This is a genomic window from Stenotrophomonas sp. S4 (assembly GCF_054187805.2).
This window is the reverse complement of record NZ_CM196188.1, coordinates 4,550,576-4,662,384: the sequence shown is the minus strand read 5'-3', so window position 1 is coordinate 4,662,384 and position 111,809 is coordinate 4,550,576. Positions and strand designations below refer to the sequence as shown.

The 111,809-nt window shown below is 68.2% G+C and carries 105 protein-coding genes and 1 tRNA gene (1 of these 106 cut by a window edge); 68 read left to right on the top strand and 38 right to left on the bottom strand.

Going from position 1 to position 111,809, the window contains the following annotated elements; all coding sequences use genetic code 11:
- Positions 1-75: 75 nt before the first annotated feature.
- From ACUZUJ_RS21725 to ACUZUJ_RS21715, 3 genes are all read left to right on the top strand, one after another.
- The gene (locus tag ACUZUJ_RS21725; RefSeq protein WP_049446937.1) at positions 76-798 is read left to right on the top strand and encodes a glycosyltransferase family 2 protein; all 723 of its coding nucleotides are present in this window, start codon (positions 76-78) and stop codon (positions 796-798) included.
- Positions 798-1,145, top strand: coding sequence for a lipid-A-disaccharide synthase N-terminal domain-containing protein (locus tag ACUZUJ_RS21720; protein ID WP_014038968.1), 348 nt, complete (start codon positions 798-800; stop codon positions 1,143-1,145). Before ACUZUJ_RS21725 ends, ACUZUJ_RS21720 begins: the two co-directional genes overlap by 1 nt.
- Before the next feature lie 336 nt (positions 1,146-1,481).
- Entirely contained in the window at positions 1,482-3,254 is a 1,773-nt protein-coding gene (locus tag ACUZUJ_RS21715; RefSeq protein ID WP_087924046.1) for a DUF885 domain-containing protein, read from the top strand.
- A 96-nt stretch (positions 3,255-3,350) separates the two neighbouring features.
- On the opposite strand, the gene ACUZUJ_RS21710 is transcribed toward ACUZUJ_RS21715, so the two are convergent.
- The 5 genes from ACUZUJ_RS21710 to ACUZUJ_RS21690 all read right to left on the bottom strand — a co-directional run bounded on the left by ACUZUJ_RS21710 (position 3,351) and on the right by ACUZUJ_RS21690 (position 9,974).
- Positions 3,351-6,560, bottom strand: coding sequence for an efflux RND transporter permease subunit (locus tag ACUZUJ_RS21710; protein ID WP_049446941.1), 3,210 nt, complete (start codon positions 6,558-6,560; stop codon positions 3,351-3,353).
- Between the two features lie 10 nt (positions 6,561-6,570).
- Positions 6,571-7,776 (bottom strand): efflux RND transporter periplasmic adaptor subunit, encoded by a 1,206-nt coding sequence (locus tag ACUZUJ_RS21705; protein ID WP_458220334.1) that lies wholly within the window; start codon positions 7,774-7,776, stop codon positions 6,571-6,573.
- Positions 7,773-9,026, bottom strand: a complete 1,254-nt coding sequence (locus ACUZUJ_RS21700) for a TolC family protein (protein ID WP_458220333.1) — start codon at positions 9,024-9,026, stop codon at positions 7,773-7,775. Before ACUZUJ_RS21700 ends, ACUZUJ_RS21705 begins: the two co-directional genes overlap by 4 nt.
- 56 nt (positions 9,027-9,082) lie before the next feature.
- The gene (locus tag ACUZUJ_RS21695; protein ID WP_049446947.1) at positions 9,083-9,415 is read right to left on the bottom strand and encodes a hypothetical protein; all 333 of its coding nucleotides are present in this window, start codon (positions 9,413-9,415) and stop codon (positions 9,083-9,085) included.
- A 160-nt stretch (positions 9,416-9,575) separates the two neighbouring features.
- Positions 9,576-9,974, bottom strand: coding sequence for a RidA family protein (locus ACUZUJ_RS21690; RefSeq protein WP_101766320.1), 399 nt, complete (start codon positions 9,972-9,974; stop codon positions 9,576-9,578).
- Between the two features lie 109 nt (positions 9,975-10,083).
- Here ACUZUJ_RS21690 and ACUZUJ_RS21685 point away from each other — a divergent pair, with 109 nt between their 5' ends.
- The 8 genes from ACUZUJ_RS21685 (at position 10,084) to uvrD (ending at position 18,174) form a co-directional block, all read left to right on the top strand.
- Positions 10,084-10,977: a LysR family transcriptional regulator gene (locus tag ACUZUJ_RS21685; protein WP_119006944.1), complete on the top strand. Its 894-nt coding sequence runs from the start codon at positions 10,084-10,086 to the stop codon at positions 10,975-10,977.
- A 55-nt stretch (positions 10,978-11,032) separates the two neighbouring features.
- The gene (gene dnaQ / locus ACUZUJ_RS21680) at positions 11,033-11,542 is read left to right on the top strand and encodes a DNA polymerase III subunit epsilon (RefSeq protein ID WP_006402525.1); all 510 of its coding nucleotides are present in this window, start codon (positions 11,033-11,035) and stop codon (positions 11,540-11,542) included.
- Positions 11,543-11,791: 249 nt separating this feature from the next.
- Complete coding sequence (rpmB, locus tag ACUZUJ_RS21675) at positions 11,792-12,028, top strand: 50S ribosomal protein L28 (protein WP_005411638.1); 237 nt, start codon at positions 11,792-11,794, stop codon at positions 12,026-12,028.
- Positions 12,029-12,038: 10 nt separating this feature from the next.
- Positions 12,039-12,206: a 50S ribosomal protein L33 gene (gene rpmG / locus ACUZUJ_RS21670; protein WP_169411268.1), complete on the top strand. Its 168-nt coding sequence runs from the start codon at positions 12,039-12,041 to the stop codon at positions 12,204-12,206.
- A 506-nt stretch (positions 12,207-12,712) separates the two neighbouring features.
- Positions 12,713-12,961 (top strand): hypothetical protein, encoded by a 249-nt coding sequence (locus ACUZUJ_RS21665; protein WP_014038959.1) that lies wholly within the window; start codon positions 12,713-12,715, stop codon positions 12,959-12,961.
- 125 nt (positions 12,962-13,086) lie between these two features.
- Positions 13,087-14,505 (top strand): cardiolipin synthase, encoded by a 1,419-nt coding sequence (cls, locus tag ACUZUJ_RS21660; RefSeq protein ID WP_458220344.1) that lies wholly within the window; start codon positions 13,087-13,089, stop codon positions 14,503-14,505.
- Positions 14,506-14,550: 45 nt separating this feature from the next.
- Entirely contained in the window at positions 14,551-15,972 is a 1,422-nt protein-coding gene (locus ACUZUJ_RS21655) for an FAD/NAD(P)-binding protein (RefSeq protein ID WP_458220332.1), read from the top strand.
- Positions 15,973-15,981: 9 nt separating this feature from the next.
- Positions 15,982-18,174 carry a DNA helicase II gene (uvrD, locus tag ACUZUJ_RS21650; RefSeq protein WP_049446958.1) on the top strand — a complete coding sequence of 731 codons (2,193 nt, stop codon included), beginning with the start codon at positions 15,982-15,984 and terminating at the stop codon, positions 18,172-18,174.
- A gap of 109 nt (positions 18,175-18,283) precedes the next feature.
- On the opposite strand, the gene ACUZUJ_RS21645 is transcribed toward uvrD, so the two are convergent.
- Positions 18,284-18,994 carry a hypothetical protein gene (locus ACUZUJ_RS21645; protein WP_235434964.1) on the bottom strand — a complete coding sequence of 237 codons (711 nt, stop codon included), beginning with the start codon at positions 18,992-18,994 and terminating at the stop codon, positions 18,284-18,286.
- A 135-nt stretch (positions 18,995-19,129) separates the two neighbouring features.
- Between ACUZUJ_RS21645 and ACUZUJ_RS21640 the strand changes: the two genes are divergently transcribed.
- The 3 genes from ACUZUJ_RS21640 to ACUZUJ_RS21630 all read left to right on the top strand — a co-directional run bounded on the left by ACUZUJ_RS21640 (position 19,130) and on the right by ACUZUJ_RS21630 (position 20,763).
- Positions 19,130-19,456, top strand: coding sequence for a low molecular weight protein tyrosine phosphatase family protein (locus ACUZUJ_RS21640; protein ID WP_049471152.1), 327 nt, complete (start codon positions 19,130-19,132; stop codon positions 19,454-19,456).
- An 84-nt stretch (positions 19,457-19,540) separates the two neighbouring features.
- On the top strand, positions 19,541-20,095 hold the full coding sequence (locus ACUZUJ_RS21635; RefSeq protein WP_458220331.1) for a hypothetical protein: 555 nt from the start codon (positions 19,541-19,543) through the stop codon (positions 20,093-20,095).
- Positions 20,096-20,316: 221 nt separating this feature from the next.
- Positions 20,317-20,763, top strand: coding sequence for a universal stress protein (locus ACUZUJ_RS21630; RefSeq protein ID WP_005411629.1), 447 nt, complete (start codon positions 20,317-20,319; stop codon positions 20,761-20,763).
- 219 nt (positions 20,764-20,982) lie between these two features.
- On the opposite strand, the gene ACUZUJ_RS21625 is transcribed toward ACUZUJ_RS21630, so the two are convergent.
- A complete protein-coding gene (locus tag ACUZUJ_RS21625; protein ID WP_014038952.1) occupies positions 20,983-21,267 on the bottom strand; it encodes a DUF2782 domain-containing protein in 285 nt (94 codons plus the stop codon).
- 98 nt (positions 21,268-21,365) lie between these two features.
- On the opposite strand from ACUZUJ_RS21625, the gene polA reads away from it, so the two are divergent.
- Both polA and ACUZUJ_RS21615 read left to right on the top strand, forming a co-directional pair.
- Complete coding sequence (gene polA, locus ACUZUJ_RS21620; RefSeq protein WP_458220330.1) at positions 21,366-24,140, top strand: DNA polymerase I; 2,775 nt, start codon at positions 21,366-21,368, stop codon at positions 24,138-24,140.
- Between the two features lie 372 nt (positions 24,141-24,512).
- On the top strand, positions 24,513-24,992 hold the full coding sequence (locus tag ACUZUJ_RS21615) for a DUF421 domain-containing protein (RefSeq protein WP_049446968.1): 480 nt from the start codon (positions 24,513-24,515) through the stop codon (positions 24,990-24,992).
- 59 nt (positions 24,993-25,051) lie between these two features.
- On the opposite strand, the gene ACUZUJ_RS21610 is transcribed toward ACUZUJ_RS21615, so the two are convergent.
- From ACUZUJ_RS21610 to ACUZUJ_RS21580, 7 genes are all read right to left on the bottom strand, one after another.
- A complete protein-coding gene (locus ACUZUJ_RS21610) occupies positions 25,052-26,572 on the bottom strand; it encodes a hypothetical protein (RefSeq protein ID WP_101766310.1) in 1,521 nt (506 codons plus the stop codon).
- A gap of 98 nt (positions 26,573-26,670) precedes the next feature.
- Complete coding sequence (gene hemF, locus ACUZUJ_RS21605) at positions 26,671-27,567, bottom strand: oxygen-dependent coproporphyrinogen oxidase (RefSeq protein WP_458220329.1); 897 nt, start codon at positions 27,565-27,567, stop codon at positions 26,671-26,673.
- Positions 27,568-27,621: 54 nt separating this feature from the next.
- On the bottom strand, positions 27,622-29,238 hold the full coding sequence (locus tag ACUZUJ_RS21600) for a hypothetical protein (RefSeq protein WP_458220328.1): 1,617 nt from the start codon (positions 29,236-29,238) through the stop codon (positions 27,622-27,624).
- A 37-nt stretch (positions 29,239-29,275) separates the two neighbouring features.
- On the bottom strand, positions 29,276-30,397 hold the full coding sequence (locus ACUZUJ_RS21595; RefSeq protein WP_119006934.1) for a hypothetical protein: 1,122 nt from the start codon (positions 30,395-30,397) through the stop codon (positions 29,276-29,278).
- Positions 30,398-30,433: 36 nt separating this feature from the next.
- On the bottom strand, positions 30,434-30,994 hold the full coding sequence (locus ACUZUJ_RS21590; protein ID WP_101766306.1) for a hypothetical protein: 561 nt from the start codon (positions 30,992-30,994) through the stop codon (positions 30,434-30,436).
- Positions 30,995-31,024: 30 nt separating this feature from the next.
- Positions 31,025-31,444 carry an NUDIX hydrolase gene (locus tag ACUZUJ_RS21585; protein WP_458220327.1) on the bottom strand — a complete coding sequence of 140 codons (420 nt, stop codon included), beginning with the start codon at positions 31,442-31,444 and terminating at the stop codon, positions 31,025-31,027.
- Entirely contained in the window at positions 31,441-33,810 is a 2,370-nt protein-coding gene (locus ACUZUJ_RS21580; RefSeq protein ID WP_135966332.1) for a S9 family peptidase, read from the bottom strand. The genes ACUZUJ_RS21585 and ACUZUJ_RS21580 overlap by 4 nt, the downstream gene beginning before the upstream one ends.
- Positions 33,811-33,977: 167 nt before the next feature.
- Here ACUZUJ_RS21580 and ACUZUJ_RS21575 point away from each other — a divergent pair, with 167 nt between their 5' ends.
- From ACUZUJ_RS21575 to ACUZUJ_RS21450, 26 genes are all read left to right on the top strand, one after another.
- Complete coding sequence (locus tag ACUZUJ_RS21575; protein WP_005414880.1) at positions 33,978-34,307, top strand: hypothetical protein; 330 nt, start codon at positions 33,978-33,980, stop codon at positions 34,305-34,307.
- A 37-nt stretch (positions 34,308-34,344) separates the two neighbouring features.
- Positions 34,345-34,998, top strand: coding sequence for an RNA polymerase sigma factor (locus tag ACUZUJ_RS21570; RefSeq protein ID WP_049446986.1), 654 nt, complete (start codon positions 34,345-34,347; stop codon positions 34,996-34,998).
- Positions 34,995-35,210, top strand: a complete 216-nt coding sequence (locus tag ACUZUJ_RS21565) for a hypothetical protein (protein WP_135966330.1) — start codon at positions 34,995-34,997, stop codon at positions 35,208-35,210. Before ACUZUJ_RS21570 ends, ACUZUJ_RS21565 begins: the two co-directional genes overlap by 4 nt.
- A 199-nt stretch (positions 35,211-35,409) precedes the next feature.
- Positions 35,410-36,807 carry a cytochrome ubiquinol oxidase subunit I gene (locus tag ACUZUJ_RS21560; RefSeq protein WP_119006928.1) on the top strand — a complete coding sequence of 466 codons (1,398 nt, stop codon included), beginning with the start codon at positions 35,410-35,412 and terminating at the stop codon, positions 36,805-36,807.
- Between the two features lies 1 nt (position 36,808).
- Complete coding sequence (cydB, locus tag ACUZUJ_RS21555; RefSeq protein WP_197587213.1) at positions 36,809-37,822, top strand: cytochrome d ubiquinol oxidase subunit II; 1,014 nt, start codon at positions 36,809-36,811, stop codon at positions 37,820-37,822.
- Between the two features lie 217 nt (positions 37,823-38,039).
- A complete protein-coding gene (locus ACUZUJ_RS21550; protein ID WP_101766305.1) occupies positions 38,040-38,783 on the top strand; it encodes a beta-ketoacyl synthase chain length factor in 744 nt (247 codons plus the stop codon).
- Positions 38,776-39,573: a lysophospholipid acyltransferase family protein gene (locus tag ACUZUJ_RS21545; protein WP_101766304.1), complete on the top strand. Its 798-nt coding sequence runs from the start codon at positions 38,776-38,778 to the stop codon at positions 39,571-39,573. Before ACUZUJ_RS21550 ends, ACUZUJ_RS21545 begins: the two co-directional genes overlap by 8 nt.
- On the top strand, positions 39,560-39,817 hold the full coding sequence (locus tag ACUZUJ_RS21540) for an ApeE family acyl carrier protein (protein WP_005411610.1): 258 nt from the start codon (positions 39,560-39,562) through the stop codon (positions 39,815-39,817). The genes ACUZUJ_RS21545 and ACUZUJ_RS21540 overlap by 14 nt, the downstream gene beginning before the upstream one ends.
- Before the next feature lie 17 nt (positions 39,818-39,834).
- The gene (locus tag ACUZUJ_RS21535) at positions 39,835-40,092 is read left to right on the top strand and encodes an acyl carrier protein (protein WP_005411609.1); all 258 of its coding nucleotides are present in this window, start codon (positions 39,835-39,837) and stop codon (positions 40,090-40,092) included.
- A gap of 22 nt (positions 40,093-40,114) precedes the next feature.
- A complete protein-coding gene (locus tag ACUZUJ_RS21530) occupies positions 40,115-40,666 on the top strand; it encodes a COG4648 family protein (RefSeq protein WP_458220326.1) in 552 nt (183 codons plus the stop codon).
- Positions 40,659-42,344 (top strand): ApeI family dehydratase, encoded by a 1,686-nt coding sequence (locus ACUZUJ_RS21525; protein WP_458220325.1) that lies wholly within the window; start codon positions 40,659-40,661, stop codon positions 42,342-42,344. Before ACUZUJ_RS21530 ends, ACUZUJ_RS21525 begins: the two co-directional genes overlap by 8 nt.
- Entirely contained in the window at positions 42,334-43,104 is a 771-nt protein-coding gene (locus ACUZUJ_RS21520; RefSeq protein WP_049446995.1) for a glycosyltransferase family 2 protein, read from the top strand. Before ACUZUJ_RS21525 ends, ACUZUJ_RS21520 begins: the two co-directional genes overlap by 11 nt.
- Position 43,105: 1 nt before the next feature.
- On the top strand, positions 43,106-44,047 hold the full coding sequence (locus tag ACUZUJ_RS21515) for a lysophospholipid acyltransferase family protein (protein WP_014038933.1): 942 nt from the start codon (positions 43,106-43,108) through the stop codon (positions 44,045-44,047).
- Positions 44,037-45,587, top strand: coding sequence for an HAL/PAL/TAL family ammonia-lyase (locus tag ACUZUJ_RS21510; RefSeq protein WP_458220324.1), 1,551 nt, complete (start codon positions 44,037-44,039; stop codon positions 45,585-45,587). Before ACUZUJ_RS21515 ends, ACUZUJ_RS21510 begins: the two co-directional genes overlap by 11 nt.
- Positions 45,574-46,005 carry an acyl-CoA thioesterase gene (locus tag ACUZUJ_RS21505; protein WP_014038931.1) on the top strand — a complete coding sequence of 144 codons (432 nt, stop codon included), beginning with the start codon at positions 45,574-45,576 and terminating at the stop codon, positions 46,003-46,005. Before ACUZUJ_RS21510 ends, ACUZUJ_RS21505 begins: the two co-directional genes overlap by 14 nt.
- Before the next feature lie 2 nt (positions 46,006-46,007).
- Complete coding sequence (locus tag ACUZUJ_RS21500; RefSeq protein ID WP_458220323.1) at positions 46,008-46,631, top strand: LolA family protein; 624 nt, start codon at positions 46,008-46,010, stop codon at positions 46,629-46,631.
- Entirely contained in the window at positions 46,624-48,978 is a 2,355-nt protein-coding gene (locus tag ACUZUJ_RS21495; protein WP_458220322.1) for an ApeM family transporter, read from the top strand. Before ACUZUJ_RS21500 ends, ACUZUJ_RS21495 begins: the two co-directional genes overlap by 8 nt.
- 53 nt (positions 48,979-49,031) lie before the next feature.
- A complete protein-coding gene (locus ACUZUJ_RS21490) occupies positions 49,032-50,282 on the top strand; it encodes an NAD(P)/FAD-dependent oxidoreductase (RefSeq protein ID WP_458220321.1) in 1,251 nt (416 codons plus the stop codon).
- Positions 50,270-50,827, top strand: a complete 558-nt coding sequence (locus tag ACUZUJ_RS21485) for an ApeN family LolB-like membrane protein (protein ID WP_458220320.1) — start codon at positions 50,270-50,272, stop codon at positions 50,825-50,827. Before ACUZUJ_RS21490 ends, ACUZUJ_RS21485 begins: the two co-directional genes overlap by 13 nt.
- Positions 50,824-52,008, top strand: coding sequence for a beta-ketoacyl-ACP synthase (locus ACUZUJ_RS21480; RefSeq protein ID WP_014038926.1), 1,185 nt, complete (start codon positions 50,824-50,826; stop codon positions 52,006-52,008). The genes ACUZUJ_RS21485 and ACUZUJ_RS21480 overlap by 4 nt, the downstream gene beginning before the upstream one ends.
- Entirely contained in the window at positions 52,005-52,460 is a 456-nt protein-coding gene (locus ACUZUJ_RS21475) for a hotdog family protein (RefSeq protein ID WP_014038925.1), read from the top strand. The genes ACUZUJ_RS21480 and ACUZUJ_RS21475 overlap by 4 nt, the downstream gene beginning before the upstream one ends.
- Entirely contained in the window at positions 52,457-53,188 is a 732-nt protein-coding gene (locus ACUZUJ_RS21470) for a 3-ketoacyl-ACP reductase FabG2 (RefSeq protein WP_458220319.1), read from the top strand. The genes ACUZUJ_RS21475 and ACUZUJ_RS21470 overlap by 4 nt, the downstream gene beginning before the upstream one ends.
- Complete coding sequence (locus ACUZUJ_RS21465; protein ID WP_014038923.1) at positions 53,188-54,426, top strand: beta-ketoacyl-ACP synthase; 1,239 nt, start codon at positions 53,188-53,190, stop codon at positions 54,424-54,426. Before ACUZUJ_RS21470 ends, ACUZUJ_RS21465 begins: the two co-directional genes overlap by 1 nt.
- 61 nt (positions 54,427-54,487) lie before the next feature.
- Positions 54,488-54,928 carry a hypothetical protein gene (locus ACUZUJ_RS21460; RefSeq protein ID WP_049447010.1) on the top strand — a complete coding sequence of 147 codons (441 nt, stop codon included), beginning with the start codon at positions 54,488-54,490 and terminating at the stop codon, positions 54,926-54,928.
- A gap of 160 nt (positions 54,929-55,088) precedes the next feature.
- Positions 55,089-55,349, top strand: a complete 261-nt coding sequence (locus ACUZUJ_RS21455) for a YcgL domain-containing protein (protein ID WP_014648833.1) — start codon at positions 55,089-55,091, stop codon at positions 55,347-55,349.
- Positions 55,342-58,680, top strand: a complete 3,339-nt coding sequence (locus ACUZUJ_RS21450; protein ID WP_049447016.1) for an ankyrin repeat domain-containing protein — start codon at positions 55,342-55,344, stop codon at positions 58,678-58,680. Before ACUZUJ_RS21455 ends, ACUZUJ_RS21450 begins: the two co-directional genes overlap by 8 nt.
- 124 nt (positions 58,681-58,804) lie before the next feature.
- Here the strand turns inward: ACUZUJ_RS21450 and ACUZUJ_RS21445 are convergent, their stop codons facing one another.
- Positions 58,805-60,583, bottom strand: a complete 1,779-nt coding sequence (locus ACUZUJ_RS21445; RefSeq protein ID WP_101766297.1) for a monovalent cation:proton antiporter-2 (CPA2) family protein — start codon at positions 60,581-60,583, stop codon at positions 58,805-58,807.
- 341 nt (positions 60,584-60,924) lie between these two features.
- Between ACUZUJ_RS21445 and mgtE the strand changes: the two genes are divergently transcribed.
- Positions 60,925-62,295 carry a magnesium transporter gene (mgtE, locus tag ACUZUJ_RS21440; protein ID WP_014038917.1) on the top strand — a complete coding sequence of 457 codons (1,371 nt, stop codon included), beginning with the start codon at positions 60,925-60,927 and terminating at the stop codon, positions 62,293-62,295.
- A gap of 133 nt (positions 62,296-62,428) precedes the next feature.
- Positions 62,429-65,155, top strand: a complete 2,727-nt coding sequence (locus ACUZUJ_RS21435) for a bifunctional acetate--CoA ligase family protein/GNAT family N-acetyltransferase (RefSeq protein WP_458220318.1) — start codon at positions 62,429-62,431, stop codon at positions 65,153-65,155.
- A gap of 24 nt (positions 65,156-65,179) precedes the next feature.
- On the opposite strand, the gene ACUZUJ_RS21430 is transcribed toward ACUZUJ_RS21435, so the two are convergent.
- Positions 65,180-65,560, bottom strand: a complete 381-nt coding sequence (locus ACUZUJ_RS21430; protein ID WP_014038915.1) for a YbjQ family protein — start codon at positions 65,558-65,560, stop codon at positions 65,180-65,182.
- A 123-nt stretch (positions 65,561-65,683) separates the two neighbouring features.
- Between ACUZUJ_RS21430 and ACUZUJ_RS21425 the strand changes: the two genes are divergently transcribed.
- Positions 65,684-66,397 (top strand): alpha/beta fold hydrolase, encoded by a 714-nt coding sequence (locus ACUZUJ_RS21425; RefSeq protein ID WP_119006921.1) that lies wholly within the window; start codon positions 65,684-65,686, stop codon positions 66,395-66,397.
- Between the two features lie 91 nt (positions 66,398-66,488).
- Here ACUZUJ_RS21425 and dkgB read toward each other — a convergent pair whose 3' ends face one another.
- Together dkgB and ACUZUJ_RS21415 are read right to left on the bottom strand one after the other, a co-directional pair.
- Positions 66,489-67,298 (bottom strand): 2,5-didehydrogluconate reductase DkgB, encoded by an 810-nt coding sequence (dkgB, locus tag ACUZUJ_RS21420; RefSeq protein WP_458220317.1) that lies wholly within the window; start codon positions 67,296-67,298, stop codon positions 66,489-66,491.
- 207 nt (positions 67,299-67,505) lie between these two features.
- Positions 67,506-69,626 (bottom strand): methyl-accepting chemotaxis protein, encoded by a 2,121-nt coding sequence (locus ACUZUJ_RS21415; RefSeq protein ID WP_458220316.1) that lies wholly within the window; start codon positions 69,624-69,626, stop codon positions 67,506-67,508.
- A 183-nt stretch (positions 69,627-69,809) separates the two neighbouring features.
- On the opposite strand from ACUZUJ_RS21415, the gene ACUZUJ_RS21410 reads away from it, so the two are divergent.
- Positions 69,810-70,265 carry an Rrf2 family transcriptional regulator gene (locus tag ACUZUJ_RS21410; RefSeq protein ID WP_014038911.1) on the top strand — a complete coding sequence of 152 codons (456 nt, stop codon included), beginning with the start codon at positions 69,810-69,812 and terminating at the stop codon, positions 70,263-70,265.
- A complete protein-coding gene (locus ACUZUJ_RS21405) occupies positions 70,255-71,160 on the top strand; it encodes an NAD(P)/FAD-dependent oxidoreductase (protein ID WP_101766292.1) in 906 nt (301 codons plus the stop codon). The genes ACUZUJ_RS21410 and ACUZUJ_RS21405 overlap by 11 nt, the downstream gene beginning before the upstream one ends.
- 178 nt (positions 71,161-71,338) lie before the next feature.
- Here ACUZUJ_RS21405 and ACUZUJ_RS21400 read toward each other — a convergent pair whose 3' ends face one another.
- From ACUZUJ_RS21400 to ACUZUJ_RS21385, 4 genes are all read right to left on the bottom strand, one after another.
- A complete protein-coding gene (locus tag ACUZUJ_RS21400) occupies positions 71,339-72,559 on the bottom strand; it encodes an RtcB family protein (RefSeq protein ID WP_049413214.1) in 1,221 nt (406 codons plus the stop codon).
- 56 nt (positions 72,560-72,615) lie between these two features.
- The gene (locus tag ACUZUJ_RS21395; RefSeq protein ID WP_101766291.1) at positions 72,616-73,740 is read right to left on the bottom strand and encodes a slipin family protein; all 1,125 of its coding nucleotides are present in this window, start codon (positions 73,738-73,740) and stop codon (positions 72,616-72,618) included.
- 357 nt (positions 73,741-74,097) lie between these two features.
- Positions 74,098-74,168: transfer RNA gene (locus tag ACUZUJ_RS21390), tRNA-Gln, on the bottom strand.
- 644 nt (positions 74,169-74,812) lie between these two features.
- The gene (locus ACUZUJ_RS21385; RefSeq protein ID WP_197587228.1) at positions 74,813-75,769 is read right to left on the bottom strand and encodes an aldo/keto reductase; all 957 of its coding nucleotides are present in this window, start codon (positions 75,767-75,769) and stop codon (positions 74,813-74,815) included.
- Positions 75,770-75,938: 169 nt separating this feature from the next.
- Here ACUZUJ_RS21385 and ACUZUJ_RS21380 point away from each other — a divergent pair, with 169 nt between their 5' ends.
- The 3 genes from ACUZUJ_RS21380 (at position 75,939) to ACUZUJ_RS21370 (ending at position 77,766) form a co-directional block, all read left to right on the top strand.
- Positions 75,939-76,796 (top strand): class I SAM-dependent methyltransferase, encoded by an 858-nt coding sequence (locus ACUZUJ_RS21380; protein WP_458220315.1) that lies wholly within the window; start codon positions 75,939-75,941, stop codon positions 76,794-76,796.
- Positions 76,797-76,906: 110 nt separating this feature from the next.
- Entirely contained in the window at positions 76,907-77,158 is a 252-nt protein-coding gene (locus ACUZUJ_RS21375) for a hypothetical protein (protein WP_510468088.1), read from the top strand.
- 68 nt (positions 77,159-77,226) lie between these two features.
- The gene (locus tag ACUZUJ_RS21370) at positions 77,227-77,766 is read left to right on the top strand and encodes a pseudouridine synthase (protein ID WP_197587458.1); all 540 of its coding nucleotides are present in this window, start codon (positions 77,227-77,229) and stop codon (positions 77,764-77,766) included.
- A 94-nt stretch (positions 77,767-77,860) separates the two neighbouring features.
- Here the strand turns inward: ACUZUJ_RS21370 and ACUZUJ_RS21365 are convergent, their stop codons facing one another.
- Positions 77,861-78,235 (bottom strand): hypothetical protein, encoded by a 375-nt coding sequence (locus ACUZUJ_RS21365; protein WP_005420251.1) that lies wholly within the window; start codon positions 78,233-78,235, stop codon positions 77,861-77,863.
- Between the two features lie 214 nt (positions 78,236-78,449).
- The gene (gene hrpB, locus ACUZUJ_RS21360) at positions 78,450-80,954 is read right to left on the bottom strand and encodes an ATP-dependent helicase HrpB (RefSeq protein ID WP_458220314.1); all 2,505 of its coding nucleotides are present in this window, start codon (positions 80,952-80,954) and stop codon (positions 78,450-78,452) included.
- Between the two features lie 67 nt (positions 80,955-81,021).
- On the opposite strand from hrpB, the gene ACUZUJ_RS21355 reads away from it, so the two are divergent.
- Positions 81,022-81,819 carry a TatD family hydrolase gene (locus tag ACUZUJ_RS21355; protein ID WP_197587231.1) on the top strand — a complete coding sequence of 266 codons (798 nt, stop codon included), beginning with the start codon at positions 81,022-81,024 and terminating at the stop codon, positions 81,817-81,819.
- A gap of 76 nt (positions 81,820-81,895) precedes the next feature.
- On the opposite strand, the gene ACUZUJ_RS21350 is transcribed toward ACUZUJ_RS21355, so the two are convergent.
- From ACUZUJ_RS21350 to ACUZUJ_RS21330, 5 genes are all read right to left on the bottom strand, one after another.
- On the bottom strand, positions 81,896-82,741 hold the full coding sequence (locus ACUZUJ_RS21350; protein ID WP_458220343.1) for an NAD-dependent epimerase/dehydratase family protein: 846 nt from the start codon (positions 82,739-82,741) through the stop codon (positions 81,896-81,898).
- 35 nt (positions 82,742-82,776) lie between these two features.
- The gene (panE, locus tag ACUZUJ_RS21345; protein WP_101766286.1) at positions 82,777-83,715 is read right to left on the bottom strand and encodes a 2-dehydropantoate 2-reductase; all 939 of its coding nucleotides are present in this window, start codon (positions 83,713-83,715) and stop codon (positions 82,777-82,779) included.
- 297 nt (positions 83,716-84,012) lie between these two features.
- Positions 84,013-84,780 carry a hypothetical protein gene (locus ACUZUJ_RS21340; RefSeq protein ID WP_458220313.1) on the bottom strand — a complete coding sequence of 256 codons (768 nt, stop codon included), beginning with the start codon at positions 84,778-84,780 and terminating at the stop codon, positions 84,013-84,015.
- 329 nt (positions 84,781-85,109) lie between these two features.
- Positions 85,110-85,901, bottom strand: coding sequence for an ABC transporter permease (locus ACUZUJ_RS21335; protein ID WP_014038898.1), 792 nt, complete (start codon positions 85,899-85,901; stop codon positions 85,110-85,112).
- On the bottom strand, positions 85,898-86,866 hold the full coding sequence (locus ACUZUJ_RS21330) for an ABC transporter ATP-binding protein (protein WP_049443487.1): 969 nt from the start codon (positions 86,864-86,866) through the stop codon (positions 85,898-85,900). Before ACUZUJ_RS21330 ends, ACUZUJ_RS21335 begins: the two co-directional genes overlap by 4 nt.
- Before the next feature lie 84 nt (positions 86,867-86,950).
- On the opposite strand from ACUZUJ_RS21330, the gene ACUZUJ_RS21325 reads away from it, so the two are divergent.
- The gene (locus tag ACUZUJ_RS21325) at positions 86,951-87,700 is read left to right on the top strand and encodes a ferredoxin--NADP reductase (RefSeq protein ID WP_101766284.1); all 750 of its coding nucleotides are present in this window, start codon (positions 86,951-86,953) and stop codon (positions 87,698-87,700) included.
- 75 nt (positions 87,701-87,775) lie between these two features.
- Here ACUZUJ_RS21325 and ACUZUJ_RS21320 read toward each other — a convergent pair whose 3' ends face one another.
- The 3 genes from ACUZUJ_RS21320 to ACUZUJ_RS21310 form a co-directional block, all read right to left on the bottom strand.
- Positions 87,776-88,951, bottom strand: a complete 1,176-nt coding sequence (locus ACUZUJ_RS21320) for a lytic polysaccharide monooxygenase (protein ID WP_014038895.1) — start codon at positions 88,949-88,951, stop codon at positions 87,776-87,778.
- A gap of 178 nt (positions 88,952-89,129) precedes the next feature.
- Positions 89,130-90,302, bottom strand: coding sequence for a lytic polysaccharide monooxygenase (locus tag ACUZUJ_RS21315; protein ID WP_458220533.1), 1,173 nt, complete (start codon positions 90,300-90,302; stop codon positions 89,130-89,132).
- A 233-nt stretch (positions 90,303-90,535) separates the two neighbouring features.
- Positions 90,536-91,021 (bottom strand): DUF1203 domain-containing protein, encoded by a 486-nt coding sequence (locus ACUZUJ_RS21310; RefSeq protein WP_049442826.1) that lies wholly within the window; start codon positions 91,019-91,021, stop codon positions 90,536-90,538.
- 155 nt (positions 91,022-91,176) lie between these two features.
- Between ACUZUJ_RS21310 and ACUZUJ_RS21305 the strand changes: the two genes are divergently transcribed.
- From ACUZUJ_RS21305 to ACUZUJ_RS21290, 4 genes are all read left to right on the top strand, one after another.
- A complete protein-coding gene (locus tag ACUZUJ_RS21305) occupies positions 91,177-92,379 on the top strand; it encodes a GGDEF domain-containing protein (protein WP_049442827.1) in 1,203 nt (400 codons plus the stop codon).
- A 68-nt stretch (positions 92,380-92,447) separates the two neighbouring features.
- A complete protein-coding gene (locus ACUZUJ_RS21300; protein WP_119006911.1) occupies positions 92,448-93,974 on the top strand; it encodes an alpha/beta fold hydrolase in 1,527 nt (508 codons plus the stop codon).
- Positions 93,971-94,717: an ABC transporter ATP-binding protein gene (locus ACUZUJ_RS21295; RefSeq protein ID WP_014038890.1), complete on the top strand. Its 747-nt coding sequence runs from the start codon at positions 93,971-93,973 to the stop codon at positions 94,715-94,717. Before ACUZUJ_RS21300 ends, ACUZUJ_RS21295 begins: the two co-directional genes overlap by 4 nt.
- Positions 94,714-95,898 carry an ABC transporter permease gene (locus ACUZUJ_RS21290; RefSeq protein WP_014038889.1) on the top strand — a complete coding sequence of 395 codons (1,185 nt, stop codon included), beginning with the start codon at positions 94,714-94,716 and terminating at the stop codon, positions 95,896-95,898. The genes ACUZUJ_RS21295 and ACUZUJ_RS21290 overlap by 4 nt, the downstream gene beginning before the upstream one ends.
- A gap of 22 nt (positions 95,899-95,920) precedes the next feature.
- Here ACUZUJ_RS21290 and ACUZUJ_RS21285 read toward each other — a convergent pair whose 3' ends face one another.
- A complete protein-coding gene (locus tag ACUZUJ_RS21285; protein ID WP_458220532.1) occupies positions 95,921-96,631 on the bottom strand; it encodes a transposase in 711 nt (236 codons plus the stop codon).
- A 100-nt stretch (positions 96,632-96,731) separates the two neighbouring features.
- Positions 96,732-97,529: an AraC family transcriptional regulator gene (locus ACUZUJ_RS21280; RefSeq protein WP_101766279.1), complete on the bottom strand. Its 798-nt coding sequence runs from the start codon at positions 97,527-97,529 to the stop codon at positions 96,732-96,734.
- Between the two features lie 78 nt (positions 97,530-97,607).
- Between ACUZUJ_RS21280 and ACUZUJ_RS21275 the strand changes: the two genes are divergently transcribed.
- Positions 97,608-97,862: a hypothetical protein gene (locus ACUZUJ_RS21275; protein WP_101766278.1), complete on the top strand. Its 255-nt coding sequence runs from the start codon at positions 97,608-97,610 to the stop codon at positions 97,860-97,862.
- A gap of 84 nt (positions 97,863-97,946) precedes the next feature.
- Here ACUZUJ_RS21275 and ACUZUJ_RS21270 read toward each other — a convergent pair whose 3' ends face one another.
- Entirely contained in the window at positions 97,947-98,960 is a 1,014-nt protein-coding gene (locus ACUZUJ_RS21270; RefSeq protein ID WP_014038885.1) for an energy transducer TonB, read from the bottom strand.
- 199 nt (positions 98,961-99,159) lie between these two features.
- On the bottom strand, positions 99,160-99,780 hold the full coding sequence (locus tag ACUZUJ_RS21265; RefSeq protein ID WP_014038884.1) for a TIGR00645 family protein: 621 nt from the start codon (positions 99,778-99,780) through the stop codon (positions 99,160-99,162).
- Positions 99,781-99,892: 112 nt separating this feature from the next.
- Here ACUZUJ_RS21265 and ACUZUJ_RS21260 point away from each other — a divergent pair, with 112 nt between their 5' ends.
- The 4 genes from ACUZUJ_RS21260 (at position 99,893) to ACUZUJ_RS21245 (ending at position 105,378) form a co-directional block, all read left to right on the top strand.
- Entirely contained in the window at positions 99,893-100,582 is a 690-nt protein-coding gene (locus ACUZUJ_RS21260; protein ID WP_049442833.1) for a glutathione binding-like protein, read from the top strand.
- Positions 100,583-100,744: 162 nt separating this feature from the next.
- Positions 100,745-102,970, top strand: a complete 2,226-nt coding sequence (dap4, locus tag ACUZUJ_RS21255) for a dipeptidyl aminopeptidase 4 (RefSeq protein ID WP_119006909.1) — start codon at positions 100,745-100,747, stop codon at positions 102,968-102,970.
- 25 nt (positions 102,971-102,995) lie between these two features.
- Entirely contained in the window at positions 102,996-103,511 is a 516-nt protein-coding gene (locus ACUZUJ_RS21250; RefSeq protein ID WP_101766276.1) for a cytochrome c oxidase assembly factor Coa1 family protein, read from the top strand.
- 67 nt (positions 103,512-103,578) lie between these two features.
- The gene (locus tag ACUZUJ_RS21245; RefSeq protein ID WP_119006908.1) at positions 103,579-105,378 is read left to right on the top strand and encodes a DUF885 domain-containing protein; all 1,800 of its coding nucleotides are present in this window, start codon (positions 103,579-103,581) and stop codon (positions 105,376-105,378) included.
- Between the two features lie 105 nt (positions 105,379-105,483).
- On the opposite strand, the gene ACUZUJ_RS21240 is transcribed toward ACUZUJ_RS21245, so the two are convergent.
- Positions 105,484-105,948 carry a hypothetical protein gene (locus ACUZUJ_RS21240; RefSeq protein ID WP_014038879.1) on the bottom strand — a complete coding sequence of 155 codons (465 nt, stop codon included), beginning with the start codon at positions 105,946-105,948 and terminating at the stop codon, positions 105,484-105,486.
- 186 nt (positions 105,949-106,134) lie between these two features.
- On the opposite strand from ACUZUJ_RS21240, the gene ACUZUJ_RS21235 reads away from it, so the two are divergent.
- The 4 genes from ACUZUJ_RS21235 (at position 106,135) to ACUZUJ_RS21220 (ending at position 108,735) form a co-directional block, all read left to right on the top strand.
- Entirely contained in the window at positions 106,135-106,383 is a 249-nt protein-coding gene (locus ACUZUJ_RS21235; RefSeq protein WP_005420185.1) for a hypothetical protein, read from the top strand.
- A gap of 123 nt (positions 106,384-106,506) precedes the next feature.
- Complete coding sequence (locus tag ACUZUJ_RS21230; protein ID WP_049444225.1) at positions 106,507-107,424, top strand: bestrophin family protein; 918 nt, start codon at positions 106,507-106,509, stop codon at positions 107,422-107,424.
- A gap of 19 nt (positions 107,425-107,443) precedes the next feature.
- Complete coding sequence (hemB, locus tag ACUZUJ_RS21225; protein ID WP_458220531.1) at positions 107,444-108,433, top strand: porphobilinogen synthase; 990 nt, start codon at positions 107,444-107,446, stop codon at positions 108,431-108,433.
- A 32-nt stretch (positions 108,434-108,465) separates the two neighbouring features.
- On the top strand, positions 108,466-108,735 hold the full coding sequence (locus ACUZUJ_RS21220; RefSeq protein WP_049444222.1) for a hypothetical protein: 270 nt from the start codon (positions 108,466-108,468) through the stop codon (positions 108,733-108,735).
- A gap of 96 nt (positions 108,736-108,831) precedes the next feature.
- Here the strand turns inward: ACUZUJ_RS21220 and ACUZUJ_RS21215 are convergent, their stop codons facing one another.
- Positions 108,832-109,695, bottom strand: a complete 864-nt coding sequence (locus ACUZUJ_RS21215) for a TolB family protein (protein ID WP_119006907.1) — start codon at positions 109,693-109,695, stop codon at positions 108,832-108,834.
- Between the two features lie 48 nt (positions 109,696-109,743).
- On the opposite strand from ACUZUJ_RS21215, the gene aroE reads away from it, so the two are divergent.
- The 3 genes from aroE to dinG all read left to right on the top strand — a co-directional run.
- The gene (gene aroE / locus ACUZUJ_RS21210) at positions 109,744-110,589 is read left to right on the top strand and encodes a shikimate dehydrogenase (RefSeq protein WP_101766272.1); all 846 of its coding nucleotides are present in this window, start codon (positions 109,744-109,746) and stop codon (positions 110,587-110,589) included.
- 3 nt (positions 110,590-110,592) lie between these two features.
- A complete protein-coding gene (locus tag ACUZUJ_RS21205) occupies positions 110,593-110,946 on the top strand; it encodes a hypothetical protein (RefSeq protein ID WP_049444215.1) in 354 nt (117 codons plus the stop codon).
- A gap of 155 nt (positions 110,947-111,101) precedes the next feature.
- Positions 111,102-111,809, top strand: partial view of an ATP-dependent DNA helicase DinG gene (dinG, locus tag ACUZUJ_RS21200; protein WP_014038872.1) — the 5' portion only. It continues 1,395 nt past the right edge of the window; the window shows 708 of its 2,103 coding nt (coding positions 1-708); it begins with the start codon at positions 111,102-111,104; the stop codon falls past the right edge of the window.

Here is a 111,809-nt window from a genome sequence, read left to right as displayed (position 1 = left end):
CCGCGGGGTTCATCTTCGGATAACCTCGGTTTCGGAGAATGCGCGGTCTTTGTCCCCCCTTTGGCCGAGTGCCTTATGAGCCAACCCGAGCTTTCCGTTGTCGTCCCCGTATTCAACGAGCGCGACAACGTCGCCCCGCTGGTCGCCGAAATCACCGCTGCGCTGCGTGGCCGGCTGCCGTTCGAGATCGTCTACATCGACGATCACTCGCGCGATGACACCCTGGCGGTGCTGCAGGGGCTGAAGGCAACCACCCCGGAACTGCGCGTGCTGCACCATGTGAACCAGAGCGGGCAGAGCACCGCGGTGCGCACCGGCGTCAAGCATGCGCGGGCGCCGTGGATCGCCACCCTGGATGGTGATGGCCAGAACGATCCGGCCGATATTCCCAAGCTGCTGGCAGCGCGCGATGCTGCCGAGGCGCAGGTGAAGCTGTTTGCCGGCTGGCGCGTCAACCGCCAGGACAGCGGCAGCAAGCGCTGGGCCAGCCGCTGGGCCAACCGCATCCGCGCGCGCATGCTGCGCGACGATACGCCCGACACCGGCTGCGGCATCAAGCTGTTCGAGCGCAGTGCGTTCCTCGACCTGCCGTACTTCGACCACATGCACCGCTACCTGCCGGCGCTGATGCAGCGCGCCGGCTGGAAGACCACCAGCGTGCCGGTCAACCACCGCCACCGCACCGCCGGCGTGTCCAAGTACAACAACCTCGGGCGCGCGCTGGTCGGCATCCGTGACCTGCGCGGCGTGGCCTGGCTGATCACCCGCAGCAAGCGCACCGCGGTGGAAGAGCGGTGATGGGCCTGGAGCTGCACTGGCTCGACCAGCCGCTGACCTGGCTGTACTGGACCGGCCTGCATGTGACCGGCTGGAAGCTGATCGGCTATACCGGCGCACTGATGTTCGGCGGCCGCTGGCTGGTCCAGTTCATCGCCTCCAAGCGCGCCGGCAAGCCGGTGATCCCGCGCCTGTTCTGGTACATGAGCGTGATCGGCAGCCTGATGACGCTGAGCTACTTCCTGTTCTCGGCCAAGCAGGACTCGGTGGGCGTGCTGCAGAACCTGTTCCCGGCGTTCACCGCGCTGTACAGCCTGCACCTGGACATCAAGCACCGGGGCTGGAAGCGGGACAAGGCCAGCCACTGAGGCTGTGGGGTCGGATCCCTTTCCGCAGGAAAGGGCTCTGACCCCGTCCGGATCGCCGGCGCATCCACGCATGGCGTGGCTCTGTTGCATGTCCGGCGGCCGTGCCGGGTCCTGCCTGCTGTGGGTAGAGTCGACTTTCGCGCGAAGCGCGGGGTTTGCTACATCTGGCGGAAGAGCAGCCGCTGACAGTCGGCTCTACCACGCGCCTTCGGCGCTGGGGCCCCGGCCTGCGGCCGGTTCCCGGTCCTGCCTGCGTTGCAGGCAGGACCTTCGTCCCATGCCACGGGCCGTGGGCGGTGCCATGATCGGGGTCTGCCTTCCCGGGAACCTGTGCTCGTGAAAACCCGTCTTGCCGTTGCCCTGCTGATCGCCCTGTCCGCCCCCGCCGTGGCCCTGGCCGCGCCGCCCGCCACCGCCGCACCGGCCAGCGTGGCCACTGAATCGCCCGCCGACGCCGCCTTCCGCGCGCTGTACGAGAAGGAATGGAAGTGGCGCCAGCAGGGCGGCGGTGAAGCCAGCGAGGACGAGGACGCCCCGGCCAACGCCACCCGCATGCCCGACATCGGCCCGGCCGCGCAGCAGGCACGCCTGAAGGTGTGGGACGAAACCCTGGCCGCGCTGAAGAAGATCGACCCGAAGACCCTGTCGCCCGACAACCAGGTCAACTACGCGATCTACCACGACCAGGTGTTCAACCTGGCCGAAGAGACGCGCCTGCGCGGCTACGAGATGCCGTTCAACGCCGACTCCTCGTTCTGGTCCAACCTGTCCTTCATGGCCCGGCGCGAGATGAAGACCGCGCAGGATTACCAGAACTACATCGCCCGCCTGAACGATGTGCCGCGCTACTTCGGCCAGCAGACCGAGAACATGCGCGCTGGCCTGAAGCGTGGCTTCAGCGTGCCGCGTGCCGTGCTCGATGGTCGCGAAGTGTCCATCGCCACCGTTGCCGAACTGAAGGACCCGACCGAGTCGCCGCTGTACGCGCCGTTCAAGAAGCTGCCCAACAGCATCCCGGCGGCCGAACAGGCCAGGCTGCAGGCGCAGGCGCGCGCGGCGATCAGCGGCAAGGTGGTGCCGGCGTTCCAGCAGCTGCGCACCTTCTTCGTCAACGAGTACGTGCCGCAGGCGCGCACCACCCTGGCCGCCGAAGCGATGCCGGATGGCAAGGCGTACTACAAGCAGCAGATCCACGAATACACCACGCTGGACCTGTCGCCGGACGAGATCCACCGCATCGGCCTGGGTGAAGTCGAGCGCATCCAGAAGGAAATGAACGACATCATCAAGCAGGTGAAGTTCAAGGGCAGCTTCGCCGAGTTCCTGACCTTCCTGCGCACCGATCCGCAGTTCTACGCCAAGACTCCGGAGGAACTGCTGTCGCGCGCGGCGTGGATTTCCAAGCGTGCCGACGGCCAGCTCGGCAAGTACATGACGCTGCCGCGCGCCCGCTTCACCATCGTGCCGGTGCCACCGGACATCGCGCCGTTCTGGACCGCCGGCCGTGGTGGCATGGGCACCTACTGGCTCAACACCTACAACCTGCCGTCGCGCCCGCTGTACAACCTGCCGGCGCTGACTCTGCATGAATCCGATCCGGGCCATTCGCTGCAGGGAGCGATTGCCGCCGAGCAGAAGAACCTGCCCGAGTTCCGCCGCAACGCCTACATTTCCGCCTATGGCGAAGGCTGGGCGTTGTACTGCGAGAAGCTGGGCGTGGAGATGGGCATCTACGAAACCCCCTACGAGGATTTCGGCCGCCTGACCTACGAGATGTGGCGCGCGGCACGCCTGGTGATCGACACCGGCGTGCACAGCAAGGGCTGGACCCGCGAGCAGGCGCTGGCCTACCTGCGTGACCACACCGCGCTGAGCGAGCATGAAGTGACCACCGAAGTGGACCGCTACATTTCCTGGCCGGGCCAGGCGCTGAGCTACAAGCTGGGCGAGATCGCCATCGTTCGCCTGCGTGCGCAGGCCGAGAAGGAGCTGGGCGACAAGTTCGACATCAAGGGTTTCCACGACACCCTGCTCAAGCAGGGCTCGGTGCCGCTGCCGGTGCTGGAACAGCAGATCCAGGCCTACATCGCCGAACGCAAGAAGGCCTGACCGTTCCAAGGTAGTGCCGGGCGCTGGCCGGCAATCCGACCCGGTCATGGGGTCGGATCCCTTTCCCACGGAAAGGGCTCCGACCCCGGCATCACCTCACCCCACCGCCCTTGGCTTGGCCACCCGTGCCGCGAAGGTCGGCAGCACCAGCAGGGTCAGCACGGTGGCGGTGATCAGGCCACCGATCACCACCGTCGCCAGCGGCTTCTGCACCTCGGCACCGGAACCGCTGGCGATTGCCATCGGAATGAAGCCGACGATCGCCACCAGTGCCGTGGTCAGCACCGCGCGGATGCGACTTGAGGCACCGTTGATCGCCGCCTGCAGCGGCAGGTCGCCGGCGTCCAGACGTTCGCGGATCGCCTGCATCAGCACCAGGCCATTCAAGGTCGCCACGCCGGAGACGGCGATGAAGCCGACCGCCGCCGACACCGAGAACGGCATGCCACGCAGCAGCAGCGCGAGGATGCCGCCGACCAGTGCCAGCGGCACGCAGCTGAACACCAGAATGGCTTCCTTGCCGCTGCGCAGGGCCATGAACAGCAGGCTGCCGATCAGCAGGAACACCACCGGCACCACCGTTGCCAGCCGCTTCTCGGCGCGCTGCAGGTTCTCGAACTGGCCACCCCAGGTCAGGTACGCACCCGGCGGCAGCGCCACGTCGGCCACTGCAGCCTGCGCTTCGCCCACGAAACCGCCCAGGTCGCGGCCACGCACGTTGGCCTGCACCACCACGCGGCGGCTGCCGTTGTTGCGGCTGATCTGGTTCGGCCCTTCGCTGACCGTGATGCGCGCGACCGACGACAGCGGAATCACCAGCCCCGACGGCGTGGCGATCGGCAGTGAGGCCAGTTGGTCCGGATCGTTGCGCGAGGCATCGTCCAGGCGCACCACCACGTTGAAACGGCGGTCGCCTTCGAAGATCTTGCCCGCCGCGGTGCCACCGATACCAGTGGACAGTGCATCGCTCACGTCCGCGGCGGTCAGCCCATACTGTGCCGCTGCAACGTGGTCGATGGCCACGTTGAGCGTCGGCAGGCCGGAGATCTGCTCCACCCGCACATCGGCCGCGCCCTCCACCGCGCGCAGCTTCAGCGCCACCTGGTCGGCCACCTTCTGCAACTGGCTGAAATCATCGCCGAAGATCATCACCGCCAGGTCGGTACGCACGCCGGAAATCAGCTCGTTGAAGCGCAGCTCGATCGGCTGGCTGAACTCGAAGCTGTTGCCCAGCTGCTGCCCGGCCAGCGTTTCGAAGCGTGCCACCAGCGCGTCCTTGCCCAGCTTCGGATCCGGCCAGTCCTTGCGTGGCTTCAGCACGATCACGCTGTCGGAGATGTTGGTCGGCATCGGGTCGATGGCCGCCTCGGCGGTACCGGTGCGCGAGAACACGGTCTCCACTTCCGGCTGCTTGGCGATTGCCTTTTCCAGTGCCAGCTGCATCGCCAGCGACTGCTCAAGTGAGGTCGATGGCACGCGCAGGGCCTGCATCGCCACGTTGCCTTCGTCCAGCGTCGGCATGAACTCGCGGCCCAGCAGCGAGAACGAGCCGATGCCCACCACCACCATCATCACCGCACCGGCCAGCACCGTGCGCGGATGGGTCACGGCCTTGCGCACCACCGGCTCGATGCGCGCACGCAGCACGCGGATCAGCTTCGTCTCGTGCTCGCCATCATCGGTATGCGCATCGCCGTCCTTGACCTTCGGCTCGCGCACCAGCAGCGCGGCCATCGCCGGCACGAAGGTGAAGGAGAAGATGAAGGCACCGACCAGGGCCAGCATGAAGGTGGCTGCCATCGGGTGGAACGTTTTGCCCTCCACGCCTTCCAGAGTAAGGATCGGCGCGAACACCAGCAGGATGATCAACTGGCCGAAGGCCGCAGGGCGCGCCATCTTCATGGCCGAATCGGCGGCCACGCGCAGGCGTTCCATCGCGGTCAACGCACGGCCGAGTTCGGCGCGGCGCTGACCCAGCATCAGCAGCGTCGACTCGACCACGATCACCGCACCGTCCACCAGGATGCCGAAGTCCAGGGCACCCAGGCTCATCAGGTTGCCGCTGATGCCGAAGCGGTTCATGCCGATCACCGCGAACAGGAACGACAGCGGAATCACCAGCGCGGTGATCGTTGCCGCACGCAGGTTGCCCAGCAGCAGGAACAGCACCACCACCACCAGCAGCGCGCCCTCGGTGAGGTTCTTGGCCACGGTCTTGATGGTGGAATTGACCAGCACGCTGCGGTCCAGCACCGGTGCCGCCACGATGTCGGCCGGCAGCGATTTGTTCACCTGCTCCAGGCGCGCGGCTGCGGCCTGGGCCACGGTGCGGCTGTTGCCGCCGGCGATCATCAGCGCGGTGCCCAGCACGGCTTCGTGGCCGTTGCGGCTGGCCGCACCCAGGCGCGGCGCGCGGCTCAGCTCGACCTCGGCCACATCGGCCACGCGCACCACCACGCCATTGCGGGTGGCTACCGGGGCCTGTGCCAGATCCTCGGTGGTCAGTGCCAGGCCATCGGCACGCACCACCAGGCCTTCGCCGGCACGCTGCACGAAACCGGCACCGGCCTGCACGTTGGAACGCTGCAGGGCAGTGACCAGATCGGCCAGGCCGAGGCCGTGCGCGGCCAGCCGGGCGCTGTCCGGATGCACGCCGTATTCCTTGACGTAGCCGCCGACCGTATCGACGCCGGCCAGCCCCGGGCTGGAACGCATCTGCGGCGCGATGATCCAGTCCTGCACGGTGCGCAGGTAGGTGGCACGTTCTTCTGGCGTGCGCAGCAGGTTGCCTTCCGGCGTGCGGTAGACCTCGCCGGCCTGCCAGCCCGCTTCACCGGGCTTGGCCAGCCTGGCCGGATCGAACGTGGTGAAGTCCACGGTCCACATCAGCACTTCACCGAGGCCGGTGGTGACCGGCGACAGCATCGGCGACGCGCCATCGGGCAGGTCTTCGGATGCCTCGCGCATGCGTTCGGCCACCTGCTGGCGGGCGAAGTAGATGTCGGTCGCATCAGTGAAGATCGCGGTGACCTGCGAGAAGCCATTGCGCGACAGCGAACGCGTGGTGGTCAGGCCGGGAATGCCGGCCAGCGCGGTTTCCAGCGGGTAGGTCACCTGCCGCTCGATCTGTTCGGGCGTCAGCGCTGGTGCCACCGTGTTGATCTGCACCTGGCGGTTGGTGATGTCCGGCACCGCGTCGATCGGCAGCTTGCCCAGCTGGAACAGGCCCACGGCAGCGATCAGCGCCGCCATGAACACCACCAGCCAGCGGTGGCGCACCGCTGTTTCAATGATCAGCTTGAACATGGTCGCCTCCTCAGTGGCCGTGCTCGGCTTCGCCCTTGGCCAGTTCGGCCTTGAGCAGGAAGGCGTTGGCACCGACGATGCGCTCGTTGCCGGTCAGTCCACCGAGGATCTCGATGCGGTCGCCGGCACGGCGCCCGGCCAGCACCGGCTGCGCCTTGAAGCCGCCGTCGACGGCGACGAACACCGCACTGCTGCCATCGACGTTCTGCACCGCATCGGCGGGCACGCTGAGCGAACCGTCCTGGCCCTCGGTGACCACCACCGCCGAAACCGGCGAACCGGCCGGCGGCAGCGAAGCGTCCACTGGCGTGGCGCGGATCACCGCGACGCCGCCCTGCTGGCGCACATCGGCGGCCGAACCGGTGACGGTGGCGGTGAAGCTGCCACCCGGCACGCTCACTTCCAGCTTCATGCCGGGCGTGACCTGTGCGGCCAGCGCGGGCGGCGCGGTGAACACCAGTTCGTTCATCGCCGGATCGGCGACATCGGCCACCGCGCTGCCGGCGGCGACCACCCCGCCCGGGGTGACCTGCACGTTGCCGACGATGCCGGCCACCGGACTGGTGATGCGCACGCGGCCACTGGCATCGGGCGCACCGTTGGCAGCAGCCTGGGCCTGCGCGGCAGCGGCCTGGGCCTGTGCCGCCAACGAGCGGGCGCGCGAGGCCTCCAGTTCCTGGCGCGCGACCACGCCCTGGTCGACCAGCGCCTTGTCGCGACCATAGGCCAGGCGCGCGGCTTCGGCTTCGGCCGAGGCGGCCAGCGCATTGGCGCGGAACACCGCGGCCTCACCGCTGACCAAGATGGCCAGCGCCTGGTTCTGCTTCACTGCCGTGCCCGGCGCGACCAGCACGCGCTCGACGCGGCCGGTCACCGTGGACGCCACCGACGCGCGTGCGCCCACCGACGGCTCGACGCGGCCGGACAGGCGCGTGGAGCCACCGCCACCGCGGCCGATGGCGACCACCTCGATACCGGACGCCTTGATCTGTTCCGGGGTCAGCTCCACCACGCCTTCATCGGCGTCGGCGGGGGCCTTGGCGGTTTCCGCCTTGGCCTCCTTGCTGTCGGCGGCATGGCCGTGGCCATCGTCGGTGCCGGCCTTGGCCGCAGCCGGGTCTTCATTGGCAGGCGTCTGCGCATTGCCGGCGCAGCCGGCAAGCAGAACGGTCAGCAGCACGCCGCCGATCAGCGGGAAAGTACGGGAGAGAGTCATTTGGCCTCCACAAAAGGTGCGCGCCCTTCAAGGCGGGCAAGATCGATTTCGGCGCCGACGCGCGACAGGCGCGCATCCACGGCGGTGCCGCGGGCGGCGATGAGGGCGCTGCGCGTGCTGCGCAGTTCCAGCTGCGAGATGCGTCCGGCGTCGAAGCCGACGCGTGCGAGGCGATACGCCTCTTCGGCGGCGACCACGCTTTCATCGGCGGCGCGGGTACGGCTGCCGGCCGCCTTCAGCCCGGCCACGGCAGACAGGCGTTCGGCCTCGCTGTCGCGGCGCTGCTGGTCCAGGCGTGCCTCGGCCGCGCGCCGGTCGGCATTGGCGGCGCGGATGCCACCGCGGTTGCGGTCGAACAGCGGGATGCTGAGGCTGACCCCGAGGTTGTAGGCACGCTCGCCGCCTTCGCGGAAACGGGTCTGCGCGGCGGTGACGCTCAGATCGGGCAGGGCGCGCTTGCGCTCCACCTCGACCAGCTTGCCGGCCGCATCGGCTTCGGCTTCAGCGATGCGCACCGCCAGCGCCACGTCGGTGGCGCCACGCGGCAGCGGCGGGGCACGGTCGAGCAGGCTGTTGTCGATCGACTGCACCGGCGCATCCAGCAGCGCGGCACCGGCCAGGCGGGCCAGTGCGGCGTCGCGGAATGCCTGCGCCTCATCCAGCGCAGCGCTGGCATTGGCCACTTCGCTCTGCGCCTGCACCGCGCGCAGCTGCGGTTCGCGGCCCTGCTTGACCATCGCGTTGACCGCATTGGCGTCATCGCGGGTGAGGGTCAGCGCTTCTTCGGCCAGGGCGTAGCGGCGCAGTGCACTTTCCGCCTGTGCGTAGACCACCGCCAGCTGGCTGGCCACGTCGCTGCGGCTTTGGGCACCACGCAGGTTGGCGGCCTGTGCCTCGGCACGGGCGGCACGGACACGCGCGCCACGCTGGCCCCAGACCTCCAGCGGCTGGGACAGGGTGAGCACGGTATCGGCCTTGCCCATGCCGCCATAGGAGCCGGTGCCCCAGGCGTTCTCGGCGGAGTAGGAGAGGGAAGGGTTGGGCAACGCACGGGCCTGGTCGGCGCGCGCGTCGGCGGCCTCGGCCAGCGCCGTACCCACACGGGTGCCGGGCAGCTGGTCCAGGCGTTCAAGCAGGGTGTCGTAGGAAGGGGCGGCTTGCGCCATCACCGATGCCGCCGGGGCCAGGCCCAGCAGCACAGCGACGACCAGCCCGGCCGCGCGCGGCGACCGAGGTGTCAGGATCGACATAGGGGGATTCCGGTTGTGAGTGAAACGGGAGCCCGCAATCGCGGGACGCGCTCAACTCACGCCCGGGGAGGACGCGTCAATTCATCCTGGGCGACCGCATAGGTCGCCGCGTCGCCGGCATTCATCCAGCGCGCCGGCAGTGGCGCACCGAAGGCAGCGAGGGTGCTGGCCGGCAGGCTCAGATTGGAGTGGTGGCAGTGGTTGTGGCCACAGGCACCGACGTGCTTGCCGTCGGCATCGCCATCGGAATCCGGTGCGGACTCCACGTGCACCGTGCTGGCGTGCGGTTCCACCGTGCAGGCCAGCGCGTCGGCCACCGGCACGACCACGAATGCCGCCATCAGCAGCATCAGCAGGTACGAGCGAAGGTGGCGGGAGATCCGGCGCATGGAGGGGAGGCTAGCAAGCGGTTTTCGCCGGATACAATATCAATGGCCACCTCGGGAATCCGTCGGAGCCTCCCGTTCAGGTGGGTCGGGCTGGGGTCGGATCCCTTTCCTCCGGAAAGGGCTCTGACCCCGACACCTTGCTGCCGGCCAGCGGCCGGCACTACCGTTCTGCAGGCAGCTTCGCGATCACCTTGATCTCGAACTGGAACCCATACAGCCAGGTCACGCCGATTCCGGTCAGGGTCGGGTGCGGTGCTTCGCCCCAATACTCGGGCACGATCGCCCACGCCTTCTCGAAGTTCTTCTCGGGATCGACCAGGAACACGGTCACGTCGACCACGTCATCGAAGGTGCAGCCGGCGGCAGCCAGCACCGCGTTGAGATTCTCGAAGGCGCGGCGTACCTGGGTTTCAAAATCCGGCTCGGGTGAGCCGTCCTCGCGGCTGCCGACCTGGCCGGAGACGAACAGGAAGCCATCGGACCGGATCGCCGGCGAGTAGCGGTTGCGCTCGTACAAGGCCTGGCGGCCGGCGGGGAAAACGACATCACGCTGTGACATGGGGAAGATCCCGTGGGAGAGAACGCCCATCCTCCGCGCCAGCGCTGTCTGGATAAACCGCGATGATCGGCCTAGATTGATTGCCGATCCCAAACAATCATGGCCCGCCATGGACCGTTTCGAGGCGATGCGGGCGTTTGCCCGGGTGGTGGAAACCGGCAGCTTCACCCGCGCCGCGCAGACCCTGCAGATCAGCCGCACCACAGCCACCCAGCTGGTGCAGCAGCTGGAGGCGCACCTGCGGCTGCGCCTGCTCAACCGCACCACGCGCCGGGTCAGCGTCACCGCCGATGGCGCGGCCTATTACCCGCGCATCGCCCGCCTGCTGGCCGAGCTGGAAGAGGTGGAGGGCGGGCTGGGCGACGCGGCCACCCAGCCGCGCGGACGCCTGCGCGTGGATGTGCCCGGGCCGTACGCGCGCTTGCGGCTGGTGCCGGCGCTGCCGGATTTCCAGGCGCGCTACCCGGAGATCCAGCTGGATATCGGCGTCAGCGACCGCGAGGTCGATGTCATCGCCGACAACGTCGACTGCGTGATCCGCGGCGGCACCCCGGCCGACCCGGCACTGGTGGCGCGGCCGCTCGGCGCGCTGCCGATCGGTTTCCACGCCAGCCCGGGCTATGTGCAGCGTTTCGGCCTGCCGACCGACCCGCGCGCGCTGGAAGGACCGGACCACCACATGGTCGGCTTCCTCAGCCCACGCAGTGGCCGGGCCCGGATGTTCAGCGCGCAGCGCGGCGATGAGCGCGTCGAAGTGCAGGGCCGCTACACGGTCGGCTTCGACGACGGCAATGCCTATCTGGCGGCTGCGTTGGCGGGGCTGGGCGTGGTGGCGCTGCCCAGCTACATGGCCGATCCGCACGTGGCGCGTGGCGAGCTGCTGCCGGTGCTGCAGGACTGGCAGCTGCCGCCGATGCCGATGCATGTGATGTTTCCGCCGAACCGGCACATGAGCCAGCGGCTGCGGGTGTTCATCGATTGGGTGGTGGAAGCGTTGGGGTGAGTGCATCGGTCGCGTGCGAAAATCCGGCTGCACGTACTGGAGAACGCACACCCTGATGAGCCGCATCGTCGCACTGGATACCGAAACCACCGGCATCTCCCACCGCCTGGGGCACCGGGTGATCGAAATCGGTGCCGTCGAACTGATCGATGGCCAGCTGACCGGCCGCCAGTTCCACACCTACCTGCAGCCGCAGCGCAAGGTCGATTGGGGCGCACAGCGCGTGCATGGCATCAGCGATGCGATGCTGGTGGGCAAGCCACTGTTTTCAAGCAAGGCCGCCGAACTGCTGGACTTCCTGCGCGGCAGCGAAATGGTCGCGCACAACGCCACCTTCGACGTGGGTTTCCTGGACAACGAGCTGCGCCTGGCGGGCATCCCCGGCACGCTGGCCCAGCATTGCCGCATCACCTGCAGCCTGAAGCTGGCGCGCGGGCGCTGGCCGGGCCAGGGCAACAAGCTGGATGATGTGCTGCAGCGCCTGCGCATTCCCGGCAACCGCGGCCTGCACGGCGCGTTGAAGGATGCCCATCTGCTGGCCCAGGTGATTCCGCATCTGCGTTGAACTGGCCCGGCACTACCGGCGGCCGTCGCGTTCAGCCCCAGCCTGTGGGTAACTTGCGCAAGTGCTTGAACCCGTGCATAATGCGCGGCTCGCTGTGTCCGGTTTTCTACCGGGCGGCGCCCCCGGGAACACGTCCCCGGCCGCCCAACGCCAGCGTAACCCTTTGATTCTCTTGACGTGTGGTGGGCAACCATCGAGGCCGCCGTCTCCCGGGCTACGGGCTGACAACTACTACTATCGAGGTGCGCAATGTCCCGCGTATGCCAGGTTTCCGGCAAGCGAGTGCAGACGGGTAACAACGTCTCGCACGCCAACAACAAGACCCGTCGTCGTTTCCTGCCGAATCTGCACGAGCGCCGTTTCTGGGTGGCCAGCGAGAACCGCTGGGTCAAGCTTCGTGTTTCCGCGCATGCACTGCGCACCATCGACAAGAACGGCATTGATTCCGTTCTGGCTGAGCTGCGTGCGCGCGGCGAAAAGGTCTGAGGAGTAAAGCATCATGGCAGGCAAGCGCGATAAGGTCCGTATGATTTCCTCGGCCGGTACCGGCCACTTCTACACGACCGACAAGAACAAGAAGAACACCCCGGGGAAGATGGAATTCCTGAAGTACGATCCGGTCGTGCGCAAGCACGTCCTGTACAAGGAAGGCAAGATCAAGTAATCCGCAAGGATTGCTGGTCCCCGCGAAGAAACCCGCCCTTGTGGCGGGTTTTTTCATGTCTGGCATTCGGGTGGTGGGCACTTCCTGCATTGCCGCGGTGGGTGCCGACCGTTGGTCGGCACTGGGGCAGTCCCCGCGCAGGCTGTCGCCAATGCCGCCCTGCCTGGTGTGAAGGGCCGAATGCGATAAGTGATTCTTCCTACCGGTTCCGGTGCTCCGCGCGGTTCAAATCGATTGGAACGACGGGCGTGACCGTGCCCATGATGGCGAGCCGCTGCGGTTGCAGCGGTCGGGCTTGCAATCCCGTGAAGTCAATCAATCAGTAGACTCGCCCGCCGTCGCCGGAGATCCCTCCGGCGACGGTTGGTGACCTATCCGCCTCTATGGCGGACGGTGCGAGGGGGCCTTGCGCCCGCCGGTTCGTTTGCTGATTGATTGCTTCCCGGTATTGCAACCACGCATCGTCCGCCACCTTCACGGTGGCCAGATCCGTTGAAGGAGGTTGCATGAACACCCCATCACACCGGCAGGACCTGGAACTGGGCTGGCTGCGCCTGCAGCGCATGCTGCAAGGCATCGAGGGCATGGCGCTGCTGCTGTGCGACCACCACCTCGCGCTGGCCAACGGCGCGCCGTCGCCGCTTCCAGAGGCGCAGCTGGAACGGGCCGCACAGGCGATCGCCTGCATGGCGCTCAACGGCCGCCGCCACGCCGAATCGGTGCGGCAGCTGTGCGAGGTGCCGGTGCGGCATTGAGCCGTCCTGTAGAGCCGAGCCCACGCACGGCTGCTCTGCCGTCGGACCGAAAGGCCGTCGAGCGCGGCTCGACTCTACAAGGGCCGGTGGGCAGAATGGCCCATCACCTCCCGACGGGCGACGCGATGCTGTTCGAGTGGTTGCTGGGTTCGTACCTGCTGCTGATCGACTGGCTGATCCGGCTGGTCGCGCTGTGCTGGATCCCCACCCGCACCACGCCGGGGGCGGCGCGCAGCTGGCTGCTGCTGGTCGGCTTCGTGCCGCTGCTGGGCCTGCCGCTGTACCTGCTGTTCGGCCACCCGTGGCTGTCGCGCGAGCGCATCCGCCGCCAGGCCGAGGCCTCGCAGGTCATCCGCGAGGAACAGGCGCTGCAGCATCGCCTGCGCTGGGCTCCGCAACCGGACACCGCCAGCGCCGAGATCGTGCCGCTGGTGCAGCGCCAGGGTGACTTCATGCCGGTGCACGGCAACGCGGTGGACCTGCTGACCGACTACGACGAATCGCTGCACACGCTGATCGCCGACATCGACCAGGCCGAAGACCGCGTGCACCTGCTGTACTACCTGATGTTCGACGACGCGGTGGGCGAGGCGGTGGTCGAGGCGCTGCAGCGCGCAGCGGCGCGTGGCGTGCAATGCCGCGTGCTGCTCGACGCGGTGGGTGCCAAGCGCGGCCTGCGCGCCTATCGCAAGCGCCTGGAAGCGCGCGACATCGAAGTGCGCGCGATGCTGCCCGGTGGCCTGCGCTGGCGCCGCAGCGGGCGCATGGACCTGCGCAACCACCGCAAGATCGCGGTGATCGACAACGAAGTGGCCTACGTCGGTTCGCAGAACCTGGCCGGCCCGCAGTTCGTGCCCGGTCACCCGAACCGCGAGCTGGTGGCGCGCGTGCGCGGCCCGGCGGTGGCGCATCTGGAAGCGGTGTTCGCCAGCGACTGGTACATGGAAACCGGCCAGCGCCTGGACGTGATCGCCGATGTGCCCGAATGCAGCGACGACATCGCCACCCAGCTGCTGCCCAGCGGCCCGGCCTACCCGTACAGCAACGCACGCGATGCGGTGGCGGCGCTGATCCACCTCGCACGGCGCCGGCTGGTGATGGTCACCCCGTACTTCGTGCCCGACGAAGCCACGCTGAGCGCGCTGCGCATCGCGGCGTTGTCCGGCGTGGACGTGCAGCTGATCCTGTCGGCCAGCAACAACCAGCGGCTGACCTCGTGGGCGCAGGAGGCGTACTACGACGAGCTGCTGCGCTGTGGCGTGCGCATCGCCCTGTACGAACCGCAGTTCCTGCACGCCAAGCACATGAGCGTGGACGAGGACATCGCCGTGCTGGGCTCGATCAACATGGATATCCGCTCGTTCGCGCTGAATGCCGAAATCGGCCTGATCTGCTACGACCGCGCGCTGGTGCAGCAGCTGTGCGCGATCGAGGACGGCTACCTGCGTGAAGCGCGGCAGCTGGACCTGCAGCAGTGGCGCAGCCGCCCCACGTGGCGGCGCAGCCGCGAAGGCATCGCACGCTTGGCCGATGCGTTGATGTGAGGCAAGGCCGGCCGCCCATTCCGGCAATCCGGCCTGTCATCGCCGATGGCCTACAATCGGCACATGACTGATTCACCGCGTAATGGCGAACTGGACCTGGCAATCATCGGTGGTGGTGCGGCCGGCGTGCTGGTGGCGATCCAGGTACTGCGCCAGGCCAAGGCGCCGCTGGCGCTGGCCATTTTCGAACCCGCTTCGCAGCTGGCGCAGGGCATCGCCTATGCCACGCCGTGGCCGGAGCACCTGCTGAACGTGCCGGCGGCGAAGATGAGTGCGTTTGCCGACCAGCCCGGCGATTTCCTCGACTACCTGATGTCCGCCAACGCCTACCCGGGCGAGGCGCGCGAGGTGCTGGGCGAGCGTTACGTATGCCGCCACTACTTTGCGGCCTACCTGCAACAGCGCCTGCAGGACGCCGCCAAAGCCAGCCCGGCGCCGCTGAAGGTGATCGCGCAGCCGGTGCTGGGCCTGCAGCCGGATGACCACGGTTACCGGCTGCAGCTGGGCGACGGACAGACACTGCACGCTGCACAGGCGGTGCTGGCTACCGGCAACAGCATGCGCCCGCTGCCGGTGGCCGGTGCCGATGCGCTGCCTGCCGACGATGTGATCGAGGCCTGGGACTACGACGGCGTACGCACCCTGGCCAGTGAGCAGGCCGTGGCCATTGTCGGCTCCGGCCTGAGCATGGCCGACACCGTGCTGGCGCTGGTCGCCGCTGGCCACACCGGCCCGCTGCACGTGATCTCGCGCCATGGCCTGCTGCCGTTGCCGCATGCGCATGGCGGCCTGCCCACGTTCGACCCGGCCACGCTGCTGCCGATGAACCTGCGCCAGCGCCTGCACGCATTGCGCGGGTTCGCACGCCAGGCGCAGGCCGACGGCCTGCCGTGGCAGGGCGTGATGGACCGCATCCGCCCGCACGGGCAGGCGCTGTGGTGCAGCCTCGATGAGGCCGACCAGCGCCGCTTCCTGCGCCATGTGGTGCGCTATTGGGACGTGCATCGCCACCGCATCGCCGAAGAGGTGGATGCGCAGCTGCAGACACTGCAGGACAGCGGCCAGCTGCGTATCCACCGGTCCCGCCTGCAGCGCGTCTGGCGCGACGGCGATGCGCTGCAGCTGTCCGGCCGCGATGCCTCGGGCAATGAACAGCAGTGGACGATCAGCGGGGTGATCAACGCCACCGGCGTGGAAACCCGTGCCAGCGCGCTGCGCAATCCGTTGCTGCAGCAACTGCAGGCCGATGGGCTGGCCCGCCCCGGCCCGCACGGGCTGGGCCTGGACAGCACGGTGCCGGGCGACCGCCTGTGTGCCGCCGGTGGCCAGCCGCAGGCACGGCTGGGCGTACTCGGCAGCCTGCGCATCGGCAGCCTGTGGGAAAGCCTGGCGGTGCCTGAACTGCGTCAGCAGGCGCACGCACTGGCAACCCAGGTGGTCGCAGGAGCCGCGACGGCGATGCCGTAAAATGGGGGCATGGATGTCTCCCACCTGCTTGATGGCCTGAACCCGGCCCAGCGCGAAGCCGTCTCCGCTCCCCCCGGCCACCACCTGGTGCTGGCCGGTGCCGGTTCCGGCAAGACCCGCGTACTCACCCACCGCATCGCCTGGCTGCATGAAGTCGATGGCGTGCCGACCCACGGCATTTTCGCGGTGACCTTCACCAACAAGGCGGCCGGCGAAATGCGCCACCGCATCGACGCACAGCTGCCCAATGGCAGCCGTGGCATGTGGATCGGCACCTTCCACGGCCTGGCCAACCGCCTGCTGCGCCTGCACTGGCAGGACGCGAAGCTGCCGGAAGGCTTCCAGGTGATGGATTCGGACGACCAGCTGCGGCTGGTCAAGCGCGTGGTGCAGGCGCTGGAACTGGACGACGGCAAGTACCCGGCCAAGCAGATCGCGTGGTGGATCAACGCGCAGAAGGACGAAGGTCGCCGCCCGCAGCACATCCAGCCCGAGCCGCACGACGCCTGGCTGGAAACCATGCGCCAGGCCTACATCGAGTACCAGGCACGCTGCGACCGCGCCGGCCTGGTCGACTTCGCCGAGCTGCTGCTGCGCGCGCACGAACTGCTGCGCGACAACCCGGCCCTGCTGGCGCACTACCGCGCCCGCTTCCGCGAAATCCTGGTGGACGAGTTCCAGGACACCAATGCCATCCAGTACGCCTTCGTGCGCGTGCTGGCCGGTGATTCCGGCCACGTGTTCGTGGTCGGCGACGATGACCAGGCCATCTACGGCTGGCGCGGTGCCAAGGTCGAGAACGTGCAGGGCTTCCTGCGCGACTTCCCGGGCGCGCAGACCATCCGCCTAGAACAGAACTACCGCTCCACCGCCAACATCCTCGGCGCCGCCAATGCGGTGATCGCGCACAACCCCGACCGCATCGGCAAGCAGCTGTGGACCGACAGCGGCGACGGTGAGCCGATCGACCTGTACGCCGCCTACAACGAGATGGACGAGGCGCGCTACATCGTCGAGCGCGCGCGCCAGTGGGTGCGCGACGGTGGCAGCTATACCGAAGTGGCCGTGCTCTACCGCAGCAATGCGCAGTCGCGCGCGCTGGAAGAAGCGCTGCTGAGCGAACAGGTGCCGTACCGCGTGTACGGCGGCATGCGCTTCTTCGAACGTGCCGAAATCAAGGACGCGCTGGCCTACCTGCGCCTGCTGTCCAACCGCAACGACGACGCGGCGTTCGAGCGCGCGGTCAACACGCCGACGCGTGGCATCGGCGACCGCACGCTGGACGAAGTGCGCCGCGAGGCGCGCGCGCAGGGCATTTCGCTGTGGGAAGCGACCATGCTGGTCACCCAGGGCAGCGCGCTGGCCGCACGTGCACGCAATGCGCTGGCCGGCTTCCTGGTGCTGGTCAACGAGCTGCAGGCGCAGACCCTGCACATGACCCTGGCCGAGCGCGTGGACCACGTGCTGGCCCGCTCGCAGCTGCGCGAGCACTGGAGCAAGGAAAGCCGCAACGCGCTGGACTCCGAATCGCGCACTGACAACCTCGACGAACTGGTCTCGGTGGCCTCGCGCTTCGTGCGCCGCGCCGATGACATCGAGGAAGTGGGCGAGGACATGGACGAGCTGGTCGCGTTCCTGGCCTATGCCGCGCTGGAGGCCGGCGAGGGCCAGGCGCAGGCGGGCGAAGAGGGCGTGCAGCTGATGACCCTGCACTCGGCCAAGGGCCTGGAGTTCCCGCTGGTGTTCCTGGCCGGCCTGGAAGAAGGCCTGTTCCCCAGCGCACGCTCGCTGGAGGAAAGCGGGCGGCTGGAAGAAGAGCGCCGCCTGGCCTACGTGGGCATCACCCGCGCGCGCCAGAAACTGGTACTGAGCTACGCCGAATCGCGCCGCATCCATGGCCAGGACAACTACAGCCTGCCGTCGCGCTTCCTGCGCGAGATCCCGCGCGAGCTGCTGCATGAAGTCCGCCCCAAGGTGCAGGTCTCGCGGCCGGCCTCGATGGGCGCCAGCCGGGTGATGGGCCATGCCTCGATCGAGGCACCGCCGATCAAGCTCGGCGCGCTGGTTACCCATCCCAAGTTCGGCGAAGGCATGGTGACCGACTACGAAGGCAACGGTGCCCACGCCCGTGTGCAGGTCGAGTTCGCCGACGCCGGCAGCAAGTGGCTGGTGATGGCGTACGCCAACCTGACGGTGATCTGATCACCGTCGAGGGGGCGCCGGGACACCTGTAGAGCCGAGCCCATGCTCGGCTGCTTTTCACGGCACAAGCAGCCGAGCATGGGCTCGGCTCCACAATCGCGGTCGGCCGTCAGCTGGTGGTGAACGTCTCCACGGCTGCCACCAGCCGCGCGCGACCCATCGCTTCTTCATCCTTGCGGTTGCGGATCAACACATAGTGGCCTTCCGCTGGCGACAGCACCTCGATCACCTCGCCGCGGTAGTTGGTGATCTCGATGAAGCCGTTGCCCACGCCGTTGAGGTTGTCGATTTCGGCTACTAACGTCTCCAGGCTAACGATTGCGCCGTCCCCGTCCGTTCCGCCGCCAGTGCGGGGATTGTCGAAGTACACGCCAATCTTCGGCTGCCTGGTCCTATGCCAGTTGTTGACGTCAACGATGTGATGTGTGGACCACTTGAACTCCTCCACCGACTCATTGCCGCTGAACTCGCAGCGGAAGATCGGCAGGCACAGGAACAGGTTGGTTCGATTGGCGTTGCGGTTCAGTAGCCCGTGATACGTGGCGGGAACCGCTAACGCGTGGGTGAAACCATAGGCGCTGGACGGAATTTCAAAGATCGTTGGCCCATCGTGTGAGAGATGATGCGGCGCGTTCAACAGAACGTTCGCGGCGAATTCCGGATCAGCGATGTCCTTGGAGGTGATCGCCAGATCGTGCCCGTTGGTGTTTCGCAGGCAGCAGTGAATCGTGAACGTCGCAACTACGTATTTGCCAAAGTAACAGCCATGGGCTTCGCCTAGCTCGCCGAACTCCCTTAACAGGTCATCCTTGGTGATCATGGGTATCTGGACAGTGGAAAAGCCCATGATGGCCCTTCGAGTGTTTTCCGGCCATGCAACTTGTCCGAAGGCACTTGGGGAGGGCAGAACCCTTTTCCGTTGGAAAAGGGATCCGACCCCGATTAGGCTGCGGGCATGACCCGCAACGTGCTCTTCCTCTGCAGCCAGAACCGCCTGCGCAGCCCCACCGCCGAGCAGGTGTTCGCCGATTGGCCAGGCATCGAGACCGCCTCGGCCGGGCTGCTGGCCGAGGCCGAGGAAGTGCTCAGCCCCGAGCTGCTGCAGTGGGCCGATATCGTATTCGTGATGGAGCGCGCCCACCGCAACCGGCTGTCCAGCCGTTACAAGGCATGGCTGAACGGCAAGCGGGTGATCTGCCTGGATATTCCGGACGACTACGAGTACATGGACCCGGTGCTGGTGGAGCTGCTGAAGCGCAAGGTCACGCCGTTCCTGCGTTGACAGGCTGTTGTAGAGCCGAGGGCAGCGGCTCCTGCCGCTACCCTCGGCTCTACAATAGGCGGCACTTCTTCCAGGAACGCCCCCATGACCGACCCCATGCTGCACGTCACCGTGAAGTTGAATGCCCGGCTGCAGCCGGAGCACCGCCACGAGCTGTTCGAGGATCCGCTCGATGCGCTGCTGCAGGCGGCCCAGGTGGGCGAGCTGACTGGTGGTGGTACCGCGATGTCTGACCTGGGTGAGGTCGAATACGGTGATATCGAAGTGGCGCTGGTCGATGCGGCCGGCGTGCCGAAGCTGATCGACCTGCTGGAGCAGCTGGGTGCGCCGAAGGGTTCGCAGCTGCAGGGTGCGGGCGGGGCCGACCGCAGCTTCGGCGTGACCGAAGGCCTGGGCATCTACCTGGACGGTCTGAACCTGCCGGACGAGGTCTACGAACAGTGCGATTCCAACCACGTGTTCGAGCAGCTGTCGGAGAACATCGACGGCCTGGGCGAGATCTGCAGCTGGTGGCAGGGCCCGACCGAGACCGCGCTGTACATGTATGGCGAATCGTTCGAAGCGATGCGTGATGCGATTGCCGAATTCGTGGGCAGCTATCCGCTGTGCCAGAACGCACGCGTGGTGCAGATCGCCTGAGCGACGTTGTTGTAGAGCCGAGCCCACGCTCGGCTCATGCACCCGAAGCCGAGCATGGGCTCGGCTCTACAGAAGAGGGCGGGCCGGGCTCTTCCCCCGGCCACGTGACGATGCGCACACGCCATTGCGCGGCGCCGGATTGATCCTGCTCAAGGCGCGCCCTGCACATCCGGTGTGCAATGGTGTTGTTCCCATCTGGCAGACCGCCACGGAGCCCCACCATGTACAAGCGCATCCTGATTGCCACTGACGGATCCGAGCTGGCCGACAAGGGCCTGGCCAAGGGCCTGGAGCTGGCCAAGGACCTCAATGCCGAGGTCGATATCGTCACTGTTTCCGAGCCGTGGGCCGTCGGGATGTACGACGCCATGGGCTGGAGCGTGGGCTACATGAACAGCCCCGAGTACAAGGCCGACCGCGAGGAAGGCGCACAGAAGGTGCTGCAGCCGGCGCTGGCCAAGGCGGCCGAGCAGGGCATCACCGCCAACCCTGTGCATGTGCTGGACCGCTACGCCGCCGACGGCATCATCGAGACAGCAGGGGAGCGCAACAGCGACCTGATCGTGATGACCTCGCACGGCCGCCGTGGCGTGACCCGTGTGCTGCTGGGCAGCCAGACCGCCGAAGTGCTGGCGCGCAGCACCCTGCCGGTGCTGGTCATCCGCTGATCCACACCCACTGATTCAAGCGTTCCCGGGGAGGGGACCCGACGCCGGCCGCAGGATGCGCGCCGGCGTTGTTTTTTGGGGCCGGGGGGCCATCCACGTGTGGCGTGGATCCACGTTCGTTGTCCCGGTAGATCCACGCCATGCGTGGATGGGCCGTGCCGATCGCCTTGATGGGGTCAGAGCCCTTTCCTGTGGAAAGGGATCCGCCCCCCGGTCACATCACCAGCTGTACAGCTTCCAGTACACCGGCGACACGCCGTCCTTGTCGTTGTCCATGCGGCCGTCGCCGTTCTTGTCGTACATGTAGAACGGGGCACCGCGCGACGGGGTCACCTTGACCATGCGCAGCTGGCCGGACACGCGGTATTCCTCGATGGTGTCACCGTTGTCCATGGTGCGCTTGGACACATCCGCGCCCTTGACGTCCACCGGGGGAGCGCCCGCGCCACCCATGCTGGCGCAGCCAGCGAGCAGGAGCAGGGAAGCCAGCATCAGGGTCTTCATCGGCGGGGGCCTTTGCCTGGAAAGAGCCCTGATTATGCCCCATCGCGGTGTACGGGCCGTGTCGCCGCGATGCAGGCACGGGCGCGTAGAATCGACCCATGAGCAGATTAGTCCTGATCGACGGGTCCAGTTACCTGTACCGCGCGTTCCACGCGCTGCCGCCCCTGTCCAATGCACAGGGTGAACCCACCGGCGCGCTGTTCGGCGTGGTCAACATGCTGCGCTCGACGCTGAAGGAGCGCCCGGCCTACGTGGCGTTCGTGGTCGACGCACCGGGCAAGACCTTCCGTGACGACCTGTACGAGCAGTACAAGGCCAACCGCCCGCCGATGCCCGATGAGCTGCGCAGCCAGGTCGAGCCGATGTGCCGCATCGTCGAGGCGCTGGGCATCAGCATCCTGCGCATCCCCGGCGTGGAAGCCGACGATGTGATCGGCACGCTGGCCCTGCAGGGCGTGGCGCAGGACCTGAAGGTGACCATTTCCACCGGCGACAAGGACTTCGCCCAGCTGGTGCGCCCGGGCATCGAGCTGGTCAACACCATGACCGGCAGCCGCATGGATTCGGACGCGGCGGTGATGGAGAAGTTCGGCGTGCGCGCCGACCAGATCATCGACCTGCTGGCGCTGATGGGCGACACCGTCGACAACGTGCCGGGCGTGGAGAAGTGCGGGCCGAAGACCGCTGCCAAGTGGCTGGCCGAGTACCAGCACCTGGACGGGGTGATGGCGGCCGCGCCGACCATGAAGGGCAAGATCGGCGAGAACCTGCGCGCCGCGCTGGAGCGCCTGCCGCTGAACCGCGAGCTGGTGACCATCCGCACCGACGTGGAGCTGGACGCCAGCCCGACCACGCTGGCCCTGCGCGAGCAGGACGTGCCGGCGCTGACCGAGCTGTATACGCGCTACGGCTTCACCCAGGCGCTGAAGGAACTGGGTGCGCCGCTGCCGGCGCCGGCAGCCGCCAGCGAGGCCACCCCGAGCCTGCGCGGTACCGCCGCCGGCTTCGCCCGTGGCAGTGCCGAGGCACCGGCCGCCGGCACGCTGGATCCGGCGCTGGCCGCACCGGGTGAATACGAGACCGTGCTGACCAGCGCGCAGCTGCAGGCCTGGGTCGAGCGCCTGCAGCAGGCCGATCTGATCAGCTTCGATACCGAAACCGATGCGCTGGACGCGATGCGCGCGCGCCTGGTCGGTGTCAGCCTGGCGGTCGAGCCGGGCAAGGCCGCCTACATTCCGGTCGGCCACGATTACCCGGGTGCGCCGGCCCAGCTGCCGATGCAGGAGGTGCTGGATGCGCTGCGCCCGGTGCTGCAGGACCCGGCGAAGAAGAAGCTGGGCCAGCATGGCAAGTACGACCTGCATGTGCTGCGCCGCCACGGCGTGGACGTGCAGGGCTACCACGACGACACCATGCTCGAGAGCTTCGTGCTCAATTCCACCGCCACCCGCCACGACATGGATTCGCTGGCCCTGCGTTACCTGGGCTACAGCACCATCAAGTTCGAGGATGTGGCCGGCAAGGGTGCCAAGCAGATTCCGTTCTCGCAGGTGGGCATCGACGAAGCCAGCCGCTATGCGGCCGAGGACGCCGACGTCACCCTGCGCCTGCACCACGCGTTGCAGCCGCAGCTGCTGGCCGAGCCGGCGCTGGACAGCGTGTACCGCGACATCGAGATGCCGCTGGTGCCGGTGCTGACCACGATCGAAGCCAACGGCGTGCGGATCGACACCGACGAACTGCGCCGGCAGAGCCAGGACCTGTCCTCGCGCATGCTGGCCGCACAGCAGAAGGCCACCGAGCTGGCCGGCCGCAGCTTCAACCTGGATTCGCCCAAGCAGCTGCAGGCGGTGCTGTTCGACGAGCTGAAGCTGCCGGCGGTGGTGAAGACCCCGAAGGGCCAGCCCAGCACCAATGAAGAGGCGCTGGAGGCGATTGCCGACCAGCACGAGCTGCCGCGGGTGATCCTGGACTACCGGGGCCTGGCCAAGCTGCGCAGCACCTACACCGACAAGCTGCCGGAGATGGTCAACCCGGACACCGGCCGGGTGCATACCAGCTACCACCAGTCCGGTGCCGCTACCGGCCGCCTGTCCTCGTCGGACCCGAACCTGCAGAACATCCCGATCCGCACCGAGGACGGCCGCCGCATCCGCCGCGCGTTCATCGCCCCGGAGGGCTTCCAGCTGCTGGCGGCTGACTATTCGCAGATCGAGCTGCGGATCATGGCCCACCTGTCCGAGGACCCGGGCCTGGTGCGTGCCTTCGAGCAGGGCGCCGACGTGCACCGTGCCACCGCCGCCGAGGTGTTCGGGCGCACGCTGGAGGAGGTGACCCCGAACGAGCGCCGTGCCGCCAAGGCCATCAACTTCGGCCTGATGTACGGCATGAGCGCCTTCGGCCTGGCCCGCAACCTGGGCATCGACCGTGGCCAGGCGCAGGACTACGTGGCGCTGTACTTCAGTCGCTACCCGGGCGTGCGCGACTTCATGGAGCGGATGCGCCAGCAGGCCCGTGACCAGGGCTACGTGGAAACCCTGTTCGGCCGTCGCCTGTACCTGAACGACATCCACGCCCGCAACCAGGGCCTGCGTGCCGGTGCTGAACGTGCGGCGATCAACGCGCCGATGCAGGGCACCGCCGCCGACATTATCAAGCGCGCGATGGTGGATGTGGACCAGTGGCTGCGTGACAGTGGGGCACCCGCGCGGATGATCCTGCAGGTGCACGATGAACTGGTCTTCGAAACCGAAAGCAGTTTCGTTGAAGACTTGCGTTTGCAGGTGGTGGAGCGCATGTCGCAAGCGGCCAAACTGCGGGTGCCGCTGGTGGTCGATACCGGCGTCGGCAACAACTGGGACGAAGCGCATTGACGGCATTTCAGGCCGAAAACGACGTGAATTTGTTCATGAGTCGGGGGTTTCTGACTCGACCATGAATGTTGCCCCGATTGAAATTCATTAAATGGGGCCCCTTCACGAACCGTTAGTGTTCGGAGTGCTTCTATAACTCTCGACAGGCGCAATGCCTGTTGTGGATCTCTCCCATCCCCTGGAGCAGATCTCGGAACGGGGACTCCTCCCCAAGTGCCCGTTCCCCGGCCCCGTTGACCTCCCCCTGGTCAGCGGGGCTTTTTATTTGTGCCGCCGGAACCTCTCGGATGGGGTCAGATCCCTTTGCCCGGTGGGCAAAGGGATCTGACCCCAGGTGCTAGGCTGGGCCACTATCCAGCAGGGGAACCCGCAATGCCCGATCTGTTCGCACTGGCAATGCCGTGGTGGGAGTTCATCCTGCGCGCGGTGGTGGTGTATGTCGTGGTGCTGGGCATGGTCCGGTTGAGCGGCAAGCGCCCGCTGGGGCAGATCACCCCGTTCGACGTGCTGCTGGTGGTGCTGCTGGGCAATGCGGTGCAGAACGCGCTGCTGGGCACCGACACCTCGCTGGGCGGCGGCCTGCTGCTGGCCGCGACCCTGATCCTGCTCAACTACGGGGTGGGCTGGGTCAGTACCCGCAGCCGGAGGGTCGAGCGCCTGGTGGAGGGAGAACCGGTGGTGATCGCACGCGATGGGCGCCTGTTCGACGCCGTGCTGCGTCGCGAACAGGTCACCCGCTCGGATTTCGACGCCGCCCTGCGCCAGCAGGGATGCCTGGGCGTGGAGGAGGTCGAGCTGGCCCTGCTGGAGATCAACGGGCACATCACCATCATTCCCAGGAAGAGCGCCTGACCTTGTAGCGCCGAGCCCATGCCTGGCTGCCTTGCGCCCGGCGCTTCAGGTGCCGGGCGTCAGGGAGCGGCTTCAGCCTTCAGCGCCGGCCAGTTGCGCGTCGCGTCCACATCGCAGGCGACGTGGGTGCCCTTGCCGTCCTTCGCGCAGATCGCCGCCATGGCCTGCGGCACCTTCGGGTCCGCCGTGTGCGCATACACCGCGGCCAGTGCCAGGCAACCTTCGCGTACGCCCGCACTGCACAGCGTCTGGAAGTAGGGCAACGATGCGGCCCATTGCTCGTCGTTGAACAGTGCCTCGCCGGCAACCTTGCAGCCCAGCAGCTTGCCATCGGTGCAGCAGGCCTTGGCGCCGTCCTTGCGGCCCAGACTCGGGCAGTCCAGCGGCAGCGGGATCTCCACGAAGGCCACCGGCGGTGCGCAGCTGGCATTGCCTGAGCCCGGCTTGCGCTGGTAGTAGGCGAAGCGGTTGCCGCTGTCGATTCCGATCAGGTTGCCGTTCTGCAGCGCCTGCAGCACAAAGTCGCTGCCGACGTCGCGGCGGATCAGGATGCGTCCGCCTTCCAGGCTGGCGCGCAGGCGCTGGCTGCGGCCCTCGACATCGACCACGCCGCCGTCGAGGAAGTTCAGCTGCGAGAGCACGCTGTGCTCGGCTTCGTAGCGGCCGCAGGGCAGGGTGATGGCCGGCACCGGTGCCAGCGCCGTGGCCGGCACCGTGTCCAGCACCGCGAGACGTCTGGCGGTCTCGCACTCGGACGCCTCCGCGCGCTGTGCGCAGGCCAGCTGCACCGCGTCGCGGGCCTGCAGCGTGCGCCCGGCGCTCCACAGTACATCGGCTACCTTGCTGCAGAACGTCTCACCGTGCTGCTGCCGGCACAGCGCAGACAATTCATCGAGCTGCGCGGCCGGCAGCAGTGGCGCCATCGCGTGTTCCAGCCCGAACACCAGCTTGCCCATCTGCTCCCAGGCCACCACTGAGGCCATCGCTTCGCATCCTTCTGCGTCGAACGATGGGGAATCTTCCTTGCAGAGCTCAGGCATCGGTGGCTCTGCCCGCGTGGCCTTCGGGGCCGCGTCCTTGGCCTGCTGCTGGTAGGTTTCCAGCAACTGCACGCAGGCCGCGCCCACGCCTTCGGCGCACCAGGCGTGCAGCTTCGGCGGCGCGGCCTCGGGCAACGCCTCCAGGCAGTCGGAGGTATTCATCACGCAGCCGCCCTCGATTGGTTCCGGCATCGCCTTGCAGGCCGCGGAGCGCTGGCGGGTGAACTCGCCATAGGGCGTGACGATGTTGCGATCGTCGTTCTCGAAGAACCAGTTTTCCAGGCGGCCGGTGCTCAGGTTGCCGGTGCCGAGCACCTCCTGCTCGCGGGCCACGCGCAGTTCTTCGGTGGCCTGGTAGGGACCGGACAGGTATCCGTGGCCCTCGCTCTCGAGGGTCAGCGTGGTGGTGCCGCTGCTGTTGGTGTAAGTACCACAGGCCATTGACTGCGCCGCTGCCGGCAGCGCGGCCGAGGCCAGTGCAAACAACAGCAGGGAGCGCCAGCCCGCAGCGCGGGGACGGAAGGAAACAGCGACAGGCATTGGGGGATCATCCTTGAAGGAGGCAGAGCAGGACCTGTCCGGTGCTGGACGCACCACAGGCGGGGAAGGCACCACGCGTCAGGCGTGGCGTCGGAAGATCAGAGCCAGTCGCGCGGCACCAGGTAGTCGGCCAGGCGCGCCTCGGCGCTGCCGGCCTCCGGGCTGAAGCCGTACTCCCAACGCACCCGTGGCGGCAGGCTCATCAGGATGCTTTCGCTGCGGCCACCGCTCTGCAGACCGAACAGCGTGCCGCGGTCATAGACCAGGTTGAACTCCACATAGCGGCCACGACGGTACAGCTGGAACTCGCGTTCGCGCTCGCCATGGGCGGTGTCCTTGCGCTGCCGCACGATCGGCAGGTAGGCGTCGAGGAAGCCATCGCCAACCGCGCGCAGGTATTCGAAATCGCGCTCGAAGTCGCCATGCAGGTCGTCGAAGAACAGGCCGCCTACGCCGCGCGTTTCATTGCGATGGCGCAGGAAGAAATACTCATCGCACCAGCGCTTGTGCGCGGCATAGCGTTCGTCGCCAAACGGTGTGCACAGGTCGCGTGCGACCCGGTGCCAGTGCTGCACGTCTTCGTCGAACGGATAGAACGGGGTCAGGTCGAAGCCACCACCGAACCAGCTGGCCACCACTTCGCCGTCGCGCTGCGCCTGGAAGAAGCGCACGTTGGCATGGGTGGTCGGCACATAGGGGTTGAGTGGGTGGAACACCAGCGACACGCCGGTAGCACGCCAGGAGGCGCCGGCCAGTTCCGGGCGGTTGGCCGAGGCCGACGGCGGCAGGCGGCTGCCGGCCACGTCGGAGAAGCCGATGCCGGCCTGCTCGAACACTGCGCCATCGCGCAGCACGCGGGTACGCCCGCCACCGCCCTCGGCACGCTGCCACAGGTCTTCCTGGAAGCGGGCCTGGCCATCGACGGCCTCGATCGCCGCACAGATGCGGTCCTGCAGGTCGGTGAGGTAGGCGCGCACGCGCTCGAATTCGTTCATGGCGCGTACTTTACCGCAGGGCCCGCCCGACGCAGCGGACAGGCCCTGGCGGGCTCAGCGCTTGCGGTTGGAATTGCGCGGCGCCGGAGCGTCGTCCACGGCCGCCTCGTCAACCGCCTTCTGCAGGGCACCACCCAGCGTGATCAGCTCCCAGTTCTGGGTTCCGAGCACGTCGCAGGCCACATGCAGGCCGCTGCGGTCGGCCTTGCACAGCTGCTCCAGGGTTGCCCGTGCGTCAACATCCGCACCGTTGCCCTGAGCGGTGACCAGGTTCTCGCAGCCCTCGCGGACGCCAGCGCGGCAGACCGTGGTGTAGTGCTCGGCGGCCTGCAGCCAGTTCCCGGACAGCGCAAGGCGGTTGCCGAGAATGTTGCAGCCCTGCAGCTTGCCCTGGGCACAGCAGGCTTCGGCACCGCCCTCGTTGGCCAGTGCCAGCGGGCAATCCTGCGGCAGTGGCAGCACCTTGAACTGCTTCGGTGCACTGCAGCGGGTCGGGCCCTCGCCGGTGGGACGGAACACCTGGAAGCGGGTCCAGTTATCCAGCCCCAGCAACTGCCCGCCCGGCAGCGGGCGCAGCACGAAGTCACCGTCCCTGTCGTGATGGATGCGGATGTCGCCATCTTCGACACGCGCGCGAAGATGGCTGCTCCAGCCAACGCCAACCAGGCCGGCATCGCCGAAGTCCAGCGTGTCCATCAGGCCGCCGTCGGCCCGGTAGTTGCCGCAGGGCAAGGCCGTTGCCGGTTGCGGCTGCAACGATGCGCCCACCGCCTGCAACGCCGGCAGGCGTTCGCAGGTGGCGGTGTCATTGCCAGGTGTGCAGGCCGCAGCCAGCGCTTGCACTGCCTGCAGGGGATCTCCCGCCTCCCAGGACAGCTCAGCTACGCGGGTGCAGAAGCCGCCATGCGGTACCTCGCGGCACAGCCGCAACAACTGTTGCCGCCGCTCGACCGGAATGATCACCGGCACGGTCGGCGCCGTCATCGTCACCATGGCTTCGGTCATGGCTGCCGTCATCGCGGCCTTGACCAGCTGCTCCTGCACTGCCGGGTCGGCCTCGAGTGCGGCGGCACACGCCGGGGTTCCCTGTTCGAAGCCGCCGTTGTTGCAGGCGGCGGGGAGTTTGATGCCGGACAGGGCGGCGTCGAGCGCTGCCTTTGCCAGAGACGGATCGGCCTCGACCGTGGGTTTGGCCTCCTCATGCCAACGATCAGCCAGTTGCAGGCACATGCCAGGCACGCCCTCGCGACACCCCGCTTCCAGGGCGGCCGGGGTCGCTTCGCGACGGTTGTCCAGGCACGCCGCCGCATCGGCCAGGCAGCTGCCTTCAGCCGGTATGGCCGCTGCGGCGCACTGTGCGGGGGTCTGCAGGAGGTAGACCGTGCCATCCACCTCGACCCTGCGGCCACGATCGCGCACCTGCAGGGCACTGGGCAGGCCGTACTCCAGGTTCACCAGTTGCAGCGTTCCATCGATCTGCTGGAACACGACCGGAGACGGCGCACTGCCGAAGTGCTTCTGCTCGCCACGGTTGGGTGAGCTGATGCGCAGCGTGCCGCTGCCTTCGTCGGCCTTGAACAGGCCGCATTGCGGTGACTGTGCGACGGCCGTCGGCGCGGCCAGCAGCAAGGCCCAGGCCAGCCAGCGGCGGCGCGGTGCGGGTGAATGCATGTCGTCTCCTTGACGATCGAACGGGAAACTCCCGGCGCTACGGCGAACCATGGCCCTCGCGCGGGGGCGTGCAGTGTGCCGTGCCTGGCACGGGCTGGTAACGCTGGTAGGCGGTCTGGATGTCCATGCCGAGCAGGTCGCCGTTGCCGAGCTGGCGCAGTACGAACGTTTCGCCGTTCTGCTGTAGCTGGACGGCGCCTTCGTGCAGGCGGGCCTGCGTGCCGTCGCCGAAGTCGAACCTGTCGAACTGGCCGCCGTCGGCCTGGTAGCGGCCACACGGCACCTGCTGCAGCGGCACCAGGCGCAGATCGGCGCCGAGTTCACGCAGCGGCGCGGTACGTTCGCAGGCACTGATGCGGCCGCCATCGCAGGTGACCTGCAGGGCCTGCACCGCCAATGCGGGCTGCAGCGCGATCAGCTGCTGCGCGGCCACTTCGACGCAGAAGCGGCCACCCCGGTGCTGCAGGCACAACTGCTGCAGGCGATCGCGTGCAGCGGCCGGAAGTGGCGAATCCAGCGTGTCTTCGTCTTCCTGTGCCAGCCGTTGATCCACCCGCCGCATGGCGGTGGCCAGTGCATCGTCGGTCATGGCTTCGCAGGCCTGCCGATCGTGCCCGGCGGTGTGTTCGCGGCACGGCGGCGGGCGCTCGAAGACTGCCGGGGCTGCGTCATCGGCTGCATCCGGCGCACCGCCCTCACGCATCAGCCGCAGCAGCGTCGAGCAACCCGCACCCACGCCCTCGTCGCAGGCGCGCCGGGCCTGGCCGGGCGAGGCCGTTGGCAGCTGCACCATGCAGTAGCTGCCAGCAGCGCGGCAGCTGCCGGCCACAGCGCTGGGTTCGGCGGTGCAGGCCCGGGACTGGCGCAAGGTGTAGACCACCGTCACGCTGTCCTCGATGCGCTGCCCATCGGCGCTGATCCGGATCGGTTCCGCCACGCCATCGTCGAGCATGACCAGCCGCGTCTGTGCCGCACTGCGATCGACCCACAGCGGCTCCGGCTCACCGATGCCGTTGTCGCGGTAGCCGCTGCTGTGGGTGGTGAACACGAGGGCCATGCCGTCGTCGACACTGCGGTACTCGCCGCATTGCAGGGCATCGGCGCTGGCAGGCAGCGCGGCGAACAGCAACAGGGCAGGGAAAAGAGTCAGCAAGCGCATGCGACGGTCCTTGTCGGAGCAGATGGGAGGGCAGGCTCACTGGAAGCGGGAGCGGATGTCCGGCCGCAGCAGGCGCCAGGCCAGCCAGCCCTGCAGGCCGAGGAACAGGATGGAGGTGCCGACCACGATGAAGGTGACCATCCAGCGCCGTGGCTGCAGCTCCTGCTGCAGGGCCGGGTCATCGGCCAGCAGCGCGATGAGATCGCGCATGCAGGCATCCAGCCACCAGGCGATCGCGAAGTTGGCCAGGGCACCCAGCAACAACAGCGCCACGAAGCTCCACAGGCCCCAGCGGCGTTCGCGCAGCAGGCCCCAGCTGGCTGCGGTCGAGACCAGGCAGACCAGTGCGGTGATCATCGAGGCGGCCACCGGGTGGGCCAGCAGCCAGGTGACGCTGTGCATCCGGTGGGCCTGCGCCATTCCGGCCAGTGACTGCCACAGCGCGGTGCCGTGCAGTGGCCACAACAGCAGTGCCTGCAGCACGAAGTAGAGCGTCAGCAGCAGGCACAGCCAGAACGAAGCCTGCGCCATCGGCCGCACCCAGGCATGAGTGGCGGGAGCGGCGGGCGTGGGAAGCGGCGGGAGCGGCACTGACATCCGATGTCCTTGCAGTCGGCGCCCGCCTGCTCAGCGGGCCGTCACCCGGGTGGCGACCGCCGGCAGGATATGGTGTTCGCTCAAGGGTGCCAAGGGCAGGCCATGCGGCGGTTGCAGTGGAACCCAGGCCAGTTCGGCGATCTCGGCGCGTGCCTGTGGCCTGCCGTCCACCTGCACCCACCAGGCCTGCGCCTGCACGCGGTGGCCGGGCTCATTCACTGCCCAGTCCTCGAATGTACCCAGCGCGATGGCCGAAGCGATGCGCAGCTGCACGCCCAGTTCCTCGTCCAGCTCACGGGCCAGCGCCTGCAGCGGTGCTTCGCCGGGTTCGGGCTTGCCACCGGGCTGGATGAAGCGGTGGGCACCGTGCTTGCGCACCAGCAGTGCCCGGCCGCGGTCATCCAGGATGACCGCGGCCACGATCCGTATCGTGGCCGCGGCGTTGCTCACTTCAGGTTCTGCTCGAACAGCTTGAGGATGCGCTTGTACTGGTCCAGCCAGGAATCGGCACGCACGTAACCGTGGCGTTCCAGCGGGTACGGTGCGATCGACCAGTTGTCCTTGTGCAGTTCGATCAGGCGCTGGGTCAGGTGCACCGAGTCCTGGAAGAACACGTTGTCATCCATCATGCCGTGGGCGATCAGCAGGTTGTCCTGCAGGTTCTGCGCGTACTCGATCGGCGAGGACACGCGGTATGCCTCCGGATCGATGTCCGGGGTGTTGAGGATGTTGCTGGTGTAGCCGTGGTTGTAGTTGTGCCAGTCGACCACCGGGCGCAGCGCGGCGCCGGCCTTGAACGTGCCCGGTGCACGGAACAGCGCCATGAAGGTCATGAAGCCGCCGTAGGAACCGCCGTAGATGCCGGCGTGGTCACGGTCACCCTGCTGGGTGTCGACCAGCCAGTCCAGGCCGTCCTTGTAGTCTTCCAGTTCCGGGTGGCCCATGTTGCGGTAGATGGCCGTGCGCCAGTCGCGGCCGTAGCCCTCGCTGCCGCGATAGTCCATGTCCAGCACGATGTAGCCCTTCTCCACCAGCAGGTTGTGGAACATCTGCTCGCGGAAGTAGGCCGGGTAACGCTGGTGCACGTTCTGCAGGTAGCCGGCGCCGTGCACGAACATCACGATCGGGTACTTCCTGCCCGGTTCCTTGTGCTCGGGCTCGTAGTACTTGGCCCAGACCACGCCGGCACCATGCTTGGACGGCACCGCGACCAGCTTCGGCTGGATCCACTCACGCGCCTTGTAGTCGGCGGTGCGGGTATCGGTCAGCACGCGTGCCTGGCCACCGGTGCTGGGCAGCACCGCCAGCTGCGGCGGCAGGTAGGCACCGGAGTAGCGCACCAGCAGCTGCTGGCCGTCCGGCGACAGCGAGAAGTCTTCCACGCCGTTGAGGCTGGTCAGCTCGCGCACCTGGCGGTTGCCGGTGTCGACCGCGCAGACTTCGTAGTCATGCGGCGCCTGCTGGTTGCACAGGAAGTAGAAGCCCTTGCCATCGGCCGACGGCACCGGCGCCGAGGTTTCCCATTTGCCGCTGGTCAGCGCCTGCGGCTTGGCGGTGCCGGCCTGGGTGTACAGGTGCGAGAAGCCCGATTCCTCGGACAGCAGCCACAGCGTGCGGCCATCGGCCATCCAGCCGAAATCGTTGAAGCCCCAGTTGATCCAGGCGTTGTCGGTCAGGCGGTGGCGGTTCTGCACGCGGCCGTCGGCGGCGTTGACGCTGATGATCCAGCGGTCCTTGTTGTCGTTGGCACGCAGCATCACCGCGGCCTGCTGGCCGTCGGCGCTCCAGCGGATGCCGCCGCCCATGAAGTCGCTCATCACCTGCACGCTGCGCTCGCCCTTCAGCGCATCCTTGCCGGCCTTGCGGCGCAGCTCGGCCAGCGGGTCGGTGCTGATGCCCGGCAAGCCGGACAGCGAAACCTTCTCGGCCTTGCCGGTGCGCACGTCCACGTACCACAGGGTGTGCGGTTCGAAGCCGTTGCGGCCGACGCGGGTGCGGGTGTCCTCGGTTTCCTCGTAACCCGATTCGGTCACGTACAGCGGCATCTTGCTGGTGCGGCCGTCGTCGAAGTCCTTCGGCTTGGTCACCACGATCAGGTGGGTCAGGTCCGGCGACAGCACGCTGTCACCGATCTCGACGTCGGCGCCCAGGTACACCGGGCCCGGTGCGCGGGTCGGGTCGGCCTGGCGCCAGCGCTGGTCCTGGTCCTTCAGTGCCTCGCGCTGGTCGCGGTCGCGGCGCAGGGTTTCCAGCGTGCGCAGCTGCTGGTCGCGCAGCACGTCGGCCTTCGGCGCCGTGCGCGGATCCTTCTCGGCCTTCAGGCTGGCCACCTGCTGCACGCCGCTGGCGGCGGTCCAGTGGAACCAGTTCTGGCCGACGCGCCAGATCACGCCGTTGTCGGCGGCGAAGTTCACGTTGCCCGCGCGCTCGTTGCTGCGGGTCAGCTGGGTCAGCGCGCCGCTGCGCAGGTCGCGCACGAACACGTCGCCATTGCGGACGAAGGCGCTGCGGCTGCGGCTGCGGTCGTAGACCGGCTCGGCCACGTCCAGGGTGCCGCGCTGGTCATCGGCCACCTGTGCGGCCACGCCACCGGCAACCGGCTGGCGGAAGGTATCGCGCACCGGGCTGCCGTTGCGCTTGAGCTGGTATTCCACCTGCTGGCTGTTCCACGACCACCAGGCCTTCTCGACCGGCGGACCGATCCAGTCCGGGTCGGCCATGGCCTGTTCGATGGTGATCGGCGTCGGCGCGGCATGCGCAGCCGGTGCGGCCAGCACGGCCGACAGCAGGAGGGACAGGGGCAGCACTCGGGACATGGGCGGACGGCACCAGAAGAGGAAACCGGGCAAGCGTAGCAGCCGCAAGGACCCGGGGCAGGGGCCACAGGTCATGGCAGCGGAATCGGCAAAATGCTGCAACCGGTTGCCGTGGTCGCGCATCCATTCTCCTGAACCCGCATCATCCACCGAACAGGAGCCCGACCATGCAGGAACTGATCCCGATCACCCTCTTCATCTGCATCGCCTACGCGATCCACGCTATTGCCGATGCGCGCGCGCGCAGCAAGCTGGTGGCCCCGCACGTGCCGGAGGAAGTGATCCGCTCGCTGGCGGTGCTGGAAGAAGAGCGCCGCCGCCAGGGCGCGCTGCGCTGGGGCATCAGCCTGGTCTGCCTGGCCCTGGCCATGGCCCTGCTGGAAGCCATCGGTGCCCGTGACCTGACCTTCGGCGCCGCCGCCGCGCTGGTCGGCAGTGCTGGCCTGGGCCAGCTGCTGGCCTGGCACTTCACCCGCCCCGCCGCACGCAAGGGCTGAGCCGGCGCATGCCACGGGCACAGGGGGCGCCCCGCAGATGAGCCTGCTCGGCGAAGCATTGTCGGCACTGCGGGGCCGTCGCCGCCACGATGCATCAGCGGCGGCACCGCCCGCCGAGCCGCTGGACGCGGACCAGGCCCTGGTGCGGGCCATCATCGATGGTTCGCAGGCGGCGTTTTCGCGGCTAGTGGAGACCCACCAGCGCACCTGCGCGCATGTGATCGGACGCATGGTCGGCGACCGCGACCAGGTCGCCGACCTGCTGCAGGAGACCTTCCTGGCCGTGTTCCGCCAGCTGCACCGGTTCCGCTTCGAATCCTCGCTGCGCACCTGGGTTTCCCGGGTGGCCTACACCACCGCGCTGCAGCACCTGCGCCGGCGGCGGCTGGAGGCGCAATGGATGGTGGCGGTGGAGGTGCCGGAGGAGCTGGGGATCGGCGATGAAGGCCCCGGGCCCGCCGAGTTGAGCGAGGCGCTGCAGGCCGGGCGCCAGCTCGGCGCGGCGCTGGAGCGACTGAGCGCACCGCAGCGCCTGATCGTCGGCCTGCATTACCTGGAGGATTTCGATCTGGCCGAGATCGAACAGGTGACCGGGCTGGCACGCGGTACCATCAAGAGCCACCTGCACCGCGCGCGCCAGGTCCTGAAGCAGGAACTGACGCGGCATGCCACCGCCGGAGAGCTGCTGTGAACCCACCGACCGACCCTCGCGATGCGGAAAAGCGCGCGCTGGCACAGGCGCTGCGTGAACAGGCACGGCAGGAACAGACGCCGGATGTAAGCGAGGCGCTGCAGAAGCGCATTACCGCTGAGTCGCGCGACGGTGGCGTGGGCTATGTGGTGGTGCAGGTGCTGTTGTTTGGCGCCCTGCTGGCTGCCGCGGCCTGGTATTTCTGGAGCTGAGGCGCCCTCCGGGCGGTGGGCCTGGTAGATGCCGACCTGGGTCGGCGTGTGGGCGTGTGTGCCAACCAAGGTTGGCAGCTACCAGAACGGTTGACCCCTGCGACAAAGTGAAGCAGCGCGTCACCCGGTCGCATCCCACCTTAACGAAATCCTCCTAAAGTGGTCCGGTATCCCACCGGTCGCAGGCAGGAGGCGTCCCTTGGACGCGTTGTTGTTGTCCCGGATCCAGTTCGGATTCGTCATCAGTTTCCACGTGCTGTTCCCCGCCTTCACCATCGGCACGGCCAGCTGGCTGGCCTTCATCGAATGGCGCTGGCTGCGCACGAAGTTGCCCGTGTGGCGCGAGCTGTATTTCTTCTGGCAGAAGATCTTCGCGGTGTCGTTCGGCATGGGCGTGGTCAGCGGCATCGTCATGGCCTTCCAGTTCGGCACCAACTGGCCGCGGCTGAGCGAGGTGGCCGGCACGGTAATCGGCCCGCTGCTGACCTATGAAGTGCTGACCGCGTTCTTCCTCGAAGCCAGCTTCCTCGGCGTGATGATGTTCGGCTGGGGCCGGGTTTCGCCGCGCCTGCATTTCCTGTCCACCTGCATGGTGGCGCTGGGCACGCTGTTCTCCACGTTCTGGATCCTGTCGTCGAACAGCTGGCTGCATACGCCGGCCGGCTACGAGATGGTCAACGGCATCGTGCATCCGGTGGACTGGTGGCAGGTGGTGTTCAATCCCTCGTTCCCGTACCGCCTGGCGCACATGGCGCTGGGCTCGTTCATCACCACCTGTTTCGTGATTGGTGGCGTGGGCGCGTGGTACCTGCGCAAGGGCACGCACGTGGAAGCGGGGCGGCGCATGCTGATCGCGGCGGTGGCGTTCGCCGCGCTGACCGTGCCGGTGCAGATCTTCGTCGGCGACATGCATGGCCTGAACACGCTCAAGCATCAGCCGATGAAGATCGCGGCGATGGAAGCGCACTGGCATGAAACCAGGGAAGGCGAGGGCGTGCCGCTGGTGGTGTTCGCGCTGCCCAACGAGAAGGAAGAGCGCAACGATTTCGAAGTGGCCATCCCGAAGCTGGGCAGCGTGATCCTCACCCACTCGCTGGATGGCACCTTCGATCCGCTCACCTCGGTACCGGCCAGCGAACGGCCGCCGGTGACGCCGGTGTTCTTCGCCTTCCGCATCATGGTCGGGCTGGGCACGCTGATGCTGTTGCTGGCCTGGGTCTCGGCCTTCCAGCTGTGGCGCAGGAGGCTGCTGGATTCACCGTGGCTGCTGCGGGGCTGGAACTGGATGCTGCCGAGTGGCTTCATCGCGCTGCTGTCCGGTTGGTTCGTCACCGAGATGGGGCGCCAGCCGTGGGTGGTGTACGGCGTGCTGCGCACCGCCGATGCGGTCGGCCCGCAGAGCGCGTGGATGACCGCACTGTCGCTGGGTGTCTACGTGGTCGGCTACGCCTTCGTGTTCGGCTGGGGCATCTGGTACCTGGTGAAGATCCTGCGCCACGGGCCGCAGCCGTATGCCGAGGGGCCGTCGCTGGACCATGGCAGCCACACTCCGGCACGCCCGCTGTCGGCGGCCGACGAACCGCTGGAGGACCGCTGACATGGACCTGATGACCTGGCTGCCGGTGGCGTGGTTCGCGGTGATCGGCTTTGGCGTGCTGATGTACGTGGTGCTGGACGGCTTCGTGCTCGGCATCGGCATCCTTGCCCCGTTCGCCGAGGACGAGGAACAGCTGGACCTGATGATGAACACCGCCGCGCCGATCTGGGACGGCAACGAGACCTGGCTGGTGCTGGGTGGCGCCGGCCTGCTGGCGGCCTTCCCCAAGGCCTATGCGGTGCTGTTGTCGGCGCTGTACCTGCCGGTGCTGCTGCTGGTGGTGGCGCTGGTGTTCCGCGGCGTGGCGTTCGAGTTCCGCTTCAAGGCACATCGTTCGCGCCGGTTGTGGAGCGTGGCGTTCGGGCTCGGTTCGTTGCTGGCGACTTTCGCCCAGGGCGTGATCCTGGGCACGCTGGTGCAGGGCATCCCGCTGGTGGACGGTACCTACCAGGGCGGCGCGTTCGCTTGGTTCAGCCCGTTCGCGATGCTGACCGGTGCCGCGCTGGTGGCCGGCTACGCGCTGCTGGGCAGCACCTGGCTGATCCTGAAGACGGAAGGGCGCGTGCAGGCGCTGGCGCGGCAGATGACGCGGCCGCTGGTGGTGGCGGTGATCGCGGCGATGGGCCTTGTGAGCAGCTGGCTGCCGTTCCTCGATTCGCGGTTGATGGACCGCTGGTTCAGCGACGGCAACTTCTGGTGGCTGTCGCCGGTGCCGCTGCTGACCCTGGCGGTGGCTGCGGCGCTGTGGCGCAGCGCGACCCATCCGCGCCGTGACCTGCCGCCGTTCCTGCTCAGCCTGGCCCTGTTCGTGCTCGGCTTCCTCGGCCTGGTGCTGGGCATGTGGCCCTACCTGCTGCCGCCGTCGATGACGCTGTGGCAGGCCGCCGCGCCGGCCTCCTCGCTGGGCTTCACCCTGGTCGGGCTGGTCGTTCTGCTGCCGGTCATCCTCGGCTACACGGCATGGTCGTACCGGGTGTTCCGCGGCAAGGTGCACGCCGACACCGGTTACCACTGATCGATTGAATGCGGGGCCTGCCGGTACCGGGTCCCGCGTTGGGGAATGTGAAACCTGCACACCCCGTGCAGGACGTGCTAGCGTGCGCTCCTTTCCGGCGGCCAGGGGGGCAGCCGGCGACGTCCTGGACGGACGCACGGCTGCAGGAATGGGGGGCCGCCGCGCGTCGCCGTAATGGCTCGTGCCTATCGTTCTCCCGTTGAAGCACCATCGCTAAATGATCGAATTCTCCATCGTCGACTGGGCTGCCTGGGCGCCCGGCCTGAGCGAGCGTAGCCAGTGGCTGGGCTGGGCCGATGCGCCGTATCCGCCACAGGGCGAAGACACGCCGGCGCTGGCCGAGATACCGGCCATGCAGCGCCGCCGCATCGAGCGGCTGGGCCGGATGGCGATCCAGGCTGCCTGCTGGTGCGAGGATGGGCAGGGCGCTGACAGCCAGGTGCCGCTGGTGTTCGCCAGCCGCCATGGCGACGTGGCCCGATCGATGGATCTGCTGGGGGCGCTGGTCGGCGAGCAGCCCCTGTCGCCGACCGGATTCGGCCTGTCGGTGCACAACGCGATCGCGGCGCTGTACTCGATCGCCCGCGGCCACCGCGGCAACTACCTGGCGCTGGCGGCCGGCCAGGCCACGGTCGAGACCGCCTGCCTGGAGGCGGCCGGGCTGTTGGTCGATGGTGCCCGCGAAGTGCGGGTGGTGGTCTATGAATCGCCACTTCCTGAAATTTACGCGACGTTCGCCGACGAACCGGACCCGTTCTTTGCCTGGTGCTGGCGCTTGACCGCGCCGACGCCGGGCCGGCCGACCCTCTCGCTGCAGTGGGAGGCGGCGCCGCATGCCGCGGCCACAGCACCGGGTACGCTGCCGCACGCGCTGGACCTGCACCGATTCCTGCTGTCCGGCGCGCCGGCGCTGGAGCACGTGGCTCAGGGCCAGCGCTGGCGCTGGGGGCGCCGTGGCTGAGGCGCTGCGCCGCCTCGATCATGCCTGGCGGGTGTTCGGCACCGGCCTGAGCTTTGCCGCATTTGGCGTGGGTGGCCTGCTGCTGGGCGTGCTGGTGATGCCGGTGCTGCTGATGATGCGCGACCCGGTGGTCCGCCGTCGACGGGCCCGCCGCGTGGTCCAGGTCGCCTTTGCCAGCCACCTGCGCCTGATGCGTGCGCTGGGGGTGATGACCTACCAGATCGAAGGCGGGGAACGCCTGCAGCGCGACGGTTTGCTGGTTCTGGCCAATCACCCGACCCTGATCGACGTGGTCTGCCTGATCTCGCTGCTGCCCAACGCCGATTGCGTGGTGAAGCGGGCGGTGGCCTGCAACCCGTTCATGCGCGGCCCGGTGCGGGCGGCCGGCTACATCGCCAACGATGACGGGGCGGGCCTGGTCGACGACTGCGTGGCGGCGGTGCATGCCGGCGGTACCCTGGTGATCTTCCCGGAGGGCACCCGCAGCGTGCCGGGCCAGCCGCCGCGGCTGCAGCGCGGGGCTGCCAACATTGCCGTCCGCGGCCGGCTGGACATCACCCCGGTGCGGATCACCTGCACCCCGCCCACGTTGACCAAGGGACAGAAGTGGTATCGTGTCCCCTCACGTCGCTTTCACGTTCGGCTGCAGATCGGCGAAGATATCCCGATCGCGCCCTTCCTGGCCGATGACGACTCGCCAAGGGGGGATGCCTTGGCAGCACGCCGCGTCACCGAGCACCTTTCTCGTTATTTCGACCTGTCTGGAGATCCGCCCCGTGCAAGCACTTGAGCACGAGATCAAGGAATTGATCATTTCCTCCCTTTCGCTGGAGGACATCACGCCGGAGGACATCGATCCGACCGCGCCGCTGTTCGTCGAGGGCCTCGGCCTGGATTCGATCGACGCGCTGGAGCTGGGCCTGGCGCTGCAGAAGAAGTACGGTGTCAGCCTCTCGGCCGATTCGGAAGAAACCCGTCGCCATTTCTCCAGCGTGCGCGCGCTCGGCGAGTTCGTCGCCGCCCGCCAGTCGTAACGGCGCCAGGAATTGCCATGACCAAGAATGAACTGTTCGAACGCATCGTCAGCATCCTGACCGACAGCTTCGAGATCGAAACCGCCCGGATCACCCCCGAGGCCCGCCTGTACGACGACCTGGACATCGACAGCATCGATGCGGTCGACCTGATCGTGCAGCTCAAGCCGCTGCTCGGCCGCAATCTGCAGCCGGAAGCGTTCAAGGCCGTGCGCACCGTGCAGGACATCGTCGATGTCGTACATGGACTGCTGCCGGACCAGGCAGCCGCCTGACCGCAGCGCCGGCGGCTTCGCCATGGCTCGCGCACGTACCGTCGTGGTGGCAGCGATTTCGCTTGCCTACCCGCTGCTGGTGTACCTGGCGATGGGCCGTTTCGAGCCGCGCTGGCTGTCGCTGCTGCTGTTCACCCTGGCCCTGCTGCGTGCGCTGAGCACGCGCCAGCCGCTGTGGTGGGCCGCCGCCGCCGGTACCGGCCTGCTGGCGGTGCTGGCTACCGTGCTGAACCAGGCCCTGCCGCTGAAGCTGTACCCGGCGCTGGTCAACGTGGTGATGCTGGCGGTGTTCGGCACCAGCCTGCGCTTCGGGCCGCCGCTGGTGGAGCGCCTGGCACGGCTGCAGGAGCCGGACCTGCCCCCGTTCGCGCTGGCCTATACCCGCCGCGTCACCCAGGTGTGGTGCGGCTTTTTCGTTCTCAACGGCAGCCTGGCCCTGCTGACCGCGCTGTACGCGTCGGACCGGGTCTGGATGCTCTACAACGGATTGTTGGCGTACGTGATGATGGGCGTGTTGTTCGCAGGTGAGTGGCTGGTGCGGCGGCGGGTGAAGGCGGCGCACGCGCATGGCTGAGTGGATTGCCCTGGACCGGCTGCTGCTGGAGGCACGGCCACAGCGCGGCGTCGGCCTCTGCGACGGCGAGGTGATCGACCACGCCGGCTTCCGCCAGCGCGTACTGGCCTGGCGCGCCGCCTTTGCGGCGGCCGAAGGCCGCGACTGGGCCCTGTACTTCGATGATGCCGTGGCCTTCGCCGCGGCGCTGTTCGGTGCCTGGCATGCCGGCAAGCGGGTGTTCCTGGCCGCCGACAACCTGCCGGCCACGCTGCAGGCGCTGCAGCCGCAGGTGAGCGGCTTCGCAGGCGACGTGTCCGCCGATTACCGCCCGCTGGTGGCACAGGACGCCGCGATGGGCGATGAACTGCAGGCGCTGGACGAGCGCGCCTGCGAACTGTGCGTGTTCACCTCCGGCAGCACCGGCGAGCCCAGTGCGATCAGCAAGCGCCTGGACCAGCTGGCGCGCGAGGTGGAGGCGCTGCAGGCCGCATTCGGTGTGCAGATGGAGGGTGTGCAGGTTCATGGCACGGTGTCCCACCAGCACATCTACGGGCTGCTGTTCCGCGTGCTGTGGCCGCTGGCCGCCGGTCGCCTGATCCATCCGCGCCGGTTCTTCCACGAAGACCTGGTGGGGGCGCTGGCCGGTACCGATACAGTGCTGGTGGCGACGCCGGCCCACCTCAAGCGCCTGCCCGGGCAGCTCGACTGGGCCAGCCTGCATGGCCGCCTGCGCGCGGTGTTCTCCTCCGGTGGCCCGCTGCCGGAAGACGCGGCGCGGCAGGTGCGGCAGTGGCTGGGCGTGGCCCCGACCGAGGTCTACGGCAGCAGCGAAACCGGCGGCATCGCCTGGCGCCGCTGGGACACCGACCTGCCACCGTGGCAGCCGTTGCCGGGCGTGCAGTGGCGGATCGACGATGGCTGCCTGGCGGTGGCCTCGGCGCATCTGGAAACCGCCGACTGGTGGCGTACCCAGGACCGCGTTGAAGCCCTGGCCGATGGCCGCTTCCGCCTGCTGGGCCGCGCCGACCGCATCGTCAAGATCGAAGAACGCCGCGTGTCGCTGGACGCGCTGGAACGCGCGCTGCGCGAAGACGCCGAAGTGGATGACGCGCGCGTGCTGGTGCTGCCCGGGCAGCGCGAGCAGCTGGCCGCCGTGGTGGTGCCGGCCGATCCGGCGCTGCTGGACGCGGGCGACGCCGCGCGTCGTGCGCTGGGCCAGCGCCTCGGCGCCCGCCTGGCGCATGCGCATGACGCCGTGACCCGCCCGCGTCGTTGGCGCCTGGTGCAGGCGTTGCCGATCAACGCGCAGGGCAAGGTGACCCAGGCCGCCCTGGCGGCGCTGTTCCAACCGCTGATGCCGGTGCCGGTCTGGGACCGCCGCGATGCTGCGAGCGCCACGCTGCGCATGACCCTGGACCCGGCGCTGCGGCCGTTCCAGGGCCACTTCCCGCAGGCGGCGATCCTGCCCGGCGTGGCGCAGCTGGACTGGGCGGTGCGATTCGGCCGCCAGGCGTTTGCGATGCCGGCAGCGTTCCTGCGCATGGACGCAGTGAAGTTCCAGCACGTGGCCCGCCCGGGCGATGAGCTGACCCTGCAGCTGGACTGGGATGCCGCACGCAACGTGCTGGCTTTCCGCTACACCTCCAGCCATGGCGTGCATGCCAGCGGCAAGGTGGTTTTCGCTGATGCGGACTGACCCGGCCGTTGCCGGTGCCGCGTTCGCGCCACTGGTGGTGATTCCCGTCTACGACCACGAGCATGCCATCGCGGCGGTGGTCGACGGCGTGCAGGCCGCCGGCCTGCCGTGCCTGCTGGTCGACGATGGTTCGCGGGTCTCCTGCGCGGCGGTGCTGCGTTCGCTGGCACAGCGCCAGGGCGTCGACCTGCTGCGCCTGGATATCAACCAGGGCAAGGGCGGGGCGATGCTGGCCGGTTTCGCCGAGGCGGCCGCGCGTGGTTACAGCCACGTGCTGCAGATCGATGCCGATGGCCAGCACGACACCCGCGATCTGCCACGCTTCATCGAAGCGGCGCGCGTGCATCCGGATGCGGTGATCTGCGGTATCCCGGCCTACGACGCCAGCGTGCCGAAGGCGCGTTTGTACGGCCGCTACGCCACCCACATCTGGGTCTGGATCAACACGCTGTCGCTGCACCTGCGCGACACCATGTGCGGCTTCCGCGTGTATCCGCTGCCGCCGGTACTGCGCCTGATCGGCGAGGAAACCATCGGCCGGCGCATGGATTTCGATACCGAAGTGATGGTGCGCCTGTACTGGCGGCAGCTGCCGGTCGAGCACCTGGCCACGCGCGTGACCTATCCATCCGATGGCGTGTCGCACTTCGATGTGTGGCGCGACAACGTGCGCATCAGCCGCATGCATACCCGCCTGTTCTTCGGCATGCTCTGGCGCGCACCGCGCCTGTTGTGGCGCCGCCTGCGGGGGCAGCGCTGAGATGGCGGCCGCGCAGGGTGCCCCGCACTGGGCCGACATCGGCGAATCGACGTCGGTGGCCGGCGTGCTGTTCCTGTGCTGGGTGCACCGCTGGTTCGGGCGCTGGCCGTTCCGCCTGTGCGTGTGGCCGGTGGTGGCCTGCCATTGGCTGGGCAACCGCGTCGGCCGCCAGGCCTCGATGCAGTACCTGCAGCGGCTGCAGGCATACAGCGGCGTGCTCGGCCGCACGCCGACCCGGCGTGACAGCCTGCGCCACTTCTTCGCCTTCGCCGACACGATGCTGGACAAGATCCTCGGCCTGGGCGGGCGCTATCCGGCCGAACGCATCCACCTGCATCGCGACCTGGTGCTGGAGAAGATCGCGCGCCGCGAAGGCGGGCTGATCCTCACTGCGCACATCGGCTGCCTGGAGCTGTGCCAGGTACTGGCCGAACAGGTGCCGGGCTTCCGCATCACCGTGCTGGTGCATACCGCGCACGCGCAGCGCTTCAACCGCCTGCTGCAGCGGCTGGACCCGCTGGCGGCGGTGGAGCTGGTGCAGGTGACCGAAATGGGGCCGGCCACCGCGGTGATGCTGGCCGAGCGCGTGGCGGCGGGTGGCTTCGTCGCCATCGTCGGCGACCGTACACCGGTGCAGGGCGGCCGCAGCGTCACCGCCGATTTCCTTGGCCACCGCGCCCCGTTCCCGATCGGCGCCTATGTGCTCGCCGCCGCGCTCGGTTGCCCGGTCTACACCATGGCCTGCCTGCACCAGGGCGAGGGCTACCGCGTGGCATTCGAACAGTTTGCCGAACGCATCGTGCTGCCGCGTGGCTCGCGCGACGCCGCGCTGGCCGAACAGGCTCAGCGCTTCGCGCGTTGGCTGGAACTCCAGGTCATCCAGTCCCCGTTGGACTGGTTCAATTTCTTCCCCTTCTGGGATCAGGCTCCGCATGACGACTGACGCCGTACCCGTGTGCCGCTTTGGCGATGCACCGTTGACCATTGAAGACGTGGTTGCCCTGGCCCAGCGCCAGTGCGAGGCCGCACTGAGCGACGCGCCGGCGTTCCGCGCACACATCCAGCGCGGTGCCGACTTCCTCGACCGCCTGCTGCGCGAGGACGGCGTGATCTACGGTGTGACCACCGGCTACGGCGACTCGTGCACGGTGAACATCCCGCCGGCGCTGGTGGCGGAACTGCCGCACCACCTGTACACCTACCACGGCTGCGGCCTGGGCCGTTACCTGGACCCGGTCGAGACCCGCGCGGTGCTGGCCGCGCGCCTGGCGTCGCTGGTGTGCGGCATGTCCGGTGTCAGCGTGCCGCTGCTGGAGGGCCTGGCCACGCTGCTGCAGCACGACGTGCTGCCGATGATTCCGGCCGAAGGCTCGGTCGGTGCCAGTGGTGACCTGACGCCGCTGTCGTACGTGGCGGCGGTGCTGTGCGGCGAGCGCGAGGTGCTGCACGACGGTCGCGTGCAGCCGGCGGCGGAGGTGCTGGCGAAGATCGGCATGACCCCGCTGAAGCTGCGGCCGAAGGAAGGCCTGGCGATCATGAACGGCACCGCGGTGATGACCGGCCTGGCCTGCCTGGCCTGGCAGCGCGCCGATTACCTGGCGCGCATGGCCACGCGCCTGACCGCGTTCAACGTGCTGGCCAGCGACGGCAACGCGCACCACTTCGACGAAACTCTGTTCGCGGCCAAGCCGCACCCGGGCCAGGGCCGCATCGCCGCGCGCCTGCGCAGCGACCTGCACAGCGAGCGTCCGCCGCGCAATGAACAGCGCCTGCAGGACCGCTATTCGCTGCGCTGCGCGCCGCATGTGATCGGCGTGCTGGAGGACAGCCTGCCGTTCCTGCGCCAGCTGATCGAAACCGAACTGAACAGCGCCAACGACAACCCGCTGATCGATGCCGACGGCGAGCGCATCCTGCATGGCGGCCACTTCTACGGTGGCCACATCGCGCTGGCGATGGACACCCTGAAGAACACCGTGGCCAACGTTGCCGACCTGCTTGACCGGCAGCTGGCGCTGGTGGTCGATGCCCGCTACAACCATGGCCTGCCGGCCAACCTGTCGGCGGCCACCGGCCCGCGCGCGGCCATCAACCATGGCCTGAAGGCGCTGCAGATCAGTGTGTCTGCCTGGACCGCCGAAGCGCTGAAGCAGACCATGCCGGCCAGCGTGTTCTCGCGTTCCACCGAGTGCCACAACCAGGACAAGGTCAGCATGGGCACCATCGCCGCGCGCGACTGCCTGCGCGTGATCGAGCTGACTGAACAGGTGGTGGCCGCGATGCTGATCGCTGCCCGCCAGGGCCTGGCCCTGCGCGAACGGGTTGGCCTGAACGCGCAGCTGCATGGCAGTCTGGCCGACATGTACGCCGACCTGGGGCAGCGCATCGCCCTGGTTGAAGAAGACCGCGCGCTGGATCGCGAACTGCGGGAATTGCTGGTGGAGATCCGCGCGCAACGTTGGGAGCTGTATGCCGGTGAATGAGGCCATCGAACGGGTCGGCGAGATTGCGCTGACCCCCGCCTTCCATGACTGCGATCCGATGAACGTGGTCTGGCATGGCAACTACTTCAAGTACTTCGAGATCGCGCGCTGCGCGCTGCTCGGGCGCTACGACTACGACTACCCGCAGATGCTCGAATCGGGCTACCTGTGGCCGGTGGTCGATGCCCGGGTGAAGTACGTGCGCCCGCTGCTGTTCAACCAGGCGCTGCGCGTGATCGCGCGCATCGTGGAATGGGAGAACCGGCTGAAGATCGAGTACGAAATCGTCGATGCGCAGAGCGGCCAGGTGCTGACCCGCGCGATGACCATCCAGGTCGCGGTGGACGCGGCCAGCAAGGAAATGCTGTACCAGTGCCCGCCGGTACTGTGGGAACGCCTGGGAGTGCCTGCGCCGTGAACATGCTTGCCCGTCTTCCGAGCGTGCTGCTGTGCGCGCTGATGCTCGTTGCCGCACCGCAGGTGCAGGCGGCCGACCCCGCCATCGATGCGATCACCCAGGCGGTGGCGCGGCCGGACGTGCTGCGCGGCCAGTTCAGCCAGGAAAAGCAGGTCAGCGGCTTCAAGAACCCGCTGCGCTCGCAGGGCCAGTTCGTGGTCGCGCGCCAGCACGGCGTGATCTGGACCACGCTCAAGCCGTTCCCCTCCGAAGTGGTGGTCACCGCCGACCGCATCCTCAGCCGCCAGCGCGATGGCAGCACCCGTGTCGAGCTGGATGCACGGCAGCAGCCGGCGATGCGTTCGGTGAACGCGATCATGTTCGCGCTGATGAGTGGCGACGTGCAGGCGCTGTCCAGCCAGTTCAACGTGGCGGCCAGCCGTGAAGGGCAGGGCTGGCGGCTGCGGCTGACGCCGAAGTCGGCGATGCTGGCCAAGGCCTTCCAGTCGCTGACCCTGCGGGGTGACCGCTACGTGCGCCAGGTCGAGATCATCGAGGCCAACAAGGACCGCACCCAGATCCAGTTCAGCGCGATGAGCGAGGCACCGGCCACGCTCAACGCCGACGAGGCGCGCCGCTTTGAGTGAGGGTGCAGCATCGAACGCGCCGGACCGGTTGCGGCGCTGGTGGCACTGGCTGGGCATCGCCTGGCTGCTGGTGCTGCTGGCACTGGGCGCGCAGCAGTGGCACCTGTGGAGCCAGCAATCGCGGATCGACACCGACATCCTTGCCCTGCTGCCGCAGGATGCGCATGATCGCCTGCTGAGCGACGTCACCCGGCGCATCGCCGACGGCAGCTCGCGGCAGGTGGTGGTGCTGCTGGGCAGCAAGGACGGCGCCGCCGCCAAGCGCGCGCAGGCGGCCTTTGCTGCGGCCATGGCCAAGGACACCGACCACGCCTTGCTGGTGCCCAGTGGTTCGATCGAAGGCTGGTTCGATGACGCGCGCGCGTTCTACGCGCCGTACCGCGACCGCCTGCTGACGCCGGCCCAGCGCGAGCAGCTGCAGGGCAGCGAACCGGGCGCATTGGCCGAGCAGGCATTGGCCGCGCTGTACGGCCCGATGGGCGCGCCGCGCCTGACCGACTGGCGGCAAGACCCGTTGTCGCTGTGGCCGCAGTGGTGGCAGCAGCAGGCGCAGGGTTCGGGGTTGCGGCTGGGCGATGACGGCCTGCTCGAAGCCGAGGGCAAGCATTGGGCCGCGCTGCAGTTCGATACGCCGGGTTCGGCGTTCCAGCTCGATGGTGAGCGCCATCTCGATGGCCTGCTGGAACGTGCCGGGCAGGCCGCCAGGGCGGCGGCGCCCGAGCTGGAAATCCTGCATGCCGGCGTGCCGCTGCATGCCGAAGCGGCCGCGGTGCAGGCCAACCAGGAGATCAACACCATCGGCTGGGGTTCGCTGGCTGCGGTGCTGCTGCTGGTGTGGCTGGCGTTCCGTTCGCTGCGGCCGATCCTGCTGGTCGCCGCGTCGTTGCTGATCGGCTGCGGCGTGGCGCTGGCGGTGACCGTGCTGGTGTTCGGCAAGGTGCACGTGCTCACCCTGGTGTTCGGTGCATCGCTGGTGGGCGTGGCCGAGGATTACGGCATCCACTGGTTCGCCTCGCGCCAGGCCGAGCCGGCCGATCGCCGCTGGAAGCTGCTGCGGCACCTGTTGCCGGGCCTGTGGCTGGCGTTGCTGACCAGCGCACTGGCCTACCTGGCCCTGGGCCTGGCCCCGTTCCCGGGCCTGCGCCAGATGGCATTGTTCTCGGTGGTCGGCCTGGCCGCTGCTTTCCTCACGGTGATCTTCTGGTTCCCGTGGCTGGATGGCGGTGAGATCCGCCAGACCCGTTTCTCGCAGTGGCTGGGCAACACGCTGGAACGCTTCCCGCGTCTGCATGGCCGTCGCCCGGTGACGGTGTTCGTGCTGATTGCCCTGGCGTTCTCCGCCATCGGCATCGCCCGCCTGCACAGCAACGACGACCTGCGCAGCCTGCAGTCCTCGCCGCCGGCGTTGATGGCGCAGCAGATCCGCCTGAGCCAGCTGCTGGGCATGCCCAGCCCGGCGCAGTTCTACCTGGTGCAGGGCAGTGACGCTGCCCAGCTGCTGCAGCGCGAAGAAGCGCTGACCGAACGCCTGCGTGCGCTCGCCCACGACCAGCGCATTGGTGGCTACCGCGCGATCAGCGACTGGCTGCCGTCGCCGGCACGCCAGCAGGCCGATGCCGCGCTGACCGCGAAGGTGGAACCGGGCGTGCTGGATGCGGTATCCGATGCGGTCGGCGAACCGCTGCCGCGCCCGGACTTCGCCGCTACGCCGCTGACCGCGGAGGCGTTCCTGGCCTCCCCGGCCTCGCAGCCGTTCCGCCACCTGTGGGTGGGCGAGGTAGGCGGGCAGATGATCAGCGTGGTGATGGTCGATGACCTGTCGCGCGCTGATGCGCTGGCCACCCTGCGCGGGGCGGCCGAAGGCCTGCCGGGTGTGCGCTGGGTGGACCGCACCGCCGACTTCTCGCAGCTGCTGGGCCACTACCGCAAGCTGATGGGTGGGTTGCTGCTGGTCGGCATCGTGCTGGTGTTCGGCGCGCTGTGGCTGCGCTACCGCCGCCAGGCCTGGCGCGTGTTCGCGCCGACGCTGATTGCCGGTGCGCTGACCCTGGGCCTGCTGGGCCTGTTCGGCCAGCCACTGCAGCTGTTCAACGTGCTGGCACTGATGCTGCTGCTGGGCATGGGCATCGACTACGGCATCTTCCTGATCGAGCACCGCGGCGATGCCAGTGCCTGGCTGGCGGTGTGCGTGGGCGCGGCCAGCACCTGGTTGTCGTTCGGCCTGCTGGGACTGTCGCAGACCCCGGCGCTGCGCGCGTTCGGCCTGACCCTGCTGTTCGGCATCGGCCTGGTCTGGCTGATCTCGCCGCTGTTCCGGCCGCCGCCGCACGATCTGCCGCCGGCCTGAGCCTGTTTTCCGACTTCCTTCTTTCCACTTGATCGAGCAACAAGGACGCACCGATGAATACTGCTGTGGATGCTGTCGAACGTACTGAAATCCTGATCATCGGTGCCGGCCCGGCCGGCTCCGTGGCTGCGGCGATGCTGCGCCAGCAGGGCCGCCAGGTGCTGATGCTGGAGCGCCAGCAGTTCCCGCGTTTCTCCATCGGTGAAAGCCTGCTGCCGCAGAGCATGGAGTACATCGAGGCTGCCGGCCTGTTGCAGGACGTGGTCGAAGCGGGCTTCCAGCACAAGAACGGCGCGGCCTTCGTGCATGGCGAGGCGCGCACCGCGTTCGACTTCAGGAAGAAGTTCTCGCCGGGTTGGGGCACGACCTACCAGGTGCAGCGCGCCGACTTCGACAATGTGCTGGCGCGCGGCGCCGAACGCATGGGCACCACGCTGCGCTTCGGTGATGAAGTGCTGTCGGTCGAAGCGGGCGAGCAGCCGGCGGTGACCGTGCGCCGCCCGGACGGCAGCGAGTACCGCATCGAGGCCGATTTCATCCTCGATGCATCCGGTTTCGCGCGCTTGCTGCCGCGCCTGCTGCAGCTGGAATCGCCGTCCAACTTCCCGGTGCGCGGGGCCATCTTCTGCCACGTGCGCGACAACATTCCGGCGGAGGCGGACTTCGACCGCAACAAGATCCTGATCACCACCCATCCCGAGCACATCGACGTCTGGTACTGGACGATCCCGTTCTCCAACGGCTGCTGCTCGCTGGGCGTGGTCGCCGAGCCGTCGTTCTTCGAACGCTACGAGGGCGACGACCTGCAGAAGCTGCAGGCCATCGTCGGCGAGGACCCCAACCTGACCCGCCTGCTGGTCAACGCCGAATGGGCGGTGCTGCCGGTGCGCCGGATCACCGGTTACTCAGCCAATGTCAGTTCGCTGTGGGGCCCGGGCTACGCCCTGCTGGGCAATGCCGGCGAGTTCCTCGACCCGGTGTTCTCCTCCGGCGTCACCATCGCCTTCAAGTCCGCGCAGCTGGCGAGCGAGTGCCTGGCGCGCCGCTATGCCGGCGAAACCGTCGACTGGGAAACCGAGTTCTCGATCCCGCTGCGCGCCGGCGTGAAGACCTTCCGCCGCTTCGTCGAAAGCTGGTACGAAGGCGGTTTCCAGAAGATCATCTACCACCCGCAGCAGCAGCCTGAAGTGCGCGACATGATCAGCTCCATCCTGGCCGGCTACGCCTGGGACACCAACAACCCGTACGTGGCCGATGAAAGCGGCCGCCGCATGCGCGTGCTGGAGCAGCTGTGCAGCGCGTGATCGCCCGTACTGCAGCGCTGTTGCTGTGCCTGCTGCTGGCCGCCTGTGCCGGCCGCATGCCGAAGCCGCAGGTGGAACTGCCGCCGCTGCGCCTGTCGCCGGCCAGCCTGCCGGCGCCGCTGGCACTGCAGCAGCAGCTGCATTTCCGCTTCGGCACGCATGTGCGCGACCTGGATGCTCTGCTGGAAGCCGATGCGCAGCAGGTGCAGCTGGCGGTGCAGGCGATGGGCCAGACCGGCGTGCGCCTGCAATGGGACGGCCAGCAGCTGACCCAGCAGCGCGCGCCGTGGCTGCCGCCGCAGGTGCGCGCCGAGCGCGTGCTGGATGACCTGCAGTTCGCGCTGTGGCCGACCGCGGCCATTGCCGCTGCGTTGCCGGCCGGTTGGCAGGTCAGCGATGACGGTCACCAGCGCAGCCTGTCGCGCGACGGCACGGTGTGGCTGCAGCTGCAGCGCCTGGACGATGGCAGCGTGCAGCTGGACAACCGCGCCGAAGGCTACGCCCTGCGCATCGAATCGATCGACATGGCCGGGCCGGACCGATGAGCGCACCGATCTACCTGAACGACCTGGGCGTGGTCTGTGCGCTTGGTGATGGCCGCGCCGCTGTGACGTCGGCCATGTTCGCCGACGCGCCGGGCGGTCTCACTGACAACGACAGCCTGTTGCCGGGACGCACCCTGGCGCTGGGAGAAGTACGCACGCCACTGCCAACGCTGGATGACCTGCCGGTGGCCCTGCGCGGGCGCAACAACGCGCTGCTGGACGTGGCACTGGCGCAGATCGCACCGGCCGTGGCCGCCGCGATCGCCCGCCATGGCGCCGAGCGCGTGGCGGTGGTGCTGGGGACCAGCACCTCGGGCATCGGTGAATCCGAGCAGGCCCTGCGCAGCCACGCCGAACAGGGCCAGTGGCCGCAGGGCTTCGACTACGCCCAGCAGGAAATGGGCACTGCCGCGCAGTTCGTGCGCCAGCGCAGTGGCGCGCAGGGGCCGGCATGGACGCTGTCCACCGCCTGCTCGTCCAGCGCCAAGGCGCTGATGTCGGCCGCGCGCATGCTGCGCGCCGGCATCGTCGATGCGGTGATCGCCGGTGGCGCCGATTCGCTGTGCCGCTTCACCGTGGCCGGCTTCAGCGCGCTGGAATCGGTATCGGCGCTGCGCTGCAATCCGTTCTCGCAGCATCGCGCCGGCATCAACATCGGCGAGGGTGCCGCGTTGTTCCTGCTCACCCGCGAACCCGGTCCGGTGTGCCTGGCCGGGTGGGGCGAATCGGCCGACGCGCACCACATGTCCGCCCCGGACCCGCAGGGGCTGGGCGCCATCGATGCCCTGCAGCAGGCGTTGCTGCGTGCCGGATGGGCCGCCGACGAAGTGGACTACGTGAACCTGCATGGCACTGCTACCGGCCACAACGATGCGATGGAAAGCCTGGCGGTCTCGCAGGTGCTGGGCAACGGCGTGCCGGCCAGTTCAACCAAGCCGTTGACCGGCCATACGCTGGGCGCCTCGGGTGCGATCGAGGCGGCGCTGTGCTGGATCCTGCTGGCCGAGAACCCGCAGCAGCAGCTGCCGCCGCACTGGTGGGACGGCGTGGCCGATCCCGCGTTGCCGGTGCTGCCGCTGGTGGCCCCGGCCACCCGCCTGGCGCAGCCGCCGCGACGGGTGCTGAGCAATTCGTTCGCCTTCGGCGGCAGCAATGCCGTGCTGGCGCTGGAGCGTCGATGAACACGCTGTACGCGATCGAGGACGTGGTGCCGCACCGCCAGGACATGTGCCTGCTGGAGCGCATCACGCAGTGGGACCAGGACGCCATCGAGGCCGAACTGGTGGTGCCCGGGGCCGGCCTGTTCGTCGAGGATGGCCAGGTGCCGGCCTGGGTCGGCATCGAATACATGGCACAGGCCATCGCGGCCTGGGCCGGCTGCCGCGCACGCGCCGCCGGCAGGCCGCCGCAGCTGGGCTTCCTGCTCGGCAGCCGCCGCTACAGCAGCCTGCGCAGCAGCTTCCCCAGCGGTTCGCGGCTGCGCGTACAGGCGCGCTGCGAGCTGTTGGGTGACAATGGATTGGGGATGTTCGCCTGCCGCATCCTGGCAGGCGAGGAAGAATGGGCGACAGCCAACGTGTCGGTGTTCGAACCGGCCGACGCGATGGCCTATCTGGAGAGTGGACAGGCATGACAGGGAATCGAAGCGTGCTGGTGACCGGCGCCAGCCGGGGCATCGGCCGGGCCATCGCGCTGCGCATCGCGCGCGACGGCTTCGACGTGGTGGTGCATTGCCGCAGCCGCGTGGAAGAGGCGCAGGCGGTGGTGGCCGAGATCCAGGCACTGGGCCAGCAGGCCCGCGTGCTGATGTTCGACGTGGCCGACCGCGAGGCCGCACGCGCCGCGCTGGAGGCCGATGTTGACGCGCATGGCGCGTACTACGGCGTGGTCTGCAACGCCGGCATCGCCCGCGATGGCGCCTTCCCGGCGCTGTCGGCGGAGGATTGGGACCAGGTCATCCACACCAACCTGGATGGCTTCTACAACGTGCTGCATCCGCTGATCATGCCGATGGTGCGGCGGCGCAAGCCGGGCCGCATCGTCACCCTGTCGTCGGTGTCCGGGCTGGCCGGCAACCGCGGGCAGGTCAACTACAGCGCCGCCAAGGCCGGCATCATCGGTGCCACCAAGGCGCTGGCGCTGGAACTGGCCAGCCGCCAGATCACCGTGAACTGCGTGGCCCCGGGCCTGATCGAGACCGAAATGCTCAACGACGAAGTGGTTGAACACGCGCTCAAGCTGATTCCTGCCGGCCGCGTCGGTCGTCCCGACGAAGTGGCGGCGACGGTGGCGTTCCTGCTGTCCGAACCGGCCGGCTACATCACCCGCCAGGTGATTTCGGTGAACGGGGGCATGCTCTGATGGCCGCCGATCGTCGCGTGGTGGTCACCGGTGCCGCCGCCATCAGCCCGCTCGGCCACGACTGGCCGACCATCGAGGCGCACCTGCGCAGCTGCCGCAATGCGGTGCGCGCGATGCCCGAGTGGGATGTCTATGCCGGGCTGAACACCAAGCTGGCCGCGCCGGCGCAGGATTTCGAGCTGCCGCCGAACTACAACCGCAAGACCACCCGCTCGATGGGCAAGGTCGCGATCATGTCGGTGCGCGCCACCGAAGTGGCGCTGCGCGAAGCTGGCCTGCACGAGCACCCGGTGCTGCGCAGTGGCCGTACCGGCGTGGCCTACGGCTCGTCCTCGGGCAGCCACGAGGCCACGGGTGAATTCGGGCGCATGCTCAACGAGTTCACCACCGAAGGCATCAGTGCCACCACCTACCTGAAGATGATGAGCCACACCGCGCCGGTCAACATCGGCGTGTTCTTCGGCCTGTCCGGGCGCGTCTACACCACCTCCAGCGCCTGCACGTCGGGCAGCCAGGGCGTGGGCGCGGCCTATGAGGCCATCCGCAGCGGCAAGCAGACGGTGATGGTGGCCGGCGGTGCCGAGCAGCTCGATGCCACCGCCGCGGCGGTGTTCGACACCCTGTTCGCCACCAGCGTGCGCAACGATGCGCCGCAGACCACCCCGCGCCCGTTCGACGCCGGCCGTGATGGCCTGGTGCTGGGCGAGGGCGCCTGCACGCTGATCCTGGAGGACCTGGAGCACGCGCAGGCGCGTGGCGCCACCATCCTGGCCGAGGTGGTCGGCTACGGCACCAACAGCGATGGCCAGCACGTCACCCAGCCCAGCGCCGACACCATGGCCCAGGCGATGCGCCTGGCGCTGGAGGATGCCGGCCTGGACGCGGCGCAGATCGACTACGTCAACGCCCACGGCACCGCTACCGACCACGGTGACATCGCCGAGACCCAGGCGACCGCGCAGGTGTTCGGCAACCGCGTGCCGATCAGCTCGCTGAAGAGCTACGTCGGCCACATGCTGGGTGCCTGTGGTGCGTTCGAGGCCTGGCTGAGCATCCAGATGATGCGCGCCGGCTGGTTCGCGCCGACCCTGAACCTGGCCGAGGTCGATCCGCGCTGCGGCCAGCTCGACTTCATCACCGGACAGGGCCGCGAACTGCAGGCCGAGTACGTGATGAGCAACAACTTCGCCTTCGGCGGCATCAACACCTCGCTGGTGTTCCGCCGCTGGAGCGAGTGATCCACCGCCCCACCGCACCGTTTCCGCTATCCACCCGCACCCTCGACAAGGAGATGTTCCGATGCGCCGCACCCTGATGATCGCCACGGCCACCGCGCTGCTGGCCCTGACCTCCACCGCCTCCGCCCGCGATACCCGCGTCGAGCAGTCCCTGCAGGAGCTGATCAGCTCGCAGGCTGCCAAGGACGCCGGCATCGACGGCAGCGTGCGCTTTTATCTGGCCGGACAGCCGGTGAGCGTGCAGCAGCGCCTGGGCGAAGACGTGACCAACAAGAAGACCAACGCCGCCAACAAGAGCGACGCCGAGGCCTGCCGCTGGGTTGCGCTGTCGGCGCTGCGCGCGCTGCAGGACGGCGCCAGGTCGCGCGGCGCCAACGCCGTGGTCGACATCGTCAGCTACTACAAGAAGAACGAGTTCAAGAGCAGCACCAATTACGAGTGCTACGCCGGCACCATCCTCGCCGGTGTCGCGCTGAAGGGCACCTACGCCAAGGTCAAGTAAGCGCCCGTGTGGCGGCGGCGTTGGCTGAACGTCGCCGCCACATTGCTGAACCCCGCAGGGGAAACGCCGCCGATCGCGCCGCCATCGTCGGCTGACGGCTTTCCCCGGTGTCGGCTTTCCGACACAATCATGGCTCTTCCCGGGTTATCGTCCCGCGGACATGCACGCCTACGTCTATAAAAGCCAACTCAAGCCGGACACCTACGTCTACGTTCCCCGACGCGATGATTTCAGCGCGCTGCCTGCGCCGCTGCTCACCTCGCTGGGTACGCTTGCCTTCGTCCTGGAGGTTGCCCTGGATGCCCAGCGCCGCCTGGCCCAGGCCGATCCCGAAAAGGTCCGCAGCGAAATGAGCGAACGCGGGTTCTACCTGCAGGTGCCGCCGTCGGTGGCCAGCCTGATGCCGCGACACTATGACTGACACCTCCCGACCGCGCGCCCTGTCGATCGCCTTCGCCGTGGGTGCCGTGCTGGCGCTGGGCGCCGCCGTGGGCGGTGTGCCGGGTGCCATCCTTGCCGCACTGGCGCAGCCGGCGTTTGCGCTGGGTGTGTCGTGGTGGCGTCGCAGCCGTGCGCTGCTGCCGCTGAAGGTGGTCGCACGCCAGGACCTGCCCGCGCTGCTGGCATTGTGGGCGGCCGCGCCGCTGTTGCTGGCGCTGCTGCTGGCCTGGCCGCTGGCGGCACTGCGTGACAGCGGCAGCCTGGCGGCAGTGCTGGGCCTGAGCGTGCTGGTCAGCGCCGGCCTGCTGGCGGCCTGGCGCACCTGGCCGTTGTGGAACGATGTCGAGCGCCTCGATGGCAGCCTTGCCCAGCACTGGCAGGCGCTGGCCGGGCGCGACCTGACCGCCTGGCGTGGCCTCGGCGTGGCTGCGTTGGTGATCGCACTGGCCGCACTGGTGGTGCTGCCGGCCTGGCCGGGCCTGTTGCCGGAAAGTGCACGCTGGCCCGCCGCACTGGCGGTCGTGCTGCTGTCGCCGGTGTTGCACCTGCTGCTGCAGCGGGTGGCGCCCGCGCCGCTGGTGTCGCTGCGTCCCAGCCCGTTCGCAGCGGCCAGCAGCGAACAGGAACCGATGTTCCCCGCTGCGGCCGAAACCGCGCCGCTGGAGGCGATGGCGCCGCAGGAACTGACACCGGCGCTGTATGAAGCCGCGCGCCAGGGCCGCATCGACCGGGGCCTGCAGCTGCTGCAGGCCGGTGCCGATCCGTATGCGCTGCCGGACCCGAACTGGCGTGACCAGCGCAGCCTGGCGGTGCTGGCCGCGGTGCTGCCGGACCTGCGCCTGCTGCGCGAACTGATTGCCCGCGGCGTCGATGTGAATGCGCCGCACCGGGGCATGACCCCGCTGCTGGCCGCGACCCGCGACAGCTGGCATGGCCGCCCCGAAGCGGTGATGACCCTGCTCGCCAACGGCGCCGATTCGCGCGCCACCGACAGTGATGGCAACACCCCGCTGCACCATGCCGCACGCAGTTCCGACCCGGGCGTGGCCGCGCTGCTGCGCGATGCCGCCGCTGAAGTCGATGCGCTGAACCGCGAGGGCTGGTCGCCGCTGGCGGTGGCCTGCCAGGTCGGCAACTGGCGCCTGGCCCGCTTCCTGCTCGAACGCGGTGCACGCAGCGAACCGGCCGAAGGCACCCCAGTGCTGCTGGCCGCTGCCGCCACCGAGGACGACGATCCGGCTGGCGTGCAGCTGCTGCTCAAGCACAAGGCACGGGCCGATGCGCGTGATCGCCAGCGCCGCAGTGCGTTGCACGAGGCGGCCCTGGCCGGCCACGTGGAGATCATCGGCGTGCTGCTCGGCGCGGGTGCCAATCTGGAAGCGCGCGATGCACTGGGGCGCACGCCATGGCTGGAAGCGGCCCGTGCCGGTCGTGCCGCCGTGGTCGAGCACCTGCTGCCGCACAAGCCGGACCTGGTCGCGGTGGACGGCGAAGGCCGCAATGCGGTGCAGCTGGCAGCGATGGCCGAGGATGTCTCGCCGCTGCTGATCAAGCGCCTGGTCGAGCTGGGCATCGCCGCCGATGCGGCTGATCCGGTCGGCCGCCGCGCGGTGGACTACGCCGCTGAAGCCGGCCGCTGGGCGATCGTCGCCCTGCTGGACCCGTCCTATCCGTTGCCGGCCGCCGTCAGTGATGGCCTGGCCGAGCGCGGCGAAGCCGCCAGCGCCAGCGGCCTGCTGCCGGACCGTCCGCCGCTGACCCTGCTGCGCGAAGCACTGGGCTTCGGCAACACCGAAGGCATGACCGCGCTGGCCAGGTTGTGCCAGCCGGAAGAACTGGGCGGCCTGCTGCTCGATCCGGAGCTGGCACTGGAGCCGCGCGCGGTCGATTGGCTGCTGGGCCACGGCGCCGATCCCTATGTGCGTGACGCCTGCGCCGACACGCCGATGTTCGCGCTGCTGTCGCGCGGCATCGATGCGGTGCCAGCGCTGCAGGTGATGCTGCAGCGTGGCCTGTCGCCGGCGGGCCGTGGCGGCCTGGCGCGCTTCCTTGCCGCCTGTGCACAGCACGACCAGGCCGCCCGTGGCCTGGAGCAGCTGGCGCTGGAACTGCTGGAGCGTGGCGCCGATCCATTCGCCGCCTCGCCGGCGGGTGACCCGCCGTTGTCGCTGGCAGTGCGCCTGGGCTGGCTCCGCCTGCAGCAGGCCCTGCTGAAGGCCGGCGTCGATCGCGAAGCGCGCGACAGCCACGGCATGACCGCCTTGCATCTGGCCACCGCGCTGGCCCGCGAAGGTGCACTGAAGCTGCTGGTGCAGCACGGTGCCTCGCCGGAAGCCCGTGCCGCCGACGGCCAGACGCCGCTGGGCGTAGCGTTGTCGATCGGTCGCCGTGACCTGGCCGACTGGCTGGACTGGCGGGTGTGGCCGTTGCCGCGCCGTACCCTGCGCGAGGCCGATCTGCCGGCCGCCGCGATGGCCGGTGATGTGGACGCCGTGCGCCGCCTGATCGATCTGGGGTTCGCCGTCGACGCGGTCGATGCACAGGGCTGCACCGCGCTGCTGCGTGCGGCCGGTGGTGGCCATCTGGCGGTGACCGACCTGCTGCTGGCGCGTGGCGCCGATCCGCAGCACGCCGCGGCCAGTGGTGCGACGCCGCTGTCGGCGGCGGTCAGCATGCGCCAGGTGGATATCGTGTCGGCCCTGCTCGATGCCGGCGCCAAGCTGGAACACCGCCTGCCGGGTGGGGTGACCGTGCTGATGCTGGCCTCGGCGCTGGGCCTGCCGGACATCGTCGCGCGCCTGCTCACTGCGGGTGCCGACGTGCATGCCGGTGACGCGCAGCAGCTGGGGCCGCTGCATTGCGCTGCCCTGTACGGCTTCAGTGCGCGCGACCGCTCGCGCCTGCTGGCCCTGCTCGACACCCTGCTGCTGGCCGGTGCCGAACCGGACCAGGCCGCTGCCGGTTCGGTCACGCCGCTGCTGCTGCTGCTGGGCGCACGCGCCGAGCCGGGTACCGCCTGCGACGAGCAGGTGGTGATGGCGGCGGTAGAGCGCCTGCTGGATGAGGACGTCAGCCTGGACGTGCGCGATCCGCGCGGCTTCGGCCCGCTGCATCTGGCCGCGCTGCATGGATTGCCGCTGCTGGTGCAGCGCCTGCTGCGCGCCGGTGCCGATCCGGAAGTGCGCGACAGCCTCAACCGCAGCCCGCGCGAGATCGCAGTGATGCGCGGCTTCATCGACGTCGCTGGCGAGTTCGAACCGCGCGTGCCAGGTGTTTCGTCGATGGCGCGGTTCCTGCGCGACAACGGCTGAGAGGCCGGGGTCGGATCCCTTTCCAACGGAAAGGGCTCTGACCCCAATATCGCGCCATCCACGCATGGCGTGGATCTACTGCCGGAATCCGCAGCGGGTGGGTGCCGACCGTTGGTCGGCACGCCTACTCGCCGTCGCTCTCCGCGTCGGCCTCGAACAGGTGCATCAGGTCGTTGCGTGCATCGCGCGAGGTCTGGATCACCGCGGCCTCGTCGTCGTACACCAGGTACTGGTCGCGCAGCAGTTGTTCGTCATGCTCGCGGAAGCGCTGCACATGGCGCTCGGCCACGTCCGGTGCCACGCCCAGCGCGGTCAGCACGCGCCCGCTCATCTCCAGGCTGGTGCCGAACACTTCGCGGAACGGCTCGGCCGACATGTCCATCAGGCGCCACGCATGCTGGCGGTTGCGTGCACGCGCCAGCACCTTCGCGTCCGGGTACAGCCGGCGTACCATGCGCACCGCGCGCAGGTTGGTCTCCGGGTCATCCACGGTGATCACGAACACATCGATGTGTTCACCGCCCGCAGCGCGCAGCATCTCCGGCCGGGTCGGGTCGCCGTAGTACAGCTGGTTGCCGAAGCGGCGCAGGTCGGCCACGGTGTCCGGGTTCGCCTCCAGCGCGACGAACGGCACCTTCTGCGCGGTCAGCAGGCGTGCAATTACCTGGCCGAAGCGTCCCATGCCGGCGATCAGCACCTTGGGCCGGTTGTCCGGCGCCACCTTGTCGGCCTCGGCCGCCTGGCGCGGTGCGGCCTTTTCCTGGCCGAGCAACCTGAGCAGCGCGATCATCAGCAGCGGCGTGATCGCCATCGACAGGCCGACGATCGCCACCAGCCGGTCGTGGTTGGCGTTGCCCAGCAGGTGCGCGCGCTGCGCTTCGTTGAACACCACGAAGGCGAATTCGCCGCCCAGCCAGAGCACGCTGCCCAGCAGCAGCGACTGCCGTGAACTGAGTTTGGCGATACGCCCGATTGCGTACAGCAGGCCGAACTTGACCACCAGCAGGATCGCCACGCCGGCCGCGATCAGCCACGGCTCGGCCGCGATGCGGTCGAGGTCGATGCCCATGCCGACCGCGATGAAGAACAGGCCCAGCAGCAGGCCCTTGAACGGCTCGATCTGCGCTTCCAGTTCGTGCCGGAACTCCGAATCGGACAGCAGCACGCCGGCCAGGAACGCGCCCAGGCTGGGGCTGAGGCCGGCTTCCTGCATGAACCAGGCGGTGCCGAGCACCACCAGCAGGGCGGTGGCGGTGAACACTTCCGGGCTGCGGGTGCGCGCGATGATGCTGAACACCTTGCGCAGCACCGGTCGCCCGCACAGGATCACCAGTGCCAGCGCGCCCAGCGCCACCATCGCATCCTCGATGCGCAGGGTCTCGTTCTTCACCCCGCCCAGCAGCGGGATGGCCGCCAACAGTGGGATCGCGATCAGGTCCTGGAACAGCAGGATGGCAAAGCCCAGCCGGCCATGGTCGCTGTTGATCGCCTTGTGCTCGGACAGCAGCTGCAGGCCGACCGCGGTGGACGACAGCGCCAGTGCAACGCCCACCACCAGTGCGCTCTTCCACTGGAAATGGTCGAGCAGCAGCAGGCCGCCCAGCACCAGCCCGGACAGCGCCACCTGCGCCGCACCGGCACCGAACACCGAGCGCCGCATCACCTTCAGGCGCGCCGGCGACAGTTCCAGGCCGATCACGAACAGCAGCATCACCACGCCGATCTCGGCGGCGCCGAGGATGCGGTCGGCGTCCTGCACGAAGCCCAGTCCGTCCGGGCCCAGCACCACGCCGGCCGCCAGGTAGCCCAGTACCGCGCCGAAGCCGAACTTCTTGAACACCGGCACGGCGATGACCGCCGCCAGCAGCAGCACCAGGGCCAGTTCCAGACCACCGCTATGCATGGGAATACCTGGTCATCGGGGGAGCCCGCTGCGCGTCCGTTCGGGTGGGGAAGGGCGTGGCGAGCGCCACCACGACATTATGCGCGCCGGTCTGTGTACGCACGAGAACAACCGGCCGGGCTTCGGCGCGGGGCGGCCGGGTTGACCTGCATGGCCCACGGGTCCAGACTGCCCGCCGCTGGCGGCGCGTCCGTCGGCATACGCATCCCGGAGTCCCCAACCCATGTCCAGCGACAGTAGAAGTCGACCTCGTTCGACGCCAGCGATGGCCACCGCCTGACATCGGGACGGTTTGCCTGCGTTGGCGTTGCGCGAGGTCGCACCCCCACAAGGCAAAACCGATGAACCAGAAGCAATTGCTGCGCCCGGTGGCCGATGCCGCCGCACTGGCCGCACCGCTGGCGAACTACAACACCGCTGACGCGGTGGAATTCCTCAACACGCTGGAACTGACCCGCGCCGCGGAAACGCTGGCTGCGCTGCCGTTGCCGCGTGCAGTGAAAATGCTCGAAGCGCCGGAGCTGCACCGCAGCGGTGAGCTGGTGGCCGCGCTGCCACCGGCGCGGGCTGCGGCTCTGCTGGGCCTGATGGCCGACGACCGCGCCACCGACATCGTCCACGAGCTGGACGAAGAAGAGCGCGCGCGGCTGATCCCACTGCTGGGCACCGACGCCCGCCAGGCCATCCAGAAGCTGCTCAGCTACCCGCCGAACACGGCCGGTGCGCTGATGACCACCGAGTACGTGGCGGTGCCTGCCAGCTGGACCGTGGCGCAGACCCTGCAGCACATCCGCCAGGTCGAGCGCACCCGCGAGACGGTGTACGCGATCTACGTGCTGGAGCCGGCCAGCCAGCAGCTGCAGCAGGTGGTGACCATGCGCCGGCTGATCACCGGCCTGCCCGAGGAATCGATCCTGGACGTGGCCCAGGTCAATCCGCCGGTGACGGTGGATGCGCTGATGGACCAGGAAGAAGTGGCACGGCTGATCCGCCGCCACGACCTGCTGGCGATCCCCGTGGTCGACGCGCAGCAGCAGATGCTCGGTATCGTCACCGTGGACGACGTGCTCGATGCGCTGATCGAGGAATCCACCGAGGACGCGCACAAGTTCGGCGGCATGGAAGCGCTGGACAAGCCGTACATGCAGATCGGCTTCTTCGAGATGCTGCGCAAGCGCGCCGGCTGGCTGAGCGTGCTGTTCCTGGGCGAGATGCTGACCGCCAGCGCGATGCAGCACTACGAAGACGAACTGGCACGCGCGGTGGTGCTGACCCTGTTCATCCCGCTGATCATGAGCTCGGGCGGCAACTCTGGCTCGCAGGCCACCTCGCTGCTGATCCGCAGCCTGGCGCTGCGCGAACTGCGCCTGCGCGACTGGTGGAAGGTGGCCCTGCGCGAGATCCCGACCGGCATGGTGCTGGGCGCGATCCTTGGCTGCCTGGCCATCGTGCGTATCGTGATCTGGCAGCTGGGCGGCCTGCACGACTACGGCGAGCACTGGATCCTGCTGGCGATCACCATCGGTGCGGCGCTGGTCGGCATCGTCACCTTCGGTTCGCTGTCCGGCTCGATGCTGCCCTTCATCCTGAAGCGGCTCGGCTTCGATCCAGCCAGCGCCTCGGCCCCGTTCGTAGCCACCCTGGTGGACGTGACCGGCCTGGTGATCTACTTCAGCATCGCCGCGATGATCCTGCACGGCACGCTGCTGTAAGCCGGAACCACCGTGCTCCGGTAGGTGCCGACCTTGGTCGGCACGCAGAACAAAAAGGGGACGGAGGGGATTAAGTCGTTTGTGCACAAACGACTTAATCCCCTCCGTCCCCTTTTTTGGGTACCGTAGGCGCATGAGTACCTACCACCTGCAGTCCGTGTTCCGTCCTCAGTCGGTCGCGGTGATCGGCGGCAGCCCGCGCGAGCGCTCGGCCGGGCGTGCGGTGATGCGCAACCTGCGCGGTACCGGCTTCCCCGGCAAGGTGGCGTGGATCAATCCGCGGCATGCCGAGATCGATGGCATCCGCACGGTCAAGCGGCTGAAGGACCTGGACTGGGTGCCCGACCTGGTGGTGATCACCGCACCGGCGGCGATCGTGCCGCAGGTGGTGCGCACTGCCGCCGAACGTGGCGTGCAGGCGGCGATCATCCTCACCGCGCACCTGGGCGAAGGCCCGGATTCGCCGTCGGCACAGGTGGAAGCGGTGGCCCGCAAGCATGGCCTGCGCATCCTCGGCCCGCACTGCCTGGGCGTGATCGCACCGCATGCACGGCTCAATGCCAGCATCGCCGCACATTTTCCGCAGGCCGGCGACCTCGCCCTGATCTCCGAATCCTCCGCCATTGCCGCCGCGCTGGTGGAATGGGGCGTGGCACGCTCGGTCGGCTTCTCCGCCGTGGTCTCGCTGGGCGACACGATGGACGTCGACTTCGGCGATCTGCTCGACTACTTCGCCACCGACTACCGCACCCGCGCCATCCTGCTCTATGTCGAGCAGATCAAGGACGCGCGCAAATTCATGTCGGCCGCGCGTGCCGCCGCCCGCGCCAAGCCGGTGGTGGTGGTGAAGTCTGGCCGCGCCGAGCGCGTGCAGCCGGGCAGCCGCGATACCCATGTGCAGGCCCTCGCCCGCGCCGATGATGTGTACGGTGCAGCGTTCAACCGCGCCGGCCTGCTGCGCGTCAGCGCGCTGGACGAACTGTTCACTGCTGCCGAATCACTGGGCCGGTTGGGGACCTTCCCCGGTCGCCGCCTGGCCATCCTCAGCAATGGTGGCGGTGTCGGTCGCCTTGCCGTGGACCAGCTGATCGCATTGCGTGGCACGCTGGCCAACCTGTCCGACAGCACCATCGAGAAACTCGACGCGGTGCTGCCACAGGGCTGGTCGCGCAGCAATCCGGTCGACATCGTGGTCGACGCCGATGGTGACCGCTATGCCGCGGCCATCGAGGCGCTGCTGGCCGACAACGAGAACGACGCGGTGATGGTGGTGAACGTGCCGACCGCGTTCACCTCATCGGCGGACGCCGCGCAGGCGCTCACCCGCACGCTCGGCCTGCGCCCGCGCCATCATCGCGACAAGCCGGTGTTCGCGGTGTGGCTGGGCAACGATGACCAGGCCACTGCCACGCTCAACGCGGCGCGGGTGCCGACCTATCCGACCGAGGCCGAAGCCGTACGTGGCTTCCAGCACCTGGTGCGCTACCGCGAAGCGCAGAACGCGTTGATGGAAACGCCGCCCAGCCTGCCGCAGGACTTCAGCGTCGACACGGCCGCCGCGCGCACGCTGGTCGATGCCGCACTGGCCAACGGCCAGCAGTGGCTGGACCCGCTGGCCACGCATGAACTGCTCAAGGCCTATGGCATTCCCTCCGCGCCGGTGATGCACGCGCGTGATGCGCACGAGGCGATGGACCTGGCGCAACCGCTGCTGGAGCGCGGTGCCACGGTCGCGCTGAAGATTCTCTCGCCGGATATTCCGCACAAGTCGGAAGTGGATGGTGTGCGCCTCAACCTGTCCACGCTGCCGGCGGTGCAGAGCGCGGCCAACGCGATCCTGTCGCGTGCGCGCCAGCTGCGGCCGGATGCGCGCATCGACGGCCTGCTGGTGCAGCCGACCATCGTGCGTCCGAAGGCGCGTGAGCTGATCGTCGGCATTGCCGATGACGCAACGTTCGGCCCGGTGATCGTGGTCGGTCGTGGCGGTACCGCGGTCGAAGTGATCAACGACAAGGCGCTGGCGCTGCCACCGCTGGACCTGCGCCTGGCCCACGAGCTGATCGGCCAGACGCGTGCCTCGCGCATCCTGAAGGCCTACGGTGATGTGCCCGCCGCCGACGAGCGTGCACTGGCACTGGCGCTGGTCAAGCTGGCACAGCTGGCCGCCGACATTCCCGAAGTGCGCACGCTGGACATCAATCCGCTGCTGGTCGACGGCAAGGGCATCCTTGCCCTCGACGCGCGCGTGGCGGTGGCGCCGTCGCGCATCCTACACAAGGGCCGCGGCCACCCGCGTTTCTCGGTGTTCCCATACCCGAAGGAGTGGGAGCGCACCATCGAACTGTCCGATGGCGGCCGTGCCTTCGTGCGCCCGGTGCGGCCGGAGGACGACGCATTGTTCCGCGCGTTCTTCGCTCGTGTCAGCGACGAGGACCTGCGCCTGCGCTTCTTCCAGTCGGTGAAGCACTTCAGCCACGAGTTCATCGCGCGCCTGACCCAGCTCGACTACGCACGCTCGATCGCGCTGGTGGCGATCGAACCGCGCAGTGGCGAAATGCTGGGCGCGGTACGCCTGCACGCCGATGCCGATTACCACCGTGGCGAGTACGGCATCCTGATCCGCTCGGACCTGAAGGGCCACGGCATCGGCTGGCGGTTGATGGCGATCATGATCGAGTACGCCAAGTGGCTGGGCCTGGACGTGGTCGAAGGCCAGGTGCTGCGCGAGAACAGCACCATGCTGGCGATGTGCCAGAGCCTGGGCTTCAAGACGAAGCTGGACCCGGACGATCCGACGGTGATGATAGTGACCCTGCCGGTGCAGCAGGTCGAGGTGCCCGACGTGCCGCCGGCGGCGTGATCCGCGCTCGACGATGCACCGGTCTCACCGCATCGGTTCCACCACCACCGCCGTGCCATAGCACAGCACCTCGGTCAGCCCGGTCATCACATCGGTGGCGTCGTAGCGCATGCCGATGATCGCGTTGGCACCCAGCTGCCGCGCGTGCTTGACCATGTCGCGGTAGGTCTCCTCGCGGGCCTGTTCGCACAGCTCGGTGTAGATGGTGATGTTGCCACCGAAGAGCGTCTGGATGCCGCCCAGGAAGTTGCCGACGATCGAACGCGAGCGCACGGTGATGCCACGCACCACGCCGAGGTTGCGCACGACGCGATGGCCGGGCAGCTCGAAGGCGGTGGTGACCAGCGCATCGTCGAAGCGCAGTGCCGGCGGGGAAGGGGTGCCGCTGTTGTAGGGGTCTGCCATGGTCGCGTCCGTGTCGCTGCCTTCTGTAGAGTCGAGCCATGCTCGACTGGCTGTGCTCGACTCTACAACGCAATCGCCCGTTGCGGCATGGTTCCGTCACCCCGCTGGCGCGACAATAGCCCCATGACCGACCGTATCCCCCTGTTGCTGCTGCCCGGCCTGCTCAACGATGCCGAGCTGTGGCGCGCGCAGCTGGCCGACCTGGCCGATATCGCCGACTGCACCGTAGGCGACCAGACCCGAGGTGAGACCCTGCAGGCGGTGGCCGAGGACGTGCTGGCGCAGGCACCGGAGCGCTTTGCGCTGGCCGGCTTCTCGCTGGGTGGCTTCGTGGCCCAGCAGATCCTGCGCATCGCGCCGGAGCGGGTACTGCAGCTGGCGCTGATCGACACCTCGATCCACGCCGACTCACCCGAGCGCGCCGAGCAGCGCCGCAGCCAGCGCGCCAGCGTGCGCCTGCCGGGGAAATTCCACGGCTTCGGTGATGTGCTGATGCGCAGCTACATCGATGCTTCGCGGCTGGACGACTACGTGCTGGTACAGCGCGTGCGCGACATGACCGCGCGGTTGGGCGCTGAAGTGTTCCTGCGCCAGAGCGCGCTGGAGCGCCGCGATGGCCATGACGTGCTGGCCGGTTACCGCGATCCGCTGCTGATCGTGTGCGGCGCGAACGATCGCATCACGCCGCTGGCGGTGAGCGAGGAGATGCACGCGATGGTGCCGCACTCGCAGCTGGTGGTGGTGCCCGACTGCGGGCACCTGGCACCGATGGAGAAGCCGGACGAGGTCAGTGCGGCGATGCGTGGGTGGTTGCTGCAAGGCGATAGGCAGCCCTGACTCTGGTAGGTGCCGACCTTGGTCGGCACGGTGTTTCATCGATCGATCCGACGTCTGCGCCGACCAAGGCAGTTGCGTGCCGTCGTTGGAATCAATCCCAGGCCGGGGCAATTCCTTCGGGGTTGGCCAGGCGATGGCCGCGATCCAGCTTGGCGATCTGTGCCATGTCTTCGTCGGTCAGGCGGATCGCTGCCGCTTCCAGGTTGCTCGACAGGTTCTCGCGCCTGGTCGACGACGGGATCACCGAGAAGCCCTGCTGCAACGCCCACGCCAGTGCGATCTGCGCCGGGGTGGCCTGGTGCCGGCCGGCAATGGCCTGGATCACCGGGTCCTTGATCACTTCGCCATAGGCCAGGCTCATGTAGGCGGTGATATGGATGCCGTTGTCCTGCAGGAACTTCACCAGCAGGCGGTTCTGCAGGTACGGGTGGATCTCGATCTGGTTGGTGGCGATGGCGTCGGCACCGAGGATGCCGATCGCCTTGCGGATCTGCGCGATGGTGAAGTTCGAGATGCCGATCTCACGGGTCAGGCCCTGTGCCTTGGCTTCGGCCAGTGCGGTCAGGTACTCCTCCATCGGCACGTCGACCTTGTCGTTCGGCGACGGCCAGTGGATCAGCGCCAGGTCCACCTGGTCGGTGCGGAGCTTTTCCAGGCTGGTGCGCAGGCTGGCCAGCAGCGCATCGCGCTTGAACGCGGTGATCCAGACCTTGGTGGTCAGGTAGATCTCACCGCGTGGCACGCCGGAGTCGGCGATGGCCTGGCCGACTTCGGCTTCGTTGCCGTAGATCTGCGCGGTATCGATGGCGCGGTAGCCGACCTCCAGCGCGTTGCGCACGGAGTCGATCACGGTCTGGTCTTTCAGGCGGAAGGTGCCGAGACCGAAGGCGGGGACAGTCATGGGGGGCTCCAGCAGAGGGGGAGGGAGGCGGGAATATCCGGCAAAGGGTAGGCCAGTGACCGCGTGCATGCCGGCAACGGTGCATTGCATCACCGTGTATGACCGCGAGGCCGCTGCCAGCCAGCGACCGGCACGGCCCCTATGGTGGGTGCGGACCGTTGGTCCGCACGGATTCTGCTGCCGGCCGCTGGCCGGCAACCGCATCAATCAGGCCGCGCGTGCCAGCCCGCCCTTCGCCGCCGCCGTGGTCGACAGATCGAACACGTCCACCGCATCGATCAACCGGTTCGCCTGCTGCTCCAGGCTGCGCGCGGCGGCGCTGGCCTCTTCCACCAGCGCGGCGTTCTGCTGGGTGGTGCCGTCCATCTGGATCACGGTCTGGCTGACCTGTTCGATGCCCGCGCTCTGCTCCTGCGAGGCTGCGGAGATCTCGGCCATGATGTCGGTCACGCGCTGCACCGATGCAACGATCTCGGCCATGGTGTCGCCGGCCTCGCGCACGCGCTGCGCGCCATGGCCGACCTGTTCCACCGAGGCTTCGATCAGTGACTTGATCTCCTTCGCGGCCGCCGCCGAGCGCTGCGCCAGTGTGCGCACTTCGCTGGCGACCACCGCGAAGCCGCGGCCCTGTTCACCGGCGCGCGCCGCCTCCACCGCGGCATTCAGCGCCAGGATGTTGGTCTGGAACGCGATGCCATCGATCACGCTGATGATCTCGGCGATCTGCCGCGACGAGGTTTCGACCGCGCCCATCGTTGCCACTACCTGGCCGACCACGCTGCCACCGTGCGAGGCGACCGTATGCGCGCCGATTGCCAGCTGGTTGGCCTGGCGCGCATGTTCGGCGTTCTGGCGCACGGTGGAGGTCAGTTCCTCCATCGACGCCGCCGTCTCTTCCAGGTTGGCGGCCTGCTGTTCGGTGCGGCGCGACAGGTCATTGTTGCCGGCGGCGATCTCCGCCGCAGCGGTGTGGATGTTGCCGGAGGCGTGCTTGATGTCGGTGACGATGGTCGCCAGCTGCGCGGCGGTGGTATTGGCATCGCCGGCAATACGCGCGAACACGCCCTGGAAATCCCCATCCATGCGCGCGCCGAGACGGCCATCGGCGATGGCGCGCAGCATGCTGGAGACCTCGCCCAGGTTCAGCTCGGTGGTCTGCATCAGGCGGTTCAGGCCCTCGACCATCGCGCGGAAATCATGCTCGAAGCGGGCACTGTCACCACGCTGGCTGAAGTCACCGGCGGCCGCCGCTTCGGCCAGGCGGCGGATTTCGCCGTTGATCGCACCGAGGTTGTGCTTGACCGCATCCAGCGCTTCGGTGATCACCGCCTTCTCGCCGGGCAGGCGCTCCATGTCCTGGCTGAGGTCGCCGACGGCATAGCGGCCCATGATCGAGATCGCGCGCATCTTGACCTGGATGTGCGCGTCGACCAGCGTGTTGCAGTCGGCCACCATGGTGCCAAACGCGCCGGGGAACGCAGCGGCGTCCATGCGATGGCTGATGGTGCCGGCTTCGTGCGCCTGCGCCATCGCGGTCTGTGCATCCAGCACGCCGCGCAGCGTGGATTGCACCGCCTGCATGGCCTGCGCGAGGCGACCGATCTCATCGCGGCTGCGCACCTGTACTACGTGCTGCAGGTCACCGGCGGCCACTGCGCGCGCCGCCGCTTCCACTGCCAGTACCGGCTGCACCACCGCACGCCGCAGCCACCAGGCCAAGCCCATCAGCAGTAGTACCGCGGCCAGCACGGTCAGTGCCGCGCACAGCAGCAGGGTCTGCCGCGCCTGGTGCGAGCGTGCCGCCAGCGCCGCTTCGGCCACCTGCGTGGCGTGCGTGCTCAGGGCGTCCAGTGCCGCCGCCACCGGACGATCCTTGCCCCGCACGAGGGTGTCGCCGGCGGCGGGATCGTAGCTGGCCTCGGCAAACGCCTGCAGCGCCGCGTGATAGTCCTGCTGCAACTGTGCGTGCAGGCCGATGAACGCCTGTGCCAGTTCACGCGTGCGCGCGTCCGGGCTGGTCACCAGGCCCTTGGCCAGTTGCTCGACCAGATGGCCTTCGCTGTCGAAGACCTCCAGGTGGCGCTGACGCAACGCGTCGTCGTGGCCGCGCAGCAGCACGTTCTTCCATTCCTGCACCTGGCCGCGGAACTCACGCTGCAGGCGTTCGGCATCGCGGCTGTGCGCGACTTCGGGCGGAACCTCGGTGGACAACTTCAACCAGGCGGAGGCCAGGCCCGCCAAAGCGCACAGCAGGACCACGGCCAGACCAACAGAAACCGCGCCGAGCAGCTTGGACTGCAGGCGCGGAGCACGGACAGACGCATTCATGGGGAAGAACTCTCGGGAAGGGGCACTGCGGTATCGACCCGTCGCACACACACTGAAGTGCGACGCGCATCACATTCGCGTTTCGTTTAGTGATGTGAAGAAACTATTTCATAGGACAAATGTGTCCATATGGAACGAATGCGGACCCTCGACAGGAGAATTAAATGTAACTATTGTTGTTACATGAAATCCGCGAACCCGCTCTCCGATGCCCTGCACGTGATGGCGCACCTAGTCGGCCAATCCGCCCCGCGCACCTCCGAGCAGCTGGCATCGTGCCTGCCGACCCACCCGGTGGTGATCCGCCGCCTGCTGGCGCAGCTGCACAAGGCCGGCCTGGTGCACAGTGCCCGCGGCCATGGGGGCGGCAGCCAGCTGGCCCGCGACGCCGCAGCCATCACCCTGCATGACATCTACCTGGCGGTGGGCGCACCGCCGCTGGTGCAGGTCGGTACCCGCGATACGGGCGGCGGCTGCCCGATCCAGCAGCTGGTCAACAGTGCCCTGCTGGAGGGCGCACGCGAGGCGCAGCGGCTGCTCGAACAGCGCCTGCAGGCGACCACGCTGGACCAGCTCGGCGCCGATTTCGCCCGCCATCTCGCCCATCACCGTTCCCTGGAAGGTCATCATGAATCCTGATGTGCTCATCGTCGGCGGCAGCTATGCCGGCATCGCCGCCGGCCTGATCCTGGCCCGTGCCCGTCGCCCAGTCACCGTGATCGACGCCGGTTCGCCGCGCAACCGCTTCGCCAGCCATTCGCACGGGGTACTGGGGCTGGATGGCATCAGCGGCGCCGAGCTGCTGAAAACCGCGCGCCAGCAGCTGCTGGACTACCCCAGCGTGCGCTGGGTGCATGCCGAAGCCGTGCAGGCCACCGCCAGCGCCGATGGCGTGGAAGTGCGCACCGCCGATGGCCAGGTGCTGGCCGCGCGCAAGCTGCTGCTGGCTAGCGGCATCGCCGACCAGCTGCCGGACCTGCCCGGACTGGCCGAGCGCTGGGGTAGCACCGTGCTGCACTGCCCCTACTGCCACGGTTATGAGGTGGGTGGTGGTGCCATCGGCCTGCTCGGCGGCCATCCGATGTCGGCCAGCAAGGCGCCGCTGTTCGCCGACTGGGGCAATGTCACCTTCTTCAGCCAGGGCCTGCCGATCACCGACGAGGAGCAGGCGGCCATGCAGCAGCGCGGCGTGCAGATCGAGACCTCACCGGTGCTGGGGGTGCAGGGCGACCAGCCGACCTGGCTGGAAGTGGAGCTGGCCGATGGCCGCCGCATCGCCCAGCGTGCGCTGTTCGTGCCAGCCACCCAGGCGATGGCCACGCCGCTGGTGCAGCAGCTCGGCTGCACGCTGGCCGAGAGCCCGCTGGGCGTGCTGATCGAGGTCGATGCGATGAAGCAGACCTCGGTGCCGAACGTGTATGCCGCAGGCGATGCGACCACGGTCGGCAACATCACCCTGGCCACCGCCGAAGGCGTGCGTGCGGGGATCGGCATGCACCATGCGCTGGTGGGCGAAGACAGCGTGCCGCGCTGAACCTCTCGGGGTCAGATCCCTTTCGCAGAAAGGGCTCTGACCCCCGGCATGACGTGCTGCTCTGGTAGAGGCCGACCTCGGTCGGCGCAGTTCCATCCACGCATGGCGAGGATCTACTGCAGAGCGGTCGCGCGCGATTGAGGCGCGGTGGGTGTTGGCCTTGGCCGGCACCGCTCCATCATCCCTTCACGCACAGCACCTGGCGCAGGGTGTGCACCACGTCGACCAGGTCCAGCTGTGCGGCCATTACATCGTCGATCGACTTGTACGCGGCCGGCGACTCATCCAGCACGCCGCTGTCCTTGCGGCATTCCACGTGCGCGGTGGCCTCGCGGTGCTGGGCCAGCGTGATCTGCTGGCGCGCAGCGCCACGGCTCATTACCCGGCCGGCACCGTGGCTGCAGCTGTGGAAGCTGTCCGCGTTGCCCTTGCCACGCACGATGTAGCTGCGCGTGCCCATGCTGCCGGGAATGATGCCCAGCTCGCCCTCGCGGGCGCTCACTGCACCCTTGCGCGTCACCAGCAGTTCCTGGCCGTGGTGCGTCTCCTTCTGCACGTAGTTGTGGTGGCAGTTCACCGCCATCGCTGCCAGCTGGAACTTCGGCAACCGGTGGCGCATTTCGGCCAGCACCCGCGACATCATCGCCTCGCGGTTCTGCCGGGCGTAGTCCTGCGCCCACGACACCGCTTCAACGTAGTCATCGAACAGCGGCTCGCCTTCCATGAAGAACGCCAGGTCCTTGTCCGGCAGGTGGAAGCCGAGCACGCGCCGGGCCAGTTCCTCGCGCGCCTTCTCGATGAAGTACGTGCCGATCAGGTTGCCGGTGCCACGCGATCCGCTGTGCAGCATCACCCACACCGTATCCGTCTCGTCCAGGCACAGTTCGATGAAGTGATTGCCGCCGCCCAGCGTACCCAGCTGGCGGTCGAGCTTGTCGGTGCGGATCCTGCGGTGCCTGTCCTTGATCTTCTCCAGGCCGGCGGCCAGCCCGGACTGCACCAGCCGGGTGTGGATGCTGTCCGGCATGCGCTGATGCTCGCCGCCGCGCCCGTTGCCGACCGGGATGCTGCGCTCGATGCTGTTGCGCAGCTGCCGCAGGTCATCGGGCAGGTCATTGGCGCGCAGCGTGGTACGCACGGCGGCCATGCCGCAGCCGATGTCGACGCCGACCGCGGCCGGGATGATCGCACCGCGGGTCGGGATCACCGAGCCCACGGTCGCGCCCTTGCCCAGGTGCACGTCCGGCATCACGGCCACCCACGGCCCGACGAACGGGATCGCGGCGATGTTGCGCAGCTGCTCATGCGCCTGCGCTTCCAGCGGCACACCGTTGACCCAGCCCTTGATCGGCGTGGTGCCCTCGGCGTGCAGCCATTGATAGTTGTGTTGAGTGTCCATGTCTTCGTCTATGTCCTTGATGGGCCGGTGGCGCGTCCCTGCGCCACCGCTACCCCCTACCTGATCGTCACCAGCTGCTTCAGCACGCCATCCAGGCCGCCGAACACGGTGAGCTTGTCGATCTTCTCGGTGACCTTCTCCAGCGCCTCCAGCTCCTTCAAGCGCATCAGCACCGGGTTGTCCTCGATCAGCTTTGCGGTGTTGAGCTGCGAACGCGTGGCGTTGGCCTCCTCGCGACGGCGGATCACGCTGGCCTGGGCCTGCTTCTCGGCCAGCACCACACCGTTGAGGATCTCCTTCATCTCGCCCGGCAGGATCACGTCCTTGATGCCCACGCCGAGCAACCGTACGCCGTGGCCCTCGATCGCCGCCTGCACATGGGCGGCAATCTCGCCGTCCAGTGCCGCCTTGTCACCCAGCAGCTCGTCCAGGCTGCGTGCGGCAATGGCCTGGCGCAGGCCGAACTGCAGCTGCCGATAGACGAACTCATCGGCATTGCTGAGCGTACGGTGTGCACGCACCGGGTCGACCACCTGCACGGTCGCAGCCAGGTTCACCCGCAGGGTCACCTTGTCGCGGCTGAGCAGTTCCTGGCCGGACACGTCCAGCGAGCGCGCACGCAGCTCCACGCGCTCCACCGATACGTTGCCGTTGAAGTTCCAGAATGCGTGCAGGCCGGCGTCCAGCGTCTGCCGCAGCGTGCCATCGATGAACAGCAGGCCGACCGACTCGCTCGGCACGGTGCTGATCACCGCCACACGCGGCAGCACGCCCAACTGGCCCAGGCGCTGCTGCACGTCCGCCGGAATGCGCGGCTCGTCACCCAGCGCCATCACGCGTACCTGGGTGTCGACCGAACCCCGCCAGTACAGACGGCGGCTGCCCGGCGGCAGCACTTCATCGATGCGGCCATTGCGCAGCAACAGGCCGACTTCGGCAGCACCGACGTTGGCCAACACGAAGTGCGTGTCCAGCCGTGCGCCCAGTGCCTCGATCAGGCTGTCCTGGTCGCTGCCGGTGTAGGCCGCGCCCTTCGATGCAGTGTGGATGTCCACGTGCGGGCGGCCGCCGAACGGCGACAGGCGGTGCACGCCCGGCAGCAGGATCTGCTGGAAACGACGGTTGCGATACACCAGGCCGCGCTCGCCGTCGCCGATCACGACCTTGATGGTCCAGAACATGGGAGTCTCTCCTTGTATGGCTCTGGTGGTTCGACCCGTTGCGGATGAATCGCCATGACCCGGGTCGATCAGGTCGTGGCGAGGCCGCCTGCACACCACGTGCAGGCAGCGGAAGAGGGCGGCCACCGGCGGACGGTCCGCGCACGGAGCCTTCGGTGCACCGGCTCTGCTGCCATCGTCGTTCCCGGCAGGCAGCGCCGGTGCGGAACGTGGCTGGCAGTGGCGGCGGGCCGGGGCCCGGCGAGCGGTCCGTTGCCTTCCACGTTCCTGCCCGAAGGCGGTGTCCGTGGATGGCGACGATGGCCGCTGGGGCTTGCGCCCCGGGTGTTGCTTCAAGTCATGACGTGACAGGTCATGTGGTTGGAGTGGGAGTCGAACCCACGACAGACGGAATCAGGATCCGTTGCTCTACCCGACTGAGCTATCCAGTGGTGAACCGCGCGGAATCGAACCGCGTACCGGCGAACCGGTGCCTGCCCCCAGCAGGCGATCCAGGCGATGGCATGTCCGCGACCTCCGGCATACGCCACGGCAACGCCGCGCGCACCAGCCCGTGGTTGAAACGGGACCGTTGGAGAATCGAGGGTGCAAGCCGCCGACATTATCGCGAGCGATAATGTTTGGGTGCGATGCAGATAATGTCCAGGCGTCGCCACTCGCGCGAAGTAAATCCTCCGGCGGGGCGGAAAAACCTGGGTCAGTGAGCGGCGGGTTGCCGCGCGGGGTGCAGTTCTGGCATCGCGGGTCCTTGTGCCGACGCAAACGAAAACGCCCCCGGGACTTGCGTTCCGAGGGCGTCGTCAAGCCTCGGAGATCGGGGTGGCCGATCTCCGCAGGGCGGGTATCAGGCCGTTGTCAGCTGGACTTCCTTGCCGAACGCGCGCGCCAGCACGTCCATGCGCAGGCATGGCAGCAGTTTGGCGATGGCGACGGAATGCGCGTTCAAGGGAAGTTTCCAGTGGTTGTTGAAACGAGGTGCGCACGATAAACCACGATTTACTCGTGCGCAACCATTTTGTTCAATTATTTTCTTCGGCATTGTGCGATGCCGGCCAGCGGCCGGCACTACACCTCAGCCTTCTTTGCTGGCGGCATCGAGTTGCGCGACATCCTGCACGCTCAGCGACACGTTGGCCGCCGCCAGCAGATCGTGCAGCTGCTCGACGCTGGTGGCGCTGACGATCGGCGCGGTGATTGACGGCCGTGCGATCTGCCATGCGAGTGCGATCTGCGCGGCACTGGCAGTGTGCTTGCTGGCCACGTCATCCAGCGCCTGCAGAATGCGCAGGCCACGCGGATTCAGATAGCGCTTCACCACCGTTTCGCCACGTGCCGGGCTCTTGGCTGCATCGGCCGGCGTGCGGTACTTGCCGCTGAGGAAGCCGCTGGCCAGGGCGTAATAGCCGATCACGCCGATCTGTTCGCGCTGCACCAGCGGTTCCAGCTCTTTCTCGTAGCCGGCACGGTCGTACAGGTTGTACTCCGGCTGCAGGGTTTCGTAACGCGGCAGTTTGTAGTCGGTGGACACCTTCAGCGCATCGGCCAGGCGCGTGGCGCTGTAGTTGGAAGCACCGATCGCGCGTACCTTGCCGGCTTCGATCAGGCGGCCGAACGCGGCCAGGGTCGCTTCCAGTGGCGTCGACTCATCATCCTCGTGGGCCTGGTACAGATCGATCACATCGGTCTGCAGGCGGCGCAGCGAATCCTCGACCGCGGCATTGATGTTGTCCGGGGTCAGGCCGGGGCGTTCGGCCCACTTGGCCACCTTGGTCGCCAGCACCACCTTGTCGCGCTTGCCACTGCGGGCAAACCACTTGCCGATCAACGTCTCCGATTCGCCACCGGCATTGCCGGGCACCCAGGCCGAATACACATCGGCGGTGTCGACCAGGTTGAAGCCGGCGTCGACGAAGGCATCGAGCAGGGCGAAGCTGGCCTTTTCATCGGCGCTCCAGCCGAACACGTTGCCGCCGAATGCGAGCGGACGTACATGCAGGCCGGAGCGGCCCAGTTCGCGGGTTGCCGTCATGGGCACGGACTCCTTGGGGGAAGTGCTCCAGAATAGAACGCGTTGTGTGACCGTGCTGCGGCGGCGACCACAAAACAGTGTTCCGCGATACGCACGCAGCTAACGTTTTGTGAACACCTGGGACGCCGCGGCTGCTAGTCTCGCCGCATCTTCCGCTGGAGTCGCTCCGATGATGCCTGCTTCGTCCCTGCGTGGTTGCCGCCTGCTGCTTGCTTCGGCCCTGCTTGCCGCTGTTCCCGCGTTCGCCGCACCGGCCACGGTGGCACCGGCGAAGATCCAGGTCTCACCGGCCATCGATGCGGCGGTGAAGGCGTCGACCCGCGATGCCAACAACGTCAAGCGCGATGGCTTCCGTCATCCGGCGCAGACGCTGTCGTTCTTCAAGGTGACGCCGGAAAAGACCGTCATCGAGATCACCCCCGGCAATGGCTGGTACTCGGAAATCCTGGCGCCGCTGCTGCACGACAAGGGCCACTACGTTGCCGCCGTGGTCGATCCGATGGCCGTTGCCGAAGGCCGCGGCCGTGACTACCAGCAGCGCAGCCGCGACAGCCTGGAAAAGAAGTACGCCGCTGCGCCGGCACAGTTCGGCAAGACCGCGGTGGTGGCCTACGATCCGGCCAAGCCGGTGTTCGGCCCGGCCAGTTCAGCCGATGTGGTGCTGACCTTCCGCAACGTGCACAACTGGCGCAAGGCCGGCCAGGCGCAGGGCATGTTCCAGGGCTTCTTCAACGTGCTCAAGCCGGGCGGCGTGCTGGGCGTGGTCGAGCATCGCGCCAAGGCCGATGTGGCCGACGACGATGACACCGGCTATGTCGGCCAGCAGCAGGTGATCGCGATGGCCGAGGCCGCCGGCTTCAAGCTGGACGCGCGTAGCGAGGTCAACGCCAACCCGCGCGACACCAAGGACCACCCGAACGGCGTGTGGACGCTGCCGCCGACCAACCAGCACGACAAGGCCGATGATGCGAAGTACCAGGCGATCGGCGAAAGCGACCGCATGACCCTGCGCTTCATCAAGCCGTAGCCGGTGGCGCCGGGCTGCGTCCGGTCAGCGCGCAGCGCGGTGTCGGATGGAATGGGTAGCCGCCGGGCAATGCCCGGCGCTGCCGTCAATGGAGTGTGCTGTTGAAGAAAGTGCTGTACTTCGCCTTCGCGTTGATGGCGCTGCCGCGGTTGTACGACTTCGTGTTCCATGCGGGTCACGTGCATGACCTCGTGGCGGCGGCAGGTTTTGCGGCGCTGCTCGTTGGTGGCCTCTGGGACGATCGTGCGCGCAGGGCCTGCCCACCGGTAGCGCGGCTGCGGTACCAGGCCAACGCTGCCGCCACGTGCGGCGTCGTGCTGGTGCTCGTCGCGCTGTTGATGGAAAGGAAGGTCTTCGGCTGAGTAGCCGGTGATCGCGGCGGCGATGCGGGAATGGGACAATGCCTTACCTGCCACCCGCCGTGCCCGCAATGCTGATCGCCTTCAACAAGCCCTTCAACGTGCTCTGCCAGTTCACCGACCGCAGCGTGCCGCCGCGGCCGACCCTGGCCGGGTTCGGCCTGCCGCCGCGCGTGTATGCCGCCGGTCGCCTGGACCATGACAGCGAGGGCCTGCTGCTGCTGACCGACAACGGCACGCTGGCGCACAAGCTGACCGACCCGAAGCACAAGGCTGACAAGACCTACTGGGTGCAGGTGGAAGGCATGCCCAGCGACGAGCAGCTGCAGCAGCTGCGCGAAGGCGTGGTGCTCAATGATGGGCCGACCCTGCCGGCGAAGGTCGAGCGCCTCGACCCGGCGCCGACGCTGTGGACGCGCGATCCGCCGGTACGTTTCCGCAAGACCGTGCCTGACAGCTGGCTGGCGATCACGATCCGCGAGGGCCGCAACCGTCAGGTGCGGCGGATGACCGCGGCGGTGAACCTGCCGACGTTGCGGCTGGTGCGGGTGTCGATGGGGCCGTACCGGCTCGATGACCTGCAGCCTGGGCAGTGGCGGCAGATCGGTTGATACAGAAAGGGCCGGAGGCCTTGCGGCGTCCGACCCTCATGCCGTGCCTTGGGGTCAGACCCCTTCCGCAGGAAGGGCTCTGACCCGGGCAAACTCAGGCGTCGCTGCCGATATCGCTGTGCTCGTCCACGACGGTGTCGTTGCGGCGGTCGCGTGCGCTGATGCGCTGCGCCTGCCCATTCACCACGTGGCCATTGGCGGCCTTCTTCTTCTGCTGCTTGCGGTACAGCGCATAGCCGAGCAGGCCGACACCCACTGCTGCAGCGGCCACGGCCACTGCCGGATTGCGGCGCACGAACTTGGTGGCGGCCTTGCCGCCGGTCTTCACTGCGCCGATGGCGGCACCGGTCTTGATCCAGTCCGCATTGCGCAGGCTGCCACCGGCGCTCTTCAGGCCATCGCCGGCGGTATGGGCCAGCTCCAGGGCGCGCTCCAGAGCGCGGTCGGTGATTACAGTCAGCTTGCTCATGCGGGGGGTCCTTTGCCTCGGGTCGAAGTCCAGTGTCGCGTGTTGCCCGTAAACGGTATGTCAGCCGGGGTGGCACGTGGTGTGACTCTACCCCAGCCATTCAGGATCAGGCAGGGTGGGGTCGGATCCCTTTCCTTTGGGAAAGGGCTCTGACCCCAGCACGATGTACGGGGGTCAGAGCCCATTGCAATGCAATGGGATCCGACCCCACCCCTCAGGTGCCGCGCGGCTTGGCCCGGTGCGTGGCCGTGGCCGTCCACGGATCATCCGGCCATGGATGACGTGGGTAACGGCCCTTCATTTCTTTTTTCACTTCGGCGTAGGTGTTTTCCCAGAAATTGCGCAGGTCCTGGGTGACCTGCAGCGGGCGACCGCCGGGGGAGAGCAGGTGCAGGGTCAGCGGCACGCGGCCATCGGCGATGCGCGGCGTGTCGGCCAGGCCGAACAGTTCCTGCAGCTTCACCGCCAGCACCGGCGGCAGCGGATCGCCGCTCTCGCTGTCCAGCGCATAGGTGATCGGCCGCTCCAGTCCGGACGGCACGGTAATGCGGGTCGGAGCGTGGCGTTCGACCAGCTGCCGTTGTGACCACTCCAGCGGTGACTTCAGCGCCTCGCCGAAGCTGGACTCGTCCAGCGCATCCAGTCGCGTCTTGCCGGCGAACGCGGGCTGCAGCCACTGCGCGCGCGTGGCCAGCAGGGCGTCGTCGCTGCAGTCGGGCAGGCCGAACTCGGGCATCCAGCGGCGCAGCGATTCCACCCGTGCCTGCCACTGGCGCAGGCCTTCGGTCCACGGCAGCGCCTGCAGGCCGAGTTCAGCCACCGCATCCGTCAGCGCCTGCGCGGCGTGCTGCGGATCGACCCGGCCGGCCGAGCGGCTGTCGAGCACGATGCGGTCGAAACGGGTCTCGCGCAGTGCCACCAGGGCGCGACGCTCGCTGTCCCAGCGCACCACATCTTCGGTCACGAAGCGCTCCGGCCAGGCCTTGCGCAGCTGTCCCTCGTCCACCGGTGCGGCACGCAGCAGCAGCGCGTCGCGTGCCTCGAAGCGCAGTTCACTGGCTACCAGCCACGGTTCGCCACGCAGGTCGCTCAGCTCGTGCAGGCGTGCGCTGCGACCATTGGCCAACAGGTAGCGCAGCGGATCGCTGGGGTGCTGGACACCGATGCGGTCCGGGAACGCATGTGCGAGCAGGTCACCGAGTTCGTGCGCCTCGATGCTGGCCGGTGGCCCGGCATCGCAGCGCAGGCGACGTCGCCATTGTTTGGCCGCCGCATCGATGGCGGCCAGCCCGCTGCGGTTGGCGTCACCCGGCGCGCGACCGTTGCGGAACGCGGCCAGCGCCCGCCAACGCGCGGCCAGTGCTTCACCACCCTGGCGCAGCGGATCGCGCGCCTCCAGCAGGGCGGCCAGATCGGCGGCCAGTGCCTGCGTGCGGGCATCGGGCGCGGCCAGCAGCATTGCCGCCATCCGTGGATGCGTGCCCAGCGCCAGCACGCGGCGGCCGAGCGCGGTGATCGCGCCGCTGCTGGACAGCGCGCCGAGCCGCTGCAGCAGTTCGCGCGCTGCACCCATCGGGCCCGCCGGCGGCGGATCGAGGAAGCGCAGGTCGCTGCTGCCCCAGGCGGCCAGTTCCAGCGCCAGTCCCGCCAGCTCGACCTGATCGATCTCGGCGCGGCGCTGCGGTTCCAGCCGCTGCGACTGTGGCCACAGCCGCCAGGCCACGCCTTCGGCGACGCGGCCGGCACGGCCCGCGCGCTGGTCGGCCGACGCTTGGGCGATGCCCACCACGTCCAGCCGGGTGAAGCCACTGTTGGGGTCGTAGCGCGGTTCGCGCGCCTGGCCGCTGTCGATCACCACGCGCACGCCGGGCAGCGTCACCGAGGACTCGGCCACGTTGGTGGCCAGCACCACGCGCCGACGACCATCACTGGCCGCCTGCAGGACCCGCGCCTGCTGCTCCACCGGCAGTTCGCCGTGCAGGGCCAGCACTTCAACACCCGCATCCAGCGATTCCTGCAGCCCGGCCTGCACCCGCGCGATCTCGCGCTGGCCGGGCAGGAACACCAGCAGGTCACCGGGATGCTCAGCCAGGGCCTGCTGCACTGCGCGGCGCACCTGCAGTTCCAGCGCCTCATCGCGGCGCGCCGGGAAATGGCTGATCGCCACCGGGTAGCTGCGGCCTTCGCTGCTCAGGCGCGGTGCATCGAGGAAGCGGGCCAGGCGCTCACCATCCAGCGTTGCCGACATCACCACCAGGCGCAGGTCATCGCGCAGCTGTGCCTGCACGTCCAACGCCAGCGCCAGGCCCAGATCGCCACTGAGGTGGCGTTCGTGGAATTCGTCGAACAGGATCACGCCGACCTCTTCCAGCATCGGGTCGTCCTGCAGCATGCGGGTCAGGATGCCTTCGGTGACCACCTCGATGCGGGTGCGCGCCGAGACCTTGTTCTCGAAGCGGATGCGGTAGCCGACGGTGCCGCCCACCTCTTCGCCCAGCTGCCGCGCCATGAACAGCGCGGCGCTGCGCGCGGCGACCCGGCGCGGTTCCAGCAGGATGATCTTCCGCCCCTGCAGCCACGGTGCATCGAGCAGCGCCAGCGGCACCTGGGTGGTCTTGCCGGCGCCGGGCGGCGCCTCCAGCACCAGCCGCGGCTGCGCGGCCAGGTGCTGCTGGATCTGTGGCAGCAGCGGGGAGATAGGGAAGAGCGGGGCGTTCATGTGCAAAGGATAAAGGGCCACGGCGGGCGCAGGTACAATGCGCGGGCACTTTTCCCCCGCGATGACCATGCACCTGATCGATATCGGCGCCAACCTGACCCACGACTCCTTCGACCGCGACCGCGATGCCGTGCTGGAGCGCGCGCGCCAGGCCGGCGTGGTGCAGATGGTCATCACCGGTGCCAGCCGCGAGCACTCGCCACTGGCCCTGCAGCTGGCGCAGCAGCACCCGGGCTTCCTGTACGCGACCGCCGGCGTGCACCCGCATCATGCGGTGGAATACACCGAGGAATGCGACGCCGAGATGCGCGCGCTGCATGCGCACCCGGAAGTGGTGGCGGTGGGCGAGTGCGGGCTGGACTATTTCCGTGACTTCTCGCCGCGCCCGGCCCAGCACCGTGCGTTCGAGCGCCAGCTGCAGCTGGCTGCAGACAACGGCAAGCCGCTGTTCCTGCACCAGCGCGACGCGCATGCCGATTTCATGGCACAGATGAAGAACTTCGAAGGTCGCATCGGCCCGGCGGTGGTGCATTGCTTCACCGGTGAGCGTGACGAGCTGTTCGACTACCTGGACCAGGACTGGTACATCGGCATCACCGGCTGGCTGTGCGACGAGCGCCGTGGCGCGCACCTGCGCGAGCTGGTGAAGAACATTCCGGCCAACCGCCTGATGATCGAGACCGACGCGCCGTATCTGCTGCCGCGCACGCTGAAGCCGATGCCGAAGGACCGCCGCAACGAACCGATGTTCCTCTCGCACATCGTGGAAGAGCTGGCGCGTGACCGTGGCGAAGACGTGGCGGTGACGGCGGCCAATGCGACTGCAGCGACGCGTGCGTTCTTCCGCCTGCCCGACGTGGGTTGATCAGGTAGTGCCGGCCGCTGGCCGGCAGCAGCATGAACGCCGCAAGCATCGCGCGATTGCCGGCCAGCGGCCGGCACTACCGGAGCAGGTCGCGCAGGCCCTCACGGTAGCTGGGGAAGCGCGGCTGCCACCCCAGTGCTTCACGCGTGCCGCGACTGTCGATGCGCTTGTTGCTCTCGTAGAAGCGCCGCAGCGTCGGGCTCAGTGCAGGGTCGTCCCAGGCCACGGCAGGTGGCATCGCAAACCCACCCAGCTGCGCGGCGAAGGCCAGTACCTCCTGCGGCGGTGCCGGCTCGTCATCGGCCGGTAGATACAGCCCATCCACGCACGGCCGCTGCATCGATGCGACAGCGACCGTTGCCAGGTCATCCACGTGCAGCCGGTTGAACACCAGGCCAGGACGCACTACGTGGCGCGCACGTCCCTGTGCCAGCTGCAGCAGGGCATTGCGCCCGGGACCGTACAGGCCGGGCAGACGGAACAGCGCCGATGCGATACCGCGTTGTTCGGCCAGTGCACGCCACTGTGCTTCGGCCCGCAGGCGCTGCACGCCGGCGGATTCAGTGGCATCGGCCGCGCTGCGCTCGTCGACCCAGCCGCCGGCGCGGTCGGCATACACCGAGGTGGATGACAGGTAGCCCACCCAGCGCAATGCCGGGCTGGCCTGCAGCGCGGGCAACAACAGGCGCAGTGCCGGGTCACCCTCGGCATCGGGCGGCACGCTGCACAGCACGGCCTCGGCCTGCGCGATCTCATCGAGCAGGGTAGGCGATGGCGTGGCATCGGCACGCAGCGCGTGGCGACGCAGACCATCGCGTGGTGCCGATGCTGGATCGCGTACGGTGCCGGCGACGTGTACGCCCAATGCCCGCAGATGTTGGGCCAGCACACAGCCGCTCCAGCCCATGCCAAGGATCAGCATCCGCGAGGGCAGCGTGCTGGCCTGCAACGTCTGGCTCACGCGCCGCGCAGTGCCTGGTAGGCCTGCAGGCTGCTGTAGGCGACCTGCAGCAGCAGGGCTTCCTGGTCGGCCTTGCGCGCGCGGGCCAGCATGTCGCCCACGATCTGTTCGGCCTCCACCTGCTGGCCGGCTTCCAGGTCACGCAGCATCGATGCCTTCAGTGCCGAGCCGGCCTGGGTCAGGGTGCCGCGCGCGGTGTCCTGCGCGGCCTCGGGAATCGGTTCACCGGCGGCCTCGGCCACGGCCAGGCATTCGTCGTACAGGCCACGCACGATGGCCTCGCCGTCATCGGTGGCGACGATGGTGCCGATATCCGCGCGCAGCAGGCAGGTGGCGGCGGCCAGGGCGGTCAGGAAGGTGTACTTGATCCATTGCTCCTGGCCGATGTGTTCGCTGGCCAGGTGATCAAGATCGGCCTGCGCACAGACCGCAGCGAAGGCGCGCACGCGTTCGGAGACCGCGCCGCCGTCGCGCTCGCCGAAGGTGAGCTTGGCCGGTTTACCGAGGTGCAGCACCGCACCGTCGGGCGCCTTGGTGGCGCTGATGAAGCACAGGCCGCCAAGCACAGCGTCGCGGCCGAAGCGCGCATCCAGTGCGTTGTAGTGATGCAGGCCGTTGAGGATCGGCAGCACGGTGGTGCCTGCGCCAACGGCTGGGGCAATGGCGTCGATCGAACTGGACAGGTCATAGGCCTTGCAGCTGAGGATGACCAGGTCGAACGGCTTCTGTGCGGCGAGCGCAGGCAGCGCGTCGGCGGTGACGTGCTGCACCGGGAAGCTGGCATCGCCGAGCGGGCTGCGGATGACCAGGCCGTCGCGATCCAGTTGGGCGGCACGTGCGGGGCGCACGAGGAAGGTCACGTCCACGCCGGCCTGGGCCAGGCGACCGCCGAAGTAACCGCCGGTACCGCCGGCGCCGAGGATCAGGATGCGCATTGCACGTTCACCGTTTTCTGGGGAATCAGGATTTCGATTGTGCCGGAGATTGCGGCCAACGGCGGTGCCCCTCGTGGTGGTTCGCGCAGTTGGTTTCATGAGCCGGGTCGTGTGCGCCGGGTTCGCGGGGGACGCCGTGAACCCGTCCATGGGGGCTTAGCCGCGCCATCCCTGGCGCGGATACCCCCGCGAGCCCGGCGCACACGACCCCTGACAGTTTCCGGGTGCGGCCACCACGGAAAGCAGATCAAGAGCGGAAGCGGGTCGCTCGCTGCGCGAGCTCGTGTAGAGCGGTGCTCAGGGCAGCTGTTCGCTGAAGTCTTCGGTGTAGCCCAGCAGCAGGGTAGTGCGGGAGACCAGCGTTGCAGCCAGCTTTGACCAGGTGTCGTGCGTTCCGGCCGCGTAGATGCGTTGCAGGTCCGCGACCAACGCGCTCGCCTCTGCAGGCGACGGTGCGCGGTCGCGCTGGAAGCCGAGCCACGACGCACCGAGTCCGAACAGGCGGTAGTCGTAGTGCTGCTGCAGGTGCCGGATCAGGGCGTGGTTCTGGAAGAGGTCCCAGTCCGCACTGAAGTAGCCATTGGGCAGGGCGGCGATCAGCAGGTCGTCACGTGTCACGGGCACCTGCTGCACGCAGACGACGTCGTCGACGATGAGATCCGGTGTCGCATTGGCGGCGACCAGCGCCTCGATGTCCTCGTCGCTGCACATCAACGTGCCCGCCAGCGCTGTCCACTCCAACCTATGCGTGGAATGCTCGAGCTGCGCGACCACATGCGCCAGCAACCGATTGCGTGCCGCCAACGCATCTTCCGGCGTCGCCGGGTCTTCGTCTTCGTACAACGCAATGCGCGCGTCGTCGGACGCATGCATGCTGGTGTAACGGCACTGGCCGACATCGTCGAGCGTGCACAGGTAGCGATGGCGGGGATCGGCCACGTGCAGCAAGGCCAGGCAACCCAGCACCTCATCCAGCGTGGGCGCATCGCTCAGCAGGACATGGCTGAAGGCATCGATCGGGCCATCCGATACAGCCTTGTCCAACGCAATGGAAGTGATCTTCATCGCCACAGCCTAGCCGCAATCCGAAACGAAAAGAGCCAAGCATCGGCTTGGCTCTACAGGGAACGCTTCATCCACGCATGGCGTGGATCCATCGTGTCGACCAAGGTCGACACCCACCAACAGCAGCGGGAACCTGTCGAAGGCGGGGTGGGTCCGGTTGCGGGGGCGTGAGCCGCATGGATGCGGCGACCGAGCTTACATGGACGTACTTGCAGCGTCCCCCGAAACCGGACCCACCCCGCCATCCCACGGATAGTCAGCTTTTGCCGTTGCCGTTGAAGTTGACGTTGATTCGGCGGGTGCAGGGCCGCAGGCCCTGCAGGCACCCCTCAGCTGCGCATGCCCACGCCGCGACGCAGCAGCCACAGCGCCAGCGCCGTCAGCGCCACCACGAATCCGATCATCAACCCGTAGGCCACCGGCAGCGGCACGTCACTGCTGCCCAGCAGGCCATAGCGGAATGCATTGACCATGTAGAAGATCGGGTTCGCGTGCGTGGCCGCTTCGGCCCAGCCCGGCAGCAGCTTCACCGAATAGAACACGCCACCCAGATAGGTCAGCGGGGTCAGGATGAAGGTCGGCACGATCGCCACGTCATCGAACTTCTTCGCATACACCGCGTTGATGAAACCGGCCAGCGAGAAGATCGTCGCGCCCAGGATCACCGTGGTCAGCATCACCAGCGGGTGCGGGATGCGCACCGGGGTGAAGAACATCGCGATGATCAGCACGATCACGCCCACCATCAGGCCGCGCAGCACGGCACCGGCCACGTAGCCCCACAGGATCACCCAGTTCGGCATCGGGCTGACCAGCAGCTCTTCCACGTGGCGGCCGAACTTGGCACCGAAGAACGAGGAACTGATGTTGCCGTAGCTGTTCTGGATCACGCTCATCATCACCAGGCCCGGCACGATGAACTGCATGTAGGTGTAGCCGCCCATGTCACCCACGCGCGACCCGATCAGGTTGCCGAAGATCAGGAAGTACAGGGTCATGGTGATCGCCGGCGGCACCAGGGTCTGGCCCCAGATGCGCATGATGCGGGCGACTTCGCGGCGCACGATGGTCATCAGTGCGATGCGGTTGCGCTGGCCGTCGGTCAGCTCGGTGGTGCTCATGCAGGCTTCTCCAGGTTGCCGGTGAGGCGCACGAACAGCTCCTCCAGGCGGTTGCTCTTGGTACGCATCGAACGCACGCGGATGCCGGACTCGTTGAGCGTGGCGAACACGCGGTTGAGGTCCATCGCGCGCGGCATGTCGATGTCCAGCGTATGCGGGTCCGGCGCGGTCAGGGTCGCGCCTTCGATCACCGGCAGCTGCGCCGGCAGGTCACCATCGATGTCCAGCAGGAAGCCTTCCACGTCCAGCTTGGCCAGCAGGGTGCGCATCGGCCCCTGCTCGACGATCTGGCCATGGTTGATGATCGCCAGGTGGCGGCACAGGTACTCGGCTTCTTCCAGGTAGTGCGTGGTGAGGATGATCGTGGTGCCGGCAGCGTTGATCTCCTTCAGCACGCGCCACATGTCGCGGCGGATCTCGATGTCCACGCCGGCGGTCGGCTCATCCAGGATCAGCAGGCGCGGGCGGGTCATCATCGCGCGGGCGATCATCAGCCGGCGTTTCATGCCGCCGGACAGCGTACGGCTCATCACCTGCGCCTTTTCCCACAGGTGGGCCCGCTTCAGTTCCTCTTCGGCGCGCTGCTCGGCTTCCTCGCGCGGCACGCCGTAGAAGCCGGCGTAGTTCACCAGGATGTCGAAGGGCTTCTCGAACAGGTTGAAGTTGATTTCCTGCGGCACCAGCCCGATCAGGCGCATGGTGGCGCTGCGGTTGCGAACCAGGTCGCTGCCGAACACCTCCACCTTGCCCTCGCTGAGGTTGACCAGGGAGCTGATGATGCCGATCAGGGTCGACTTGCCGGCACCGTTGGGGCCGAGCAGGGCGAAGAAGTCGCCCGGGGCCACTTCCAGGGAAACCCCCTTCAGGGCCTGGGTGCCGTTGTCGTAGGTCTTGCGCAGGTCGCGCACGCGCAGGGCGGGCGCCATATCGTTCTGGGATGCCAAGCTCGAAGCCTTCGCGCCCATGGGCTGGCGCTGGAGAGGGGCGGGGAGGGGCTATTATAGAAGACCCCGAGGGCTTGCCCCGGCTACACACTGTCCCGAAAAGTCGTGCCTGTTCAATTCCCCCTCAAGCTGGTCGGCTGCCGCATGCTGGCCCCGACCGTCGGCCACTACCAGTTCGTGCGTGACGATGGACAGCCGCTGGATTTCCAGCCCGGCCAGTTCATCCAGGTCCATTTCAGCTACGCCGACGGCACCGAAACCAAGCGCAGCTACTCGCTGGCGACCATCCACGACCACGCGCTGGGCCCGGGCGAGGCGGTGGATATCGCAGTCAGTTTCGTGCCCGGTGGCGCCGCCACCGCGCTGTTCGAGGCGCTGGAGCAGGGCGGCCAGATCAGTGCGTCCGGCCCCTACGGCCGGTTCTGCCTGAATCCCGGTGACCACAACGCCCGTTACCTGCTGATCGCCACCGGCACCGGCGTTACCCCGTACCGCTCGATGCTGCCGCTGCTGGAAAAGGCCATGGCCGAACGCGGCGTGCAGATCGTGCTGCTGCAGGGCGCGCGCAGCCCGGGCGAGCTGCTGTACAGCGAAGACTTCTACAGCTTCGCCGAAAAACACCCGAACTTCCGTTATGTTCCGTGCCTGTCGCGCGAACTGCCGGTCGATCCGCACCCGGACGTACAGCACGGCTACGTGCAGCAGGCGCTGTCCGGCTTCACGCCGGACCCGGCCACCGACATCGCCTACCTGTGCGGCAACCCGGACATGGTCGACGCCTGTGCCGAACTGCTGAAGGCCGCCGGCCTGGGCAATCCGCAGATCCGCCGCGAGAAGTACGTCAGCAGCAAGTAAACCAGGGTAGTGCCGGCCGCTGGCCGGCAACCCCATGAACCGGAGGCGGCATCGCGCCGCCCCCGGTGCCCTGCCTCAGTACGCGATCCAGGCGTCGCGCCAGGCAAAGCCGGTGCCCGGGCGGTAGGCATCGGCGTTGATATTGCACCAGGCGCCTTCCGGGAACGGGCGGCAGGCGTACAGCTTGCCGTCGGTGCCCTTCACCACGGTCTCGCCCGGCTTGTAGCTGCCGAGGCCGGCCGGATACACGAAGTCGAAGTCGCCGCCCGGCGGATCGACCGGATCGATCGGGCCGGGCCCCGGCACCTGGGTTTCCAGCTGGAAGCGGTTGCCCGGCTTCAGGTACACGCGGTTGTCGGTGGCCGACGCGACCGGCGTGATCACGCCGTTCTTCATCACACCCACGCGCGCGTGCTGTGCGCTGGCGTTGACCTTGCGGGCCAGGGCCAGCGGCCACTGCGTTGGGCTGGTCTGGCCGGTCGCCAGCTTGGTTTCCACACGCTCCAGGTCATTGCCGTTGGCATTGAACACGCGCAGGGTCACGGTGCTGTCCACGTCCAGCGCACCATTGGCGGTCACCGCGCCGGCATCCTGCCACTGCGGCGGCGGAACCACGCCACCGCCACCTTCGAAGCGCACGTCCATGCAGGTGTAGAACGCTTCCTGCGAATCCGAGCGCTGCCAGGTGTTGTAGATGATGTGCTGGCCACTGCGCTTGGGCAGCGGGCAGTCCAGCTTGTAGACACCGCCTTCGGACAGCGGCACGTTGCCCAGGGTGCAGAATTCCTGCAGGTCGGCCCAGCGCAGCGGGCTGCCCGGCTGCCAGCCATCACGGGTGACGTAGAACTTCCACTCGCGGGTGGCGTGCGGCGCCGGCGCCCGGAATTCGAAGGTGTAGCGGCCGCGCGAATCGGCGCGGACCGGCGTGGTCGGCCAGTCGCTGCGGTTCAGATCGAGGCCGCGGTACTTGGGGATGCTGGCACTGCACAGTTCGCCATCACGCACCAGGTCGCGGTGGTTGCCATTGGCGTTGCCGTGGGCGATTGCACTCCAGTCATAGAACGGCTGCGCGCCGCCGATGGCCTTGGCCGCGGCACAGGCCGGGTTGGTCGGGTTTTCCGGATTGCCTTCGTGGCACTGCTTCACGCGGCTGAGCGGCTTGGTCATGGTGCCGTGGGCGAAGGCGCTGCCGGACAGGGCCAGGCCGGCAACGACGGACAGAGCGAGGACTGCCCGATGGGACAGGTGCATGCAGGAACTCCTTTGCGAAGTGTGGGAAACCTCGCGCAGTCTTCACATGCAGGCCCGTCGGCAACATCGGATAAGTTCGAATTCGATGACGGCCGTGTTCGATCTGCAACACGGTGCTCACTGTGCCGTTTTGCAGGCAGAAGGCGGTGCACGCTGCACCGCCTCCCGCGTCACCGCCTCAGTACGCGATCCACGCATCGCGCCAGGCCGCACCCACGCCCGGCCGGTACGCCTCGGCGTTGACATTGCACCATGCACCTTCCGGGAACGGGCGGCAGGCGTACAGCTTGCCGTCGCTGCCCTTCACCACGGTCTGGCCCGGCACATAGCTGCCGATGCCCGCCGGGTACACGTGGTCGAAATCACCGCCCGGCGACGGCGTGCCCGGGTCCGGCACCTGGGTGTCGAGCTGGAAGCGGTTGCCGTCCTTCAGGTACACGCGGTTGTCGGTGGCCGAAGCGGAGGGTGCGATCACGCCGTTGTTGAGCACGCCCACGCGCGCGTGCTGGGCACTGGCATTGACCTTGCGGGCCAGCGCCAACGGCCACTGCGTGGCCGCAGTCTGGCCGCTGGCCAAGGTGGTTTCCACGCGTTCGACATCATTGCCGTTGGCGTTGAACACGCGCAGTGCCAGCGTCGTGCCCACCGGCAGCTCGCCGCGTGCGGTGACCGGGCCGGCATCCTGCCACTGCGCAGCGGGCGGGGTGCTGCCGCCGCTTCCTTCAAAGCGCACGTCCATGCAGGTATAGAACGCCTCGGTCGAATCCGAGCGCTGCCAGGTGTTGTAGATCACATGCTGGCCGGTGCGCTGCGGCAACGTGCACTGCAGCTTGTAGGTGCCATCGGCCGACAGTGGTGTATTGCCCAGCGTGCAGAACTCCTGCAGGTCGGCCCAGCGCAGTGGGCTGCCCGGCTGCCAGCCTTCGCGGGTGACGAAGAAGCGCCAGTCGCGCGTGGCGTGTGGTGCGGTCGCCTTGAACAGGAAGGTGAACCTGCCATTGGCATCGGCCTGGATCGGCGTGGTCTGCCAGTCACTGCGGTTCACATCCAGCCCGCGGAAGGTCGGGTTGTTGCCGCTGCACAGCTTGCCGTCGGGCACCACGGCCTGATGGTTGCCGTTGGCGTTGGCCTGGTTGATGCCGTTCCAGTCGTAGAACGCCTGCGAACCGCCAATCGCTTTTGCAGCGGCACAGGCCGGGTTGGTCGGGTTCTCGGGATTGCCCTGGAAGCAGGCATAGACACGGCTGACCGGCGTGGTCATGGTGCCGTGGGCGAACGCGCTGCCGGCTAGGCACAGGCCCGCAGCGGCGAACGAGGTGGCCAGCAACAGCGGTGTGGATCGGAATGACATGGCGCATCCTTGTGATCGTCGAAAGGGAACGGTGACCGCAGGAGCTGCGCTGCGCGGCGGACTTCCGGCGGCACCACGGCGAGTATCGAGTCGCGCTGCAGGCGACGGAACTCTCGCAGTACCGATCCGTGACTGCGCATGTGAAGCCCTTCCCGCAGGCTTCACGCAGGGCTGAACGGATGCGCTGGACGTCACGTGACCGGCGTGGCATCGATCACGTCATGGAGATCACGCTACGCAGTCTCGGCACCCACCCGATCTGCCTGGCACGAGAAACAGCCATGCGCCGCGTTGTGCAGCTGGACGAACGCCACCGACGGGTCGGCGAACAGGGCATCCAGGTGGTCCGCCACCTCGGTGCCCGCACAGACCTGGGCACCGCACATCAGCGCGGCGTGGTCATAGGCACGCACCGAAATCATCCGGCGCTGTACATACGGGGGCACTTCGCCCGGCGGCAGGACGCAACGGGTCACGCCGCGCTGCACGAAGATCGGGCCGGCGGCGCGGTACGGCGAATGCAGCGGCAGGTGGACGTGGGACAGCAGGAGCAGTTCGCTGCCAGGTGCGGGATCGCTCAGGCTGATCCGGCAGGGATGGCCGCCATTGGCGCCGGCCCAGCGACGCTGGATGCCGCGCGCGGCGAGCGCGCTGTCGCTCATCTCGAACAGGTGCAGGAACGGGCGGTGGTCGATGCCGCCGAGGTACCACGCGTGCATGGGCGTCTCCTTGGGTTTTCCGCGGATTGTGCGCATGCGCCGGTCGCCATGCTCGCCGTTTTCAGACCCCACACCGGCATCGGGCAGGAGGACGCCACGGGGATCGCGCAACAAGGCGCTAAGATGCGCGCGCCGCCCCGGCCGACGAGCGCCGCATGTCCCTGGATTTCCCCACCATCACCGTGCTTGGCTTCCTGCTCTGCATCGGCATTGCCGTGGGGTTCTCGCTGTTGCTGGTCGTACTGCGCGGGCAACCGGTGCTGCGGCAGTGGACCATCAGCCTGTGGCTGCTGACCCTGGGGGTGACCCTGCTGGCCTTGCGGCCCTACCTGCCACTGGTCCCGGCGGTACTGGCCGGCAATGCAGCGATGGCCGGCTGCGGGCTGATGATGCTGCGCGGCGTAGCCCTGCATCTGGAGCAGCCGTTGCCGCTGTGGCGGCCGTTGCTGATGGCGGCCGCGTTCATGGCCTGCATCTTCGCGTTCCTGGTGCTGTGGCCGAACCTGGCCCTGCGCCTGCAGGTGTTCAGCGTGTTCGCACTGATTGTCGATGGCTGGATCGCCGGGTTGCTGCTGCGGCATGCGCCGCCCCAGCAGCGCACCAGCTGCCGCCTGGCCGCCACCGTGTTCCTGGCGGAGGCCGCTCTCTATGGGGGGCGCCTGTTCCTGCCGGTGGCACCGGATGCCGGGGAGGACATCATGCGCACTGGCTCGCCGATGTTCGCCACGTACATCGCCGGGGTGATGCTGGAACTGGCCCGTTGCTTTGCGATGGTGCTGCTGCTGGTCGAGCGCATGCTGGTCGACCTGCGCCATGCCGCCCGTACCGATGGCCTGACCGGCCTGCTCAACCGCAGCGCGGTGCTGGCCGACGGCCAGGCGCAACTGCTGAAGCTACGCCGGCAGCGCCGCCCGCTGGTGCTGCTGCTGATCGACGTGGACCACTTCAAGAAGATCAATGATCGGTGGGGCCACCTGGCGGGCGACCAGGTGCTGCGCCATTTTTCGGCGACGCTGCAGCACTGCGTGCAGGGCCACGAGCACCTGCTGGGCCGTTACGGCGGCGAAGAGTTCGTGCTGGTGCTGGCCGGAAGCACGCGCGACGATGCGGTGGAGCGGGCCGCCGCGATCCGCGCACGCCTGCAACAGCGGCCGGCAGTGCTGGCCGAGGGACGGGTGCCGGTCACCGCCAGCGTCGGTCTTGCGATGGATGCAGGGCAGGGCGATCTGTCGACCCTGCTGGCCGCCGCCGATGCCGCCCTGTACCGGGCCAAGGCCGAGGGGCGGGACCGCCTGGTCTGTGCGCCGTCGGCGGCGGATTCGTCATTGCCCATCGCCGTTGGCGCGCTGCCCGTGTAAGTTGGGTCACATCTTCCGCGGCAGCCCGTCGTGGTCGACAGGAACGTCCTCCAGGGGAAACGAGCACGATGCAAAGACACCACCTCGCGCTGGCCGGGATGCTGGCCAGCCTGATGATTGCCGGGTGCAGCCAGCCACCGCCGGCCGACGCCGGAAATGCCAGTGATGCACCCAGCCGTCGTTTCGGCACGATCGACTTCCAGCCCTGCACGCTGTCCACCGAAGGCGCCAGCGCCAACGTGGAGGCGCAGTGCGCCACCCTGCAGGTACCGGAGGACCGGGCCCAGCCCGATGGCCGCCGGATCGGCCTGCGCATTGCCTGGCTGGAATCGGGCAGCAGTGGTGCCAGCCAGCCCGACCCGGTGTTCTTCCTGGCCGGCGGCCCCGGCCAGGCGGCCAGCGAGGTGGCGGTCATCGTCGATACCGCGCTGCGCCAGGTGCGCAAGCAGCGCGACGTGTTCCTGATCGACCAGCGCGGCACCGGCGGCTCCAACCCGCTCAGCTGCCTGGGCGCGGACGGCAAGCCGCTGCAGATGGACGAGGATGCAGCGCCTTCAGAGGCATCGCTGCGCGACTACGCCCAGCGCTGCGCGGCGTCGCTGCAGGGGCGTGCCGACGCGCGCTTCTACACCACCACCGAGGCCATCGCCGATCTGGACGCGGTGCGTGGTGCACTTGGCGTGGATCAGGTCAACCTGGTCGGCGGCTCCTACGGCACCCGTGTGGCCCAGCGCTATGCCGGCGCCTATCCGCAGCACACCCGCAGCATCGTCATCGATGGCGTGGTGCCGAACGAGCTGGTGGTCGGTGGTGACTTCGCGACCACGTTCGAGGATGCGATCGCCCTGCAGTCGGCGCAGTGCCGCAAGGACGCCGCGTGCAGCAAGCGTTTCCCGGCCGATACCCGCGCGCAGCTGCGCAGCGTGGTCGATACCCTGCGCCGTGCACCGGTCTCGGTCGAATATCGCGATCCGGGTACCAACGCACCGCGGCAGGATGTCCTGACGCCGGACAGCGTGGTCGGCCTGGCCTTCGCCTTCTCTTACGTGCCGCAGTATTCCTCGCTGCTGCCACTGGTGCTGGATGAGGCCGCACACGGTCGCTACGCACCGCTGGCATCGCTGGCGCGGGGCGCGAACCGCAGCATGGATTTCCAGATCAACCGCGGCATGCAGTGGTCGGTGATCTGCAGCGAGGATGCACCGCGCTACCACGCGCCGGCCGAGGACCCCGAGCGGCTGTTCGGCAACGAAGTCGCCAGTGCCTTCTTCGCGGCCTGCCCGGTGTGGCCGCACCGTCCGGCGCCGGCAAGCGATGCCGTGCCGCTGCGCAGCGACGTGCCGGCACTGCTGCTGTCCGGTGAACTGGACCCGGTGACGCCGCCGCGCTACGCCGCACAGGTGCTCAAGGGCCTGCCCAATGGCCGTGCGCTGGTCGCCCGTGGCCAGGGCCATGGCACGTTGACCGCCGGCTGCATGCCGCGCCTGCTCGGCCAGTTCATCGACAAGACCGATGCCAAGGCACTGGATGCCGGCTGCCTGGACACGCTGAGCTACGTGCCGGCGTTCACCTCGTTCAACGGATGGGAACCATGATCGTCGCCGACAACCTGCACAAGGCCTTCGATACCCGCACGGGCCGCATCCAGGCGGTCGCCAACGTCGGCTTCCGCGCCGGGGATGGGCGGATCACCGGCCTGCTCGGCCCCAACGGTGCCGGCAAGACCACCACCATGCGCATGCTCTACACGCTGATGACGCCCGATCAGGGCAGCATCACCGTCGATGGCATCGATGCGGCGCGCAATCCGGTGGAGGTGCGTCGCCACCTCGGCGTGCTGCCTGATGCGCGTGGCGTCTACAAGCGCCTGACCGCGCGCGAGAACATCGCCTATTTCGGCGAGCTGCATGGCCTGTCGGCCGAGCGCATCCGCGAACGCATCGAGGTGCTGTCGCACGCGCTGGACATGGGCGACATCCTCGACCGGCAGACCGATGGCTTCTCGCAGGGCCAGCGCACCAAGACCGCGATTGCCCGCGCGCTGGTGCACGACCCGCGCAACGTCATCCTCGACGAACCGACCAACGGCCTGGATGTGATGACCACGCGCGCGCTGCGCCGCTTCCTGCTGGGCCTGCGCGAAGAGGGTCGCTGCGTGATCCTGTCCAGCCACATCATGCAGGAGGTGGGTGCATTGTGTGACCACATCGTGATCATCGCCAAGGGCACGGTGATGGCCGCCGGCAGCGCCGACGAACTGCGTGCGCAGGCCGGTGAAGCCAACCTGGAAGATGCGTTCGTGAAACTGATCGGCAGCGAAGAGGGCCTGCACGCATGAGCATGATGTCGACCCTGATGACGGTGATGCGCAAGGAACTGCGCGACCTGTCGCGTGACCGCCGCACGCTGCTGCTGACCCTGCTGTTCGGGCCGCTGCTGTACCCGGTGCTGCTGCTGGGCATGGGCAAGCTGGCCGAGAGCCGGGTGCGCACCCAGATCGAAGAGCCGTTGCAGATCCCGACCATCGGCGCGGAGAACGCACCGAACCTGGTGCGCTTCCTCGCCGCACAGGGCCTCAATGCCGCACCGGCACCGAAGGACCTGGCCGAGGCCATCCGCACCCAGGACATCGATGTGGCGCTGCGCATCAGCGATGACTTCGGCAAGGACTGGGCCGATGGCAAGCCGGCACTGGTGGAGGTGATCAAGGACAGCACGCGGCGCGCTGCCGAAGTGCCTGGCGCACGCCTGGAAGCGGCGCTGGCCACCTACAACGGCCAGGTCGGTGCACTGCGCCTGATGGCGCGCGGCATCGATGCACAGGTGGCACGCCCGCTGGACGTGGCGCGCCAGGACCTGGCCAGTGCCGAAGCCAAGCGCGGCATGATCCTGTCGATGCTGCTGCCTGTGTTGCTGACGCTGACCTCGTTCATCGGTGGCGCCTACCTGGTGATGGACGCCACCGCCGGCGAGCGCGAACGGCAGTCGCTGGAACCACTGCTGGCCACGCCGGGCTCGCGCAGCGCGATCGTCAGCGGCAAGATCGCTGCCGCATGCGTGGTCGGTTTCGTATCGCTGCTGCTGACCCTGGTCGCGTTCAAGGTGAGCGCGCAGATCGCGCCCGGCAATATCGGCCGCCAGTTCAACATGAACGTCGGATCGATGCTGCAGATGCTGCTGGTGATGTTGCCGATGCTGCTGATCGGCACCTCGCTGCTGACCTTCCTGTCGGCCGCAGCCAAGAGCATGAAGGAAGCGCAGAGCCACATGACCTGGCTGATGCTGTTGCCGATGCTGCCCGGCTACGCACTGGTGGCCTATCCGCTGAAGAGCGAGATGTGGCAGTACGCCGTGCCGTTCCTGTCGCAGAACCAGATGCTGCTGAAGGTGATCCGCCACGAGACGATCACCCCGGCGGTCTGGGCGATCTACCTCGGCGCCAGCCTCGGCCTGGCCGCGGTGCTGTGGTTCGCCGCCGTGCGCCGTTACCACAACGAGCGCCTGGCGATCTCCGGCTGACCCGAAAAGGGGACGGAGGGGATTAAGTCGTTTCTGCCTCCCCCGTCCTCTCCTTGCGCGGGCGCCCTCGTTTGCGTATCGCCACGGGGCGCCCCAGCGTCTGCTCCACCATCCGCAGGAATGCAGCGTCCCCCATCGGGCGTTGCCTGGCGCTGTGGTTGCGGATTGCGGGCAGGGCTGCGGATGCATTCACATCGCGCAGGAATTCGGCATACAACCTCGCCCTCTGCCGAGCGGTTCCTGCAAGTGCTTTGAACGCGGGATGCAGGGTGAGCATTGGATCATCCCGTCGTTGAAGGTTGCCGTGCACGCTGGACCACGGATGATCTTCGGCGCTGACAGCAATCCCGGCGCGAACCGGATTGCGTTCGATGTAGCGGTATACGCTGAGAAGATAAGCGTCGCTGTCGATCATCGAGGAATGGAAGCGCCCCTGCCACAGAGGCCCACTGCGTCCGTGCCGCTGGTTGAAGGCCTGCACGTAGTTGTTGCCGTGCATGCGCATTGCGCCCGCCAGTCCCTGCTGTGTGGAAGGCGTGGCCAGCAGGTGGATGTGGTTGCCCATCAGTACATAGGCATGCAGTGCGACGTGGTGCTTCAGGAATGCGCTGTGCAACAGATGCAGGAACAGTTGGCGGTCGATGTCGTCGATGAAGATCGCGCCTTTGTTCACACCGCGCTGGATCACGTGATAGGCCTGGCCTGCCAGCATCAGGCGCGCTTGTCGGGGCATGGGATTCGAAGGCCGAAGGGGGGCCTCAGCCTGTCATCGCGGCCGCAGAGCAGGGCATCAGGCAATGCCGCGAAGCAGTGTCGGATGAGTCAAGAGCGACTTAATCCCCTCCGTCCCCTTTTGCGTAGCGCGCGGGCGTCACCCCCATCTCGCGCTTGAACACGGCGATGAAGGCACTCGTCGTGTCGTAGCCCATCGACAGCGCGACGCTGATCACCGGTTCGCCGGACAGCAGACGGGGCAGCGCCAGCAGCACGCGCAGGCGCTGCCGCCACTGGCTCAGCGTCATGTGGGTTTCGGCCTGCCAACGACGGGCGAGGCTGCGGCTGGACAGGCCGCAGGTGGCTGCCCACGCCTCGACACTGCGAAGGTCATCCGGCGAACGTGCCAGCACCGCCGCGATCCGCCGCAGGCGGCGATCCCGCGGTTGTGGCAGGGCAAGCGGCAGCGGCGTGCTGGCGGTGATCTCATCGGCGATCACGCCGGCCAGGCGTGCCTGCGCGGCGTCCAGTGCCTGGTGTGGCCAGTGCAGTGCACGCATCATCGCGGCCTGCAACAGCGCGTTGGGCTGGAAAATGCGCGGTACGGCGGGCAGGTCCAGGCAGGCCTCGGCGCAGAAATACAGGCTCCAGCCATCGAACCCTTCCGCCCCCACCAGTGCGTGGGGCAGCAAGGGCGGAATCCAGGCAACATGCCCCGCCGGCAGCAGCCACTGCAGATCGCCGGCCTCGATCCGCAGCACGCCCTGGTGCGCGCCCAGCAGCTGGCCGCGGACGTGCTGGTGACGGGCGGTGCGGCGCCGTCCGGGCACCCGCAGCTGGGAGGCCATGACGAGGGGACCGCCTTCGGCGTTCGCCAAAGCGGGGTCAATCAACGCAGGTGATGTCTGATCTGCCATATCCAATGGCAGTTATACGGCAGAAGTGTCGCTGGCTGGGCGGCACACTGGCCTCCCGATCCCACAGGAGCATCACCCATGCAGCCGCAGGACATCCTTCCCGACCACCAGAACGACGTGCAGGTAAATGGCCTCACCGTGCGCAAGGGTAGCGTCGGTGCCTTCCTCGCCACCGTCCGTGACTGGCAGGATCCCGCCAGCGATGACGCCACCCGCGCCACCGCCGAAGCCGACCTGCGTGCGCTGCTGCCGGGCCTGCATGCGCTGGGCCTGTTCCAGGTACTGGCCGCGCGCGATCCAGCACTGCAGCGCATGATCGACAGCCTCTCCTGAAACGAACACGGCCCGGACATGCCGGGCCGTGTCGTCATTGCGGGGCGGAAACGACTTAATCCCCTCCGTCCCCTTTTTTCGTGGTCAGCCGCCGCCCGGGGCGAATACCAGGGTGCGGCGGGTGGTGACCGGCGCGCTGACCGGCTCGAAGCGCCAGCGCTTGACCGCGTTCATTGCTTCGCGATCGAAGACGCGCGACGGAGTTGCGCGCAGCACGCGGGCGTTGATCACCGAACCGTCGGTGCCGACGGTGATTTCCACCAGTACTTCGCCGGAGGTGCCTGCACGCAGTGCCTCGGACGGATAGCGCGGTGCCGGGGTGCTGACCGGGCGCAGGTTCGGCGCTGCAGCGGCCGCCGGAGCAGCAGCCTGGCGTGCGGCGCTGGCCTGCTGGGCGGCGGCCTGCTGCTGCTTCTGCTCGGCTTCGCGGCGGGCAGCGGCCTGGCGCTCGGCTTCCTGGCGCTCGTTGTCGCGGCGGGCGGCATCCTGCTGGGCGGCGATCTGCTTGGCCGCGTCGGCTTCCTTGGCGCGCTGCTCGGCCAGGCGCTGCTGTTCGGTCTGCTGCTTGCTGCGGTCCTCGGCGTCCTTCTTCGCCTTCTCGGCTTCCGCTTCGGTGCGCTTGGCAGCGTTCTGCACGCCCTTGGCCAGGCCGTCCTTCAGGCGCGGTAGCGCCGGCGCGGACGCATCCACCTTCTCGATCAGCGCCACCAGGCGCTGTGCTTCGGTGTAGTCCTCGCGGCCCAGGTGCTGTTCGGCAGCGATCAGGGTGTAGGGCAGCAGGTCGGTCAGCGCGCTCTTCACCGAGGCGTCGTCCGGGGTCTTGTCGCGCAGGGCGAGGTAGTACTCGATGGCGTTGTCGCCGGCCGGCGCGTACATGCGGTTCTCGCGCAGCGCCTGGCTGGCCGACTCACGCAGCTGCTCGGTGCCCATCGACTGCACCTTGGCGGCGACCACCGGTGCGGCCGGTGCAGCGGCGGTGGGTGCGGCGGCCGGGGCCGGTGCCGCGGATTCTTCCTTGCCCGAGCAGGCGGCCAGCGCCAGTGCCAAAGCAACCGGCAGCCACCGGCGCGCGGCGGTGATCGTTGAGACGTGCGACATCCTGCTCCCCTCTAGAAGACGACGTGACGTAAATCATTGATATGCATGGCCGGGACCTGCGGTCCGGGCGCGGCAGGGTGACGTTTCCCGACGCCACCGCCGGCAACGGCGAGGGTGCAATCTAGCATCCCGGCCACCGCCGCGTACAAGGGGCGGTGGCCGGGAGGGGCAACGGCCACCGCCGTTGCCTGCGACGACCTCAGTGGTCGTGCGCCTTGTCGTGCGACTTGCTGTGGCTGTTGGACATCAGCTTGTCGGTCCAGGCGATGCCGATCGCCGACAGGATGAACACGCAGTGGATGATGGTCTGCCACAGCACGCCTTCCTGGGTCAGCATCGAGCAGCGGGCGACGCCGATGTTGGCTGCGGCCACGCTCATCTGTTCCGGCGTGCACAGCGGAATGCCGCCCAGCGCACCACTGGCGATGAAGGTCTTCAGCAGGTGGATCGAGGAGATGCCGATGATCGCCATCGCCAGCTTCACCTTCAGCACGCTGGCGTTGACGTGGCTCAGCCACTCCGGCTGGTCCGGGTGGCCTTCCAGGCGCAGGCGCGAGACGAAGGTCTCGTAGCCGCCGACGATCACCATCACCAGCAGGTTGGAGATCATCACCACGTCGATCAGGCCCAGCACGATCAGCATGATCTGCTGTTCACCCATCGAGGCGGAATGCGAGATCAGGTGCCACAGTTCCTTGCCGAACAGGAACACGTAGACGCACTGCGCCACGATCAGGCCCAGGTACAGCGGCAGCTGCAGCCAGCGCGAGGCGAAGATCAGCGTGGACAACGGGGAGAGCGGCGGGCGGTTTGCACTCATGCGGGGGATGCTGCGTTTCGGGGGAGAGGCGAGGTTACCGGCCCGCCATGACGGTGCCAACCCAACTCTCGCACTAGACTTCAGGTTCCTTTCCGCACCCCGAGCCGACGCCATGATCGACCTGTATTACTGGCCCACCCCGAACGGCCACAAAGTGACCCTGCTGTTGGAAGAAACCGGCCTGGAATACCGCATCCACCCGGTCAACATCGGCTCGGGCGACCAGTTCAAGCCGGAATTCCTCGCCATTTCGCCCAACAACAAGATGCCGGCCATCGTCGACCAGGCCCCGGCCGATGGCGGCGCCCCGCAGAGCGTGTTCGAGTCCGGCGCGATCCTGCTGTACCTGGCCGAGAAGACCGGCCAGTTCCTGCCCCGCGACCCGCGCGGCCGCGTCACCACCTTGGAGTGGCTGTTCTGGCAGATGGCCGGCCTGGGCCCGATGAGCGGCCAGATGGGGCATTTCAATGTGTATGCGCCGGAAAAGATCCCGTATGCGATCGAGCGCTATGACAACGAAGTGCGCCGCCTGCATGGGGTGATGGACAAGCGCCTGGCCCAGCACGCCTTCCTGGCCGGCGACGAGTACACCATCGCCGACATGGCCAGCTACCCGTGGATCGGCGCCTACGACAAGCTGCCGGTGGATTTCACCGCATTCCCGAACCTCAAGCGCTGGCACGATGCCATCGCCGCACGCCCGGCCACCCAGCGCGCCTATGCGCTGCGCCAGCAGGTGAACCCCAACGCCGGCAAGCCGCTCAGCGACGAAGAGCGCAAGCACCTGTTCGGCCAGCGCTGACCCGTCGCGGGGTCGGATCCCTTTGCAGCGCAAAGGGCTCTGACCCCAGCACCGCGGCATGGGCGGAAGGTCATGCTGCCTTCCTGCACAGGCTTGGTTAGGATGGGGGACGACCGCCCGGCGCCCGCCGCGGGGCGGACCTGCCGTTTGACGGGATCCTCCATGCGCCACCTGTTCGCTTCGCTCGCCCTCATGCTCGCCACCAGTACCGCCGCCCACGCCGAAAAGCTGACCCTGGAAGCCATCACCGGCCCGCTGCCGCTGTCTGGCCCGACCCTGATGAAGCCGAAGGTGGCGCCGGACGGCTCGCAGGTCAGTTTCCTGCGCGGCAAGGACAGCGACCGCAACCAGCTGGACCTGTGGACGTACGACATCGGCAGCGGCCAGACCCGCCTGCTGGTTGATTCCAAGGTGGTGCTGCCCGGCACCGAGACCCTCAGCGACGAGGAAAAGGCCCGCCGCGAGCGCCAGCGCATCGCCGCGATGACCGGCATCGTCGATTACCAGTGGTCGCCGGACGCGCAGCGCCTGCTGTTCCCGTTGGGCGGCGAACTCTACCTGTACGACCTCAAGCAGCAGGGGGCGGCGGCCGTGCGCCAGCTGACCCACGGTGAAGGCTTCGCCACCGACGCCAAGCTGTCGCCGAAGGGCGGCTTCGTCAGCTTCATCCGCGGCCGCAACCTGTGGGTGATCGATCTGGCCAGCGGCAGGCAGCTGCAGCTGACCCGCGACGGCAGCACCACCATCGGCAACGGCGTGGCCGAGTTCGTCGCCGATGAAGAAATGGACCGCCACACGGGCTACTGGTGGGCGCCGGATGATTCGGCCATCGCCTTCGCCCGCATCGACGAGACACCGGTGCCGGTGCAGAAGCGCTACGAGGTCTACGCCGACCGCACCGATGTGATCGAACAGCGTTACCCGGCCGCCGGCGACGCCAACGTACGCGTGCAGCTGGGCGTGATCGCACCGGCTGCCGATGCGCAGCCGCGCTGGGTCGACCTGGGCAAGGAGCAGGACATCTACCTGGCCCGCGTCGATTGGCGCGATGCACAGCACCTGAGCTTCCAGCGCCAGTCGCGCGACCAGAAGCAGCTGGACCTGGTGGAAGTGGCACTCGATTCCAACCGCCAGCGCGTGCTCGCCCACGAGACCAGCCCGACCTGGGTGCCGCTGCACAACAGCCTGCGTTTTCTGGATGACGGCAGCGTGCTGTGGTCGTCCGAGCGCACCGGCTTCCAGCACCTGTACCGCATCGACAGCAAGGGCAAGACCACCGCGCTGACCCGCGGCAACTGGCCGGTGGACGAGCTGCTGGCGGTCGATGAAAAGGCCGGCAAGGCCTACTTCCGTGCCGGCATCGAGAGCTCGCGCGAAAGCCAGATCTACGCGGTGTCGCTACAGGGTGGCGAGCCGCAGCGCCTGTCCAAAGCGCCGGGCATGCACAGCGCCAGCTTCGCCCGCAACGCCAGCGTCTATGTGGACAGCTGGTCCAACAGCACCACGCCGCCGCAGATCGAGCTGTTCCGCGCCAATGGCGAGAAGATCGCTACCCTACTTGAGAACGATCTGGCGGACCCGAAGCATCCGTATGCGCGTTACCGCGATGCGCAGCGCCCGGTCGAGTTCGGCACGTTGATGGCTGCCGACGGCAAGACCCCGCTGAACTACAGCCTGATCAAGCCGGCCGGCTTCGATCCGTCCAAGCGCTACCCGGTGGCCGTGTACGTCTATGGCGGCCCGGCCAGCCAGACCGTCACCGACAGCTGGCCCGGCCGTGGCGACCACCTGTTCAACCAGTACCTGGCCCAGCAGGGCTACGTGGTGTTCTCGCTGGACAACCGTGGTACCCCGCGCCGTGGCCGTGACTTCGGTGGCGCGCTGTATGGCAAGCAGGGCACGGTGGAAGTGACCGACCAGCTGCGTGGCGTGACTTGGCTGAAGCAGCAGCCGTGGGTGGACCCGGCGCGCATCGGCGTGCAGGGCTGGTCCAACGGCGGCTACATGACCCTGATGCTGCTGGCCAAGGCGTCGAACCAGTACGCCTGTGGCGTGGCCGGCGCACCGGTCACCGACTGGGGCCTGTATGACAGCCACTACACCGAACGCTACATGGACCTGCCGGCGCGCAATGAAGCGGGTTACCGCGAAGCGCGCGTGCTGACCCACATCGATGGCCTGCGTTCGCCGTTGCTGCTGATCCACGGCATGGCCGACGACAACGTGCTCTTCACCAACTCGACCAGCCTGATGAGCGCGCTGCAGAAGCGTGCGCAGCCGTTCGAACTGATGACCTATCCGGGTGCCAAGCATGGTCTGTCCGGTGCCGATGCCCTGCATCGCTACCGTGTGGCCGAAGCCTTCCTGGGACGCTGCCTGAAGCCCTGATGGACAAACGGGAAGGAGCCCGCCGATGACCCTGCCACCGCCGATTCCCACCCATGGCCCGAGGCCCGCCGGCTGGTGGTGCCGTCACTGGCGCTGGGCGATGCCGCTGACCGTGCTGTTGGTGCTGGCCGGTGCGGGTGGCGTGGTGGCCTGGAGCGTGCTGCGCTGGAGCGAGGCGGCACGCGAGAGCCCGCCGATGCGCGAAGCGATGCGTCGCGCGGGGTGCAGCATCGAACTGGTGGAAGCCTTCGGCGAGCCGCTGCGCACCGAATCGATGCCGCTGGGCAGCATGCAGACCGCGCTCAACGGCCAGCGCGATGTCGGCCTGACCGTGGCCCTGGAAGGCCCCCGCGCACACGGCCGGTTGTTCGTGAAGGGCACCCGCAGTGACGACGTGTGGGACTACCCGGTGATGTACGTGCTGGGCGAGAACAAGCAGACCTTCGACCTGACCGCACTGGATGACGATGAAGCCGCGCAGGAATGCGAACTGCAGGCCTGCCGCGAACGCGGCGAATGCCCGCTGACCGCGGCGTTGTGACCTCCGGCCGATTGTCGCCACCGCGCTGAGCGCGTAGGGTGCGGGCAACCCTTTGCTGGAGTGTCCCATGAAGCCGATTGCATTGGCCGTTGCCCTGGCCCTGACCGCCGCCCCGTTGCTGTCCGCACCGCCGGCGCTGGCGGCACCCGCCGCCAAGGCCGCCACCCCGGCCAGCCCGGCCTGGGTCGCCCGCAGCAATGCACTGGCGCAGATCCTGCTGGATGCGCAGGGGCCGTTCCAGCCGGAAGAAACCGGCTTCTTCGGCGTGCCCGGCTACGACGACAAGGTGGCCGATCTCGGCCCGGACAACGGCAAGCGCTACCGCGCCGCGATGGCCAAGGCCCGCGACGAACTGAAGGCGAAGCTGGCCACCGAGCAGGATCCCAACGTCCGCCAGGACCTGGAGATCATGATCCACGCCGCCAACCAGAACATCGAAGGCAGCGAGCTCAACGAGAAGTACCTGCTGCCGTGGAGCGATGCGCCGCAGACGGTGTTCAGCGGCCTCAACCTCCTGCTGTCCGACCAGGTGCCGGCCGAGCGCCGGGCCAAGGCGATCGACCGCCTCAAGGCCTATGCCGGCCTGCAGCCGGGCGGCACCGCGTTCACCACGCTGGCCCGCCAGCGCTACGAGGAACGGCTGAAGGACAGCAGCCTGCTGCAGCCGACGAAGATCGAAGTGCAGCAGTCGCTGGACAACGTCGAGACCTATATCACCGGTATCGAGTCGCTGCTGAAGAAGTACCAGATCGCCGGTGCCGACGAGGCGATGAAGACCCTGGCCGGGCAGATGAAGGACTACGCTGCCTGGACCCGGAAGGAGGTGCTGCCGAAGGCGCGTACCGACGCACGGCTGCCGGCGCCGTTGTACGCCTACCAGCTCAAGCAGGTCGGCATCGACATCGACCCGAAGCTGCTGATGCAGCGCGCGCAGCTGGAGTTCATGGAAACCCGCTCGGCGATGCAGCAGCTGGCGCCGCTGGTGGTGAAGGACAAGGGCCTGAAGGTGGCCGACCCGAGCGACCCGGTGGCGGTGATCCGCGCGCTGAAGGCCGACAAGATCGCCGACGACCATCTGGAAGGCCACTACCGCAAGGTGATCGATGCGATCGATCCGCTGATCCGCGAGCACGCCATCGTCGATGTGCCCAAGCGCGCGATGCAGATGCGCCTGGGCTCGGCTGCCGAGAGCGCGGCCAGCCCGGCACCGCATTTCCTGCCGGCGCCGCTGGTCAACAACACCGGGCAGCAGGGCACCTTCGTACTGCCGCTGGGTAACCCGGCGGCGGGCCCGGGCGCGCAGTACGACGACTTCAACTTCGGTGCGGCGGCGTGGACGCTGAGCGCGCATGAAGGCCGCCCCGGTCACGAGCTGCAGTTCACCGCCATGGTCGAGCGCGGCGTGTCGCTGGCACGCACCATGTTCGCGTTCAATTCGGTGAACGTGGAAGGCTGGGCGCTGTATGCCGAAGCCGAGATGGTGCCGTACGAGCCGCTGGACGGGCAGATGATCGCCCTGCAGTTCCGCCTGCTGCGCGCCGCACGCGCGATGCTCGACCCGATGCTCAATCTCGGCCTGACCGACCGTGCCAACGGCGAGCGCGTGCTGATGGAGCAGGTCGGCCTGTCCAAGGCGATGGCCACCCAGGAACTGGACCGCTACATGGTGCGCATGCCGGGCCAGGCCGGCAGCTACTTCTACGGCTACACCCGCATCCTGGAACTGCGCATGCAGACCGAGCTGGCACTGGGTGCGAAGTTTGATCGCCTGGCGTTCAACAACTTCCTGCTCGACCAGGGCCTGCTGCCGCCGGACCAGCTGGCCGATGCGGTGAACAAGGTGTTCGTGCCGAAGTACAAGCGCTGAGCATCATCGGGTAGTGCCGGCCGCTGGCCGGCATTCCCTTGGCGCAGGAAGCATTCCTGAGGTTGCCGGCCAGCGGCCGGCACTACCGGCGTTGACCCGGGAGGGTCAACGCTGCGGCTGCGGTGTGATCACCTGCGTCGGCAGCCGTGCCGGGGGGGCCGGGTTCGGTACCCAGATCGCGACGCCGGCGGCGCGTTTCTGCGTGGTCGGAATACCAATGCCGACGCCACCGCCGACATGCGAGCCGAACGTGCCGGCACCCACCGACATGCCCACCGGCGAACCGCTGCTGCCCACGCCCATCAGCACCACGCCATTGGCGCCCAGCGCTGCGGCCTCGCGCTTCAGGCGCGCCACCGCCGCATCGGTCTGGCCCTGCGTGCCGAAGCCCACGGCAGACGCCGATTCCAGCTGGGCGATTTCCTGGGAACCGGCCGGCGGGGTGGAATAGATCTGCACCAGCGCCGGATCGATCGGTGCGCGGGCGCGCCCCAGCATGACCTTGGAGGTGCTGGCACAGCCAGCGGCGACCAGCAGGATGGCCGCCAACGCGGCCCAACGGATGTTCATGGCACGACCCCTGTAGGACTGGTTGCGATCATCGGCGGGCCACTCTGAATCGGCGCCAACACCCGGGCCAGGGCACGCACGGCAGCACGCTAGCACGCTGCCGGTGACAGCCCCGCCAACGGCAGTAGGCGGCGACCGCGGGAACGACTATGGTGGACAGACAGGAACCAACTGCGGGAGAGCGGAATGGGTGTGATCAGTCTGTTGTGGGGCGTACTGGCGCTGTTGTGGATGATCTTGGCGCTGATTCCGCTGCTGGGCTGGGGCAACTGGTTCCTGATCCCGTTCGCCGCCGTGGGCGCGGTGATCGCCGCCTTGGGCATCCTGTTCACCCACCCGACCAAGCGCGGCCGGGCCTGGGCCGGGCTGGTGCTGAACGGCATCGTGGTGGTGGTCGGCATCCTGCGCCTGGGCCTGGGTGGCGGCGTGATCTGAGCCGCGTCGCCGGGTGCGACAGGGCGTCGCAGGTACACGGCCGCGGGCCGGGCAGGGGCGTACAATGAGCGGCTGCGCGAGCCCCCCACGTGCCTGTGAATCCGCGCCCGGCGCGGCTGCCCCATGATCATCCGACCCCGTCCCCACGGCTGGCAACTGCTGTACATCCTGCGCGGCTCGATCGTCAAAGCGATCGCGCCGAAGGTGCTGGCTATCCTGATCCTGTCCATCGCGGTGGCCGCGGTCGTGGAACTGGCGCCGCCGACCGGCATCGAACGCGTTTCCGTCACACCGTTCACCCTGCTCGGCCTGGTCCTGTCGATCTTCCTCAGCTTCCGCAACAGCGCCTGCTATGACCGCTGGTGGGAAGGCCGCAAGCTGTGGGGCCAGCTGGTCTACGAATCGCGCTCGCTGGCCCGCCAGGTCAACCTGCTGCTGGCCGATGACGCCGGCCGCCGTCGCCGCGTCGCCTACCTCACCACCGCCTTTGCCCATGCGCTGGCCGCGCGCCTGCGGGGCCGCATCGTGGCCCTGGCGGCGTTGCCGTGGCTGGACAAGCCGCAGCGCGAGCAGCTGGGCCAGCGCGAGAACGTGCCGGACGCATTGCTGTCGATGATCGCCGCCGAGCTGGCCCAGGCCCTGCGCGCCGGTGAACTCGACCCGATCCTCTACACCCAGCTGGAAGAGCGCCTGCACGCGATGTCGTCGATCCAGGCCGGCTGCGAGCGCATCCTCACCACGCCGCTGCCGTTCGCCTACACCCTGCTGCTGCACCGCTGCGCGTGGATGTTCTGCGTGCTGCTGCCGTTCGGCCTGGCCAGTTCGCTGGGCTGGGGCACGCCGGTGCTGTCGGCGGTGCTCGCCTATGCCTTCTTCGGCCTGGACCAGCTGGGCGAAGAAATGGAAGACCCGTTCGGCCTGGAGCCGAACGACCTGCCGCTGGACGCGCTGGTGCGCACGATCGAGATCGACCAGCTCGACGCGCTCGGCGAACGCCCGTTGCCCGAACCCCTGCTGCCGCAGGGCTACCTGTTGCAATAGCCACTCCTCGGAGCCTGCCATGTCCCACCCGCTTTACCGCCCGCGCCGCATGCGCCATGACGAGTTCTCACGCCGCCTGATGCGCGAGAACACGCTGACCACCGACGACCTGATCTACCCGGTGTTCGTGCACGAGCTTGCCGGCCGCACTGCGGTACCGTCGATGCCGGGCGTGGAGCGCCTGTCGATCGAAGAGCTGCTGAAGGTGGCCGAAGAGACGCTGGAGCTGGGCATTCCGGTGATCGACCTGTTCCCGGTGATCGACCCGTCGTTGAAGTCGCTGGATGCGTCGGCGGCGTGGGCCGAGGACGGCCTGGCGCAGCGCGCGATCCGCGCGTTGAAGTCGCGCTTCCCGGAACTGGGGGTGATGACCGACGTGGCGCTGGACCCGTACACCACCCATGGCCAGGACGGCATCATCGATGACAAGGGCTATGTGCTCAACGACATCACGGTCGAAGCACTGGTCAAGCAGTCGGTATCGCACGCCGAAGCCGGCGTGGACATCGTCTCGCCGTCGGACATGATGGACGGCCGCATCGGCGCGATCCGCCGTGCACTGGATGCCGACAACCACATCAACGTGCGCATCATGGCCTACTCGGCCAAGTACGCCTCGGCGTTCTACGGCCCGTTCCGTGATGCAGTGGGCAGCGCGGCCAGCCTCGGCAAGGCCGACAAGAAGACCTACCAGATGGACCCGGCCAACGGCGACGAGGCCCTGCGCGAGATCGCGCTGGACCTGGAAGAGGGCGCCGACATGGTGATGGTCAAGCCGGGCATGCCCTACCTGGACCTGGTGCGCCGGGTGAAGGAAAAATTCGGCGTGCCGACCTTTGCCTACCAGGTGAGTGGCGAGTACGCGATGATGAAGGCCGCCTTCGCCAACGGCTGGCTGGACGAACGCGCCTGCGTGATGGAGTCGCTGCTGGGCTTCAAGCGGGCCGGCGCCGATGGTGTGCTGACCTATTTCGCGCCGCAGGTGGCGCGATGGCTACGCGAGCGCTGACAATAGCGCCACGATAGACGGAGGAATACGCGATGGGACCCGAACTGGGATGGATGCAATGGCTGATCTGGGGCATCGGTACGCTGGTGTTCGGGGCCATCATCGTCGGTGTGTTCATCGCGGCCTGGCGGGCCGGCAAGCGCCCGCCGGAACAGCTCTCCGCCGCCCGTCACGTGGCCCGTGAGCAGGCGCTGCCGGACAGCGTGCAGGCCGAGCTGGCCGCGCTGAACCAGCGCAAGGACAACGGCCAGCTGAGCGAGATGGAGTACGAGCAGTTGCGCGCCAAGGTGCTGTCGCGCTGACTCTCCGTTCGGGTAGCCGCCAACCTTGGTTGGCGCTTTCCCGCATGCCAACCAAGGTTGGCATCTACCAGACGGCTATCCACGCATGGCGTGGATCTACCGCACGCACCCCGGCACCGCCACCACCTTCGGCACGGCCAACCGGTACACATCCACGCCACCGGCACGCGGCGCCTTCGCCGCACTGCTGGCAACCATCATCTCGCCCGGCTTGGCGTTGTCGATCACCGGCGCGCCGGTCCAGCCGCCGGCCTGGTTGAACGACAGCCCCAGCGGCTGCAGCACCACGCCGGTCCACGCACAGCCGCTGCTCCACACCTGCGCGATCGTGCCGCTGCCGCGGCTGAACACCACGGCGCCGTCATGGCCCAGCCAGTCACCGTCGGTCTCGTCGTCGGCGCTGTTCAACGCGCTCAGTGCGCTGGCCGGGCCGCGCAGGCCCTGCGCATCCAGCGTCGCCACGAACAGGTCCCAGCCGGCGCCGCGGCCCTGCTGCCGGGCAAACAACAGCCGCTGGCCATCCGCGCTCAGGGCCGGCCCGCGCTCTTCCCGGCGACCTCCGTCACCGGCCAGCGGCTGCGCCGGGCCCAGTTGGCCGTCGGCGGCCAACGCGGCGCGGTACAGCGCCAGCGCGCCCTCGCGACCGGCCGCGAAGAGCAGCCAGCGGCCGTCACGGCTGAAGTAGGGATCGCGGGCCTCGCCAGCCACGCCCACCGGCAGCGCCTGTGCCTGCTGCCAGCGACCATCGACCACGCGTGCCTCCCACAGGCCCCAGCCGGCCTCGCCACGGCGGGCGAAGACGATGCGCTGGCCATCGGCGCTGATCGTGGCGCGGCCCTCGTCGGCGCGGGTCGAGACCACGCCCATGCCTTCGATGCCGTACTCGTTCAACGCCATCGCCACGGGGGCAGAGAGTAGACTGGCGGCGAGCACCAGCAGGGGCGGGGTGATGCGCATCATCCGGTTCCGTGCACGAAAGAGCATCAGTCTAGCCAGCTTGAGGATTCCATGACCGACCGTTACGCCGTCTTCGGACACCCCGTTGCCCACTCGAAGTCGCCGCAGATCCACGCGACGTTCGGTCGCCAGGAAGGCATCGCCATCGACTACCGCGCGATCGACCTAGCCCCGGATGCGTTCCTGGCCGGCCTGGAGGCCTTCGCCGCCGAGGGCGGTGTCGGTGCCAACGTCACCCTGCCGCACAAGGAAGCCGCGTTCTCGGTCTGCACCACGCTGACCGCACGCGCGCGCCGCGCCGGCTCGGTCAACACGCTGCTGCGCAAGGGCGACCGCTGGCACGGCGACACCACCGATGGCATCGGCCTGGTGCGCGACCTCACCGACCGCCACGGCCTGGACCTGCGCGGCCGCCGCGTGCTGATGATCGGCGCCGGTGGCTCGGCGCGCAGCGTCGCCCCGGCACTGCTCGATGCCGGCATCACCGAACTGGTGGTGGTCAACCGCACGCCGGAGCGCGCCGACGAACTGATCGACGCGATGGGCGAGCCGGGCCGTGCGATCAGCCGCTACTGGGAGGACCTGCGCGACCTCGGCGACTTCGAACTGATCGTCAACGCCACCTCGGCTGGCCGCGACCGCGACGTCGAGTTCAAGCTGCCGCTGTCGCTGGTCAATTCGATGACCACCGCCGTCGACCTGAACTACGGCGAGGCGGCCATTGCCTTCCTGGCCTGGGCCCGTGCGGCGCAGTGCCGCAATACCGTCGACGGCCTGGGCATGCTGGTCGAGCAGGCCGCCGAGAGCTTCCTGCAGTGGCACGGCGTGCGCCCGCAGACCGGCGAGATCTACCAGGCGCTGCGCCAGGGCTCGGCCGTGCTGGCCGGCGAGGACTGACCGATGGACAGCACAACCCTGATGGTGACCGTGCTGAGCATGGTCGGCGTGCGCCTGCCGGTGCTGATCGCGCTGTGCGTCGGCCTGGTCTGGGTGGTCGGTGCGCCGCGCGATGCCACCCGCACCGGCGCGCTGGTCGGCCTGCTGTTGCTGCTGCTGTCCAGCCTGGGTGGCCTGGCGGCGGGCATGCTGCCGATGTGGCTGGTCAGCAGTGGCAACTTCAGCGCCATCTCGGGCATGAGCGCGATCTTCGGCGTGGTGCACTTCGCGCTGGCGATGGTCGAGGCCATCGGCGTGGTGCTGCTGGTGTGGGCACTGGTGCGCCTGCTGCGGCTGCGCGGCAACGCGGTGCAGTGACACCCGGGTGACGGCCCCGGGCCGTCGCCAGCAGCGTCCGGCGTGTTCATCCAGCCGCCGGGCGTCGTCGCTGCCCCGTTCAGGCAGCCAGCGGCGGCGGACATGGCCGGCCATGCGACAATGACCGGCCTGATCCAGCTACGGTAGTTCCCGGCGTGACCGAAACCGTCGCCGCTCCGCGCACGCTCGATGACACCTTGAAGGACGCGATCCGCAAGGCGTACACGACGCTGCAGGCCAATACCCCCGGCTTCTCTACCCGTCGCTCGCAGAGCCAGATGATCGGCGTGGTGTCGCGCGCGCTGTCGAAAAGCGGTGGCGTCGGCGTGGTCGAGGCGCCGACCGGCGTCGGCAAGAGCCTGGGCTACCTCACCGCAGGCGTACCGATCGCACTGGCCAGCAAGAAGAAGCTGGTGATCAGCACCGGCACCGTGGCGCTGCAGTCGCAGCTGGTCGAGCGTGACATCCCGAATTTCCTCAAGGCCACCGGCCTGGAAGCGACCGTGGCGCTGGCCAAGGGCCGTACCCGCTACCTGTGCACGCGCAATGCCGCCGAGGCGCAGGGCGAGGGCTCGCAGGGCGGCATGTTCGAGGATGACGCACCCTTGTTCGACCGGCCGCTGGCGCCGATCGAGATGGACATCGCCAAGCGCCTGACCGACGCCTTCACCGGCGGCAGCTGGGACGGCGATATCGACAACGCGCCGGAGACCATCAGCCCCGGCCTGCGCAGCCGCATCACCACGCCGGCCTCGGGCTGCGCCGGGCGCCGCTGTGCCTATTCGGCGCAGTGCGCGGTGCTGCGTTCGCGCAACACGGTGCGCGATGCACAGATCGTGGTCACCAACCACGCGCTGCTGCTG

Excerpts from the sequence above, each read along its gene's own strand:
- ACUZUJ_RS21535 (WP_005411609.1), top strand. The coding sequence starts at position 39,835 with ATGACCAAGAATGAACTGTTCGAACGCATCGTCAGCATCCTGACCGAC.
- ACUZUJ_RS21215 (WP_119006907.1), bottom strand. The coding sequence starts at position 109,695 with ATGATGCGCATCACCCCGCCCCTGCTGGTGCTCGCCGCCAGTCTACTC.
- ACUZUJ_RS21720 (WP_014038968.1), top strand. The coding sequence starts at position 798 with ATGGGCCTGGAGCTGCACTGGCTCGACCAGCCGCTGACCTGGCTGTAC.
- ACUZUJ_RS21400 (WP_049413214.1), bottom strand. The coding sequence starts at position 72,559 with ATGGACACTCAACACAACTATCAATGGCTGCACGCCGAGGGCACCACG.
- dap4 (WP_119006909.1), top strand. The coding sequence starts at position 100,745 with ATGCGCCACCTGTTCGCTTCGCTCGCCCTCATGCTCGCCACCAGTACC.
- hrpB (WP_458220314.1), bottom strand. The coding sequence starts at position 80,954 with ATGAACGCCCCGCTCTTCCCTATCTCCCCGCTGCTGCCACAGATCCAG.
- ACUZUJ_RS21515 (WP_014038933.1), top strand. The coding sequence starts at position 43,106 with ATGGCGGCCGCGCAGGGTGCCCCGCACTGGGCCGACATCGGCGAATCG.
- ACUZUJ_RS21290 (WP_014038889.1), top strand. The coding sequence starts at position 94,714 with ATGAGCATGATGTCGACCCTGATGACGGTGATGCGCAAGGAACTGCGC.
- ACUZUJ_RS21315 (WP_458220533.1), bottom strand. The coding sequence starts at position 90,302 with ATGTCATTCCGATCCACACCGCTGTTGCTGGCCACCTCGTTCGCCGCT.
- hemB (WP_458220531.1), top strand. The coding sequence starts at position 107,444 with ATGTCCCACCCGCTTTACCGCCCGCGCCGCATGCGCCATGACGAGTTC.
- ACUZUJ_RS21700 (WP_458220333.1), bottom strand. The coding sequence starts at position 9,026 with ATGTCGATCCTGACACCTCGGTCGCCGCGCGCGGCCGGGCTGGTCGTC.
- ACUZUJ_RS21630 (WP_005411629.1), top strand. The coding sequence starts at position 20,317 with ATGTACAAGCGCATCCTGATTGCCACTGACGGATCCGAGCTGGCCGAC.
- ACUZUJ_RS21235 (WP_005420185.1), top strand. The coding sequence starts at position 106,135 with ATGGGTGTGATCAGTCTGTTGTGGGGCGTACTGGCGCTGTTGTGGATG.
- ACUZUJ_RS21595 (WP_119006934.1), bottom strand. The coding sequence starts at position 30,397 with ATGCGCTTGCTGACTCTTTTCCCTGCCCTGTTGCTGTTCGCCGCGCTG.
- dkgB (WP_458220317.1), bottom strand. The coding sequence starts at position 67,298 with ATGACTGTCCCCGCCTTCGGTCTCGGCACCTTCCGCCTGAAAGACCAG.
- ACUZUJ_RS21685 (WP_119006944.1), top strand. The coding sequence starts at position 10,084 with ATGGACCGTTTCGAGGCGATGCGGGCGTTTGCCCGGGTGGTGGAAACC.
- ACUZUJ_RS21285 (WP_458220532.1), bottom strand. The coding sequence starts at position 96,631 with ATGCCCCGACAAGCGCGCCTGATGCTGGCAGGCCAGGCCTATCACGTG.
- ACUZUJ_RS21350 (WP_458220343.1), bottom strand. The coding sequence starts at position 82,741 with ATGCTGATCCTTGGCATGGGCTGGAGCGGCTGTGTGCTGGCCCAACAT.
- polA (WP_458220330.1), top strand. The coding sequence starts at position 21,366 with ATGAGCAGATTAGTCCTGATCGACGGGTCCAGTTACCTGTACCGCGCG.
- ACUZUJ_RS21410 (WP_014038911.1), top strand. The coding sequence starts at position 69,810 with ATGAAATCCGCGAACCCGCTCTCCGATGCCCTGCACGTGATGGCGCAC.
- ACUZUJ_RS21245 (WP_119006908.1), top strand. The coding sequence starts at position 103,579 with ATGAAGCCGATTGCATTGGCCGTTGCCCTGGCCCTGACCGCCGCCCCG.
- ACUZUJ_RS21705 (WP_458220334.1), bottom strand. The coding sequence starts at position 7,776 with ATGACTCTCTCCCGTACTTTCCCGCTGATCGGCGGCGTGCTGCTGACC.
- ACUZUJ_RS21575 (WP_005414880.1), top strand. The coding sequence starts at position 33,978 with ATGCAGGAACTGATCCCGATCACCCTCTTCATCTGCATCGCCTACGCG.
- ACUZUJ_RS21220 (WP_049444222.1), top strand. The coding sequence starts at position 108,466 with ATGGGACCCGAACTGGGATGGATGCAATGGCTGATCTGGGGCATCGGT.
- ACUZUJ_RS21590 (WP_101766306.1), bottom strand. The coding sequence starts at position 30,994 with ATGTCAGTGCCGCTCCCGCCGCTTCCCACGCCCGCCGCTCCCGCCACT.
- ACUZUJ_RS21455 (WP_014648833.1), top strand. The coding sequence starts at position 55,089 with ATGCACGCCTACGTCTATAAAAGCCAACTCAAGCCGGACACCTACGTC.
- ACUZUJ_RS21470 (WP_458220319.1), top strand. The coding sequence starts at position 52,457 with ATGACAGGGAATCGAAGCGTGCTGGTGACCGGCGCCAGCCGGGGCATC.
- ACUZUJ_RS21725 (WP_049446937.1), top strand. The coding sequence starts at position 76 with ATGAGCCAACCCGAGCTTTCCGTTGTCGTCCCCGTATTCAACGAGCGC.
- ACUZUJ_RS21430 (WP_014038915.1), bottom strand. The coding sequence starts at position 65,560 with ATGGCAGACCCCTACAACAGCGGCACCCCTTCCCCGCCGGCACTGCGC.
- ACUZUJ_RS21280 (WP_101766279.1), bottom strand. The coding sequence starts at position 97,529 with ATGGCAGATCAGACATCACCTGCGTTGATTGACCCCGCTTTGGCGAAC.
- ACUZUJ_RS21530 (WP_458220326.1), top strand. The coding sequence starts at position 40,115 with ATGGCTCGCGCACGTACCGTCGTGGTGGCAGCGATTTCGCTTGCCTAC.
- ACUZUJ_RS21465 (WP_014038923.1), top strand. The coding sequence starts at position 53,188 with ATGGCCGCCGATCGTCGCGTGGTGGTCACCGGTGCCGCCGCCATCAGC.
- ACUZUJ_RS21305 (WP_049442827.1), top strand. The coding sequence starts at position 91,177 with ATGTCCCTGGATTTCCCCACCATCACCGTGCTTGGCTTCCTGCTCTGC.
- cls (WP_458220344.1), top strand. The coding sequence starts at position 13,087 with ATGCTGTTCGAGTGGTTGCTGGGTTCGTACCTGCTGCTGATCGACTGG.
- ACUZUJ_RS21405 (WP_101766292.1), top strand. The coding sequence starts at position 70,255 with ATGAATCCTGATGTGCTCATCGTCGGCGGCAGCTATGCCGGCATCGCC.
- ACUZUJ_RS21640 (WP_049471152.1), top strand. The coding sequence starts at position 19,130 with ATGACCCGCAACGTGCTCTTCCTCTGCAGCCAGAACCGCCTGCGCAGC.
- ACUZUJ_RS21340 (WP_458220313.1), bottom strand. The coding sequence starts at position 84,780 with ATGAAGATCACTTCCATTGCGTTGGACAAGGCTGTATCGGATGGCCCG.
- ACUZUJ_RS21300 (WP_119006911.1), top strand. The coding sequence starts at position 92,448 with ATGCAAAGACACCACCTCGCGCTGGCCGGGATGCTGGCCAGCCTGATG.
- ACUZUJ_RS21550 (WP_101766305.1), top strand. The coding sequence starts at position 38,040 with ATGATCGAATTCTCCATCGTCGACTGGGCTGCCTGGGCGCCCGGCCTG.
- ACUZUJ_RS21425 (WP_119006921.1), top strand. The coding sequence starts at position 65,684 with ATGACCGACCGTATCCCCCTGTTGCTGCTGCCCGGCCTGCTCAACGAT.
- ACUZUJ_RS21490 (WP_458220321.1), top strand. The coding sequence starts at position 49,032 with ATGAATACTGCTGTGGATGCTGTCGAACGTACTGAAATCCTGATCATC.
- ACUZUJ_RS21275 (WP_101766278.1), top strand. The coding sequence starts at position 97,608 with ATGCAGCCGCAGGACATCCTTCCCGACCACCAGAACGACGTGCAGGTA.
- ACUZUJ_RS21450 (WP_049447016.1), top strand. The coding sequence starts at position 55,342 with ATGACTGACACCTCCCGACCGCGCGCCCTGTCGATCGCCTTCGCCGTG.
- ACUZUJ_RS21370 (WP_197587458.1), top strand. The coding sequence starts at position 77,227 with ATGCTGATCGCCTTCAACAAGCCCTTCAACGTGCTCTGCCAGTTCACC.
- ACUZUJ_RS21695 (WP_049446947.1), bottom strand. The coding sequence starts at position 9,415 with ATGCGCCGGATCTCCCGCCACCTTCGCTCGTACCTGCTGATGCTGCTG.
- ACUZUJ_RS21645 (WP_235434964.1), bottom strand. The coding sequence starts at position 18,994 with ATGATCACCAAGGATGACCTGTTAAGGGAGTTCGGCGAGCTAGGCGAA.
- ACUZUJ_RS21435 (WP_458220318.1), top strand. The coding sequence starts at position 62,429 with ATGAGTACCTACCACCTGCAGTCCGTGTTCCGTCCTCAGTCGGTCGCG.
- ACUZUJ_RS21615 (WP_049446968.1), top strand. The coding sequence starts at position 24,513 with ATGCCCGATCTGTTCGCACTGGCAATGCCGTGGTGGGAGTTCATCCTG.
- hemF (WP_458220329.1), bottom strand. The coding sequence starts at position 27,567 with ATGAACGAATTCGAGCGCGTGCGCGCCTACCTCACCGACCTGCAGGAC.
- ACUZUJ_RS21710 (WP_049446941.1), bottom strand. The coding sequence starts at position 6,560 with ATGTTCAAGCTGATCATTGAAACAGCGGTGCGCCACCGCTGGCTGGTG.
- ACUZUJ_RS21600 (WP_458220328.1), bottom strand. The coding sequence starts at position 29,238 with ATGCATTCACCCGCACCGCGCCGCCGCTGGCTGGCCTGGGCCTTGCTG.
- ACUZUJ_RS21230 (WP_049444225.1), top strand. The coding sequence starts at position 106,507 with ATGATCATCCGACCCCGTCCCCACGGCTGGCAACTGCTGTACATCCTG.
- ACUZUJ_RS21570 (WP_049446986.1), top strand. The coding sequence starts at position 34,345 with ATGAGCCTGCTCGGCGAAGCATTGTCGGCACTGCGGGGCCGTCGCCGC.
- ACUZUJ_RS21415 (WP_458220316.1), bottom strand. The coding sequence starts at position 69,626 with ATGAATGCGTCTGTCCGTGCTCCGCGCCTGCAGTCCAAGCTGCTCGGC.
- ACUZUJ_RS21355 (WP_197587231.1), top strand. The coding sequence starts at position 81,022 with ATGCACCTGATCGATATCGGCGCCAACCTGACCCACGACTCCTTCGAC.
- mgtE (WP_014038917.1), top strand. The coding sequence starts at position 60,925 with ATGAACCAGAAGCAATTGCTGCGCCCGGTGGCCGATGCCGCCGCACTG.
- ACUZUJ_RS21250 (WP_101766276.1), top strand. The coding sequence starts at position 102,996 with ATGACCCTGCCACCGCCGATTCCCACCCATGGCCCGAGGCCCGCCGGC.
- ACUZUJ_RS21205 (WP_049444215.1), top strand. The coding sequence starts at position 110,593 with ATGGACAGCACAACCCTGATGGTGACCGTGCTGAGCATGGTCGGCGTG.
- ACUZUJ_RS21330 (WP_049443487.1), bottom strand. The coding sequence starts at position 86,866 with ATGGGCGCGAAGGCTTCGAGCTTGGCATCCCAGAACGATATGGCGCCC.
- ACUZUJ_RS21295 (WP_014038890.1), top strand. The coding sequence starts at position 93,971 with ATGATCGTCGCCGACAACCTGCACAAGGCCTTCGATACCCGCACGGGC.
- ACUZUJ_RS21445 (WP_101766297.1), bottom strand. The coding sequence starts at position 60,583 with ATGCATAGCGGTGGTCTGGAACTGGCCCTGGTGCTGCTGCTGGCGGCG.
- ACUZUJ_RS21580 (WP_135966332.1), bottom strand. The coding sequence starts at position 33,810 with ATGTCCCGAGTGCTGCCCCTGTCCCTCCTGCTGTCGGCCGTGCTGGCC.
- ACUZUJ_RS21635 (WP_458220331.1), top strand. The coding sequence starts at position 19,541 with ATGACCGACCCCATGCTGCACGTCACCGTGAAGTTGAATGCCCGGCTG.
- ACUZUJ_RS21475 (WP_014038925.1), top strand. The coding sequence starts at position 52,005 with ATGAACACGCTGTACGCGATCGAGGACGTGGTGCCGCACCGCCAGGAC.
- ACUZUJ_RS21265 (WP_014038884.1), bottom strand. The coding sequence starts at position 99,780 with ATGAGTGCAAACCGCCCGCCGCTCTCCCCGTTGTCCACGCTGATCTTC.
- ACUZUJ_RS21480 (WP_014038926.1), top strand. The coding sequence starts at position 50,824 with ATGAGCGCACCGATCTACCTGAACGACCTGGGCGTGGTCTGTGCGCTT.
- ACUZUJ_RS21335 (WP_014038898.1), bottom strand. The coding sequence starts at position 85,901 with ATGAGCACCACCGAGCTGACCGACGGCCAGCGCAACCGCATCGCACTG.
- ACUZUJ_RS21395 (WP_101766291.1), bottom strand. The coding sequence starts at position 73,740 with ATGTTCTGGACCATCAAGGTCGTGATCGGCGACGGCGAGCGCGGCCTG.
- aroE (WP_101766272.1), top strand. The coding sequence starts at position 109,744 with ATGACCGACCGTTACGCCGTCTTCGGACACCCCGTTGCCCACTCGAAG.
- ACUZUJ_RS21625 (WP_014038952.1), bottom strand. The coding sequence starts at position 21,267 with ATGAAGACCCTGATGCTGGCTTCCCTGCTCCTGCTCGCTGGCTGCGCC.
- ACUZUJ_RS21310 (WP_049442826.1), bottom strand. The coding sequence starts at position 91,021 with ATGCACGCGTGGTACCTCGGCGGCATCGACCACCGCCCGTTCCTGCAC.
- ACUZUJ_RS21500 (WP_458220323.1), top strand. The coding sequence starts at position 46,008 with ATGCTTGCCCGTCTTCCGAGCGTGCTGCTGTGCGCGCTGATGCTCGTT.
- cydB (WP_197587213.1), top strand. The coding sequence starts at position 36,809 with ATGGACCTGATGACCTGGCTGCCGGTGGCGTGGTTCGCGGTGATCGGC.
- uvrD (WP_049446958.1), top strand. The coding sequence starts at position 15,982 with ATGGATGTCTCCCACCTGCTTGATGGCCTGAACCCGGCCCAGCGCGAA.
- ACUZUJ_RS21665 (WP_014038959.1), top strand. The coding sequence starts at position 12,713 with ATGAACACCCCATCACACCGGCAGGACCTGGAACTGGGCTGGCTGCGC.
- ACUZUJ_RS21655 (WP_458220332.1), top strand. The coding sequence starts at position 14,551 with ATGGCCTACAATCGGCACATGACTGATTCACCGCGTAATGGCGAACTG.
- ACUZUJ_RS21260 (WP_049442833.1), top strand. The coding sequence starts at position 99,893 with ATGATCGACCTGTATTACTGGCCCACCCCGAACGGCCACAAAGTGACC.
- ACUZUJ_RS21320 (WP_014038895.1), bottom strand. The coding sequence starts at position 88,951 with ATGCACCTGTCCCATCGGGCAGTCCTCGCTCTGTCCGTCGTTGCCGGC.
- ACUZUJ_RS21240 (WP_014038879.1), bottom strand. The coding sequence starts at position 105,948 with ATGAACATCCGTTGGGCCGCGTTGGCGGCCATCCTGCTGGTCGCCGCT.
- ACUZUJ_RS21510 (WP_458220324.1), top strand. The coding sequence starts at position 44,037 with ATGACGACTGACGCCGTACCCGTGTGCCGCTTTGGCGATGCACCGTTG.
- ACUZUJ_RS21610 (WP_101766310.1), bottom strand. The coding sequence starts at position 26,572 with ATGCCTGTCGCTGTTTCCTTCCGTCCCCGCGCTGCGGGCTGGCGCTCC.
- ACUZUJ_RS21270 (WP_014038885.1), bottom strand. The coding sequence starts at position 98,960 with ATGTCGCACGTCTCAACGATCACCGCCGCGCGCCGGTGGCTGCCGGTT.
- ACUZUJ_RS21690 (WP_101766320.1), bottom strand. The coding sequence starts at position 9,974 with ATGTCACAGCGTGATGTCGTTTTCCCCGCCGGCCGCCAGGCCTTGTAC.
- ACUZUJ_RS21365 (WP_005420251.1), bottom strand. The coding sequence starts at position 78,235 with ATGAGCAAGCTGACTGTAATCACCGACCGCGCTCTGGAGCGCGCCCTG.
- ACUZUJ_RS21460 (WP_049447010.1), top strand. The coding sequence starts at position 54,488 with ATGCGCCGCACCCTGATGATCGCCACGGCCACCGCGCTGCTGGCCCTG.
- ACUZUJ_RS21505 (WP_014038931.1), top strand. The coding sequence starts at position 45,574 with ATGCCGGTGAATGAGGCCATCGAACGGGTCGGCGAGATTGCGCTGACC.
- dnaQ (WP_006402525.1), top strand. The coding sequence starts at position 11,033 with ATGAGCCGCATCGTCGCACTGGATACCGAAACCACCGGCATCTCCCAC.
- ACUZUJ_RS21525 (WP_458220325.1), top strand. The coding sequence starts at position 40,659 with ATGGCTGAGTGGATTGCCCTGGACCGGCTGCTGCTGGAGGCACGGCCA.
- rpmB (WP_005411638.1), top strand. The coding sequence starts at position 11,792 with ATGTCCCGCGTATGCCAGGTTTCCGGCAAGCGAGTGCAGACGGGTAAC.
- ACUZUJ_RS21520 (WP_049446995.1), top strand. The coding sequence starts at position 42,334 with ATGCGGACTGACCCGGCCGTTGCCGGTGCCGCGTTCGCGCCACTGGTG.
- panE (WP_101766286.1), bottom strand. The coding sequence starts at position 83,715 with ATGCGCATCCTGATCCTCGGCGCCGGCGGTACCGGCGGTTACTTCGGC.
- ACUZUJ_RS21385 (WP_197587228.1), bottom strand. The coding sequence starts at position 75,769 with ATGACGGCAACCCGCGAACTGGGCCGCTCCGGCCTGCATGTACGTCCG.
- ACUZUJ_RS21380 (WP_458220315.1), top strand. The coding sequence starts at position 75,939 with ATGATGCCTGCTTCGTCCCTGCGTGGTTGCCGCCTGCTGCTTGCTTCG.